The following is a 112,817-nucleotide window of genomic DNA, read 5'->3' on the forward strand; positions in this document are numbered from 1 at the left end:
CTCCAACAGACTGACCCTGTCCCCCATAAATTCCATCGTGGCATCACCTGCAACCCGGGTACACCTTGGTATACCGCAGCGGATGAGGTCACTTCAGCGTTTTGTCGACATGCCCACAGAGAGACAACCCAAACGCTTGTATCGCGATTCCTTGGGTGGACATCCCGGTGGACGCACGACAAGGCCCGGATCCTTGCGGATCCGGGCCTTGTCTGTCAGTAGCGGGGACAGGATTTGAACCTGCGACCTCTGGGTTATGAGCCCAGCGAGCTACCGAGCTGCTCCACCCCGCGCCGTTGTGTCTTTACGTTACCACGGCGCGGGACGGTGGCCGCCCGGGTGTGCTCCCGAGCGGCCGGGCATCACCTCAGGTGTCTTCTCTCCTGGCCTTGTCGTCGGCCTTGTCGTCAGCCTTGTTGTCGGCGGGTGGACTCTGCTTCTGGTCCTTCTGCTTGGCGGCCTTCTCCTCGGCCTTGGCAGCTCGGTCCAGCGCGTCCTTCAGGGCCTTCTGGGCCTTGCCGTAGGCCGTCCAGTCCTGCGGGTCCTTCTTGAGCGCGTCCTGGGCCTGCTGGTACGCCTTCGCGGCGTCCTTCAGGGCCTGCGCGACCGTGGCGTCACCGGTCGGTGGCTTGGCCGTGTCATCACCGCCACCGCCTCCGCCACCGCCGTCCTGGCCGTCGTCCGTGTTGTCCGATGGCGCGCTCTGGCCGAAGACCACGTCCAGTGCCTTGCTGAGCGAGCTCTCGAAGGCGGTCTTGTTCCCGTAACTGACCAGCACCTGCCGCAGCAGCGGAAGGTCGGTACCGGCGCCGCGCAGATAGACCGGCTCGACGTACAGCAGGCCGCCCCCGAGTGGAACGGTGAGCAGATTGCCGTACTCGATCTCCGAATCACCTCTCTTGAGGATGTTGAGCTTTCCGGCGATCAAGTCATCGGAGTTGAAGTTGGCCTGCACCAACTGTGGACCTGCCACACCGGTATCGGATGGCAGCTTGAGGATTCTGATCTTGCCGTAGCTGCCGCTCTCCGAGTCCGCGTCAACCGCCACGAACGCGCCGAGGTTGTCCCGGCCCTTGGGCGTGAGCGTCGTCGTCAGCGAGAAGGTCTGTTCCTTCTGATCCGGCATCTTCATGCTCAGGTAGTACGGCGGTACGGAGTTGCCCTTGTTGGTGGGGTCGTCCGGGACCTGCCACACCTCACTGCCGCTGTAGAACGTCACGGGGTTGGTGACGTGATAGCGGGTGAGCAGCTCGCGCTGCACCTTGAACATGTCCTGCGGGTAGCGCAGATGCTCCATCAGGCTGTCGCTGATCGCGCTCTTCGGCTTGACCGTGCCCGGAAACGCCTTCTTCCAGGTCTTCAGCACCGGGTCCTTGGTGTCCCACTCGTACAGCGTGACCTTGCCGTCGTACGCGTCGACGGTCGCCTTGACCGAGTTCCGGATGTAGTTGACCTTGTTCTGCTGCGCGACGACCGAACGCTCGCCGTCGGTGTCGTTGAGCGAGTCGGCGGTCGTGTCGCCCAACGTCGTACGGGACGCGTACGGATAGCCGTCCGTCGTCGTGTAGGCGTCGATTATCCACTTGATCCGGCCGTCGACCACCGCCGGATAGGCGTCGCCGTCGATGGTCAGCCACGGGGCGACCGCCTCGACGCGCTCCTTGGGCGTGCGGTTGTACAGGATGCGCGAACCGTCCCCTATGGCCCCGGAGTACAGGATCTGGGGCTCGCTGAAGGTGAGCGCGTACGCGGCGCGGGTGATCGGGTTGGACAGCTTGACGCCACTGTCGCCCTGGTACCGGTAGGTCTTCTCACCCTTGTCGGTGGAGCGGTCGAGCTCCTTCTGCGGACCGCCGACGATCGAGTACTGGGTGGTCTTCTCGCCGTAGTAGATCCGCTGCTCGTAGTCCGGGAGCTGGCCCTTGGCGGGCAGGTCCTCCTCGGTGAAGTCCGGGGCGCCGCGGCGCGTCGTGGACGTCGTGGTGCCCTTGGCCGCGACCGCCCCGTACCCGTGGGTGTACTTGAAGTGGTCGTTGATCCAGTTGTGCTCGGGGATGCCGCTCACGTTCAGCTCGCGCAGACCGATGACGGTGTCCTGCTCCTTGCCGTCATCGCCCTTGTAGCGGTCCACGTCCAGGGTGGCGGGGAAGCTGTAGTAGTCCTTGACCTTCTGGAGCTGCTGGAAGGTCGGGGAGACCACATTCGGGTCGAGCAGCCGCAGGCTCGCCGTGCTGTCGGCGTCGGCGCGCAACTGCTTGCGGTCCGCGCCCTTGGGCGCCTCGCCCGTGTAGGGCGTCACATCGGAGTCGTCGAGGCCGTACGCCTTGCGGGTGGCCTCGATGTTCTTCTCGATGTACGGCGCTTCCTTGGCCTGCTCGTTGGGCTGGACCTGGAACTTCTGCACGATCGCCGGGTAGAGCCCGCCGATCAGGATCGCCGACAGCACCATCAGGCCGAAGCCGATGACGGGCAGCTGCCAGGTGCGGCGCCACAGCGTCGCGAAGAACAGCACGGCGCAGATCGCCGCGATGCAGAAGAGGATCGTCTTCGCGGGCAGATAGGCATGGGCGTCCACATAGCGCAGACCGGTCCAGTTGTCCGCGGCCTTGAAGTCGCTCGACTTCACCGCCAGCCCGTACCGGTCGAGCCAGTACGCCACGGCCTTGAGGGCGACGAAGACGCCCAGCAGTACCGACAGATGGCCGGTGGCCGCGCCGGTCGCGCGGGCGCCCGGGCTGGTGACGCGCAGCCCCCCGTAGAGGTAGTGCACCAGCGCGGCGGCGACCAGCGAGAGCACCGTCGCCGCGAAGCCGAAGCTCAGCAGGAAGCGGTACCAGGGCAGATCGAACGCGTAGAACGACACGTCCTTGTGGAACTGCGGATCCTTGACGTGGAACGGCACACCGTTGACCCACAACAGCCAGGTCCGCCACTGACCGGACGCGGACGCGCCCGCGATCAGCCCGACCACCACGGTGACCGCCAGCAGCACCCACTTCTTGTAGGGGGCGATGCCCATGCGGTACCGGTCCAGGCTCTGCTGCTCCAGCGACATCGCGCTCAGCGGCGGCCGCAGCCGGTGCGCGAGCCAGATGTTGATCCCGACGGCCAGGGCCATCAGCAGGCCGAAGACGAAGAACAGCCCGATCTTGGTCCACAGGGTGGTGGTGAAGACCGAGGAATAATGGACCGAGCGGTACCACAGCCAGTCGGTCCAGTACCCCGCGAACATGACGAAGAGCATGGCCAGCACGGCCAGCACACCCAGGGTCATGAGCAGGGTCCGGACTCGCCGGGACGGTCGGCCGACTCTGATCCGCGGCCCTGTCGGGCCTCCGCCGCGGTCCGGCATCTGGAAAGCCAAGGTGCGCACCTCGAAGTTCGCTGTCGACTGAGCGGGTCCGGGCAGTAGGACCCACTGGAGCAACTTACTCAGGCTTTACTCAGTTCCCGTTTCCGGGTCCGATCAGGGCACGATATGACCCATGTCGAACGTTCCCCCCGCCTCCGGGCCGCTGGCCGCCAATCCGCTGACCCGTGCCGTCCTCGAAATCGACGAGTACGCCGCCGGGCTCGGCTGGGACCGCCCGGCCCGCCTCTTCGCCCTCGTGGACACCGCGCGGCTGCGCGCCCAGGAGCCTGGCCTCGCCGCCCAGCTCGGGCTCGACGAGGACCCCGAAGGCACCCCCGCCGCCTCACTCACCCCCATCGAGCAGGACGAGCTGCCCGCCAATGCCCTCCTGGACGAGTTCCTGGCCACCATCGCCTGGCCCGACGCGGTGGCCGGCTGCGCGCTGACCGTCGAGCGGCTGATGCTGCCACCGTCCGCCGAGGACTCCGTGCCCAAGGACCTGGAGGAGGAGCAGCTCGCCGCGTGGGTGGCGAAACACCCGGAGCGCCAGGAGGTCCGGATGACGGTCGCGGTCCTGCGGGACGGGGCGCGCGAGGCGGCGCTGCGGCTGCGCGAGAAGGACTCGCCCACCGAGGTGCTCACCGGCGCCGACCTGGTGCCGGGGCTGGCCGAGGCGCTGTCGGCCACCTTCGCCGAGTGACGGCTGCGTCCGCCGAGTGACGGCCGCGGGGCGACCCCCGCGGCCGCCGCTCGGCGGACGTACGCGGGAGCCGCCGCTCAGCTCTTGGTGCACTTGGGCAGTGCGGCGGTGTTCCCCGCGCGGATCTGCTTCAGGGCCTTCATCGCCCCGTCGATGGTGTGCACCTTCACCAGCGTGAGGCCGTCGGGCTTGTCCGCGGCGGCCGCCGCGCAGTTCTCCTGGGGCGTGAGGAAGTACTCCGCGCCCGCCTTCCGCGCCCCGATGGTCTTCATCTGGATCCCGCCGATCGGGCCGACGGTCCCCTTGTCGTCGATGGTGCCCGTGCCGGCGATGAACTTCCCGCCGGTCAGGTCACCCGCCGACAGCTTGTCAACGATCCCCAGCGCGAACATCAGCCCGGCGCTCGGCCCGCCCACGTCGGCCAGCTTGATGTCGATCTTCAGCGGGAAGGTGTAGTCGACCCCGGCCTGGATGCCGACGATCGCCCGGCCGTCCTCCGCCTTCTCGGTGGTGACGGTGACCGACTTCCGGGCCTTGGCCTCCTGGTTCTTCTTCTCCGCCGCGGCCGCGTCCTTGGCCGGGACGATCGAGAAGGTGACCTTCTCGCCGGGCTTGTGCTTGGTGATCAGCTTGGCGACGTCCTCCGGGCCCCGCACCGCCGAACCGTCCACCTCCTTGATCACATCGCCCGCGTGCAGCCGGCCCTGGGCCGGCTTGTCCCGCTGCACGACGCCCACGATGACGTGGGACGTGACCTTCTTGCCCAGCTGCCTGAGCGCCGCCACCTTGGCGCTCTCCTGGGACTGGGTGAACTCCTCGGCGTTCTCCTGGCTCACCTCGTCCGGGGTCTTGTCGTCCGGATAGAGGGTGCTGTGCGGCACCACCACGTCGTCGTGGGCCAGCCAGCCGTAGACGGCCTCGATGAGGTTCATCTTGTACTCGGAGCCGGTGACCCGCACCGTCGTCATGTTCAGGTGCCCGCCGGTGGTCGCACAGCCCTTCTGACCGGAGATCTGCAGCACGCACTCGCCCTTGTGGGAGCCCAGGGTGTTGTAGGTCGGGCCCGGCGACATCTCCGCGTACGGCACCGAGATCAGCGCCCCGGCGCACAGCAGCGCGATCAGCATCAGAAGGGAAGCGAGCATCGTCGCAGTGCGGCGTGGCATGGAACGACAGTACGGGACACGCCTGTCAGTCCACCGCCCGGGCCGTCCGTACGGGCCGACGACGACTAGGCGGCATCCGAATCGGAATGTGCGCGCTCCATCGCCTCACGGAACCGCGCGTACCCGGCGAGCTCGGCGACATCCCCGGTCTTGCGAGTGCGCGAGGCCCAGGCGGTATAGAGCACGGCGGCCAACGCGGCGAGAACCGGAATGAGCAACCAAAGAAGCACACCCACGGCGGCCTCCCATCCCCTGAGCACAACCGCGACTGACAGATGAGCAGATTAATCCTCCGCCAGCTCAACGCTCAGGGCAGGGTGCGGGTTACGCAATCGGAGTAACCCGTCAGCGGTACATCTCCCCTCCCCTGCCCCACTCGCCGTGCGCTACGCACACCCAAGGTGCTACGCACATACGAGGCCCTACGCGCCCACCCATTCGTCTGTACCGTCCGTGAAGGTCTGGTGCTTCCAGATGGGGACCTCGCTCTTGAGGTCGTCGATCAGGCGGCGGCAGGCCGCGAAGGCCTCGGCGCGGTGCGGGCAGGCCACGGCCACGACCACGGCCAGATCCCCGACCACGAGGTCCCCGACCCGGTGCACCGCGGCGAGCGCCCGCACCGGGAAGTCCGCCGCGACCTTCTCGGCCACCCGGCGCAGCTCCGCCTCGGCGGTGGGGTGGCCGGAGTAGCCGAGGGCGCCCACGTCGGCGCCTCCGTCGTGGTCGCGCACCGTGCCGACGAACAGCGCGGTGCCCCCCGCGGCGGCGTCGCCGACCGCCCCGAACACCTCGTCGACGGACAGAGGAGTGTCACGGATCGCGAGCAGGCGGATCGGATCGGCGGCGGCGAGCTCGCCCGGATGGCCGTACGTACGTCCCATGCGCCCCATCGTGCCCCACGGCGCTCACTCCGTGGAATGCCGGATCGCGGAACACCGTTTCCGCTCAGGCCCTACGGCGCGCCTTACGGGCGCGGCGGACGATCGCCGCGGTGCCCACCAGGGCCACCGTCGCGCCCGCGGCACCCAGCGTCGTGGCGTCCTTGCGGCCGAGCCGCCGCCCGGCGACCGTGTGGCGACCGGAGACCTCCTCCAGCAGCTCGGCGAGGACCTCCTCGTTCGTCCAGCGCGGCCGCCAGCCCGCCTCGTGCAGCCTGCTGCCGCTGACCGCCCAGGGGTGCATGGTGTACGCCAGGTCGCCCGCCGGGGACGGGGTCAGGCCCAACCGGTGCAGCCGGGAGGCCGCGCCCAGGGCGACCGCCGAGGGCAGCTCCATGCGCCGGATGCCGGACAGCTCCTCGACCTCCTCCTGCTCCAGCCACCCGTCGCAGCCGACCGCCAGCTCGCCCTCGACCTTCTCCAGGGCGGCGTACTCAAGCGCGCCGACCAGGTCCTCGACATGGCAGAACTGCCAGGTGGGCCGGGAGCCGGCCACCACCAGGAGGCGCGGCGACTCGAAGTAGCGGGTGAGCGCGGTGTCCGTGCCGCCGACCAGGATGGCGGGGCGTACGACGGTGACGTTCAGGCCGGGGTGGGCCCTCGGCGCCCGCTGGGCGAGCCGCTCGATCTCCAGCAGGTCCCCGACGCCGGTGGCCTCCGCCGTGGCGCGCAGCTCCGCGTCCTCGGCGAGCGGCACGTCGTTGTCGGGCAGCGCCCCGTAGACCATCGCGGAGGTGCACAGCACCACGCGGCGCACCCCGGCGGCCGCGGCGGCGGTCAGGACGGTCTGGGTGCCGCGCACGTTGTAGGCCGTACGGGCGGCCGGGTCGGTGCCCAGGTCGAGGTCGACGGCGAGGTGGACGACCACGTCGGCGCCCCGCAGTTTGTCGGCGATGGCCGGGTCGCGCACGTCCAGGACGTGCCACTGCGCCTCGGTCACGTCGCCGCGGCGCTCGTCGATGGCCAGGACGTGCTTGGTCTCGTCGGATTCGGCGAGCCGCTGCGTGAGCAGGGCTCCGGCGCCCGACGCGGCGCCGGTGACCGCGACGACAGGGCGTCGTGCGGTGCGCGGCGGATCGTTTCGCGCTGCGCGAACTTCTCGGTCTGGGGAACTCACCGGGCGTCTCCAGCGGTTGTCTTCAGTACGCAGCGCACTGACGCATACGTACCAGGTGACGTCCATCCTGCCGCAGGCCCGCTATCAGCGAAGCACTGAGCCCGCAAACCGGCGAGGTGTCTAGGCTGGGTGGTGATGCAAGGGCATTCGCCGCCGGCCCGGCCGGCGGCCCTACGAGCCGAGGGAACCCGTGAGTGACACCCCATTCGGATTCGGCGTCCCGCCGGAGGAGCCGGAGGACGGCGACGACGGCAAGCAGAAGGGCGGCCACGGCGGCAGTCAGGGCCCCGCGAATCCGTTCGGCTTCGGCGCGGGCGGTGGCGGCGGGGAGAACCCGTTCGCCGCGATGTTCGGGTCGCTGAACCCGGGCGACCTGGGCGCGGCCTTCCAACAGCTGGGCCAGATGCTCTCGTACGAGGGCGGCCCGGTGAACTGGGACATGGCCAAGGACATCGCGCGGCAGACGGTCGCGCAGGGCACCGCGGACGGCACCAAGGACGCGAGCGTCGGCCCGACCGAGCGCGCGGCGGTCCAGGAGGCCCTGCGCCTCGCCGACCTGTGGTTGGACGGCGTCACCTCGCTGCCCTCGGGCGCGGGCACCGCGGTGGCCTGGAGCCGCGCCGAGTGGGTCGAGGCCACCCTGCCGGTGTGGAAGGACCTGGTGGACCCGGTCGCCGAGCGGGTCGGCGCGGCCATGGGCGATGTGCTCCCCGAGGAGATGCAGGCCATGGCCGGTCCGCTGCTCGGGATGATGCGCTCCATGGGCGGTGCGATGTTCGGCACCCAGATCGGGCAGGCGGTGGGCGTGCTGGCCGGCGAGGTCGTCGGCTCCACGGACATCGGGCTGCCGCTGGGGCCCGCGGGCAAGGCCGCGCTGCTCCCGGTCAACATCGCGGCGTTCGGCTCCGGGCTCGGCGTCCCCGAGGAGGAGGTCCGGCTGTACCTGGCGCTGCGCGAGGCCGCCCACCAGCGGCTGTTCTCGCATGTGCCGTGGCTGCGCTCGCATCTGTTCGGCGCGGTCGAGGGGTATGCCCGGGGGATCAAGGTCGACACCGCGAAGCTGGAGGACGCGGTCGGCCAGCTCGACCCGACCCACCCCGAGCAGTTGCAGGAGGCCCTGCAGCAGGGCATGTTCCAGCCGGAGGACACCCCGGCCCAGAAGGCCGCCCTGGCGCGCCTGGAGACCGCTCTGGCGCTCGTCGAGGGCTGGGTGGACGCGGTGGTGCACGCCGCCGCGGCGCCCCATCTGCCGTCGGCCGACGCCCTGCGTGAGACGCTGCGCCGCCGCCGGGCGAGCGGCGGCCCCGCCGAGCAGACCTTCGCCACGCTGATCGGCCTGGAGCTGCGGCCGCGGCGCCTGCGCGACGCCTCGCGGCTGTGGGCCTCGCTGACCGACGCCCGCGGCCTGGACGGGCGCGACGGGCTGTGGGCCCACCCCGACATGCTGCCGACGGCCGAGGACCTGGACGACCCGGACGGCTTCGTCCACCGCGAGCAGCTGGACTTCTCCGAGCTGGACAAGATGCTCGGCGAGGCCGCGGGGGGCGAGAAGGACAGCAAGGACGCCAAGGACGGCGCAGACGGAAACAACGGCAAGGACGGCGGGGAAGACGGCGGCACCGGCGGGAAGGGCGACAGCGGCCGGTGAGCCTGTACGAAGACGCGGCACGGGTGCTGCGCGACTGGCCCGCGCCGGACGACGCGCAGGAGCGCCTGCGGCTGGACTACGGCGACCACCTGGCCGCGTATCCGGACGGGATGTGGAAGGCGTGCCAGGACGGGCACATCACCGCCAGCGCGCTGGTGATCGACCCGTCCCGGGGGCGCGTCCTGCTGACGCTCCACCGCAAGCTGAAGATGTGGCTCCAGATGGGCGGCCACTGCGAGCCCGAGGACGCCAGCTTGGCGGACGCGGCGCTGCGCGAGGCCACCGAGGAGTCGGGCATCGAGGGGCTGACGCTGCTGCCGGCCGGCCCGGTGAATCTCGACCGCCATCTGACGCCGTGCGCCTGGCACCTGGATGTGCAGTACGCGGCGCTGGCCCCGCGGGCCGCGGTGGCGGCGATCAGCGAGGAGTCGCTGGACCTGCGCTGGTTCGGCTATGACGAGGTGGCGGGCGTGGCCGACGAGTCGGTGCGCCGCCTGCTGACCCGTACCCGCGCGCTGATGTGAGGGAGGCGCGCGGGTACGGCGGCCCGGGTACAGCGGCCCGCCGTACCCGGGGCGTCAGCTGCCGTCAGTTGCTGAAGATGTTGCCCTGGTTCTGCCCGCGGGCGCCCTGCTGGCCCATGCCGAACTGAGCGGCCGCCCCACCGCCGATCACCGCGTTCTGCGGCGGCAGCAGCTCGCTGGGCTGCACCAGCGCATAGCCCTGGCCGAGGAAGCTGAGCTCCCAGCCCTCCCCCGTGTTGCCGCGGCGCCGCCACACTCCGCTGGAGTGCGTCTGCGCCTGCATCTGGACCCGCAGCGAGGTGGACCAGGCGACGATGGCGTCCGCGTCCACGTTGACGTACTTGTCGGGGGTGATCTGAAGCATGAGTGGCTGGCCCGAGGTCATCAGGGCCACCTTGCCCTGGCCGGAGATGTTGAGGTTGTACTTCCCCGAGCCGGAGATGCCGTACTGGCTGTCCACCGCGATGGACTCCCAGTGCAGGGTGGAGTCGAGCGCGAGCACATAGGCGCTGTCGACGGTCAGCCCCTCGTGGTCCACGTCCACGACGTGCACGTGCTGGGCGAGGTTGGCCAGGTAGACCGTGCCCTGGCCGGAGCAGCGCATCAGGTCCAGCGCCTCCCCGGTACGGGCCCGGGCGCGCTGCTGCCCCTGCGTCTGGTACTCGCCGTCGAACTCGATCAGCCCCTGGTAGGCGACCATGGTGCCCTTGCGGGCCAGCACGTCCTGGTGGCCCTCGAGGGCGACCCGCAGCAGCTGCGGGTTCTGGAGCGCGTAGCGGTCCTGGGTCTGGGTCTCGGTGAAGCCGAAAAGCGGGCTCTGCATGATGTCTTCGCTTCCCCTCAGCCCCGCGCCCGGAGCCGGTCAGTGCTGTCCTCGCTGGGCTGGACGACGACGAAGCCCTGCCCGGAGAAGCCGAGCTGGTATGCCTCGCCGCTGCCTCGGCCGATCAGGGACGACGCCTTGAAACTGCGCTTCCCCTTCACCTTGAGGTTGGTGGACCAGGCGACGAGCGCGTCCGGGTCCACATAGGTCTCGTCCTCGCCGCGGCCGCAGTCGACGACGATGGGGGTGCCCCGGGAGGTCAGGGCGACCCAGCCGGTGCCGGAGACGCCCACGTTGAAGAGGCCCTGCCCGGCGAACTTGGCGATGCCCTTGACCCGCTCGACGCCCCACTGGAGGTGGGCGTCGAAGGCGAGCAGATTGGTCCCGTTGACCGACAGCGAGTCGCCGTTGAGGTTGACGCATACGACGTCCGCGCCGTAGTCGGCGAGGTAGAGCAGGCCGTCGCCGCTGCACCTCATGAGCGGGGCGCCCTCGCCGGTGAGCCACTGGGAGGCCATCTGGCGCACCGCGGGCGGGTTGGGCTCGTACTGGACGAAGCCCTCGTACGCGACCATCGAGCCGGTGCGGGCGAAGAGGTCCTGGCCGCTCTGCATGGCGACCTTGAGCATGCTGCTGCCGTGGTTCTCCATACGGGCGGAGACCGGGGCCGGGGCGTAACCGGAGATCAGTTGCTGGTCCATGGCGGTCCCTTTAGACCTCGTAGGGCTGGACGACGATGAAGTTGCCGGGCGCACCGCGGAACTGGAGGTTCACGGTCTCCCCGCTGTGACCGGGGTAGGCGTTGCGGCGCAGCCGCACCTGGCTGGAGATGATCACCTGTGAGGCGGCGGACCAGGCGACGATGGAGTTGGCGTCAGCGAAGGTCGTGGGGGTGACCGGCAGCACGACGGGCGTGCCCAGGGTCTTCACGATGACGGTCCCGGTGCCCTGGAACTGCATGGTGAACAGCGCGCCGCCGGGGATCCCGTGGCCCTCGATCCGGCGCACCTCGTGGTGCAGCCCCTCGTCGAAGGCGAGCACGCTCTCGGCGGACACACAGATCGCGTCGCCCTGTAGCTCGATCGGGTGAAGTTCGGCGGCGTTCTCGGCGAGGAAGACCTGGCCCTGGCCGGAGCAGCGCATCAGCTGCATCTCCTGGCCGGTCGCGTTGCCCACGATCCGGCCGCGGAAACCGGCGCCCTTGTAGCTGAAGTCGACCTTGCCCTGGTAGAGCACCATCGAGCCCTGGCGGGCGAGGATCGGCTGGCCGCCGACGCCCAGGTCGGCCCGGATGAGCCGGGGGTTCTGCGGCGTCCAGCGCTGGCCGGTGGGCGCCTCGCGGTACTTGGCGAGCGCGGCCTGGACACCGGGGGCGGCGGCGCCCTGCGGCTGGCCGTACGGACCGGGCTGGCCCGGCTGGGCGCCAGGGTACGGGGCGGGCTGACCGGGCTGACCGTACGGGCTCGCCGGCGCCTGGCCCGGCTGGCCGCCGGGGTACGGGGCGGGCTGGCCCGGCTGACCGTACGGGGCCGGGGCGGGGGGCGCCTGGCCCGGGGTCTGGCCGAACTGCGGCTGCTGGCCGGGGAACTGGCCGGGCTGCCCCGGGGGCGGCACCTGGCCGGGCGGCGGCACCTGGCCGGGAGGTGCGATCGGCGCGGCGATGGTCGGCGCCGCGTGCACCTGCGGCGCGACAGGGGCCGGCGGAGGGGGCGTGCCGCCGGGCGGCGGCGCGAAGCCCTGCGCGGGCGCGGGCTGCGGGGCCTGCGGCGCGGGCTGCGGCGGGCCGAAGTCCGGGGCGGGCTGCGGCGGCGGCGCGGCGGGAGTCGCGCCCGCCGGGGGCGCGAAGCCCGGGGCGGGGGCGGCCTGGCCGGGCGGCGCGAAGCCGGGCGTCGCGCCCTGGGCCGGGGCGGGGGCGGGCTCCTCCTCCGCGACCTCGCCGCCGAAGTTCTGGAGCAGCGCGTCGAGGCCGCCGTCGAAGCCCTGGCCGACCGCGGCGAACCGCCACACGTCCTTGAGGTAGAAGTCGCCCAGCATCACGGCGCGCTCGGTGCTGAACTCCGCCCCGGTGAAGGAGTACCGGACGACTTCCTCGCCGCCCGCGACGACCCGGATGTAGCCGGGGCCGACCTGGGACATCTGGCCCGCGCCGTCGATGGTGGCGGTGAAGGCGAGCTTGTGGATATGGGACGGGATGCCGTCGAGGGTGACGCGGAACGACTCGGCGTCTCCGGCCTGCGGCCCGAGCTGCTGGATCGATTCCTCGGGAGACTTGGGCTGGTTGAAGAAGATGAAGTAGCGGTCGTCGGAGAGCCGCTCGTCCGCGTCGAGGCCGAAGCAGCTGATGTCGAAGGTCAGACCGGGCCCGGCGATCTGCACGCCGACGTACAGGTCCCTCCCCGCCGTCAGATCACTGAGCTTGGCCTTGTGGCCGCGTTGGAATTCCCTGGCCATACGTAACGACCGTCCCCCATCCCGATAGCGGAGAATGCATTGCGCGCCAGGCTAACCGCTGCCGCTGAGAAGGAGCGACGCCGGGGAGGGAGGTGTGGTTCCGGTGACTACTCCGGCGGGGTCGCGGGGAGGTGCGGCAGCCTTCCGGCGGCCACCACGCCCTCCAGGTACCCGCGCGCCCGCTCGGTCCGCGGATACGACTCCAGCAGCCGCCAGAAGCGCTGGCCGTGGCCGGGCACCAGCAGATGGGCGAGTTCGTGGACGAGGACATAGTCCACCACGTACTCCGGCATGCCCTGTAGGCGGTGCGAGAGGCGGATGCTGCCCTCGGACGGGGTGCACGACCCCCAGCGGGTGTTCTGGTTGGTGACCCAGCGGACGCTGGCGGGGCGGGCCCGCCCGCCCAGGTACTGCTCGGACAGCCACTCGGCGCGGGCCGCGAGCTCCGCGTCGCCGAGCATCCGCTTGCTCTCCTGCGCGGCGAGCTTGTCGAGCATGACCCTCACCCAGCGCTGCTCCTCCGCCTCGGACATGCGGGCGGGGATCAGGACGACGGTGCGGTCCCCCTCGCGGTAGGCCGAGACCGTTCTGCGCCGCCGTGTGCTCCGGCGGACCTCGACCGCGCCCGGGCCCCGGCTCTGCGGGCCCTGGGCGCTGCGTGAGGTTCTGGCGGCGCTGTGCGATGGGGTCTCCCCGGCGAAGCGGGGGGAACGGTCGGCAGACACCCCTTGACGTTACCCGCTGGCAGCCGGGGAAGTCCCGCCGCGCACCGGGTTGCGGGGCGAACCACTCCACGGTGGTCACCGCTTGTACGACTATCGCCTGCGGCTGTGGATAACTTTCGGCGGCGGCGCGGCAGGTCCGCGCATGCTGGGGTCAGTTCGGCGGCGACGAGGGGGATCCATGACGGGGGCGGCAATGACGAGGACGGCGATGACAAGGACGGGGGCGGCGACGACGGGGGCGGCGATGCATCCGATGCTCAAGCCCGCGCTGCGGCGCGGCTGGCGGAGCCGGGACACCGTGCAGTTCGGGGTGGCCCGGGCCCATGCGGTGGTGCTGGGGCCGGTGGACACGGCGACGGGCAGCTTTCTGGAGCTGCTGGACGGGACGCGCGGGCTGCCGCTGCTCCGGCAGGAGGCCAGGGCGTTGGGATTGCCGGAGGGGCAGGCCGACGCGCTGGTGGAGCGGCTGACGGCGGCGGGGCTGCTCGACGATCCGGTGGAGGGCGGTGAGCGGGCGGCCGCGGCCTGGCGCCATGGCGCGGCGCTCGACCGGCTGCGGCCCGATCTGGCGGCGCTGTCGGTGCTGTGTCCCGAGCCGGGGGCCGCGGCGCGGCTGCTGGCGGCGCGGGCCGCGATGCGCGTGCAAGTGAGGGGCGCGGGCCGGGTCGGAGCGGCCGTGGCGGCGCTGCTGTCGGCCTCAGGGGTCGGGCAGGTCGATGTGGTGGACGGCGGCTGTGTCGAGCCGTGGGATGTGACGCCCGGCGGGCTGCCGGCCGAGCGGATCGGGGAGCGGCGGGACGCGGCCGCGCGCGGCCTGGTCCGGCAGACGGCGCCGGGACCGCGGCCGCGCCGGCCGGCGGGACCGGCGCCGGGACCGGCGGGCTCCGGCGAGCCGGGGCTGACCCTTGTGGTGATCGCCCCGCGCGACGGGCTCGCGGCCTACGCACCGGATCCGGCGGAGGCCGAGCCGCTGCTGGCGTCGGGGACGCCTCATCTGTATGCGGGAGTCCTGGAGGCGACGGGGGTGGTGGGGCCGCTGGTGCTGCCGGGGATCACGCCCTGCGCCGGGTGCGCTGCCGTGGGGCGCACCGAGCGGGAGCCGACCTGGCCGAGGATGCTCGCGCAGTGGCGGTCCGGCCGCCGCAGGCCCTCGTGGGCCTGCGACACCGCCTTGGCCACGGTGGTCGCAGGGGTCACTGCCGTGCATGCGCTGGGGTTTTTGGACGGGCGGCTGCCGGCCAGCGCCGGAGCCCGGCTGGAGGCGGCGCTGCCGACTCTCACCTGGGACACGCGGCGGATCGAGCCGCATGCGGAGTGCCGCTGTGGTGCGGTCGGACGGACTGATGCGGTATATGCCTCGGTTGTCGAAGCACCGCACGCGACAATGTCCGGGTGACCGACGTCCGCCAAGTGGGCGACGGGGGTCCGGGGGCCACCCCGGGAATGGCTCAGCTGTAGTTGGAGGGGCGCATGTCCGATCTGCCGCGCAAGGCGATCACCCGTACCGCCAAACTGGCGACGCTGCCCTTGGGATTCGCCGGGCGCGCCACCTGGGGGCTCGGAAAGCGGATAGGGGGACGACCGGCGGAGATCGTCGCGCGCGAAGTGCAACAGCGCACGGCCGAGCAGATGTTCAAGGTGCTCGGGGAGCTCAAGGGCGGCGCGATGAAGCTCGGCCAGGCGATGTCGGTCTTTGAGTCGGCGCTGCCGGAGGAGATCGCCAGGCCTTACCGGGCGGCGCTGACCAAGCTCCAGGAAGCGGCGCCGCCCATGCCCACCCGCACGGTGCACACGGCGCTGGAGCAGCGGCTGGGGTCGGAGTGGCGCGAGCTGTTCGCCGAGTTCGACGACAAGCCCGCGGCGGCCGCCTCGATCGGGCAGGTGCACCGGGCGGTGTGGCACGACGGGCGCACGGTCGCGGTCAAGGTGCAGTACCCGGGCGCGGGCGCGGCACTACTCTCCGACCTGAACCAATTGAGCCGGTTTGCCCGAGTATTGGGGCCGCTGGTGCCGGGCCTGGACATCAAACCGCTCATCGCCGAGCTGCGCGACCGGGTGTCGGAGGAGCTGGACTACGAACTGGAGGCCGAGGCCCAGCGCATCCATGCGGAGGAGTACGCCGACGATCCAGATGTGGTGGTCCCGCAGGTGGTGCACCAGAGCGATCAGGTGCTGATCACCGAATGGATGGAGGGGACACCGCTCTCCGAGGTGATAGCCGACGGCGCGCCCGAGGAGCGGGACCGGGCCGGACAGCTGCTCGCGCGCTTCCTGTTCTCGGGCGCCTCCCGCACCGGGCTGCTCCACGCCGACCCGCACCCGGGCAACTTCCGGCTGCTGACCGGTGACGCCCCGGAGGGACCGCCGGAGAAGTGGAAGCTGGGGGTCTTGGACTTCGGCTCGATGGACCGGCTCCCGGAGGGGCTTCCCGAGCCGATCGGCATCGCGCTGCGGATGGCGCTGGACGGCGACGCCCAGGGGGTCTACGAGCTGATGCGCGGCGAGGGGTTCGTCAAGCCGACCATCGAGCTCGACCCGGACGCGCTGCTGGACTTCCTGCTGCCGATGCTGGAGCCGGCCCAGGTGGACCAGTTCACCTTCGACCGGCAGTGGCTGCGCCGCCAGGCGGCGCGGGTGGCGGATCGCCGCTCGCCGGTCTACGAACTGGGCAACCAGCTCAATCTGCCCCCCGCCTATCTGCTGATACACCGGGTCTGCCTGAGCACGATAGGGGTGCTGTGCCAGCTGGGCGCGGACGTGCGGCTGCGGAGCGAGCTCGAGGACTGGGTGCCCGGCTTCGCCGAGCTGGATGAGTGAGCGGGCAGCCGAAGGGGCCGGTCCGATCGGACCGGCCCCCGGCGTCCCCCTGTTGTTGCGGCTGTCCCCCACTGTTGCTGCTTGTGTTGCTGCTTGCGTTGCCGCTTACTGCCCTGTTGCCGCCTACTGCATGACGGCCATGGCCAGAGCGCGGCGGGCGCGGAGCGAGGCCCGCTCCGCGCGGCGCTGCATCCGCCGGGCGGCGGCCAGCCGGATGGCGCTGCGTTGAGACTCGGCCTCTTGCAGTCGTTCCTGCATATGCGCACGGGCCAGGGCTTCTGGGATGAGTTGCATTTCACGGGTCCTGTTCTGGCGCGACTCGGTCGCACCTGAGGTGTCACGGGCTGGGGTGTCGGAGACGGACGGGGTCATCGTCGGGACCTGTTTCATCGGGTCGTGCGTCGCTGGGCGATCGATCGTTCCGGTGGTGTTCATGCCACGACCGGGTTCTTGCGCGGGCGACCACGCGGCCGCTTCCGGGCGACGACGACGCCCTGGACGAAGAGCTCGCCACCCCACACGCCCCAGGGCTCACGGCGGTCCTTGGCCCCGGCGAGGCAGGCCTCCCGCAGCGGACAGGTCTGGCAGAGCGACTTGGCGTACTCGACGTCGGCCGGCGACTCGGCGAAGAAGACCTCCGGGTCGTAGGAGCGGCACGCGACGGCGACACCGAGGTTCTCGATGGCCTCATCCAACTCGGTGAGGGCGGTGAGCGGCGTCAAGGGGTCCTCCGAGGGGTCAGGCGGGGGGATCAGGTCGGTTGCTACGGACGGCGTGTGTGCCTTGAGTTGCACGGTCGTCAGTTCCTCGTCTTTTCGGTCCGGCTGGTGGCCGGGCGCTGACAAATCAAAAGGGCCGCGGATCCCGGTGTGGGTTCCGCGGCCCTGGAAGGTGCCGACCTGATCGTGGATCAGGCTGGATAACTCCAGGGTCCGAGCCCGCGGAGGGCCCACTTCTCGTGGTGCTGCTGCGTCGTCCGGGATCCGGCACCATTGGCCGCAAACGCATAGGCGATTGCCCGCGCGGTTGCTGCTACCGCAGGTGCCTGCATCGGTCGCTCGCTGAGACGCGCCTCATTGGCGCCGGCGGACACACCGGTGCCAGGCAGCTCGAAGCCGAGCAGGCAGGTGGCGAGGACCGAACGATCGGTCATTTTGATGGTGTTCATGAAGCTGATCATTGGGCTCGCCTCCTCTCGGCGTCTCAGGGACCGCTCGAAACCGGTCCGGCTTGTTCAGTAGAACACGGATTCCTCGGATCCCGGAAGGGCCGCTGACTCCGTGTTCGGAAGGCTATGGGTATGCGCTCCGCGCGCGCAAACTATTTTTCCGTCGAGTTTTGCGCGGCATCTTCGGAACCGCTTCCACCGGTCCCGTCGACACCCTCCGCCCGGGTGAGTTCCCGCCCGGAGCAGAGCGCGAGGACGTCGGCGCCGAACTTGTCGAGCTTCCGCCTCCCCACTCCAGGGATGCCCGTCAGCTCCGCTTCGGTTCCCGGCACGGCCTCGGCGATCGCCAGCAGCGTCTTGTCGGTGAAGACGCAGTAGGCGGGCTGGCCCAGCTGCCCGGCCTGCTCGGCCCGCCACTCCCGCAGCCGCTCGTACAGCGCCTCGTCCAGCTCCGACGGGCAGTCCTCACAGCGCCTCAGCTTCATCTCGCCCGCGTCCGTCAGCGTCCTGCCGCACACCCGGCAGTGGACCGGCCCGCGCCGCTTGCGGACCGGGGCGATTGCTCCGCCGCCACGCTCGATGCCGCCGCCCCCGCCCGGCGTGCGGGGGGCGGCGGCCGCGGAGCCCGGACGCAGCCCGTTCAGAAAACGGCTGGGGCGGCGGTTCGCACGGCCTCCGGGAGAGCGCGAGAGAGCCCAGGAGAGGGTCAGATGGCGGCGGGCGCGGGTGACCCCCACATAGAGCAGTCGGCGCTCCTCCTCCACCTGTGGGTCGGTCTTGGCATAGGTGATGGGCACCATGCCCTCGGTGAGCCCGACCAGGAAGACCGCGTCCCACTCCAGGCCCTTGGCGGCGTGCAGTGAGGCGAGCGTCACACCTTCGACGGTCGGGGCGTGCTGGGCCGCCGCCCGCTCGTCGAGCTCCGCCACCAGGTCGGCCAGGGTGACCTGCCGGCCCGCCGCCAGGTGGCTCGCGCAGAACTGCTCGGCGAGCCGCACCAACGCCGCCAGGGACTCCCAGCGGTCCCGCACCGCGCCCGACCCTGCCGGGGGCTCCGGCGTCCAGCCGCGGGTGCCGAGCACGGCCCGCACCTGGGAGGGGACATCCGCATCCGTCAGCGCGGGGTCGGCGTTTCCCGCGCGGGCCGCGCCGCGCAGCAGCAGCCCGGCCTCGCGGACCTCGGGGCGCTCAAAGAACCGCTCGGCGCCGCGCAGCTGGTAGGGCACCTGGGCATCGGCCAGCGCCTGCTCGTAGACCTCCGACTGTGCGTTGACCCGGTAGAGGATCGCGACCTCGCTCGCCGGGACCCCGCCGCCGCCCTGCTCCACAGGGGTGATCAGCTCGCGGATCCGGCGGGCCACCCCCTCGGCCTCGGCCGGCTCGTCCGCGTATGCCGTATAGACCGGGTCGGGCCCCGGCTCGCGCTGCGAGACCAGCTCCAGACGATGCTCGGCCGCCCGGCCCCGGGCCTGGGCCAGCACCCCGTTGGCCAGGTGGACGACCTGGGGGGTGGAGCGGTAGTCGCGCACCAGCTTGACGACCGTCGCACCCGGGTGCCGGGTGCGGAAGTTCAACAGGTGGTCGGGGGTGGCACCGGTGAAGGAGTAAATGGTCTGGCTGGCGTCACCGACCACGCACAGGCTCTCCCGGTCGCCGAGCCACAGCTCGAGCAGCCGCTGCTGGAGCGGGCTGACGTCCTGGTACTCGTCGACCACGAAGTGCTGGTACTGCCGACGCACCTGGTCGGCGATGTCATGCCGCTCCTCGAGCACCCCGACCGTCAGCAGCAGCACATCCTCGAAGTCGATCACGCCGCGGTCGCGCTTGAGCTGCTCGTACATGGCGTAGATCCGGGCGATCTCGGCGGCGTCGCGCGGGGCCTCCCGGCCGGACTTGGCGGCCACGGCCGGATAGTCCTCGGGCACGGTCTGGGTGACCTTCGACCACTCGATCTCCCCCGTCACATCCCGCAGCTCATTGCGGTCCAGCCGAACCCGGCAGCGCGCCGCGGCCTCCGCGACCAGCTGCACCTTGCGCTCGGCCAGGCGCGGCACCTCGCCGCCCACCGCCTTGGGCCAGAAGTACTGAAGCTGGCGCAGCGCGGCCGAGTGGAAGGTGCGCGCCTGCACCCCGCCCGCGCCCAGCTGCCGCAGCCGCCCGCGCATCTCCCCCGCCGCGCGGTTGGTGAAGGTGACGGCGAGCACACTCGCGGGCTGGAAGACGCCCGCGCGCACCCCATAGGCGATCCGGTGGGTGATGGCACGGGTCTTGCCGGTCCCGGCGCCGGCCAGCACACACACCGGGCCGTGCAGGGCCGCGGCCACCTCGCGCTGCTCCGGGTCGAGCCCTTCGAGCACCGCGTCGGCGTCGCGCGGAACCGCCGCGTACTCGGCCGACGTGGAGACCCGCGGGAAGAGAGGGGAGGGCGTTGCTGCTGTCACCCCGCCATGCTGCCAGGTCCGCTGAGACCGCCGGGACGGTTGTCCACAGCCGTGCCCGTCCCGTCATCTCATCCGCTTGTCGGACGGGGTGTGCTCCGTCGCACGGCGGCGAGGGAATGTCGCGGGCCGGCCGGACGTTCCACCACTGCCATCTCGCCGAGCCTCAAGGAGAGTAAGACCGATGTCCGGCACTGTGACGATGTACAGCACCACCTGGTGCGGCTACTGCCGCCGGCTGAAGAGCCAGATGGACCGCGAGGGAATCGCGTACACCGAGGTCAACATCGAGCAGGACCCGGAGTCGGCAGCCTTCGTCGAGAAGGCGAACGGCGGTAACCAGACCGTGCCGACCGTGCTCTTCGCTGACGGTTCGACCCTCACCAACCCCTCCCTCGCCCAGGTCAAGGCGAAGGTCGGGGCCTGAGCCCCCACCAGGACGCAGCCCTCACCGGGGCCCAGCCCCCATACGGGCCCCGGGCCGCCCCTGGACTCAGGCCCGGGGCAACGGCTCCCCGTACCAGAGCTCAATCAGACGGGCCGCGATCGAGATCCCCGAGGGAGGAAGCACCTCCCCGGACTTGAACGCGGCCCGCAGGTCGTCCCGCGAGAACCAGCGCGCCTCGTGGATCTCCTCCCCGTCCACCTGGATCCGGGAGGAGGTCGCGCGCGCCATGAAGCCCAGCATCAGGCTGGAGGGGAACGGCCACGGCTGGCTGGCCACATACTCGACCTCGCCGACCGTGACGCCCGCCTCCTCCGCCACCTCGCGGACCACGGCCTGCTCGATCGACTCGCCCGGCTCGACAAAGCCCGCGAGCGTCGAGAAACGCCCCTCGGGCCAGTGCATCTGGCGGCCCAGCAGCGCCCGGTCCTGATCGTCGGTCACCAGCATGATCACGGCCGGGTCGGTCCGCGGGTAGTGCTCGGCCCCGCAGGCCGGGCAGCGGCGGATGTGCCCCGCCGCCGCGATCACCGTGCGCTCGCCGCAGCGTGAGCAGAAGCGGTGCAGCCGCTGCCAGTTCTCCAGCGCCACCGCGTGCACCAGCAGCCCGGCGTCCCGCGCCGACAGCAGCGCGCCCGCCTCCCGCAGCCCTGCGGGGCGCGCCGACTGGTCCATCCGGCCCGGCAGCGCGTCCTTCTGCAGCGCGAAGTAGCGCACCCCGTCCTCGTCGGTGCCCAGGAAGTAGCGGTGGTTCTCGGTGGGCGGGGCCTCGAAGGACGGGGTCATGACGAGTTCGGTGCGCCCGTCCGGCGCGTCGTCGACCAGCGCCTGGCCGCCGGAGACCACGAAGACCCGCGTCGTCGGGTGGCTCCACGCCGCGGCCAGCCACGCCTCGTCCAGGCGGTGGTGCGCGGCACGGTCGATGCCGCTCGCGCCGCTGAGCGTGATCGGTTGGGCGACGGTGCGATCGGTCCAGGTGCTCACGGCTGCTTCCAACTCCCCCTGAGAAACGGGTGCTTTACGTACATGCGCGCTATACGGGTCGGTTTTCCGCGAGTTCACCCCATAGGTAGGCGGCCGTCTCGGCGCCCTTCAGGAGCAGGTCGAGCTCGACCTTCTCGTTCGGCGCGTGCCAGCCGTCGGAGGGCACCGAGATGCCCAGGAAGAGCACCGGCGCGCCGAGCACGTCCTGCAGATCGGCGGCCGGGCCCGAGCCGCCCTCCCGGGTGAAGCGGATCTTCGTGCCGAAGGCCCGCCCCATGGCCCGCGCCAGCGACTGGAGCGCGGGGTGGTCGAGGGGGGTCAGACAGGGGCGGGTCGCGTTCCCGAAGCTGATGTCATGGCGGATACCGGCCGGGAGCCGGGCCGCGACCCACTCCCGCACCGCCGGCTCGAGCTTGTCCGCGTCCTGGCCCGCCACCAGCCGGAAGGACAGCTTCAGCTGGGCGTACGACGGCACGATCGTCTTGCCGCCCGGCCCCTGGTAGCCCCCGCCGATCCCGTTGACCTCCGCGGTCGGACGGGCCCAGATCCGCTCCAGGGTGGTGTGGCCCGCCTCGCCGAGGGTGGCGTGCGAATGCGCGGAGCGCAGCCAGGCGCCCTCGTCGAAGGGCAGCTCGGCGAACAGCTCGCGCTCGCGGTCAGTCAGCTCCACGACCCCGTCGTAGAAGCCGGGGATCGCCACGCGGCGGTCCGCGTCATGCAGGGCGGCGGCCAGCCGGGCGGCCTCGGCCGCCGGGTTCGGGACCGCGCCGCCGAAGGAGCCGGAGTGGATGTCCTGGTCAGGACCGTAGAGATCGATCTGGCAGTCCGCGAGCCCGCGCATGCCGGTGCAGACGGTCGGGGTGTCCTCGGACCACATCCCGGTGTCGGAGACGATCGCCGTGTCACAGGCGAGCCGGTCGGCGTGCGCCCGGATCAGCTCGGCGAAGTGCGGCGAGCCGGACTCCTCCTCGCCCTCGACGATCATCTTGAGGTTGACCGCGGGGGCGGTACGGCCGGTCGCCGCGAGGTGGGCCCGTACGCCCAGGGTGTGGAAGAAGACCTGTCCCTTGTCGTCGGCCGCACCGCGCGCGTAGAGCCTGCTGTCCTTGACCGTCGGCTCGAAGGGCTCGGTGTGCCAGCCGTCCTCGCGGGCGGCGGGCTGGACGTCATGGTGCCCGTAGACCAGCACGGTCGGGGCGTCCGGGTCCCCGGACGGCCACTCGGCGAAGACGGCCGGCGCCCCGGCCGTCGGCCATATCTCGACCACCGGAAAGCCCGTGGCGGTCAGGCTCGCCGCCAGCCACTCCGCGCTGTGCCGGACGTCACCGGCGCGGGCGGGGTCGGCCGACACGGACGGGATGCGCAGCCACTCGGCGAGGTCGTCGAGGAACGCGGCCCGATGACCGTCCACGTAGGCGCGGACGGCGATGTCCGTGTCCGGGGTATTACTCATGCACTTGAGCCTATCCGGCCCGGAGGGGTGCCACGGCCGGGGTCCGCGCGCGGCCGCAGCCGCTATGTGTTCTCCGTCACGTGTTCGTCGTGGGGCTCGTCGTGGGGCTCGTGGGGCCGGGTGGGCTCGTGCTCCTCCTGTGGCTCGCCGAGCAGGATGCGCTCCAGCTCCGGCCGGCCCGGCAGGGCGGCCGGGCGGACGATCTCGCCGCTGCGCACATAGAAGAACGCCGCGGAAACCGCCGACAGGGGCAGGCCCTGCTGTTCCGCCCAAGCCAGCCGGTACACCGCCAGCTGGAGCGGGTCGGCGTCCTGCGACCGGCCGGTCTTCCAGTCGACGATCTCGTACCGCACCCCCGGCCCGGCCCCCGCGGCCCGCGGCTCCCGGTACACCGCGTCGATCCGGCCCCGGATCGTCCGGCCCGCCAGCGCCAGCTGGAACGGCGCCTCGACGCGGTAGGGGGTGCGATGCGCGTACGGGGTGCGCGCGAACGCCTCCTTGAGCTCGGCGAGATCCCGCTCGTCCGCGATCTCCGGCTCGTCGTCCTCGCCGCCCGGCAGCTCGTCCGGGCCGAGCAACGGGAGCGGCAGCGCCTCGAAGCGCGACTCCACCCACGCGTGGAAGCGGGTGCCGCGGCGCGCGGCGGGGCGCGGCGGGTGCGGCATGGGGCGGGCCAGCTCCCGCGCGAAGCCGTCGGGGTCGGCGGCGAGGCGCAGCAGCTGCGAGGCGCTGAGCGTGTACGGCATCGGCACGTCCCGCACGGTGGCGCGGGCGCGCCGCAGCTCGCCCGCGAGCGCGTCCAGGTCCCGGTCCCAGGAGGCGACCAGCCGCGCCTCCTCGGGCGGCAGCCCGCCGCGGGGCGCCGCGGTGGCCTCCTCCTCTGAGGTGTCCTCCGGGGCCGGGTGTGGGCCGGTTTCGGCGGGCCAGTCTGCCCAGAGGTCGTCGTCGGGGCGGACTTCTCCCCCGCCCCGGCCCGGCCCGGCAGCGGCAGCATCGATGGGCGGCTCCGCCGCGCGGGGGTCCGGATCCGGACCCGGGGGGGCGGGTTCGGGGGCCTCGTACGGGTCCTCGGCGTACGGATCCTCGGGGCACGTCTCCTCGGCGTACGGGTCGGCGTATGCCTCGTCGGGCGGCTCGGGCCAGGCCGGGTCGTCTCCGGCGCCGACCCTGACTTCGGGCGTCCGGTCCGCCGACGGGGGGCCCTCGTCGTGCGCGGCGGGGCCGCCGCGCGGGCGCGCGGCGTCGGGTGCGGGAGGCGTGGCGGGCGCGAGTGCCTCGCTGCGCGCCGCCTCGAGGCGGTCCAGGTGGGCGAGGACCACGTCCGCGGCGTGGCGGCGGCGGGCCAGGGCCTCCGGGTCGAGGGGCAGCGGCCAGGCGCGGTCGGCGGCGGCGGCCTTGAGGGCCGGGTTGTCCTCGTCCTCGTCCGGGGGCGGCGCCCACGCCTCGACCTCTCCGTGGCCCGCCTCACAGTGCTCGCGCAGGGCCTCCAGAAAGGCCGAAGGACCGCGTGGCTTCTTCTGCGTGGGTCCCCACCAGTGCCCGGAGCCGAGCAGCAGGGAGCGGGGGCGGGTGAAGGTCACATAGCCGAGCCGCAGTTCCTCGGTCCTCTGGTGCGCCTTCATGGACTCCTTGAAGGCGGTCAGCCCCTTGGCGTTCCAGACGGCGACCTCCGGGAGCGTCTCCGCGTCGCCGCGCAGCGCGTGCGGCAGGACCCGTGCGTTCGCCGTCCAGGACTCGCGGGCCTGGCCGCTGGGGAACTGCTTGTCGACCAGCCCGGGCACCGCCACCACGTCCCACTCCAGCCCCTTGGACTTGTGCGCGGTGAGCACCTTGACCGTGTTCTCCCCGCCGGGGAGGGAGTTGTCGAGCCCCTTCTCGTACTGCGCGGCCGTGCGCAGGAAGCCGAGGAACGCCAGCAGCGTGGCCTCGCCGTCCAGGGCCGCGAAGCCCGCGGCGACGTCGAGGAAGTTGCCCAGCGTCTCCCGGCGGCGGGCGGCCAGGGCCTGGGGCGAGGCGGACAGCTCGACCTCCAGGCCGGTGGCGGCCAGCACCCGGTGGAGCACGTCCATGAGCGGGTCGGCCAGCGAACGGCGCAGCTCGCGCAGTTCGGCGGCGAGGCGGGCGAAGCGGACCCGGGCCTCGGCCGAGAACGGCAGCCCGTCGTCCGGGCCGTCCGGGGTGAGGAAGGTGTCCAGGGCGTCGGCGAGCGAGACGACCTCGGCGGGGTCGACGCCCTCGACGGCCTCGGCGAGGCGGCGGTCGGCGTCCTCGTCTCCGTCCGCACCCGCCGCCGGCCCCGCCGTCCCGTACCGCACGAGGGCGCGGGCACGGCGGCCGAGCAGCGCCAGGTCGCGGGGGCCGATCCGCCAGCGCGGGCCGGTCAGCAGGCGCACCAGGGCGGCGTTGGCGCCCGGGTCCTGCAGCACCTCGCAGACGGCCACCAGGTCGGCGACCTCCGGGAGGTGCAGCAGCCCGGAGAGGCCGACGACCTCCACCGGGACCTCCCGCTCCACCAGGACGCCCTGGATCCGGGCGAAGTCACCGGCCGTACGGCACAGCACCGCGATCTCGCCGGGCGGGGTGCCCGTGCGCACCAGGTGGGCGATGGAGTCGGCGAGCCAGGCCAGCTCCTCGGCGTGGGTGGGCAGCAGCGCGCAGCGCACCACACCGTCCCGCTCCGCCCCCGGGGCGGGGCGCAGCGCCTCGACGCCCTCGTGCATGGCGCGCAGGGGCGCGGCGAGCCCGTTGGCGAGGTCCAGGAGGCGGCCGCCGCTGCGCCGGTTCTCGCTGAGCGCGAAGCGGCGCGCCGGGCTGCCGTCGGCGTGCGGGAAGTGCTCGGGGAAGTCGTCGAGGTTGGCCACGGACGCGCCGCGCCAGCCGTAGATGGCCTGGCAGGGGTCGCCGACGGCGGTGACGGCATGGCCCGTGCCGCCACCGAAGAGGCCGGAGAGCAGCAGGCGCTGGGCGACCGAGGTGTCCTGGTACTCGTCCAGGAGGACCACCGCGAACTGCTCGCGCAGAATCCGGCCCGCCTCCGGCCGGGTGCGGGCCAGGGTGGCGGAGAGCGCGATCTGGTCGCCGAAGTCGAGCAGATCGCGGCCTCGCTTGTCCGCGCGGTACGCCTCGACGAGGCGCAGGAGTTCGAGGCGGGCGCGGGCGGCCTCGGGCACCTTGCGCAGCTCGGCGTTGGTCAGCTTCACCCCGTCGAGGGTGTGCAGCAGCTCGCTGTCGTGCGCGCGCAGCCGCTCGGCGGGGACCAGGTGCTCGGCCAGCTCGGCGTCGAGCGCGAGCAGATCCGTGACCAGGTCGGCGAAGGGGCGGGTGAGCGCCGGGAACGGCCCGGGGGCGGTGCGCAGGACGCGCGCGGCGAGCTGGAAGCGGGTGGCGTCGGCGAGCAGCCGGGCGCCCGGCTCAAGGCCGATGCGCAGGCCGTGCTCCTTGAGCAGCTGCCCGGCGAAGGCGTGGTACGTGGAGATGTGCGGCTCGCCCGCGGCGGTCTCGGCGGTCTGCGCGGCCCCCTGCGGCGCAGGGGCCGGGTCAGGGTCCGTCACCCCCGCCTTGACCAGCGCCTTCCGCACCCGCTCGGACAGCTCCCCGGCCGCCTTGTTGGTGAAGGTGAGGCCGAGCACCTGCTCGGGGGCGACCTGGCCGGTGCCCACCAGCCACACCACCCGCGCCGCCATCACCGTGGTCTTGCCCGAGCCCGCTCCGGCCACGATCACCTGCGGGGTGGGCGGCGCGGTGATGCACGCGATCTGCTCCGGGGTGAACGGGATGCCGAGGAGCTCCTTGAGCTGCTCGGGGTCGGTGATGCGGGCGGACATTCCAGTGAGGCTATCGGGGCCCGCTGACACCGGCGTCAACACCGAGGTCAGAGCCGAGGTCAACACCGAGGTCAGAGCCGAGGTCAACACCGAGGTCAGAGCCGAGGTCAGAGCCGGTCCATACCGGACGCCACAGGCCAGGACCGATCAGCGCCGGTGTCGCGCACGCCACATCTGCCGCAAACGCCACATCTACCGCGAACACCACATCGCTCACTCCACGACCTGCCGCCCCTCCGCCCGCGCGCTGCACGCCCCGCGGAACGAGCACCGGTTGCAGTGCTCGCCCGCGCTCGGGGAGAAGCGCTCGTCGAGGACGCGCCCGGCCGCCGTGGCCAACAGCTCACCCACCCACTCTCCCTGGAGCGGCCGTAGCGGCTCCTGCGCCTGCACCTTGGGGACGGCGTCCCCGCCGTCCTTGCCGGCGGCGCCCTGGCGCAGCTGTACGAGCTCGGCGCCGCCCGGCTCGGCGTGGCCGTCCGCGAAGAGGCCGTCCACCGCGCCCTCGCGCACCGCGAGCTGGTACACGGCCAGCTGGGGGTGGTGGGCTACGGCGTCCCGGGTCACCGCCTGCTTGCCGGTCTTGAAGTCGACCACATAGGCGCGGCCTTCCCCGTCCGCCTCGACCCGGTCCATGCTGCCGCGGATCCGCACCAGGTAGGCGTCCGCCTCCAAGGTGACGTCGAATTCGTGCTCGGTGGCCACCGGGGCGCGGCCGCCGCGCTCCATCACATGCCAGCGCAGAAAGCGTTCGAGCGCCGCCCGCGCGTGCTCCTTCTCCTGCCGCGACTTCCAGGGCGCGTCGAAGGCCAGGGCGTCCCATACGGAGTCCAGCCGCTCCATGAGGGCCGCGAGGTCGGCCGGGGTGCGGCCGGAGGCCACCTCGTCGGCCAGGACGTGGACGACGTTGCCGAAGCCCTGGGCGGCCGTCGACGGCGTGTCGGCCTTCACCTCCCGCCCCAGGAACCACTGCAGCGAGCAGGTGTTGACGAGCTGGTCGAGCGCGCTTCCGGAGAGCGCCACGGGGCGGTCGCGGTCGCGCAGCGGGACCGCGCTGTGCGTCGGCTCGTACAGGCCCCACCAGCGGTAGGGGTGCGCCGCCGGGACGAGCGGCTGGCCGTCGTCGTCGCGCAGCGCCGCGAGCCGCGCCAGGCGGCGCGCGGCCGCGTCCCGCAGGGTGTCGGAGGCCGCCGGGTCGACGGTGGTGGCGCGCAACTCGGCGACCAGCGCCGCGACCGACAGCGGACGGCGCGGGCGCTGGGTGACGTCCACCGGCTCGACGCCCAGCTCGGCCAGGAAGCGGGAGGGCTGGTCCCCGTCGTCCGCCGCGGCCTTGACGGCGGTGACCACCAGCCGCTCCTCGGCCCGCGTCGCCGCGACGTAGAACAGCCGCCGCTCCTCGCCCAGCAGCGCCCCCGGGGACAGCGGCTCGGCCAGCCCGTCCCGGCCGATCCGGTCCGCCTCCAGCAGCGAGCCACGGCGCCGCAGATCGGGCCACAGCCCCTCCTGCACCCCCGCCACCACGACGAGCCGCCACTCCAGCCCCTTGGAGCGGTGCGCGGTCATCAGCCGTACGGCGTCGGGGCGGACCACGCGGCGCGAGAGGATGTCGGCCGCGATGTCCTGCGCGTCGATCTCGTCGAGGAAGTTGAGCGCGCCGCGGCCGCCGACGCGCTCCTCCGCGCGCGCGGCGGTCTCGAACAGGGCGCACACCGCGTCCAGGTCGCGGTCCGCGTTGCGCCCGGCGGCCCCGCCGCGCTGGGCGGCCCGCTCCAGCCGCTGCGGCCAGGACGTGCCGTCCCACAGCTCCCACAGCGCCCGCTCCGCGGTGCCGCCGCCCGCGAGCAGTACGCGCGCCTTGCGCAGCAGCAGGCCGAGCCGCTGCGCGCCGCGCGCGTACGCCGGGTCGTGCGCGACCAGCCGCTCGGGCTCGGCGAGCGCTTCGGCGAGCAGGACGTCGGAGGGGCGCGGCACGGCCCGCCCCGCCGCCCGCTCCTCCTCCCGCAGCGCCCGGCCCAGCCGCCGCAGATCGGCGGCGTCCATGCCCCCGAGGGGCGAGGCGAGCAGGGTGAGCGCGGTCTCGACGTCGAGCGCGGCGGGCTCCCTCAGGGCCGCCGTCGCGGCGGCGCGCAGGGCGGTCAGGAGGGGGGCCACCGCGGGCTCATGGCGCAGCGGGATGTCGTCGCCGTCGACCTCCACGGGCACGCCCGCCGAGGTCAGCGCGCGGCGCACGCCGGGGAGCGAGCGGCCTCCCGCGCGCACCAGCACGGCCATCTCACGCCACGGAACCCCGTCCTCCAGGTGGGCGCGGCGCAGGATGTCGGCGATGTTGTCGAGCTCGGAGCCCGCGGTCGGGTAGGTGTACGCCTCGACGCGCCCGCCCGCGCGGGCGGCCGACAGCTCCCGGTGGGCGCGCACCGCGTCCGCCGGGAGGCGGGTGACCGGCATCCGGCGGGTGATCAGGCGGGTGGCCGCGAGGAGCGCGGCGCCGGAGCGGCGGGAGGTGGTGAGGACCTCGACGGGCGCCGGTCGGCCGTCGCGCCGCGGGAAGCTGTGCGGGAATTCGAGGATGCCGCCCACGTCGGCGCCGCGGAAGGCGTAGATCGACTGGTCCGGGTCGCCGAAGGCGACCAGCGTCCTGCCGCCGCCCGCCAGCGCGCGCAGCAGCCGCAGCTGGGCCACGTCCGTGTCCTGGTACTCGTCGACGAAGACGGCGTCGTAGCGCGCGGCCAGATCCGCCGCCGCGCCCGGCCGCTCGGCCAGCAGTACGGCCCGGTGCACCAGCTCCGCGTAGTCCAGCACCCCTTGCGCGTCCAGCACATCCAGGTACTCGGCGAGGAAGGCCGCCGCCGCGCGCCAGTCCGGCCGGCCCTGCCGCGCCGCGAAGGCCCCCAGCGCGCGGGGGTCGAGCCCCAGCTCCCGGCTGCGCGCGAGCACCGCGCGGACCTCGTCGGCGAAGCCGCGGGTGGTCAGGCAGGCGCGCAGCTCGTCCGGCCAGCGGACCGCGGCGCGCCCCTCGCGCTCCAGCTCCGCCTGTCCGGCGAGCAGGTCACGGACGACGACGTCCTGCTCGGGGCCCGACAGCAAGCGCAGCGGATCGGCGAAAATGTCCATGTCCTGGTGTGCGCGGACCAGGGCATAACAGAAGGAGTGGAAGGTCGTGGCCTGCGGGCCGCGGGCGCCCCCCAGGCGGGCCGCCATCCGATCGCGCAGCTCGACCGCCGCCTTGCGGCTGAAGGTCAGCACGAGGATCCGCTCGGGGTCCGCACCGCCCCGCACCCGCTCGGTCACCGCCTCCACGAGCGTCGTCGTCTTGCCCGTGCCCGGGCCCGCGAGCACCAGCAGCGGCCCGCCCGGGTGGTCAACCACGGCACGCTGCCGTGCGTCCAGGGCAGGAGGAGCCACCGGGTCCGGCCGGGTGCGGACCAGCCGGTACGGACCCGGGGACGGCTGCCGCGAGGACGGCTGTCGAGCCTGCCGCTGGCGCGGAAGGGACGAGGAGGAGGAGCTCACGTGGATCGCCGGTCCTGGTGGGTGTGCTGGGTGCGGCACAGCCTCTCATGTGACGCGGGGCGTCACCCGAATGGCTGTGGATACGGCCGCGGGCGCGCCGCGGCGCTTCGGCATGGGTCCGGCCGGCCGGGGAACCGGCGGGCGTGCCGCCCGTCGTCAGTCGGCACCGGCCCCGCCGGCCCCACCGGCCCCACCGGCCCCACCGGCCCCGTCGGCTCCACCGTCCCCGTCCCAGCGGGCCCGGGCCATGTCGAGCCGCGGCAGGTGGCCCTCGGCCGAGTGCGCCGCCTCGCGCAGCGGCGTGCCCTCCTCCCGGTAGTGGTCCAGCGCCCGCAGCTCATGGCCGGACAGCAGCACGCCGTCCGCGCGCACCACGCGCCACCAGGGCACGGCGCCCCCGTAGAGCGCCATGACGCGGCCCACCTGCCGCGGGCCGCCCTCGCCCAGCCATTCGGCAACATCGCCGTACGTCATCACCCGGCCGGGTGGAATCAGCTCGGCGACCTCCAGTACTCGCTCCGCGTACTCGGGCAGCTGGTGCGCGGCCCCCGCGAGATCCTGCGCGGCGTCGACCTCGGCGCGCCCACCGCTCTGATCGGGAATCCGGCTCATCCGGCACATCCTGCCGCACCCCACCGACAGCCCCGCCGACGCTCCACAGGGCCCTCCCCCTATCCGCTCACCGAGGGTGCACGGATCGCATACGCGACGTACGATCCGAGTTCCACGCCCCCGAAATGCACCCTGATGCCCATCTCCTCAGCCCGGGCATGCCACCATCTTCCGGGCGGTGACTGGTGATACGAGATCAAGAAGAGACGGCCGAGCAGCAGGGTGCGCAGCCTCCGGAAGGGGAGGCCCGCGCCCCCAAGGCGCTGCCCGGTGCCCAAAAGCGCGAGCCGTCGAAGAGGGAGCAGTCGCCCCGCTCCGAAAACCAGGACCCGTCCGCCCCTGAAGCTCCTGAAAGCCCTGAAGCTCGTGAGGTCCTTGAGGCTCACGACCAGACCCCCGGGATCCCCAAGGCCGCCGAAGCTCCCGAAGCTCCCGACTGCGACAACCCCCACCCGCACGTCGACCGAGTGTCCGGCGACGAGCCGCTGCTCCCCGCCCGCGTCCACCGCCCCTTCGACCTGCTGCGGCTGCTGCTCGGCATCCTGGGCATCGCCACCGTGCTGGCCATCGCGGCCTTCGCGCACGGCACCACCGCCGGCCTGGAGAAGGACATCGGCCACGGCGCCGACCAGGCGCCGACGCTGCTGATCGACTTCGCGGGCCTGGCGGCCAGCGTCGCCGTGCTCGTGCTCCCGATGGCGTTCGCCATCGAGCGGCTGATCAAACGCGACGGGCTGCGGATCGCCGACGGCGTGCTGGCCGCGGTCCTCGCCCACGGCGTGTCCCTGGCCACCGACCTGTGGGTGGCCCGCGGCGCCCCCGAATCGATCCGGGAGGCGCTCACCCAGCCGGCGCCCGGCGGCACCTTCAGCGACCCCGTACACGGCTATCTGGCACCCGTGATCGCCTATATGACGGCCGTCGGCATGGCCCGCCGCCCACGCTGGCGGGTGGCCATGTGGTTCGTGCTGCTGCTCGACGCCTTCGCGGTGCTGGTGGGCGGCTACACCACACCGTTCTCGATCATCATCACCGTGCTGATCGGCTGGACCGTGGCCTACGGCACGCTGTACGCCGTCGGCTCGCCGAACGTGCGGCCCACCGGCCAGCACCTGCTCGCCGGGCTGCGCCGCGTCGGCTTCGCGCCGGTCAGCGCGCTGCGATACGACGACTCCGACTCCGCGGACAGCGACCACGGGGACCAGACCGGCCAGACGGGCCAGACCAGCCAGACCGGCCACGCGGATCGGGGCCGCCGCTATCTGGTCACCCTCGAGGACGGCCCGCCCCTGGACGTCACCGTCGTGGACCGCGAACAGCAGGCCCAGGGCTTCTTCTACCGCGTCTGGCAGCGGCTGACGCTGCGCACCATCACCCCGCCGCGCAGCCTCCTGTCGCTGCGCCAGGCCCTCGAACAGGAGGCGCTGCTGGCGTACGCGGCCATCGCGGCCGGCGCCAACGCGCCAAAGCTGATCGCCACCTCCGAGCTCGGCCCGGACGCCGTGATGCTGGTCTATGAGCACCTCGGCGGCCGCCCGCTCAACACGCTGCCCGACGAGGCGATCACCGACGAGCTGCTGGCCGGGGCCTGGCGCCAGGTCCAGGCGCTCCAGTCCCGCCGCATCGCCCACCGCCGGCTGGACGGCGACGCGCTGCTGGTGGACCGCTCCGGCAAGGTCGTGCTGACCGATCTGCGCGGCGGCGAGATCGCGGCCGGCGACGTGGTGCTGCGGATGGACGTCGCGCAGCTGCTCACCACGCTCGGCCTGCGGGTCGGCGCGGAGCGGTCCGTCGCCGCCGCGGTCGAGGTCCTCGGCCCGGACGCGGTCGCCGACAGCCTTCCGCTGCTGCAACCCCTCGCCCTCAACCGCCCCACCCGCGCGACGCTGCGCCATCTGGCGCGCGAGCGCGCGCAGCGGCAGCGGGAAGCCGTCCTCGAGGCCTCGCGCGCCGCCAAGGAAGCCCGGGAGGCCACGGAGGCCAGAGAGGCCGAGGAAGCCCGGGAGGCGGCGGAACAGGCCGAGGCGGCCGGGGCCGCCGTCCCCGCCGAGGCGGCGGACGAGACCGCGGAGAAGGCCAGGCTCCGGCCGGCCACGGCCGCGGCGGCGGTCGACCGCAAGGTGCTCAAGGCCGAGAAGCAGGCGGAGAAGCGGGCGCTCGACGAGGCCCTGGAGGGGGCCCGGGAGGAGGACCTGCTCTCCCAGATCCGCCAGCAGGTGCTGCTGATCAGGCCGCAGGCGCCGATAGAGCCGGTGCGGCTGGAGCGCATCAAGCCGCGCACGCTGGTCAGCTTCTGCGCGGGCGCATTCGCCGCGTACTTCCTGCTGTCCCAGTTCACCCACATCAAGCTGGGCACGGTGGTCGGCGAGGCCAACTGGATCTGGGTGCTGGCCGCGCTCGTCTTCTCCGCGCTGACCTACGTCGCGGCGGCGCTGAGCCTGCTCGGCTTCGTGCCGGAGAAGGTGCCGTTCGGGCGCACCGTGCTGGCGCAGATCGCCGCGTCGTTCGTGAAGCTGGTGGCCCCCGCCGCGGTCGGCGGGGTCGCGCTCAACACCCGCTTCCTTCAGCGCCAGGGGGTGCGGCCCGGGCTGGCGGTGGCCAGCGTCGGCGCGTCCCAGCTGTTCGGCCTCGCGAGCCACATCCTGCTGCTGCTGACCTTCGGCTACATCACCGGGACCGAGCGCACCCCGACCCTCTCGCCGTCCCGCACGGTGATCGCCGGGCTGCTGACGGCCGCGGTGCTCGCGCTCGTGGTGGCCGCGATCCCCGTGCTGCGGAAGTTTGTGTCCACACGTCTGCGGTCCCTGTTCGCGGGCGTCGTCCCGCGCATGCTGGACGTGCTGCAACGGCCCAAGAAGCTGCTCGCCGGCATCGGCGGGATGCTGCTGCTGACGGCGGCCAACGTGCTGTGCCTCGACTCCTCGATCCGGGCGTTCGGCGGCGACATGAGCTACGCGAGCATCGCGGTGGTCTTCCTCGCGGGCAACGCCCTGGGGTCGGCGGCGCCCACTCCGGGCGGCGTGGGGGCCGTCGAGGCGGCCCTGATCGCAGGTCTGACGCTGTCCGGGCTGCCGTACGAGACGGCCGCGCCCGCGGTGCTCCTCTTCCGGCTGATGGTCTTCTGGCTGCCGGTGCTGCCGGGTTGGCTGGCCTTCACCCACCTCACCCGCAAAGGGGCCCTGTAGAAGCTGGAGAACGCCTCACCCCGCACGCACCTCACCCGTACGCCCGCACCGCGCGCGCCGGGGCCGCGCACGCCCCAGGATGGCACCACGCCCCCACTCCCGGAGAGCCGCCGTGTCCAGACCCGTACGCGCCGGTGCGTCGGCCGCCGTCGCCCTGCTGCTGGCCGCCGCCGTGGGCTGCGGCGGGAGCGGTGGCGGGCGGCCGGACACCTCGGCTCACCAGAAGCTGAAGTGGTCCACCTGCCCCGCCCCCGACGACAGCGAGGACGGGGCGACCAAGCCCCCCGGCAAGCAGTGGGAGTGCGCGACGCTCCACGTCCCGCTGGACTACCGCAAGCCGCGCGGGGAAACCATCGGCATCGCCATGATCCGCGCCAAGGCCACCGACCGACGCCACCGCATCGGCTCACTCGTCTTCAACTTCGGCGGCCCCGGCGGCTCCGGCGTCGCGACCCTGCCCGCCCTCGCGAGCGGCTACAAGGAGCTGCGCACCCGCTACGACCTGGTCAGCTTCGATCCGCGCGGGGTCGGCCGCAGCAGCGGGGTGAGATGCCTGGGCGACAAGCAGCTCGACGCCTACTACGCGGCCGACTCGACCCCGGACGACTCCTCGGAAGTGAAGTCCCTTGTAGGCCGCGTCAAGCGGTACGCCGCCGCCTGTGAGAAGAACTCCGGAAAAGTGCTTCCGTATGTCGGCACCACCAACGCCGCCCGTGACATGGATCTCATGCGCCGCGTCCTCGGCGACGACAAGCTGTACTACTTCGGCGTCTCCTACGGCACCGAACTGGGTGGCGTCTACGCCCACCTGTACCCCAAGAAGGTGGGGCGCGCGCTCTTCGACGGCGTCGTCGACCCGGCGCAGGACCCCGCGCAGGGCTCCCTCGGCCAGGCGAAGGGCTTTCAGCTGGCGCTGAACGACTACATGAAGGCGTGCCGCAGCGGCAACGGCTACAGCTGCCCCACACAGACGGAGATCCGCGCGCTGCTGAAGCGGCTCGACCGGCACCCGGTGCCCGGCATCGGCAACCGTGAGCTGACCGAGTCCCTGGCCGACGGGGGCATCGCGCAGTCCCTGTACTCGCGGGACTTCTGGCAGTACCTCACCCAGGGCATCGCGGACGCCCAAAAGGACGACGGCAAAATTCTCCTGGCCCTCGGCGACGCCATGAACGGCCGCGATCCGGACGGCCGCTACAGCACGCTCCAGTCCTCCCTCGCCGCCATCACCTGCGCCGACTTCAAGCAGCGCTACACGGTCCACGACGTCGAGGCGAAGCTGCCCGAGTTCCGCAAGGCGTCCCCGGTCTTCGGCGACTTCCTGGCCTGGAGCCTCACCCAGTGCACCGACTGGCCGGTGCACGGCGCCTGGCGCACCCCGGACGTCAGCGCCCCGGGCGCCGCGCCGATCCTGGTCGTCGGCAACACCGGCGACCCGGCCACCCCGTACGCGGGCGCCCGGAAGATGGCGGAGGAACTGGGCCCGGGCGTCGGCGTGGAGCTGACGTACCGGGGCGAGGGGCATGGCGCGTACGACAGCGGCAACGCCTGTGTGCGCCGTACGGTCAACGACTATCTGCTGCGGGGCAAGGTGCCGCCGAACGGCAAGGTCTGCGGCTGAGCACCCGATTCCGTTCCGGAACCTGTGACCGAATCGAGAAGAGAACCGAACCTTCCCGCTCGTACCACGTACGTAGGATCACCGGTTATGTCGAGTTCCATACGCACGATACGGACCAGGGCACTGGTCTCCGCGGCCGTCGTGGTCGCACTCACCGCCGTCGCCGGATGCAACGACGACGGCGGCTCGAAGGGCAAGGACGGCAAGGACAAGGCGTCCGAGGCGCCGTCGGCCTCCGGCCTGCCCACCTCCCTCACCGGGCAGAAGCTCAGCTGGAAGTCCTGCCCGGCGCCCACCACCATGCAGGGCAGCGGCAACGCCCCGGGCAGCGAATGGCAGTGCACGACCATGCGCGCCCCGCTCGACTACGCCAAGCCGGACGGCGAGACGATCGACCTCGCCCTCATCCGCGCCAAGGCCACCAACCCGGGCAAGCGGATCGGCTCGCTCATCTTCAACTTCGGCGGCCCCGGCGGCTCCGGGGTCTCCGCCCTCCCCAGCTTCGGCGCGGACTACCAGCGGCTGCGCGCCCGCTACGACCTGGTGAGCTTCGACCCGCGCGGGGTCGGGGAGAGCGCGGGCGTGAAGTGCCAGAGCGACAAGGAACTCGACGCATCCGACTCCGTGGACGGCTCGCCGGACGACGCCGCCGAGATCGCGGCGGCGACGGCGGAACAGAAGAAGTTCGTCACCGCGTGCGAGAAGAACTCCGCCAAGGTGCTCCCCCACGTGGACACCGTCAGCGCCGCCCGTGACATGGACCTGATGCGGGAGGTGCTCGGCGACAAGAAGCTGCACTACTTCGGCATCTCCTACGGCACCGAACTGGGCGGCGTCTATGCCCACCTGTACCCCAAGAACGTGGGGCGCGCCGTCCTCGACGCCGTGGTCGATCCGACCGAGGACCCCGAACGAGGCAACTTCGGCCAGGCGAAGGGTTTCCAGCTCGCCCTGGAGAACTATTTGAAGGACTGTGCCAAGAACGGGCTGGCCTGCCCGCTCGGCACCGACACCGCCAAGGCCGAGAAGACGATCATCTCGCTGCTGGACAGGCTCGACAAGCAGCCGCTGCCCACCGAGAGCGGCCGCAAGCTCACCCAGGACCAGGCCGTAGGCGGCATCGCCGCGGCACTGTACAGCAAGGACAGCTGGCACTACCTGACGGTGGGGCTGACGGAGGCACTCCAGGCCAAGCAGGGCAATATGCTGCTCCTGATGGCGGACTCCCTGGCCGGCCGTGACGAGAACGGCCACTACAACAACGAGGGGCCCGCCAACGTCGCGATCAACTGTGTGGACGACAAGCAGCGCTACACGGTCGCCGATGTGAAGGCGAAGCTGCCCGAGTACCGCAAGGCGTCCCCGGTCTTCGGCGAGTTCCTGGCCTGGGGCATGCTCTCGTGCTCGGACTGGCCGGTGACGGGCAAGACCGACCACCCCGAGGTCAGCGCCCCGGGCTCGGCGCCGATCCTGGTCGTGGGCAACACCGGTGACCCGGCCACGCCTTACGAGGGCGCGCGGAAGATGGCCAAGGGGCTGGGCGAGGGCGTCGGGGTGGAGCTCACCTACAAGGGTGAGGGCCACGGCGCGTACAACGGCGGCAGCAAGTGCACGACGAAGGTCGTGGACGACTACCTGCTGAACGGGAAGGCGCCGGCGGACGGCAAGGTCTGCTCATAGCGCCAGGCGTGCGCAGGGGCCCCGCACCGTCGAGGAACGGTGCGGGGCCCCTGTGCGTGCCGCGCTGGTCAGTAGCCGGTCAGCAGCCGACCAGCAGCCCGACCAGCAGCCGGTCAGTAGACGGGCTTCTCGGGCTCGATCTGGTTGACCCAGCCGATGACGCCGCCGCCCACATGGACCGCGTCGGAGAAGCCCGCGGACTTCAGGACGGCCAGGACTTCCGCCGATCGGACACCCGTCTTGCAATGCAAGACGATCTTCTTGTCCTGCGGAAGGTCCTGCAGGGCGTTGCCCATCAGGAACTCGTTCTTCGGGATCAGCCGGGCGCCGGGGATCGAGACGATCTCGTACTCGTTCGGCTCGCGGACGTCGATGATGTCGATGTTCTCACCGTCGTCGATCCACTCCTTGAGCTGCTTGGGAGTGATCGTCGCACCGGCCGCGGCCTGCTGGGCCTCCTCCGACACGACGCCGCAGAAGGCCTCGTAGTCGATCAGCTCGGTGACGGTGGGGTTCTCGCCGCAGACCGCGCAGTCGGGGTCCTTGCGGACCTTGACCTGACGGTAGGTCATCTCCAGGGCGTCGTAGATCATCAGGCGGCCGACCAGCGGCTCGCCGGTGCCGGTGAGCACCTTGATGGCCTCGGTGACCTGGATCGAGCCGATGGAGGCGCACAGCACGCCGAGCACGCCGCCCTCGGCGCAGGAGGGGACCATGCCGGGCGGCGGGGGCTCCGGGTACAGGCAGCGGTAGCAGGGACCGTGCTCGGACCAGAAGACCGACGCCTGGCCGTCGAAGCGGTAGATCGACCCCCATACGTACGGCTTGTTCAGCAGCACGCACGCGTCGTTGACCAGATAGCGGGTGGCGAAGTTGTCGGTGCCGTCCACGATCAGGTCGTACTGGGAGAAGATCTCCATCACGTTGTCGGCCTCGAGGCGCTCCTCGTGCAGCACAACGTCGACATACGGGTTGATGCCGAGCACCGAGTCGCGCGCGGACTCCGCCTTGGAGCGGCCGATGTCCGCCTGGCTGTGGATGATCTGGCGCTGCAGGTTGGACTCGTCTACCTCGTCGAACTCCACGATGCCGAGGGTGCCGACACCGGCCGCGGCGAGGTACATCAGCGCGGGCGAGCCGAGACCGCCCGCGCCCACACACAGCACCTTGGCGTTCTTCAGCCGCTTCTGCCCGTCCATCCCCACATCAGGGATGATCAGATGGCGTGAGTACCTGCGGACCTCGTCGACGGTGAGCTCGGCGGCCGGCTCGACCAGGGGTGGCAGCGACACGGGGACTCCGTAGTGGGTGGGAGCAGGGTTCTTCTCCTGGTAACACTGCCATGGCCCATCTCATTCCGAGACGGGTGGTCCGGTCCGCGAGACGGATCCGTCCCATCACCCGGGCAGCGCCGCCGGCCGTCGGCCCGACCGCCCGGACGGCTGTCCGGCCGCCGGTCAGATACGGCACGCCGCCTCCATCCAGATGTCGGCCAGCGACTCCTCCAGCGCGATCCTGGAGCGCCAGCCGAGCCGGTCGCGCGCGGTGCGCACATCCGCCTGCTGCCAGCTGCCGCAGCCGTCCGGGTACGGATACCCCGCCCCGCCGCCCACATGCTCGACCTGGGGCCCGGCCGGGCCGCCCGCGGCGGCGTGGTGGAGCGGCCCGCGCCCCGGCGGGCCGTCGATCTCGTGCAGCGTGCCGCCGTAGCCCGCCACCCGGGCGAGCACGGCGGCCGCGTCGCGCAGCCGGACGGCCCGCCCGGTGCCGATGTTGACGACCCCCTGCGCGGCCGAGAGCGAGGCCGCGTGCACCGCCCGCGCCACGTCCCGTACGTCCACGAAGTCGCGCTGCACCCCGAGGCCGCTCAGCTTCAGCTCACCGTCCCCGGCCTGCATGGCCCGGCGCATCGCCTCGGCCAGCCGGCCCAGCGGCGACCCGGCCGGGGTGCCGGGCCCGACCGGCGAGAAGACCCGCAGCACCACCGCGTCCAGACCGGACCCCAGCACCAGCTCCGTCGCGGCCAGCTTGCTCACCCCGTACGGGCCGCCGGGGCGCGGCACCGCGTCCTCCGCCGTCGACGAGCCGGGCTGGGACGGCCCGTACTCCGCGGAACAGCCGAGCTGGACCAGTCGGGCGCCGCAGCCGCTGCGCCGCAGCGACTCGCAGATCGTCGCCACGGCCACGGTGTTGTGCCGGGTCAGCTCGCGCGCCCCGCCGCGGGTCGCGCCCGCGCAGTTGATCACCACGCCGGGGTGGACGGCGTTCAGGAAGCGGGTCAGCGCGCCGGGGCTGCCGGTGGACAGGTCGAACCGCACATCGGCGTCGTCGCCGCGGCCGAGCGCGGTGAGCTGGACGGCGGGGTCGGCGAGCAGGTGTTCGGCGACGTAGCGGCCGAGATATCCCCCGGAGCCGAGCAGCAGGACTCTCATCGGTCACGCTCCTGGGGGTGTGGGTCGGTCATGTCGTCGCTCATGTCATGCGCTCCTTGTGGTGGTGGGGCGGAGGGGGGCGGAGGGTTCGGAAGCGGTTGGGGAAGGGTGGGGGGCGTGCGGGGTGTGCGGGGCGTACGGCGTGTGGGCCGAGGCGCGGGAGAGCGCGGCGAACGCGTACGCCAGCAGCGCGAGGGCGGTGGCGCCGCAGACCGCGGCCGGGACGGTGGCGGGTCCGCGGACGGCCGAGGCCTCCGCCACCGCCTCGGCGAACGCCCCGCCGCCCGGCAGCCGGCCGGCCACGGCGCCGACCAGCACCGCCGCCTCGGCCGCGCAGGCCACGGCGGTGCCGGTGGCGGCCGCCCCGCGGAAGCCATGGACGGCGAGCAGCCGGGCGACGAACAGCAGGACGCACACGGTCACCACAGCGCCGTCGGAGGCGGCGGCCGCATGGGCCGTCGGGACGGCCCCGGCCGGGCGGCCGGGCAGCGGCAGCGCGAGCCGGACCGCGAGCACCAGGGGCGGCAGGGCGCAGAGGAACAGCGCCACCGTGCCCGCGAGCAGCGGCCGCACCCCCACCGCGAACTCCGCGAGCCCCCGGCTGCCCGCCAGCCTGCGGCACGCCCGCCGGGCGAACCAGCGCGCACACCACGCGGCGGGCGCGACGGCGAGGGCCAGCACGACAACCGCCTCTGCGACGAGAGGCCAGTCAGCGGGCGCGGCGCCGTAAGATCGCCATACACCGGTCCGGAGCCCGGCGAGCAGCCAGTCGCCGCAGAGGGCGTACGCGATGAGCCAGCCGACGCAAAGCAGCCCGGCCAGCCGCCCGGCCAACCCGCCGCCCCGCACCCGCAGCGGCCCACGCACCAGGCACAGCCACAGCACGGCCACCACCAACACGCCCCCACCCACCCCGGCAGCCACCCACACCCCCGCCGCGCCGCCCTGCGCCCTGGCCGACCCGACGGCGGTCGCCACAGCCAGCGCCCCGGGCACCAGGTGCAGCGCGCCCAGCGCCAGCCGCCCGCCGACCCGCCCGCGCGGCGCCGCGGCCGCCGGGCCGCCCGGGACGTCGTCCTCGCGGTCTTCGCGGGGGACGCGCGCGTACAGCTCCTCGGCGAGCGAGAAGACATCCCGATGGCGGAACCGGGCGGCGGTGCGGTCCGTCACGCCATGAGCCTCAAGACCGGCGGCGATCTCCAGCGGATCGACGGCGTGCGCGCACAGCTCGTGATGACGGTGCATCAACATCCGTACGGGGTCGGCCGACCCCCGCCCCACGGCGGGTCCCGCGGCGGCGGAACGCGGGGCCGCGCCGGGGGCGGCGGCCGACTTCTGCGCACCCGAGGACGGAGGGCGACCGCCCCCGGCGCCCCGTCCGGCGGACTCCTCCCCGCCCAGCGCGCCGTCGCCGCGGCCCCCGGCGGGCCGGGCGGCATCGACGCGCCGCGGCCCCGCGCCGGGGCGCGGGTCGGAGGCGGGGCGCGGGTCGGAGGCGGGGCGCGGGTCGGAGGCGGAGGCCGCCTCCGACCCGGCCGACGGCGCGAGGCCGCCGCCCCCGAGTCCTTCGCCCGGCGCCCCGCCCGCCTCCAGCCGGGGTGCGCCACTTACGAGCGCCCGTGACGGCGCGTCCCATCCCCCAGGGCTCCGCGGAGTCCGCGGGGCGTCCGCCTGACGCCCCCGGGACGCGCCGGGCCGCCCGCCGGGCGATCCGCCGACCGCCCGCCCCCCGACAGGAGACGACGCCCCGCCGGCAGCGGAGAGCCGGGAGTCATCCCACGGACGGACAGCCCCCGCAGCCCGCCCCCCGGACAGCTCGGCAGCCGCTTCGGCGTCGTCGGCATCCCCCGGGCCCGTGGCACCCGGACGGCGGGTCATGGGCGCGCCTCTTCCGGCAGCGGGGCGTACGGGCCCAAGCCCAAGGGTTCGGGTTCCGGGCCGGGTTGCGGGGTGGCCCAGGTGGGGGTGTGGGCCACGGGTGAGTGGGCCGGTCCGCCGCCGCCCGCCCAGCGGCCGGGGATGTGGGCCTCCGCCGGGCGGGCGAAGGGCACGGGCTCGCCGTCCGGGCCGAACTCCTCGCGGCGCACCGGGCAGTGCGACATGAGCTCCAGATAGATGCCTCGGAACGCCGCCACGTTCTGTTCGGCGGTGAAGAGCTCCAGCGCGCGGGCGCGCGCCGCGGCGCCCAGGCGCTCGCGGCGCTCGGGGTCGGCGAGGAGCTCGAGGCACGCGTCTCCGAGCGCCCGTGGGTTGCGCGGCGGGACCACCAGGCCCGTGCCGCCGATGACCTCGTACACCGCGCCGACGTCCGTCGACACCGTGGCGCGCCCGCAGAACATCGCCTCCACCAGCCCGACCGGGAAGCCCTCGACCACACTGGACAGCACCACGACGCTCCCCGCCGCGTACGCGTCCGCCGCGGACGGCAGCCCCGGATCGCCGAGGTGCTCGAAGGAGACCGGGTTGTCGCCGACCGTGTGGGCGTCGGCCGCCTCGTCGGGGAAGAGGTGGGCGGCGAGGGCGCGGCAGTGGGCCGGGTAGCCCCCGGCGGCGGGGGCGGGGCGCCCGGTCTCGACGAGGCGCAGCCGCGCCCGGGGCACCGCCCGCCGCACATGGGCGAAGGCGTGCAGCAGGGCCCCGACGTCCTTGGCGGGCTCGAGACGGCCCAGCCACACCAGCGTCCAGCCGTTGTCGCCCCGCGCCCCGCCGCCGCGGCCCGCGCCGCGCTCGCCGACCTCCGCGAAGCAGCTCGCGTCCATGCCGGGGTAGACGGTGCGCAGCCGCTCCAGGTCGGCGCCGCAGCGCTCCTGCCAGCGGCGCGCATGGGTGTTGCCGGGGGTGATCAGCGCCGCCCTGGCGTACGCCTCGGCGGTCAGCCGGCCCTGGAACGAGGCGAGCAGCGTCCGCACCGGGCCGGAGAGCACCGCGCCGCCCGGACCCGCCGCGCTCGCCAGGTAGTACTCGCGCAGCCGTACGCCGTACTCGGTGACCAGGAGGGGCGTGCCGAAGAAGCGCCGGGCCAGCAGCCCCGGGAGCGCGGCCGGGCCCGCGGAGGCGGCATGGCACAGGTCCACGCCGGACAGGCCCGGCTCGTCGGCGGAGCCCTTGCCGTCCCCGTCCCGGTCGCCGTCGCCGTCGCCGTACCAGTCGAGCGACAGCGGGCGCAGCGCGCGCTCCAGCGCGCCGGTCACGGTCAGCAGGTCGGCCACCCGCACCTGGTGCGCGCCCTGAAGCGCGCCGGGCCTATGGCAGGCCCGCTCCAGCGCGCGCACGGCCGTCTCCGAGCGCAGCGCGGCGGGCAGCCGGCCGTGCTCCCGAGCCAGCTCGGCGAGCCCGTACAGGCCGCTGGCGAAACGGTCCGCCTGATACCCCGCTGCCCCGGCGACCCCCGCGGCCCCGGCGGCAGCGGGGGCTCCGGGGCTCCCGGGTCCGCCCGGCGCGCTGATCGCCGCCGCCAGCTCCCCGAAGCACTCGGCGAACCGCCGCCGCTCGCGCCGCCCGTACCTCCCCCGGGCCCGGCGCGGCGCCCGCGCCCTCTCCCCCCACAGCGGCCCCCACAGCGGCGCGGTACGGACCCGCCGCACCGCGCCGGGCAGTTCCATGAAGCCCCCCGCCGCCTGGCGGGCGCTCCGGCTGAGGGCGTAGACCTCGAACTCGTGCTGGGCGAGCCCCCGCACCAGCCGGTCGCACCACAGTCGGGCCTCACCACCCGCGTACGGATATCCACCCTCCGTGAGCAGTCCCACGCGCATGAGCGCACCCCCGATCTCCCATGTCGGCAAGCCGTCGCGCCGCCGTCCGGCAGCGGCAGCACGTTATGCGGGCAGGGTGGTGGTGCGACGGACGGTTGTCCGTCGCACCACCGGAAGGGGTGAACGCCCGTGACCTTCCCGGGCGTCAGGCGTTGTCGGGCTCCGTACGGCCACCGGCACGGCGGCAGTGGTCCGGCGGTCGTCGGCTACCCGAGGCCACCCGTTACTTGGGATACGGCCAGGCGTTCGGCCGGCAGGTCACCCCGTCGGTCGTCAGGAACTTGGTCTGCTGCATCATCACCGGCGCCAACGCGCCCTGTCGGGTGCAGCTCTCGTGGTTGTGCCCGAGCCGGTGGCCCACCTCGTGGTTGATGAGCATCTGCCGGTAGGCGTGCATCTTGTCGTCGCCGAACGTATTCGCGCCCTGCGCCCACCGATAGGCGTTGATCATGACGCGCTCGGTGGAGGCCGAGTCGCAGGAGACGTTGTCCTGGGTGGTGTCCAGGCCGGACTTCGCACACCACTTCGCGGTGGTGCCGGGGCTCGCCAGCGTGATCACGAAGTCGACCCGGCCGGAGGAGACCCGGTCGAAGGAGCGGGTTCCGCCGTGGCCCCAGCTGCGGTCGTCGTTCAGCGTCTTGTGCACGGCCTTCGCGAACAGCTCGCCGTCCAGCGGCAGCCCCTTCTCCACGTCCACGCGATAGCGCAGCACCCGGCCCCGGCCGGTCCCCTTGTCCTTCCCAGAGACCGTCGTGAACGCCCCGGATCCGCTCAGCTTCGGGTCCAGCGGGAACTTCAGCGTCATCTGCGCGTCGTACGAGGTGGCTCTCGGGGCCGGGGTGGTGGGGGCGGACCCCGCCGCCTGCTTGCCGCGCCCGTCGTCACCGTCGCCCGCCGCGTCGGTGCGCTCCGCGCCGCCCTGGGCCCGCGCGGTGTTGCCGCTGTCCTGCGGCCCGTTGGCCACCTGCCCGGCGACCACGACCGCCAGCACGGTGGTCACGGCCGCGGCGGCGACGCCGGTGAACGTCCGCGCCTTGCCGCCCTTGGCGGCGCCGCCCACCTCTTGGGACCCGTCCTCGCCGTCCTCGCCGTCCTCGCCGTTGTCGGCGTTGTGGGCGTTATCGGGGTTGTCGGCATCCGTGCCGCCCGCGCGGCGCGGTGCCCGCGCCGCTCCCGGGGCGCCCGCGGCGAAGACGTCCTCGCCGTCGCAGTCGAGGGCATCGGAGGTGTCGAACGCGTCGACGTACGCCTTGCGCGGGCCGGGCATCAGGCCGCCCGGCGCCGCGCCCGGCTGAGGGCTCGCGGTCCGCGTCCCGAAAGCCGCGCGGGCCCCGCCGGGCACACCGCCCGGACCGCCGCGCCGCACCGGACCGCCAGGACCGGCCTGAACACCGGGACGTCCCGGACCGCCAGGACCCACCGGACCGCCAGGGCCCCCGAAACCGCCAGGACCCGCCGGGCCACCAGGACCACCGAGACCGCGAGGGCCCGCCGGACCACCGGGGCCCCCAGGACCGCCCGCGACCACACGACCGCTCGGCCCACCCACAGCGCCCCAGCCGCCGCCCGGCTCGCGGTGCTCCGGGTGCCCGCCCCTGGCCCGCGGCACCGCGGGCCCCTGCGGACGCATCCGCGGAACGCCCTGCGGCGGCGTCACACCAGGATCCGCACCGGGCCCTACGCCTGGCCCCGCACCGGGCCCAGGACCGGGCCCCGGTACCACCCGCCGCCTGCGGCCGGTGCCCGCACCCCCGGCCGGGCCAGGGGCCGGGTACTCCACAGAGCCGGGACCGGCCCCGGGGCCACGGCCGCCGCCGGGGGCGGAGCCTGGGCCCGCCTGCCCGGACCGGCGGTCGCGGCCCTCCTGGCTGCCACGTGCGCTGTGTTTACCCACGCGCCGCACCGCTCCCGTCCGCGCCGGGCACCGGGGCGGTCCGTTCGCCCGGGTCGCCCCGGCGGCCGCCGTCCTCCCGGCCCTGCCGGCCTGCTCTGCCTTCTCTGCCTGTCACGTCGTCGAGCAGCTCGCGCATCCCCTGCGCCACTGCCTCGGGATACTCCATCATCGCCACGTGCCCCGCGTCCACCAGCGTCAACAGCCGCGAGTCGCGAAAGGCCGCGCCGGCCCGCCGCGCCATGCGGAAGGACACCAGCTGGTCCCGCATGCCGTACACCAGCAGCGTCGGCGCCAGCACCCGCTCGGCCTGCCGCCACATCGAGTGCTGGCCGCCGAGCGTGTACGAATCGACGAGACCGCGCGCCGAACGCGTCAGCGCGTCCCAGAAGTACGGGAGGGCGAGCTTCCGCTCGAACTCCTCCACCGCCAGCGCGAAGTGCTCGGGGCTGACCCGCCCCGGGTCGCCGTAGGTGAGCGCCATCACCTCGCGGGTGCGCCGCTCCGCGTCCCAGTCCTTGGTGAGCCGGGTGAACAGCCGGGTGACGCCGGGGATCGCGAGCAGGCCGGTGGGGACCGCGGTGCGCTGGGGGCGCCGCTCGGGCAGCGCGGGCGAGACGAGGGTGAGGGTGCGCACCAGGTCCGGCCGCAGCGCGGCGACGCGGGTGGAGACCGCGCCGCCCAGCGAATTGCCGACCAGGTGCACGGGCCCGCGCCCGCTCGCGTCGAGATAGCGGATCACGGCACGGGCGTGGCCGGCTATCGAGTAGTCGCCGTCGTCCGGCGGCGGGGAGTCGCCGAAGCCGGGCAGGTCGAGGGCCTCGCCGTCCACCCGGTCGGCGAGCGGCTCCATCAGGAGGGACCAGTTCTGCGAGGAGCCGCCGAGCCCGTGCACATACAGCGCGGGCGGCAGGCCGTCCCGAACCGGCGGGCGGGACCGTACGGTGAGAGTGAGACCGGGGAGGCGCGCGGTGCGCAGCTTCTCCCCCGCTGCGACGCGAACGGGCCGGGCGGGCGGGACCGCGGGGACGATGCGGGCATCCGGCGGCTCGGTCGAAGACATGCGGCAATGTTACGAGACGATCACACTCGGAGCCCTGTGTTCGCACTCACAGGCCGCGTAGCGTCCGAAAGTGAGCTCTCCTAGGCTCGTAAATACACAGGACGATCCCCGGGCCGGGGCGGACGGGAAAAACGCCCGGCCCCGGGCACCTGAGGAAAGGGGAGAAATGTCCGTCGACCCCAGCGACCCCGAGACCTTCGAGGAAAACGACGTCACCGAATTCGCCGTGGAGGACGCCGAGGCACCGGAAGCGGACGCCGCGGAGCAGCACCTCGACCTCCTTCCGAACCGGGACGAGCCCATGAACGGCGACGCATTGATGGAGGCGAACGAGGCGGACCGGCTGGAGCAGGCCCGGGTCGTCGAGGTGAACGAGGACGACTATCAGTGAACCGCACCATTTGTCAGCTTTTCATGGAGTCCGGTCCGTGAAATTCTCCGCACGAACCGCGCGCTGCCCTGTTACCCAAAAGTACGATGGCGGGCGCGGTGGACACCGTGTACGGAACACTCATTGGGAGGCGGCGTGACAGCCATCGAGCAGACCGAGGCGCGCCCGCGGGGCACGCGCCTGCCGCGCCGAGCCCGACGGAATCAGCTCCTGGGGGCGGCCCAGGAGGTCTTCGTGGCACAGGGTTATCACGCGGCGGCCATGGACGACATCGCCGAGCGCGCCGGAGTCAGCAAGCCCGTGCTCTACCAGCACTTCCCGGGCAAGCTCGACCTCTATCTGGCCCTGCTGGACCAGCACTGCGAGGCGCTGCTCCAGGCGGTGCGCACCGCGCTGGCGTCGACGACCGAGAACAAGCAGCGCGTCGCCGCCACCATGGACGCCTACTTCGCGTACGTCGAGAACGAGGGCGGCGCCTTCCGCCTGGTGTTCGAGTCCGACCTGACCAACGAGCCGGCCGTACGCGAGCGCGTGGACCGGGTCGCGCTGCAGTGCGCCGAGGCGATCAGCGAGGTGATCGCCGAGGACACCGGCCTGTCGAAGGACGAGTCGATGCTGCTGGCGGTCGGCCTCGGCGGGGTCTCGCAGGTCGTCGCGCGCTACTGGCTCTCCAGCGAGAGCACCGTGCCGCGCGATACGGCGGTGCAGCTGCTCACCTCGCTCACCTGGCGGGGCATCGCGGGCTTCCCGCTGCACGGGTCCGACGGCGGCCACTGAGCCGCGGGCCCCGGCCGGGGCGCTGTCCCCGGCGGGCGGTCGGTGCGCATCCGCCACGACCGGCGGCGCGTGTTCGCTGCGGGCGTGCGCCCGTGCGGCCCGTCCGGCCTCCGCACCCGGCTAATGTGTGCTGCGTACGGCGCGGCTGGCCGCGCACCCCAACTGACCGTCGGAGGGACAAAGCCGTGGAGGTCAAGATCGGCGTGCAGCACGCGCCCCGCGAGATCGTCTTGGAGAGCGGGCAGTCTGCCGAGGAAGTCGAGCGCGCGGTGGCCGACGCGCTCGCCGGCAAGGCGCAGCTGCTGACCCTGGTGGACGACCACGGCCGCAAGGTCCTGGTCCCGTCCGACCGGCTCGCGTACGTCGAGATCGGCGAGCCGGCCGCCCGGAAGGTCGGCTTCAGCGCGCTCTGAGCGTCCGCGCCAACGGAACGCGGCGGGGCCCGGTGAGGTTTCTCACCGGGCCCCGCCGCATTCCGTGCGCCCGCGCGGAAGTCCCCCTTCGGGTGCCGTTGGGCCAGGCAGGATTGCCCTCCCCCGGCCAGGGGTAGGACGGCTGCGACCGGGGCTCGGCACCGACGTGTCACGAGGCCTCGGTCCCGATCCGCTCACGGAAGGACGCACCATGATCTTGGAAGCGCTCGGCTCCGTACTGATCGGTCTCGCCATCGCGTATGGGGCGGGCCGCTGGCAGCCCCGAAGGTTCCATTCCCGGCGGCTGCTGCTGTCCACCGGCCCGGCCGCCGCGCTTCTCGGCTCCCTGCTCACCCACGCGGTGCTGGGCTCGGGCCACACGCCGACGGTGCTGATCGTCGCCCTCGGCTTCTCGGTGGCGCTGCTGTCGCTGCTGGTCCGCCCGGCGAGCAGGCTCCGCCGCTCCGCCCCGGCCTGAGATCCGCCGCCTACCCGACGCACCACCCACCCGACACGCACCGCGGCCCGCACCCCACCTGGGGCGCGGGCCGCGCGCTGCCGCTCCGCCCGGCGTCGGGGACGCCGGGTTCAAAACGCCGGGCTCAGGACGCCAGGCCCAGCGCGGCCATCCGCTTGGTGTGCGCCTCGGTGATCCGGGAGAACATCCGGCCGACCTCCGCCAGGTCGAAGCCGTCCGCCACCCCGCCCACCAGCATCGTGGACAGCGCGTCCCGCTCCGCGACCACGCGCTGGGCCTGCGACAGCGCCTCGCCCATCAGCCGCCGCGCCCACAGCGCCAGCCGACCGCCGACCCGCGGTTCCGCCTCGATGGCCGCCCGCACCTTCTCCACCGCGAACGAGGCATGGCCGGTGTCGTCGAGCACACTCAGCACCAGCCCGCGGGTGTCCGAGTCCAGCCGGGCCGCCACCTCGCGGTAGAAGTCGCTGGCGATCGAGTCGCCGACGTACGCCTTGACCAGGCCCTCCAGCCAGTCCGACGGCGCGGTCTGGCGGTGGAACCCGTCCAGCGCCGCCGCGAAGGGCTCCATGGCCGCCGTCGGCTGCTCGCCCACCTCCGCCAGCCGGTCTCTGAGCTGCTGGAAGTGGTGGAACTCGGCGGACGCCATCTTCGCCAGCTCCGCCTTGTCCTCCAGCGTGGGCGCCAGTTTGGCGTCCTCGGCCAGGCGCTCGAAGGCGGCCAGCTCGCCGTAGGCGAGGGCGCCGAGCAGGTCCACGACGGCGGCGCGGTACTGCGGGTCGGCGGCCGCCCGCGCCCAGTCCTGCGCGGCGATCCCGGTGCGCTCCCCGTCGGCGTGTCCCTCGGTGCGCTCCCCGGCGGCGGGGTCGTTCTCCGGTGTGTCAGACGTCTCCATGATGCGCACAATAGCCCGCTGAGTGGGCCGCGGAAGGCCCTGGTCAGCCGGGACCGGCAACAGGGCGGAACCGGCATCCCGGTCACAGATGCGCGCTCTCGGGGTACAGTGCTATTGGTGCCCGTCGAGTATCGGCGGGTTGTTCCACGCATACGGATGCCCGGTCGGTGGCCCGATCGGCTCCAAACCGACCGCCCTCCGCGCGGCGCGCATGCAATCGTGCGCACGGCAGGAGGGATCCGCTCGCGGTATGAGCGCTCGAGCGAGGGCAGTGGTCCCGCGCCGGACCGGCCACCCCAAGGCCGGTTGTACTCGGGGCGCCGTGCGACCCCCTTCGCCGCCTCACGCCGCGTCTCACAGAAGAGGCAAGCATCCTGACCACTTTCCGAGACCTCGGGATCCTCCCCGAGACGGCCGAAGCCCTCGAGGCCGTCGGCATCACGTCCCCGTTCCCCATCCAAGAGATGACGCTCCCCGTGGCCCTCTCGGGCTCCGACGTCATCGGCCAGGCCAAGACCGGCACCGGCAAGACGCTGGGCTTCGGCCTCCCGCTGCTGGAGCGCGTCACCGTCCCCGCGGACGTCGAGGCGGGCCGGGCCAAGCCCGAGCTGCTGACCGACGCCCCGCAGGCGCTCGTGGTCGTCCCCACCCGCGAGCTGTGCCAGCAGGTCACCAACGACCTGCTCACCGCCGGCAAGGTCCGCGCCGTGCGCGTCCTGGCGATCTACGGCGGCCGCGCGTACGAACCGCAGGTCGAGGCCCTGAAGAAGGGCGTCGACGTGGTTGTCGGCACCCCCGGCCGGCTGCTCGACCTGGCAGGCCAGAAGAAGCTGCGGCTCTCCGCCGTCAAGTCCCTCGTCCTCGACGAGGCCGATGAGATGCTCGATCTGGGCTTCCTGCCCGACGTCGAGAAGATCATCCAGATGCTGCCCGCCAAACGCCAGACGATGCTCTTCTCGGCGACCATGCCGGGCCAGGTCATCTCGCTGGCCCGGCGCTACATGTCGCAGCCCACCCACATCCGCGCCACCGCGCCGGACGACGAGGGCGCGACCGTCGCGAACATCACACAGCATGTCTTCCGGGCCCACTCCATGGACAAGCCGGAGGTCGTGGCGCGTGTGCTGCAGGCCGAGGGCCGCGGCCTCGTCATGGTCTTCTGCCGTACGAAGCGGACCGCCGCCGACATCGCCGACCAGCTCTCCCGCCGTGGCTTCGCCTCCGGCGCGGTGCACGGCGACCTCGGCCAGGGGGCGCGCGAGCAGGCGCTGCGCGCCTTCCGCAACGGCAAGGTCGATGTGCTGGTGTGCACCGACGTCGCCGCGCGCGGCATCGACGTCGAGGGCGTCACGCATGTGATCAACTACCAGTCGCCCGAGGACGAGAAGACGTATCTGCACCGCATCGGCCGCACCGGCCGCGCGGGCGCCTCGGGCACCGCGATCACCCTCGTCGACTGGGACGACATCCCGCGCTGGCAGCTGATCAACAAGGCGCTCGACCTGCCCTTCAACGAGCCGGAGGAGACCTACTCCACCTCCGAGCACCTGTTCGAGCTGCTGAACATCCCGGAGGGCATCACCGGTGTCCTGCCGCGCGCCGAGCGCACCCGGGCGGGCCTGGACGCCGAGGAGATCGAAGACCTCGGCGAGACCGGCGCCCGCGGCGCCCGGCCCGGGCGCGGCCGCCGCTCGGCGGCTCCCGCCGAGGAGCGCCCCGCCCGCACCCGTACGCCGCGCCAGCGGCGTCGGCTGCGCAGTGGCGTGGTGGTCGACGGGGCGGCCGACGGCTCGGCAGAGACGGCCGAGGCGGCCGTGGACGCCGCGGAGGGCACGGCCCAGGCCCCGGCCCCGGAGGCCACCGCCGAGCCGAGGCAGCCCCGTCGCCGTCGGCGCACCCGCGCCGGGGCCGCGGCCAAGACTGCCGACACCGGCACCGACGCCGAGGCGGCGGTCGCCACGGCCGAGGGCCAGGCCACGGCCGTGACCGACACCGCACAGCCCCAGCCGGAGGCGGCCCCCGAGTCCGCCGAGTCCGCCGAGACCCCGGCCAAGCCGCGCCGCCGCCGTACTCGCGGCGCGGCGGCCGCCAAGGCCACGGAAGCGGCAGCGCCGGCAGAGGCCGAGGCGGCCCCGTCCGACGCCGGGGAAGGCGAGGCCAAGCCGGTCCGCCGCCGTCGCCGCACCCGCTCGGCGGCGTCGAAGGCCGAGGCCACGGAGACCAGCTGACGCCATCTGCCCCAACCGCCGAAGGGCCCGCTCCGCTCCCCGCGGACCGGGCCCTTCGGCGTCCCCCGCCCCGGCCGGCCGAGGGCCGGTCACAAGACGAGGTCAGGGACGGTGCGCGGCACCAGCCACCAGTCACGGCCGGTCGTCACGGACAACGACCGCGCCCCACCGAGCTGGGGCTGTGCGGTGTCGGTCACGGCCGTGGCCTGGCCCTCGGCCGTGGCGACCGCCGCCTCGGCGTCGGTGCCGGTGTCGGTTCCCTTGCTCGGCGGTGGCCTCCGGAGCCTGGACCATGCCCACCGCGGTGTCCACGGCCGCCTCGGCCGCCGGTGCCGAGCCGTCGGCCGCCCCGTCGACCATCACGCTGGCGCGCAGCCGGCGCGGCGTACGGGTGCGGGCGGGACGCTCCTCCCGCGCGGTGGCCTGACCGCGGGCGGCCGCGGACCCTCCGCAGAGCAGGCCCCATACGCCAGCCCGGCCCCGGAAACCACCGGCCGGATCAAGCTCCCCACCGACGCCGCGCGCCCGCGGCGGGCCCGCCCCGCCCGGGGCGTCCGCGCGCCCGCGGCGGGCCCGCCCCGCCCGGGGCGTCCCTCACGGTGGCGGCCCGCGCAGCGCCCCGCGGCACGCGGTGGCACACGTCACGGCCGGTTAGCCGGGATTTTCCGCGTACGCGCTAGCCTCAGCGCATGAGCAGGCCGCCGTTCCTCACGCTGCCCGGGTGCGCCCGTGCCCACCGTCTGCGCACCACGCGCGGAGAGTTCGCCGTGCACGACGCACGCCCCGAGGGGACGGCGCGGGGCACGGTGCTGCTGGTGCCCGGGTTCACCGGGAGCAAGGAGGACTTCATCGCGCTGCTGGAGCCGCTGGCCAGCGCCGGGTTCCGGGTGGTCGCGGTCGATGGGCGGGGGCAGTACGAGACCGACGGGCCGCGGGACGAGGCGGCGTACGCGCAGCGGGAGCTGGCCCGGGACGTCCTGGCGCAGGCGGCCGCGCTGGACGCCGCCGCCGACGCCGCCGCCGAGAGCTCCGCGCCGCTGCATGTGCTCGGGCACTCGCTCGGCGGGCTGATCGCACGGGCCGCCGTGATGACGGCCCCGGACGTCTTCGCCTCGCTGACGCTGATGAGCTCCGGCCCGGCCGCCATCTCCGAGTCGCAGCAGGCCCGCACCAAGCTGCTGATCGACGCGCTGACCGTGACCGGCATGGAGAACGTCTGGCAGGCGATGCGCGAGCTCGACCCGCCGGAGGCGCCCGAGGAGACCACGCCGCCCGGCGTCGAGGACTTCCTCCACAAGCGCTGGCTCGGCACCGTCCCCGAACAGCTGATGGCCACCGGACGACAGCTGAACCGCGAGCCGGACCGGGTCGCGGAGCTGGCCGGGGTGGCGCTGCCCAAGCATGTGCTGTCCGGGATCGTGGACTACGCCTGGCCGGTGCCGCTGATGGACGAGATGGCCGAGCGGCTCGCCGCCCACCGCAGCGTGATCCAGGGCGCCGGACACTCCCCCAACGCCGAGCGGCCGCTCCCCACCGCCGAGGCTCTGATCGACTTCTGGCGCGGCGTCTCCCCCAACAGCGGCGTCTCCCCCAACAGCTGACAGCCGACGGTCAGTACTGGGCCTGGAGGTGCTCCCAGAAGCCGTCCCGCAGCGCCCGGCGCAGATCGGCGTGTGTCCGCAGCGACAGCCGCAGCAGGGCCTCCGCGTCGATCAGCAGCTCCTGGTCGACCGAGCCCGGCAGATAGGGGTGGCCGGGCAGCAGCTCGGCGAGTGACTCCCGGCCGCGCGAGGACAGCCATCGCGCGGCGATCTGCGCCCCGACGAAGCGGACGTCGTCGCGGCTGGGGGCGGGCGCGCTCTGGCTCGGTTCGGCTCCGTACGGCTCGAAGCCCGCCGGGCGGCGGGTGACGTACGGCTTGCAGAAGTCGAGGTCGAAGGTGCGCTGGCTGTCGACCTCCCACAGCAGCGGCTCGGCCTGATTGCGCCCCTCGACGGCCTCGATGCCCCACAGGTGCACCCGCGCGCCGTACCCCTGCGCCGCCTCGACCGCGGAGACCAGGTCCTCGTCCCCGCCGATCAGCACCGCGTCGCCGATGGCGCGGTGCCGGGCGAGGGACTCCAGGTCGGTGCGGATGAGCGAGTCGACGCCCTTCTGCTGATTGTTGGCGTTGAGGTTGCCGAGCCGGACCTTGACGTCGGGCAGCTCGGCGATGCTCTGCTGCTCGGAGGTGTGGATACGGCGCCGGGCGCCGTCGTACCAGTAGACGCGCAGCAGCCTGCTGTCCGGGAAGATCGTGCGGGCCTTGTCGATGAACGCCTCGATGAGCCCCTCGGCGTCGAGCTCGAAGGCTCTGCGGTCCTCGGTCCCGGCGACCAGTCGGCCGGCGGCCGCGTAGACGTAGCCCGCGTCCACGAACATCGCGTGGGTGGAGGGTGTGGTCGCGACCTCGGCGAGCACACGCTGCAGCAGCTCATTGGTCCGCTCGATGCCCGCGACGATCGAGGCGAGGTCTGATTGGCCCGGAGGCGTGACGTCACTCATACGCGGTTCATTCTCCGGGCCAGCGCGCTCGGGACACAACCGGACCTGGTACGAGGCGGTAATTAGGCTCCCGAAAATTTTCTTTAGCGTAGGGAATGTTTTCCGGGGTACCCCTGTTGAACCGTACAGATGCCCGCGGCAGAGACGCCGCAGGCATCCGTCTCACACCACAGTTCTCCTCAGGAGGATCAGACGAAGGGAGAAGCCATGCGCTTCGAGATCATGCGCCTCGACGATGTCGACGGCAACGCCGTGGACAGCACCGTTGTAGACGCCGCCTCCGTCAACCGGATCGTGCAGCAGGCCGCCGCAATCGGTCAGCGCATCTACATCCGCCCCGCCGAAAGTTCCGCCCGGTAACGCCTCATTTGTCGTACGCAGCTTGTAGTACGCAGCTTCCGGCGCCCCCGTGCCTCGTCGCACGGGGGCGCTTGTGTGTCCGGGCGCGCCCAGCCGCCGTGGATCGGATCACCGAGGTGACGGCCCCGTGCCCGGCACCGGGGACGCCCCGGTCGCCCGGCGGGTGATCTCTCCGTAGATCTCGGGATCCGTCGTGTACTCACCGAGACGACAGGTCTTACGGCTGCCGTGGTAGTCGCTGGAGCCCGTGGTGAGCAGGCCGAGCTCGGCGGCGAGGCCGCGCAGCCGCGCGCGCGTGGGCTCGTCGTGGTCCATATGGTCCACCTCGATGCCGTCAAGACCCGCGGCGGCGAGCTCCGCGATCGCGCTCTCGGGCACGCACTGCCCGCGCTTGAGGGCCAGCGGATGCGCGAAGACGGTCACCCCGCCGGCCGCCTTGACCAGGCGGATCGCGTCGAACGGGTCGAGCTCGTGCTTCTCGGCGTAGGCCCGGCCGCCGTTGGCGAGCCACTGCGGGGTGAAGGCGTCCGAGACGCTCTCGACGACGCCCAGCTCGACCAGCGCGGTGGCCACGTGCGGCCGCCCCACGGCCCCGTCACCGGCGATCCGCGCCACCTGCTCCCAGGTGATCGGCACACCCAGCTCGCGCAGCTTGCCGACCATCGCCCGGGCGCGCGGCACCCGGTCGTCGCGTACGAGCTCGCGCTCGCGCGCCAGCTCCGGCTCGGCCGGGTCGAAGAGATACGCCAGCATGTGCAGGCTCACGCCCGCCGCGCCGTCTTCCGAGGTGCCCGGGGCGGCTGGGCCGCCTGGGGACAGCGGGACCGCCAGCCGGCACGACAGCTCGGCGCCGGTCACCAGGGTCAGCCCCGACGAGATGCCGCGCAGCGCCCGCTTCGCCTCCTCGTACCCGCCGACGGTGTCGTGGTCGGTGAGCGCGACGACGTCCAGCCCGGCCGCGGCGGCGTTGCGCACCAGCTCGGCGGGGGTGTCGGTGCCGTCGGACGCAGTGGAGTGGGTGTGCAGATCGATGCGCAACGCGCGGGCTCCCAGCTGCGGCGAGGGAACGGAGGGGACGCTTCAGAATAACCGGCCGCCGCGTCCGCCCCCTGGCCGGTCCGGCGCCCGCCGGCAGGGGATGCCCCCAGCTACCGCTGGGAGGTGCCCCCGCCCAGCGGTAGCTGGGGGACAGGCCGCGGAGTCAGCCCAGGATCCGCGGCGACAGCGCCCCGCACGGCACCAGGTCCACTTCGGCCCCGGCGTCCCGCAGATCGGTGAGCACCATCTCGTCGTACATCATCAGACCGGTCTGCTCGGGCCATACGATCGCCCACAGCCACAGCCCGCACGCCTCCCCCGCGAACACCGCGCGGTCGTCCGGCGTGCCCTCGACCAGCCACAGCGGGGTGGGCCGCCCGGCGGCCAACACCTTGACCTGCGGTGCCCGGTCGACCCGCATGCCCGGCCCGGGGTCGGGGCCGCGGATCCCGGCGTATCGCGCGCCGAGCCCGACCCCCAGCTCCTCCGCGACCAGCAGCAGCTCCCCGGGCCCGCCCAGCGGGCCGGGGCCGGAGCAGGCCACAGCGGTGGCCCGGCCGCCGTTGCGGTCGTCGCCCGCGCAGGCGACGCCGGTGAACAGCCAGCCGACCGGAAGCGGCCACGGCATCCACACGGGCACGCGGGCACGGTTGGTCACGACCACGAGTGCTTCGACGCTCGGCGGGACGACCGGCTGGAGGGGGTGCACCGTGCCGTGCATCCCGCACTGCCAGGAGTCGGCGAAGAGACCGGGCGCCCGCACCCGGCCACCGCACTTCGGGCAACTGGGTTCACCCCTCATAGGGCCCCACGGTCCTCCCCGGGCGTCGCCACGTCAAGGACGATCACCCGTCCGGATGCGGCCCGGGTCGGCACCCGAGCCGACAGCCCTCCCTGGGCCCCCTCAGCTCGCCAGCGGCACCCCGGAGCGGGCCGGGTCCCGCAGATCCGTGCCGTGCCTGAGCCAGCGGTCCTGAAGCGCGCCCGCGCCGTGCACCCGCTTCCACGCCGCCTCGTTCCCGGTCATGGGCAGCAGGGGCAGAAACCGGACCGGGTCCCTCGGCTGGTCGAGCTCCAAGTCCTCGATTAGCCCGCCCGGTTCGGCCACCAGTACGGAGGTGAAGCGCGCCCCCGGCCACAGCGGCCCGCCCAGGTCCAGCGACGCGCCCGGCGCCACCACCACGCCCTCCACCTGAGGGGACGCGGCGAGGACCGCGAGCGGGCGGAGCACCTCGTCGAGCACGGACAGCTCGGGGCCGGCGGCCGCGCCGCCGATCCGCACCGTCAGCACCAGCTCGGCGCGCGGGCCGCGCAGCGGGTCGGCGACGACGGCTGTCGGGTCGGTCATCGGCCGGTCGGACATGCCGAGCGTGGCGTAGCGGACGACGTCCCCGTCGCGGAAGCGCAGCACCTCGACACGGTCCGTGCCGACGAAGGTGACGGCGGCCCGGGCGTCCGGCTCGCCCAGCGCCGTACACAACCGGGCCTCGACCAGCTGAAGAACGTCTGACATGCGGCGAGCATAGATCGTGTATCGAACAGGCAAAGCGACGACTTAACGCTTCAGGCGGCTGATAGCCTTGGCGCCTGCCCAGGGAGTTACACGTCATCCCTCAAGGGGGACCGACCGGAGGAGGTGGGGCTGCGGTGGATCCGAGTCGACCGCGCAGTACCGACAGTTCTCCCGTCCTCTTCCCCTCGGTATGCGACTGTTCTTGATCTAAAACCTTCCGTACCCCACCGCCCCGCGGTGAAACACGTGAAGTCGCATCGCATCCAGGGCACTTGACGGTAGAGCGCCTTCGTAACGCTTTTTCTCTTTTTCTACCGCGAACTTCCGTCAGCGCCATCGCACGGAGCGCCGCCCGCTTTGCGGACGTACGGCCACCGGAGCCCGTACGTCCACCTTCCGGGCCGCGCTGCGCCGCGCGCCCGCCGCTGACGGCCGGCCCGTGAAGGAGCCCGTCATGTCGATGATCCGTGACCTGCGCGCAGCCGTCCGCCCCGCCCTGCGCCGCACCCGCACCACCAGCAACTACGACGCCACCCGCGACCCCTCCGTCTCCAGCGCGGTGATCGACTGCGCCGTCTACCGCAACGGGCGGCGGGTCAGCGACCACTGCAGCCCGGCCGAGGCCATGAAGCGGGTGCGCGCCGAGGGCGGCTTCGCCTGGATCGGGCTGCACGAGCCGACCGAGCGCGAGTTCGCGGGCATCGCACAGGAGTTCGGACTGCACCCGCTGGCCGTGGAGGACGCGGTCCAGGCGCACCAGCGGCCGAAGCTGGAGCGGTACGACGACTCCCTGTTCACCGTCTTCAAGACGATCCACTACGTCGAGCACGCCGAACTCACCGCCACCAGCGAGGTCGTGGAGACCGGCGAGGTCATGTGCTTCACCGGCCGGAACTTCATCGTGACCGTCCGGCACGGCGGCCAGGGCTCGCTGCGCGCGCTGCGCCACCGCCTCCAGGAGGACCCCGAGCTGCTCGCCAAGGGTCCCTCGGCGGTGCTGCACGCGATCGCCGACCAGGTGGTGGACGGCTATCTCGCGGTCGCCGACGCCGTCCAGGACGACATCGACGAGGTCGAGATCGACGTCTTCTCGGCGGCCAGCTCCCGGCGGGGCGGCGACGCGGGGCGGATCTACCAGCTCAAGCGCGAGGTGCTGGAGTTCAAGCGGGCCGTCTCGCCGCTGCTGCGGCCGATGCAGCTGCTGAGCGAGCGGCCGATGCGGGTGGTGGACCCGGACATCCAGAAGTACTTCCGGGACGTGGCGGACCACCTGGCGCGGGTCAATGAGCAGGTGCTGGCCTTCGACGACCTGCTCAACTCGATCCTCCAGGCGAATCTGGCGCAGGCCACCGTGGCCCAGAACGAGGACATGCGCAAGATCACTTCCTGGGCGGCGATCTTCGCCGTGCCCACGATGATCGCCGGGATCTACGGCATGAACTTCGACTACATGCCGGAGCTGCGCTGGAGGTACGGCTACCCGGCGGTGCTCGTCGTCACGGTCACGATCTGCTTTGTGATCCACCGCGGCTTCAAGCGCAACGGCTGGCTCTGAGCCCCGCGGCCCTCTCAGCGGCCCTCGGCCCGGCTCGGCTTCCTGCGGTCCGCCAGCACCACCAGCGCGAGGCCGACGAGGATCACCGCGAGCGCCGGGTAGGCGACCGCGTGAGGCGTCTGGCCCAGCCAGAGGGCGGCGATCAGGGCCGCGCCCGGCGTCTCGAGCAGCAGCGCGGTCGAGGTGATGGACGGCCCCAGGCCCTTGACCACGCGGTTGATGAGCGAGTGGCCCAGCAGCTGCGCGGTGACCGTCAGCGCGGCCAGCTTCAGCCATGTCTCGCCGCTGTAGCCGCCCAGGGCCGTGCCGGAAGCCAGGCAGGTGAGCAGCAGAAGCACGCTGGTGGTGCCGTAACAGACGTAGGTGTACGCCGTCGTGCTCACCGTCCGCCGCACCTCGGCGCCGAGCACCACGTACCCCGCGCCCGCGATGCCGCCCACCAGCGCGAGCGCGTCGCCCGCGAGCGCGCGCGTGGACAGCGCCAGGTCGACGCCGGTCAGCAGCAGCACGCCGAGGACGGCGACCGACATGCCCGCCCAGACCAGGGCGGGCGGGCGCTGCCCGCGCAGCCGCAGCAGCAGCGCGGTCCAGATCGGGGTCGTGGTGACGAGCGCGGTCGACGAGGCGACGGAGGTCATGTGCAGGCTGGGCAGCCACGTGCCGAAGTGCAGCGCGAGCAGCGCCCCCGACGCGGCGGACAGCAGCACCCCGCCGCGCCCCATCCCGCGCAGCTCCCGCCGATGGCGCAGCAGCGCGAAGGGGGTGAGCGCGCCGACGGCCATGGCGTTGCGCCAGAACGCGACAGCCAGGGCCGGGGCCGCCGTCGCGGCGACCAGGGGCGCGGAGAACGAGACCGAGGCGACGGCGAGCGCCATCAGCGCGACGTCGAGGGTGGCGGCGGGGTGTGGGACAGGGGCTATGGGCTCGGCCGGACCTGCCGGACCGACACCGGTGGGGGTTCCGGAGCGGCTGGAACTGGCACTGGACACGGCCTCAGCGTAAGGGGCATGAGGCGGCTTCGTAACTGTCCGCCCACCTGGCGGGACAACCGTCCGTCCGGCGGTCATCCCACGTGGCCATAGGCTGTCCGCATGACGCAGACGCCGATGGACCGCGCCCTCATCGAGGAAGCGGCCAAGAAGTCCGCCCTCGTCTGGGTCCGGGGCGCGGACGGCGCCCGGGCCGCCGACCGCGCGCTGTGGCACGTGTGGCACGAGGGCGCGGTCTGTCTGGTCGGGGACGGCCCCGGGGAGCAGCCCCTGAGCGGCCTCGACCTGGTGGACGGCGGCGCCGCCACCGTCACCGTGCGCAGCAAGGACAAGGGCGGACGGCTCGTCACCTGGCCCGCCCGGGTGGCCGAACTCGCGCCCGGCAGCGAGGCCTGGACGGCCGCCGTCGACGAGCTGAAGGGCAAGCGGCTGAACGCCCCGGACGCCGAGCGGATCGCCGAGCGCTGGGCCCGTGAATGCCGGGTGCTGCGCCTGGAGCCGGCGCCCGGCCGGCTCGTCGAGCTGCCGTCCGGCTCCCTGGCCGCGCCCCCGCCGCCGAGCCCGGCCACCACCCGCCACCCGATGCCCGCCGGGCTCCCCAAGCTGCTGGGCCGCCGCGGCCGCGCACGCAAGGCCCGCTGAGCCGGACGCCGCGCACCGCCCGGACGCCTCGCGCCACCGGGGTGCTGCCTACTGCCGGGGCGCCGCGCACCGCCGGACGCGTTACGTACCGCTCGGGATCTGCTGTCCGTAGTCCACGACGTCGCCCTTGTCGGGCGCGGCCAGCGCGAAGCGCTTGTCCCAGTCGGCGAGCCGGATGACGCCCGCGCCGCCCGCCCGCTGGAGCCGCAGCGGATACGGCCTGCCCTCCAAGGAGACGTCGAGCGCGCCGCCGCTGCCCTCGCCGCCGCGGATCCGGATGGTCCGGACACCGCCGACCGTGCCGCGGTCGCCCGCGGAGATCTCGCCGTGCAGGCCGAGCAGCCCGTCGAGCAGCAGGCTCTTGTCCGTCAGTCCGCTGAGCCGTTTGTACGAGGGGTCGCCGACGGGCACCTTCACATACTTGTCGTCGAGCTTGTCCGCGGCGGCCGCGTCGGCGCCGCTCTGCCCTCCGCCGCTCTGCCCGCCGCCGCTGCCCTTGCCGCTCTCGCTCTTGTGCGTCCAGAAGCCCGCGTTGGCCTTCAGGTAGAGGTCCTTGCCGACGCGCAGCAGCTGGAAGGTGCTGCCCTCGGTGGAGACCTGGCCGGTGCCGCCGTCCGCCTTGAGCCGCATGTCGACCTTGTAGGTACGCCCCTTGGTGACGAGCTCGCCGGACAGGCGTACCGCCTCGGCGTCCCCGGCGGCCTTCTGGGCTCTGGCCTCGATCTTGGCGGCGGGGAGCTTGCCCACGCCGTTGGTGCCCGCGTCGGGGTCCTCGCCGCCGCCGTCGCCGCCACATCCGGCGAGCGCCGCGGCCAACCCCGCGCAGATCGCCGCCACGACAGCCGTGTTCCGGGTGCGCACGTCCGCTCTGCCTCCTGAAGCCGGTGCAGGGGGCAGCGTACCGGTGCCGTCCAGAGGTGTCGGCACGGTGCCGTAAGAGGGGCACCTCCCAGCGGTAGCCGGGGGAATTCGTCCGGCGGCAGGGCACGGCCGGGCGCGCTAGCCTGAACGCGACATTCGATAGCAATAGCCATATACAGCCGCAAAACTCACGACGCAGGGAGGCGCATGACATGCCCGCAGGCGCCCCCAGGGTGTTCGTCTCGCACCTCGCGGGTGTTCCCGTCTTCGACCCGAACGGCGACCAGGTGGGCCGGGTCCGCGATCTGGTGGCCATGCTGCGCCTGGGCGGGCGGCCGCCGCGCGTCCTGGGTCTGGTGGTCGAGGTGGTCACCCGCCGCCGGATCTTCCTGCCCATGACCCGGGTGACCGGCGTCGAGTCCGGCCAGGTCATCACGACCGGCGTGGTCAACATGCGGCGCTTCGAACAGCGCCCGACCGAGACCCTGGTGCTCGGCGAGCTGCTGGACCGCACCGTACGAGTGGTGGAGACGGGCGAGGAGGTCACGGTCCTCGACGTGGCCATGGCAAAGCTGCCCGCGCGCCGGGACTGGGAGATCAACAAGGTCTTTGTGCGGCGCGGCAGGTCGGGCGCGTTGCGGCGGCGCGGGGAGACCCTGACCGTCGACTGGTCCGCGGTCACCGGCTTCTCCCTCGAGGAGCAGGGGCAGGGCGCGGAGAGCCTGCTGGCCACCTTCGAGCAGCTGCGCCCCGCGGACCTCGCCAATGTGCTGCACCACCTCTCGGCGAAGCGGCGCGGCGAAGTGGCCGCGGCGCTGGACGACGACCGGCTCGCCGATGTCCTGGAGGAGCTGCCGGACGACGACCAGGTCGAGATCCTCGGCAAGCTACAGGAGGAGCGCGCGGCCGACGTCCTGGAGGCGATGGACCCGGACGACGCGGCCGACCTGCTCTCCGAGCTCCCCGAGGAGGACAAGGAGCGGCTGCTGGCCCTGATGCGGCCGCGGGACGCGGCGGACATGCGGCGGCTGATGTCGTACGAGGAGGGCTCGGCCGGCGGGCTGATGACGCCCGACCCGATCGTGCTGCGCCCCGACGCGACGGTCGCGGACGCCCTCGCGCGCGTACGCAACCGGGACCTGACCCCCGCGCTGGCCGCGCAGGTGTATGTGTGCCGGCCGCCGGACGAGACGCCGACCGGCCGCTACCTGGGCCTGGTGCACTTCCAGCGGCTGCTGCGCGAGCCGCCGTACACCCTCGTCGGCTCGGTCGTCGACACCGATCTGCGGCCGCTGCCGCCCGAGGCCCCGCTGCCCGGTGTGACCAGCTATCTGGCCACGTACAACCTGGTCACGGCCCCGGTCGTGGACGAGAGCGGCTCGCTGCTCGGCGCGGTGACCGTCGACGATGTGCTCGATCACCTGCTGCCGCCCGACTGGCGGGAGCGGGAGCTGTACGGCATGGCCGCGCCCGTGGTCTCCGGCCCGCCGGCGGTCTCCCGCAGCCGGCCCGAGGTTCCCGGCGGCTGGCCGGAGGTCCCCGATGGCCGGTGACGGAACCCGGCTCGACCGGCCGAGGGAGCGCCGCCGCTTCCGGCTGCCGCGGTGGGACCCGGAGACGTTCGGCAGGGTGTCGGAGCGGATCGCCCGCTTCCTGGGCACCGGCCGCTTCATCGTCTGCATGACGGTCTTCGTCGCCGTGTGGCTCGGCTGGAACATCCTGGCCCCGGAGCGGCTGCGGTTCGACTCCTTCCCGTTCATCTTCCTGACGCTGATGCTCTCGCTACAGGCCTCCTACTCGGCCCCGCTGATCCTGCTCTCCCAGTACCGGCAGGCCGACCGCGACCGCGTCACCCTGGAGCAGGACCGCGCCCGGGACGAGCGCTCCATCGCCGACACCGAGTTCCTGGCCCGGGAGATCGCGGCGCTGCGGATGGGGATGGGCGAGGTGGCCACCCGCGACTGGATCCGCTCCGAGTTCCAGGATCTGATCAAGGAGGTGGAGCGGGAGCGGGAAGAGGTGAAGGGGCGGGCCGCCCCGTCCCCCGCCCCACGTGACGAACACGACCGCTGACCGCCCTTACCGCTGAGTACCGGAGGCGCCGTACCATCTCCGTATGGCTACCGACACTGCCCCCACACCGAACGAGGACGCGGTGCGCGCCGCGCTCGCGACGGTCAACGACCCGGAGATCCACAAGCCGATCACGGATCTCGGCATGGTCAAATCCGTCGACATCGCGGCGGACGGGACGGTCGCGGTGGCGGTCTATCTCACGGTCTCCGGCTGTCCCATGCGCGAGACGATCACCGCCCGGGTGCAGGAGGCGGTGGCCGAGGTCGCCGGGGTGAGCGGCGTCACCGTCGAGCTGGATGTGATGAGCGACGAGCAGCGGCGCGAGCTGGCCACCTCACTGCGCGGCGGCCAGGCCGAGCGCGAGGTGCCCTTCGCCAAGCCGGGCTCGCTGACCCGGGTGTACGCGGTGGCGTCCGGCAAGGGCGGCGTCGGCAAGTCGTCGGTGACGGTCAACCTGGCCGCGGCGATGGCCGCCGACGGTCTGAAGGTCGGCGTCGTGGACGCCGATATCTACGGCCACTCGGTCCCGCGCATGCTGGGCGCCGACGGCAGCCCCACCCAGGTCGAGAACATGATCATGCCGCCGTCGGCCCACGGCGTGAAGGTCATCTCGATCGGGATGTTCACGCCGGGCAACACGCCGGTGGTGTGGCGCGGGCCGATGCTGCACCGCGCGCTCCAGCAGTTCCTGGCCGATGTCTACTGGGGCGACCTGGACGTGCTGCTGCTCGACCTGCCGCCGGGCACCGGAGACATCGCGATCTCCGTGGCCCAGCTCGTGCCCAACGCCGAGATCCTGGTCGTCACCACGCCGCAGCAGGCCGCCGCCGAGGTCGCCGAGCGGGCGGGCTCGATCGCGGTCCAGACCCACCAGAAGATCGTCGGCGTGGTCGAGAACATGTCCGGGCTGCCCTGCCCGCACTGCGACGAGATGGTCGACGTCTTCGGCACGGGCGGCGGCCAGTCGGTCGCCGACGGCCTGACCCGGGCCACCGGCGCCACGGTGCCGGTGCTCGGCGCCATCCCGATCGATGTGCGGCTGCGCGAGGGCGGCGACGAGGGGAAGCCGGTCGTGCTGACCGACCCCGACTCCCCGGCGGGCAGCGCGCTGCGGTCCATCGCGGGCAAGCTCGGGGGGCGGCAGCGCGGGCTGGCGGGCATGTCGCTGGGCATCACGCCGCGCAACAAGTTCTGAGCAGGCGCGAAGGGCGGCGGGCGGCCTCCCCAGGGGGCCGCCCCGAGCTGCTCGTACTGCCTGCTTCGTACGACCCGTTTCGTGCTGCCTGCTCGCTGCCCGCCCGCTGCCCGCTGCCCGCTCTTGGCTACTCGTACGCGGTGATGTCCTTGACCACCGCGAAGCCCAGCCCGTACGCGCTCATCCCGCGCCCGTACGCGCCGATGTGCACGCCCTCGCGGGCGGATCCGGCCAGCACCCAGCCGTACTCCGACTCGCGGTAGTGGAAGTCGGTCGGCACCCCGTCCACCGGCAGCGACAGCTGCGACCAGCCCGGGCCGTCGAGGTCGTCCGCGAGCTCCCAGGCGATCGCGGTCTGCTGGTCCAGCCAGTCCTGGCGCAGCGCGCGCTCCATGCGCGTCGGCCAGGTGGACGACAGCAGGCCGGACCCGGCCAGCCAGGCCGCCGAGGAGACCGAGGTGGCCTCCAGCACGCCCGTGCCGTCCGCGCTGTCCCGCACCGGGCGGCTGGCCACGGTCACCACGACCGCGAAGCGCTGCTGGTCCGGCTCGGTCTCGGCGCGCAGCGACGGCTCGTCGCCGTGCCCCGTGGAGCCGTGCTCGACCGTGCCGTCCGCGGCCGCACCCACCTGCATCAGCCAGCGCCGCCCCGTGAAGGCCTCGTCAAGGCCGTACCACGGGAAGGCGGCCATCAGATAGCCGTCGACCCTCCGCCGAGCGTCGGCGGGGATCCCCTGAGCGGCCGACGCGGCGTCCTCAGCGGACGCGCCCGGTGTACCAGCCACCCCTTGTACCCCTAGCCGACTCGTCGTCTCCATCTGCGCGGAGCCTCCTCGTTGCCCTGCGTCGTGGGCGGCCCGCCCCCCTCAGGCGACCTCACCCCGGACAAAGGGAGGATAGCCATACGGGTCAACCAGGCCGGGCATAAGGGGGGATCAAGTGGCGTCGGAGTCGAACGGCGGACGCTCCTCGCGCCCTGGCTCTTCGCGCTTGCGCAGCAGGTCAGGGGTGGTGGAGCCGCCGCCGGACCCGGATTCGCCGCCGGACTGCGAGGTCGGGGAAGAACCGGAAGAGCCGTGTGCTGCGTCACTCTCCCGGCCGTTCACCGCGTCCGCGACCTCGGCCATCTCCTTGCGGAGGTCGAAGCCGTTACGGATCTCTTTGAGGCCCATCTCGTCCGAGTCCAGCACATGCTTGCGGACGAAGTTCTTCGGGTTCAGGTCCTCGAACTCGAAGTCCTTGAACTCCGGGCCCAGCTCGGAGCGGATGTCCTCCTTGGCGTTGTCGGAGAACTCCCTCACCTTGCGTATGAACCGCGCCACATCCTGGATGACCTTCGGAAGCTTCTCCGGGCCGAATACGAGCACCGCAAGGATGACGAGCGCGATCAGCTCGAGGGGTCCTATGTCGAAGAACACCTTGCAGCTCCTTGAGACGTCTGTGGCCACGGTCCAGGCCACTGAACACGGTACCTGTCGGCAGGGGCGGGGCGGGAGACGCCCGGACCAACATCGGGCGTCTCCGGCCGGACATCACCCGCGCTCCCTACCGCCGGACGGCCTCAGCCGCTGCCGCTGGCCGAACCGAGCGTCAGCTCCACCGTCCGCTCCCGGCCGTCCCGGCGCAGCGTCAGCCGGAGCCGGTCGCCGGGGCGGTGGCTGCGGATCTTGACGATCAACTCCTGGCCGCTGTGCACCCGTACGCCGTCCACCTCCGTGATGATGTCGCCGGCCTTGATTCCGGCCTTGTCCCCCGGGCCGTCCGGGTTGACCGGCGGGCCGTCGGCGCCCCGGGTGTGCACCCGCGCGCCGTCCCCCGCGTACTCCATGTCGAGCGTGACACCAATCACAGGGTGGGTGGCCTTGCCGGTGTTGATCAGCTCCTCGGCGACCCGCTTGCCCTGGTTGATCGGGATCGCGAAGCCCAGGCCGATGCTGCCGCCCTGGCTGCCGCCGAGCCCCGAGCCGTCGTCGGCCGCGCGGATCGCGCTGTTGATGCCGATGACCCGCGCCTGGGAATCCACCAGCGGGCCGCCGGAGTTGCCCGGGTTGATCGGGGCGTCGGTCTGGAGCGCGTCGACATAGCTGACGTCGCTGCCGTCCTCCTGCTCGCCGCCCGCGGTGATGGGGCGCTCCTTGGCGCTGATGATCCCGGAGGTCACGGTGCCCGCCAGGTCGTACGGGGCGCCGATCGCCACGACGGGGTCGCCGACGCGCACGGAGTCGGAGTTGCCGAGGGCCAGCGGGTGCAGCCCTGAGACACCGTCGACCTTGATGACCGCCAGGTCGTAGCCGCTGTCCCGGCCGATCACCTTGGCGTCCGCCACCTCGCCGCCGTTGAACGTCACCGATATGTCGCCGCCTGAACCGGCGGGCTCCACGACATGGTTGTTGGTGAGGATGTGGCCCTGCTCGTCGAGCACGAAACCGGTGCCGGTGGCCTGCTCCGTGCCGCCGCTGACATGGATGGTCACCACGCCCGGCAGCGCCCGCGCGGCGATGCCCGAGACGCTGTCCGGATCCACGGTCCCCTTGTCGGCCGACGCCTGCGGGAGGTGCACCACGCTGTCCTCGGCGGTCCGCTCGTGCTCCAGATACGCGCCGATGCCGCCGCCGAGGCAGCCCGCGATCAGCGCGATCAGCACGACCGCCACCAGGCCGCGGCGGCGGGACGCCTTGCGCGGCGCTTCTGTCGAGGGGGCCGAGGTCCACGGGTCGTAGTGCTGCCACTGCGCGGCCTGCCCCGGCTGGGGCTGCAGAGGCTGCCCGGCCTGCTGCGGCAGTTGGGCGGTGGCAGCGCCCGGCTCCGCCTGCGCGCCCGGCGGCAGCTGGGTGCCGTGGGCCGGGGTCATGCCGGGCGGGGGCAGCTGGGTGCCATGGGTCGGAGTCATGCCGGGCGGCGGCACGGTCTGGGCCGCGCCGGGCGGGGGCACGGCCTGGGCAGCCGTGGGCGGCAGCTGGGTGCCGTGCGCGGGTGTCGCGCCCGGGTGGACGCCGGGCGGAAGGTGGGTGCCGTGGGCCGGGGTCGGCATGGGCCGCTGCACGGGAGGGGCGGGCGCCCAGGGGCCGGGTCCGCCGTAGGGCGGTGTGCTGTACGGGTCGGGGGCGTGCAGCGGATGGGCGGCCCGCCCGCCCTCCGCGCCGGAGTCGGCTCCCACCGAGGCTCCGTCACCGCCGTCACCGCCGTCACCGGCGCGGCCACCGGCCGCCGCTGACGGCCACTGGTCCGACGCACCGTCACCGAGAGCGTTGTCGGCGGGGCCTTGGGCCACAGGCGCCGGCCCGGGCTCGGCCCCGGCGGCCGCCTTGGCACTGTCGCCCACCGCCGCGGCGGCCGACGCACCGTCAGCCGTGCCCGGCGCGCGCCCGCCGTCGACGTCAGCCGCGCCCGCCGTCGCCGAATCCCCGGCCGTGGTGTCTCCCGCGGGCTCCGGCTCGGCCTCGGATGACGACCGGCGGCCGGGTCGTGTGACCGGACGGCTCCACCACTTCGGCTTGGGCCCGGTGGCCTTACCCTCGTCCATGATCTCCCCAGATTTCCCGCGACACGGCGCGGACTGCGCCGCCTCGGGACAGCCGCCACCGCCACCGGGTAGCGCTGCCCGGTAGCGATTCAATCAGGTCCGCCGACGCCCGCGCAGTGCCTACACCAGGAGCCACCCCCGCCCCGGCTCCACCACCGCCCCGGCCACCGGGCCGGGGCGTGCCCGTCAGGCCCCTGTTACTCCGGGGGCGCGCTGAACCCGCGGTACGACGGCGTCCGCGTCGCCGGCTGGGAGGGGCCCGCCATCTGGGTCGGCGCGGGGGCCGCGGGCTTGGCCGCCGCGGCGCGCAGCAGCCGGGTGGCCGCCAGGATCGGCTGGATGAGCGGGTCCGGCACACCGCCGGAGGCCTCGCTGAGGGTCCGGGAGTGCGTCGACGTCGGGGCGGTCGTGTCCACCGGGGCCGCCACATCCAGCAGCCCCACCTCACGGCGGGTGCGCTCGCGCACCCCCATGAGGTCGGCTTCCTCGACCCCGGAGCCCGCGCCGACCGGGTTCACCGCGCTGTCCGAACCCTCCGCCTGGCTCCCGGGCGACTCGACCGCCGCGTCCAGCGGAAGCGCGCCGCCGAGCGCGAACGCGGCCAGGGACACCGCCCCCGCGGCCGCGAAGGCGAACCGCCGACGCGGGGCGGGGCGCCCGACCTCATGGATCCGGAAGCCGCCCTCACGCGGGGCGGCAACGGACGCGGTGGCCGGGCTTACCGCCCGGCCCGTGGGCAGAAACGCGAAAGCCTGCTCCCGCGCCTCATGCACACCCCGGACGCCCCGGGTGTCCTGGACGCCGAAGACGCTCGAGCCGCCGAACGGCGAGCCGTCGCTCCCGGCGCCGTCTCCGTCGTCCGCCGACAGGCCCGGAAGGCCCTGGAGCCGCGCCAGAAAGCCCTCCGAGGGAGCGGGGGGCGCCGTCTGCGCGAACACGTTTTTCAGCCGACGCTGAGCGTCGGCCTCCGCCTTGCACTTGCAGCACGTCGCGAGGTGTGCGAGCACACGTTCACGCGCGTCGTGCCCCAGCTCGCCATCGACCAGGGCTGCAAGGCGGTCGCCGAGATGCTGCTCGGCGGGGGACTGACCGCCTGACCGGGTCACGCGATTCCGACCTCCCCGCTCAACCGGGGCGCGGCGGCGGGGCGGGGCACCGCCGTCACCGTGCGCTGCTCGGCCCGGGCCTCGGGCGAACGGTGCTTCAGGGCCTTGCGCAGATGTGAGCGACCACGGTGGATCCGGCTGCGCACCGTGCCGAGCTTCACGCCGAGGGTCGCGGCGATCTCCTCGTACGACAGCCCTTCGATGTCGCAGAGCACGACGGCCGCGCGGAACTCCGGCGCGAGGGTGTCGAGGGCCTGCTGCACATCGGCGTCGAAGTGGGTGTCATTGAAATGCTGCTGGGGAGAGGGCTCGCGGCTGGGCAGCCGCTCGGCCGCGTCCTCACCGAGCGCGTCGAAGCGGATGCGCTGACGGCGGCGGACCATGTCGAGGAAGAGGTTGGTGGTGATGCGGTGCAGCCACCCCTCGAAGGTGCCGGGGCTGTAGGTGGACAGCGAGCGGAAGACACGGACGAAGACCTCCTGGGTGAGATCCTCGGCGTCGTGCTGATTGCCGGTGAGGCGATACGCGAGGCGGTAGACCCGTGCACTGTGCGTGCTGACGATCTCCTCCCAGGTAGGAGGCGTCCACGCCGGGGCATCCGCGTCGGTGGCGAAGGTCGCGGTCGTAGCGGAATCGACGGTACGAGGACGGTCAGCAATGTCGGTCACGGATTTCGGCTCGCCCGCTGACCTGCGAAAGCGCCTCAGCACTCGCCGGTCACCGGCCGCAGCCGCACCTCCCCTGTCGGCTCTGGTGGTCTCCAGTAGAGCCCCTACCATATCCACCTCGCCCGTTAGCTCCGGATAAGCATTTTTGACCTGCATTTGTTCGTGATCCATATGCTCCCCCCCTCCCCTTCCAACGCCCGGTCCCATCTGCGGGTTCCCGGGCGCAGCGGCTACAGTCACGCTTGCGTCAACTACGGGGACAGGAGAGGGCCATTACCGCCAACCGGCAGACGAGCTGGGCGTTCGCCGATGCGTTCGTCGCCGAGGACGCAGCCCTGCACTGGGCCCGTGACCGGGCCCGGGAGGCGGGGATGCGCTCGGTGTCGTCCGGCACGGGCGCGGCGCTGCGCCTGCTCGCCGCCGCCGCGGACGCCAAGGCCGTCGCCGAGATCGGCACCGGGACCGGGGTCTCGGGCATCCACCTGCTGCACGGCATGCGGCCGGACGGCGTGCTGACCACCGTGGACTCCGAGCCGGAGATGCAGCAGTTCGCCCGGCAGGCGTTCCGCGCCGCCGGCTTCACCGGAAACCGGGCGCGCTTCATCCCCGGCCGGGCGCTGGACGTCCTGCCGCGGCTCGCCGACGGCGGCTACGACCTGGTGTTCTGCGACGGCGACCGCTCCGAGTGCCTCGACTACCTCGGTGAATCGTTGCGCCTGCTGCGACCCGGCGGGCTGGTCTGCTTCGAGGGTGTCTTCGCGAACGGGCGGACCGTGGACTCCGCGGTGCAGCCGGCCGAGGTGCTGCGCCTGCGTGAGCTGCTGCGCACCGTGCGGGAGTCCACCGTGCTGCAGTCGTCGCTGCTGCCCGTGGGCGACGGACTACTCTGCGCGGTCAAACGCGGATAAGCACGGATAAGCACAAATAAGCGCGGATAAGCACAGGCGAGCGCGAATCGAAGTAACCACGGATCAAAGCACCGCCCCGGCGGCCGGTATGTCCATACCGGCCGCCGGGGCGGCACACGGGTAGTGGTGGGACCGATGGCTTCAGCCGACAACCTTCTTCAGGGCATCGCCGAGCGCGTCGGCCTCGTCCGGTGTCAGCTCGACGACGAGACGACCGCCGCCTTCGAGCGGAACGCGCATGACGATGCCCCGCCCCTCCTTGGTCACCTCGAGCGGGCCGTCGCCCGTCCGCGGCTTCATGGCCGCCATGCTCGTTCCCCTTCCTGAAACCAGCTCATCGCAGCCGACAACCCAGGTGTCACCGGCATCGAACACGTTGCTTCCCTGTCATTATCCCGCATGGCACGACCCGATGACCAACATCAGTCGGCAACCCCTGTGCAACGCGCTCACCCAAAACCACCCAATTCGGGGAGGGATCGCGATACCGTACGGGCGCCGATGCCCGGGGCGCGTTCCAGTGGTGGCCCAAGAAGGGCCGGATTCTTTGACGCAGGTCACATGTCGGTCGCGCCGATCTTTCGGCATGCTGAGCGCTGACCGCCGCGCCGGGGCCAGGACCGGGCCGCCGATGCGGCCCCGCCCGAGCCGCGGCCCAGCCGCACCGGAGGACCCGCCATGGCCGACACCGTGCTCTACGAGCTGACCGACGGACTCGCGACGATCACCCTCAATCGTCCCGATGCCATGAACGCGCTCAACATCGACACCAAGGTCGCCCTGCGCGACACCCTGCTCCAGGCCGCCGGCGACCCGGCCGTACGGGCCGTGCTGCTCACCGGCACCGGCCGGGCCTTCTGCGTGGGCCAGGACCTCAAGGAGCACATCGAACTACTGGCGGCCGACCGGGCGGGGGAGGGCGAGGGCTCGACCATGAGCACCGTCGCGCTGCACTACAACCCGATCGTGACCACGATCGCCGGGATGCCGAAGCCGGTGGTCGCCGCGGTCAACGGGGTCGCGGCGGGCGCGGGCGCGGGCTTCGCCTTCGCCGCCGACTACCGTGTCATCGCCGACACCGCCTCGTTCAACACCTCTTTCGCCGGGGTCGCCCTCACCGCCGACTCCGGCGCCTCCTGGACCCTGCAGCGGCTGATCGGCCATGGCCGCGCCGCCGATCTCCTCCTCTTCCCGCGCTCCATCAGCGCTCAGGAGGCCTACGACCTGGGTATCGCGAACAAGGTCGTCCCGGCCGCGGAGCTGGCCGCCGAGGCGGCGGCGGTGGCCCGGCGGCTGGCGGAGGGCCCGACCGCGGCCTATGCGGCGATCAAGGAATCCCTCGCCTACGCGGCCGGGCACAGCCTGACCGAGTCGCTGACCAAGGAGGACGAGCTACAGCGGCGCGCGGGGGCCTCGGCGGACCACCTGGCCGCGGTGGACGCGTTCGTCAAGAAGCAGAAGCCCCACTTCACCGGGCGCTGAGGCCCTCCTCTTTTGAGGCTCGGTTCTCCCCCAGCTACCGCTGGGAGGTGCCCCCGCCGGGGCGCTACAGCCCCTGTCGCCGGGCGCTCAACCGCCCCGCGCGTGGCAGTCGGCCAGGTGGTCGTTGACCAGGCCGCACGCCTGCATCAGGGCGTACGCCGTGGTCGGGCCGACGAAGCGGAAGCCGCGCTTCTTCAGGTCGCGGGCCAGCGCCGTCGACTCCGGGGTGATCGGAGCGACATCGGCGAAGGTCCGCGGCACCGGGCGGCCGGCCGGGTCCGGGGCGTGCGACCAGATCAGCTTGTCCAGCTCGCCCGACGCCAGCTCGGCCGCCGCCCGCGCGTTCGCCACCACGGCCGAGATCTTGGCCCGGTTGCGGATGATGCGGGAGTCGGTGAGCAGCCGCTGCTCGTCCGCCTCCGTGAATTCCGCGACCGCCGCGATCTTGAAGTCGGCGAACGCGTCACGGAAGCCCTCGCGACGGCGCAGGATCGTCAGCCAGGACAGGCCGGACTGGAACGCCTCCAGAGAGATCCGCTCGAACAGGGCGTCGTCGCCATGGACCGGGCGGCCCCATTCGGTGTCGTGGTAGACGCGGTAGTCGGCCATGCCCTCGGCCTCCAGCCCCCACGGGCAGCGCAGCAGCCCGTCCGGCCCCGGCACCACACCCCCGGTGCTCATGGCTGGCCCTCCCGCTCAGTCATGGCGCGCTCCAACGCACGGGCTTCCCTCGTCACTGCTCGCTCCTCCGTCGCTGCGCGGCTCCTCAGTCCAGCCCGCACAGCGCGCCAAGACACGCGCCCCTCCTCCCGCTCAGTCTTGGCGCGCTCCAACGCACGGGCTTCCCTCGTCACTGCTCGCTCCTCCGTCGCTGCGCGGCTCCTCAGTCCAGCCCGCACAGCGCGCCAAGACACGCTCATGGCTGGCCCTCCCCTTCCGGTCCGCGCGGCGGGACGTCGGGCGCGGGCGGATGATGCGGGGGTGGGTCATACGGGGACAGGCCGTGTGCGGGCAGGTCGTGCGTGGGCAGCCCGGGCGGCGGCAGGTCGTGTGGCGGCAGGTCGTGTGGAAAGCCCGGCGGGGCGATGTCGTGCGGCGGGAGACCGCCGGGCTGCTGGAGCAGCCCGGGCCCGCCGCGCGCCGACGCCTGCACCCCGGCCAGGGCCGTCTCCAGCTCGGCGATCCGGGCGTCGCGCTCGGCGAGCTCGGCACCGAGCCGGCCCAGCACATCATCGACGTCGGCCATGCGGTAGCCCCGCACGGTCATCGGGAGCCGCAGGGCCTCCACATCGGCCCGGCCCAGCGGCCGGTCGGCGGGCAGCGCGTCATCGAGCCGGTCGGGGGGCGCCTCGGCCAGCGCGCCGCCGTCACCGCCCCCGACGACCGCGACCGTGACCGCGCCGACCACCACGACCAGCGCGATCAGCAAGAACCAAAACACGACGATCGTCTCCCCGGGGTGCGCGCGTATGTCCTACCAGTCTGCCTCGATCGTGCCATGCCCCACCGACAGTTATCGTCGCTGGCAGCCCCTCTGGGGAGGAAGTGAGAGGAAGTGCGGATGCTACGGCTCGGACGGCGTGAGTTCGGCGAGAACGAACAAGTGATCATGGCGATCGTGAACCGGACGCCGGACTCCTTCTACGACCAGGGGGCGACCTTCCGCGACGAGCCCGCCCTGGCCCGTGTCGAGCAGGCGGTGGCGGAGGGCGCCGCCATCGTCGACATCGGCGGGGTGAAGGCCGGTCCCGGCGAGGAGGTGAGCACCGCCGAGGAGGTGCGCCGCACGGTCGGCTTCGTGGCCGAGGTGCGCCGGCGCCACCCCGACGTGGTGATCAGCGTGGACACCTGGCGCCACGAGGTCGGGGAGGCGGTCTGCGAGGCGGGCGCGGATCTGCTCAACGACGCGTGGGGCGGGGTCGACCCCAAGCTGGCCGAGGTCGCGGCCCGGCACGGCGCCGGGCTGGTGTGCACCCACGCGGGCGGCGCCCAGCCGCGCACCAGGCCGCACCGGGTCGCGTACGACGATGTGGTGGCCGACATCCTGCGGGTCACGCTGGAGCTCGCGCGGCGCGCCGTCGAGCTGGGCGTGGAGCGCGAGTCGATCCTGATCGACCCGGGCCACGACTTCGGCAAGAACACCCGGCACTCGCTGGAGGCGACCCGGCGGCTCGGCGAGCTGGCGGAGACCGGCTGGCCGGTGCTGGTCTCGCTGTCCAACAAGGACTTCGTGGGCGAGACGCTGGACCGGCCGGTCAAGGAGCGGCTGCTCGGCACCCTCGCGACGACCGCGATCTCGGCCTGGCTCGGCGCGCGGGTCTACCGGGTGCACGAGGTGGCCGAGACCCGCCAGGTGCTGGACATGGTGTCGTCCATCGCCGGTCACCGGCCCCCGGCGGTCGCCCGGCGCGGCCTGGCCTGACGGCGCCGGGCGACGGGTGAGCCGCGGGGTCGGCCGGTAGACCGGCCGACGGGTCAGCCGCCGGACTCCTTCGTCATCAGGTCGACCACCTCGTCCACGTCGTCGGTGAGGCGGAACAGCTCCAGGTCCACCGGGCTCGCCTTGCCCTGCGCGACGAGCGTGTCCTTCAGCCAGGCCATCAGGCCCTCCCAGTAGGCGGTGCCGTAGAGCACGATCGGGAAGCGGGTCACCTTCTTGGTCTGGACGAGGGTGAGCGCCTCGAAGAACTCGTCCAGGGTCCCGACCCCGCCGGGGAGCACCACGAAGCCCTGCGCGTACTTCACGAACATCGTCTTTCGGACGAAGAAGTAGCGGAAGTTCACACCGATGTCGACGTACGGGTTGAGGCCCTGCTCGTACGGCAGCTCGATGCCGAGCCCGACGGAGACGCCGCCCGCCTCGCACGCGCCCCTGTTCGCCGCCTCCATCGCCCCCGGGCCGCCGCCCGTGATCACCGCGAACCCCGCCTCCGCGAGGGCCCGCCCGATCCGCACCCCCGCCTCGTACTCCGGCGACCCCTCCGGCGTGCGGGCGGACCCGAAGACGCTGACCGCCCGGCCGAGCTCGGCGAGCGCGCCGAAGCCCTCGACGAACTCCGACTGGATGCGCAGCACCCGGAACGGGTCCTCGTGCACCCAGTGGGTCGCCCCCTGGGTGTCCAGCAGCCGCTGGTCGGTCGTGCCGGGCCGCATCTGGTGGCGTCGGCGCACGACCGGACCCTCACGCTGCTCGTGCAGCGTTCGCTTGTCCTCGGCGTTGCCCATGTGTGCTCCCTTCGCCAAGATCTGCCTCCGATCAGCCGCAGATCTGTCGTTCAGCGTAGGCCCCTCGAATCGGCACGTCAGCCAAGTGCGGCGCGGCGGCCGGGCAGCCGGGGGGTCAGGCGGTGAGCCAGGTACGCAGCCGCTCCTCGGCCTCGAGCACCGCCGCGGTGGACACGTGCTCCTCGCGGGTGTGTGCGAGGAGCGGATCGCCGGGGCCGTAGTTGATCGCGGGCACGCCGAGCGCCGAGAAGAAGGCGACGTCCGTCCAGGCGTCCTTGGGGGCCGGCTCGGTGCCGATCGCCTCGACGAAGGCGGCCGCGGCCGGGTGGGACAGGCCGGGCAGCGCGCCGGGTGCGCTGTCCGTGGCCTCCACCTCGAACCCGTCGAAGACCTCGCGCACATGCGCGAGCGCCTCCGCCTCGGAGCGGTCCGGGGCGAACCGGTAGTTGACGGTCACGGCACAGAAGTCCGGGATGACGTTGCCCGCGTGGCCGCCCTCGATACGCACCGCGTTGAGGCCCTCACGGTAGGTGAGACCGTCGATCTCCACGCGGCGCGGCCGGCAGCCGACCAGCCGGTCGAGGATGGGCGCGGCCTTGTGGATGGCGTTCTCGCCGAGCCAGCTGCGCGCGGAGTGGGCGCGCCTGCCGCTGGTGGAGACCCGCACCCGCAGGGTGCCCTGGCAGCCGCCCTCGACCTTGCCGTCGGTGGGCTCCAGCAGCACGGCGAAGTCGGCGGCCAGCCACTCGGGGTGCCGCTCGGCCAGCCGCCGCAGCCCGTTGAGCTCGACGGCGACCTCTTCGTGGTCGTAGAAGACGAAGGTCAGGTCGCGGTTGGGGGCGGGCACGGTCTGGGCGACGCGCAGCTGTACGGCCACTCCGGACTTCATGTCGGAGGTGCCGCAGCCCCACAGCACCCCGTTCCCGTCAAGGCGCGAGGGCACGTTGTCGGCGATCGGCACGGTGTCGATGTGCCCCGCGAGCACCACCCGCTCCGCCCGCCCCAGGTTCGTCCGGGCCACGACGGCGTCCCCGTCACGGTCGACGGTCAGGTGCGGCAGGGCGCGCAGGGCCTCCTCGACGGCGTCGGCGAGCGCCTTCTCGTCGCCGCTGACCGAGGGGAAGTCGACGAGCCGGGCGGTGAGCCGGGCGGCGTCCAGGGACAGATCAAGTGCGGGATGTGCCATAAGGCCGACCCTAGTCCGTCGTCATCGGCCGCGGCGGCCGGGCGGTGGCGGTGGCGGCGAGGCCTCCCGGGCGGGTGACGTGCCTCTTGACACATGCCGGTCCGGGGGCGGGCGGCCCTGAAGTAACGTGGGCGCCGTGCCCCTGCCCGTCCTTGCCAGCCGAGCCCGTCGGACACGTGCCGCGATCGCCTGCGCCGTACTGCTGGCCCTGGTCGGATATGTGGCGGTGCACATCGCGACCGGCGGCTGGGGCCCGCCCCGCTGCACCGTACGGGCGGAGGGCGAGTATCTGGCGCTCAGTCCCGAACAGGCGGTGAACGCGGCCACGATCGAGGCGGTGGCCGCCTCCCGGGGGCTGCCGGAGCGGGCCGTCACCATCGCGCTCGCCACCGCGCTACAGGAGTCGGGGCTGCGCAACATCCGCCATGGCGACCGGGATTCGCTGGGGCTCTTCCAGCAACGGCCCTCGCAGGGCTGGGGCACCGCGCGGCAGATCCGGGATCCGGTCTACGCCACAGGGAGGTTCTACGACCGCCTGGTGCGGGTCCCCGGCTACTCGCGGCTGCCGCTCACGGTGGCCGCCCAGCGGGTGCAGTACAGCGGTTTCCCGCAGGCGTACGCGAAGCACGAGACCGAGGCCGTGCTGCTGACCGGCGCGCTGACGGGGCGTTCGGCGGCCGCCTTCTCCTGCCCCGGCCCGCCGGACGACGGGGTTCCGGGCGATCCGGCGCGGGTCCGGGCGGAGTTGAAGCGGGAGTTCGGCGCCGAGGTGGCGGCGGCGGTGCGCCCGGCCGGGCAGAGCGGCGGGCGCGCCGCGGCCACGCATGTCGTGCGCGTGCCGACCGGGGCGGCCCGGGCCCGCGGCGGGGCGGAGCGGAACGGCTGGGAATTGGCCTACTGGGCGGTGGCCCACTCGGACGAGTTGCGCATCGAACGCGTTTCTTATGGCAACCATGTATGGACCGCCGGGAATTTGAGGGCCGGCTGGCATACCACCGACGAGGACTCCGGGCCGGAAGTGCGCATCGTCACCGCCCGATAGCGCGGCAGATCACCGCTGGTGACGGTGGGTCAGAGTGGGTTTGATGGCATTCCCGGACGCCCACTCACATCCGAAACGGATTATGCGACGCATTGCCAATTCTTTACCTTGGCGCACCGCAACCTTCCCGCTTCTCACGCGGTATTCACTGCGTCCGCCTGCCGGACATCCACGCCAATTGTCCCTCCCTCAAAGGAGCATCATGTCCCTCCCCCTCACGCGTCGGATCGCCCGGACCGCGCTGCTGGTCGCAGCGGGCGCAGCTCCCGTGGTCGGTGCCGCCGGCGCCGCGAGTGCAGCGGACCTCGGCCTGTCGCAGGCCCCCAAGCTGGGTGGGCTGAGCGCGCTCGACACCGCCGCGGTCGGCAGCCTCGCGGACTCCGCCTCGCAGAACGTCGGGAGCGCGGCGGGTGAGGTCAGCGGCAAGGCCGGCGGGACCGTCACGCGCGCCCTCCGGGGCCAGGAGCAGACCGCTCCGGTCGCCCGGACCGCGGACAAGGCCGCGGCAGGCAAGGCGGTCTCCTCCGGGACCAAGGCGGCATCCGGCGCGAAGGCGGTCGCCGGCAAGGCCGGAAAGGCGGGGGCGGCGAAGGCCGGCAAGGGCGACCACGGCAAGGCGACGGCCGGCAAGGGCCAGGCCAAGGGCAAGGGCAAGGGCCGCCACGCCGCGCCGAGCCGCGGCAAGGCCGCCGTGAGCAAGGTCGGCAAGGCTGTCACGGGCAAGGCCGGCAAGGTCAACAAGGCCGGCAAAGCCGCGGCAGGCAAGGCCGGCGAGGCCGGCCACGCCACCCCGGCCACCCCGGCCGCGCCGGCCGCCCCGAGCACGCTGCCCGGCAACGCCCTGACCGACGGCCTGTCGGTCAAGGGCCTGCCGGTCCTCGGCGGCTGAAGGCCACCGCGACACACCCGGGCCCGGGGAGCATCGGCTCCCCGGGCCCGTCGCATATCCGCGTGGCCGCGCCGTCAGCGGCTGGGCAGACCGCCGCCCAGCCGCTGGACCGCCGCCGCCACCCGCTCGTCGGTGGCGGTGAACGCGACCCGTACGTTCCGCTCCCCCGCCGCGCCGTAGAAGTCGCCCGGCGCCACCAGGATGCCCAGCTCGGCGAGCGCGCCGACGGTGTCCCAGCACGGCTCGTTCCGCGTCGCCCACAGGTACAGCGACGCCTCGCTGTGCTCGATGCGGAAGCCGCACCCCTCGAGCGCCTCGCGCAGCGCGGCCCGGCGGCGGGCGTAGCGCTCGCGCTGCTCGGCCACGTGCGCGTCGTCGCCCAGCGCGGCGATGGTGGCGGCCTGTACGGGCGCGGGCACCATCATCCCGCCGTGCTTGCGGATCTGAAGCAGCTCGCCGAGCACCGCCGCGTCACCGGCGAGGAACGCCGCGCGGTAGCCCGCCAGGTTGGAGCGCTTGGAGAGCGAGTGCACCGCCACCAGGCCCTCGAAGCTGCCGCCGGACACCTCGGGGTGCAGCACGGACACCGGGTCGGCGTCCCAGCCGAGCTCCAGGTAGCACTCGTCGCTGACCAGCAGCACACCATGCTCGCGCGCCCAGGCCACCGCGGCCCGCAGCTCGTCCTTGTCCAGCACCCGGCCGGTCGGGTTGGACGGGGAGTTGAGCCACAGCAGCTTCAGCCCCGCCGGGTCGAGCTCGGTCCCCGCGGCGCCAGTCGCAAATGTCTCCGTGTCGTACGGCACGGGCTCGGCGCCCGCCAGCCGCGCGCCGACCTCGTACGTCGGGTAGGCCAGCCGCGGGAAGGCGACCCGGTCGCCGGGGCCGAGGCCGAGCTGGGTCGGCAGCGACGCCACCAGCTCCTTGGAGCCGACCACCGGCAGCACCTGGGTGTGGTCCACGCCCGTCGCGCCCAGCCGCCGCTCCACCCAGCCGGTCAGCGCGTCCCGCAGTGCGGCGGTGCCCCATACGGTCGGATAGCCGGGGCTGTCGGCCGCGCCGGCCAGCGCGGTGCGGATCAGCTCGGGGACCGGGTCGACGGGGGTACCCACCGACAGGTCGACGATGCCGTCCGGGTGCGCCGCGGCGGTCGCCTTGTACGGTTCGAGCCGGTCCCAGGGGAAGACCGGGAGACGGGCGGAGACGGGTGGCACAACTGGCTCGCTTTCTCGGGTAAAACAGCCCGGCCCCGCAGGCCGTGGTGGCGTGCGGGACCGAGGGCTGCGCGGTGCCGGGGCGTCTTCAGAACGCGCCCGCGCGCCGCGAGGTCACTCGTCGTGCTCCTGCGGGGGCAGGGCGGCGATAAAGGGGTGGTCACGCTCGATCAGGCCCAGCTTGCTCGCGCCACCGGGCGAGCCCAGCTCGTCGAAGAACTCCACGTTCGCCTTGTAGTAGTCCTTCCACTCCTCGGGAGTGTCGTCCTCGTAGAAGATCGCCTCGACCGGGCAGACCGGCTCACAGGCCCCACAGTCGACGCACTCGTCCGGGTGGATGTACAAGGACCGCTGGCCCTCGTAGATGCAGTCGACGGGGCACTCCTCGATGCACGCCTTGTCTTTCAGGTCGACACAAGGCTGCGCGATGACGTAGGTCACGCTGTCGTTCCTCCTCTTAGGGCTGTATCGCGCGGGAGCGCGGCGTCGTCGATGCCCGCACCTAGTATCTCCGTTCCTGGGCACCAGACGCACGTGAGGGGCGAGCAGAGCTGTGGATTTCACCACTGGCGGACGACTTGAGGTCCGGATTACCCCGTCTGACGTGGGTAAACGCGTGTCCGTCAGGCTGACGATCGAGGGTGACGACAGTGGCGCGCGATTCACCGACGTGGTCGGCGTGCTCACATCGTGGACACAAGGTGTGCTGTGCGTCACTCGGCGCACGGGAGAGGAGGTCCGCATCGTGGAATCCTCGCTCGTGGCGGGCAAGGTGGTGCCCGCCGCGCCGGCCCGCCGCCGCGGCCCGGCGGCGACCGCGGCCGAGCTGGACCGGGCCGCCGCCCGCGCCTGGCCGCCGGTGGAGAGCGAGCGGCTCGGGGAGTGGGAGCTGCGCGCGGCGGGCGGCTTCACCCGGCGCGCCAACTCCGTGCTGCCGCTCGGCGACCCGGGCATACCGGTCGAGGACGCGCTGCGGCGGGTGGCCGCCTGGTACGCCGAGCGCGGGCTGCCCGCCTACCTCCAGGTCAGCACCGGCGCCGAGGGGACACAGGAGCTGCTGGCCGCGGAACTCGCGGCGCACGGCTGGGTCCGGGAGGTCTCCGTGGACATACGGATCGCCGCCCTCGCGCCCCTCGCGGACCGGGACGCCGACGTCTCCCGGGTCACCCTCTCCCGCGACATCGACGACGCCTGGCTGGCCCGCTATCAGCGCTCCGCCTCCGGCGGGCCCGCCCCCGAGACGCTGCGGGTGCTCAGCGGCGGCCCGTCGGTGTGGTTCGCGACCATACAGACCACAGCGAGCACAGAGACCGCAGCGACCACAGCGCCGGAGCACGGGACCTCAGGCGTCCCGGCCGCGATCGGGCGGTGCGTGGTGGACGGCCGCTGGGCCGGGTTCACGGCCGTGGAGACCGATCCGCGGCTGCGCCGGCAGGGCCTGGCCACCGCCGTGATGACGGCGCTCGCCCGCAAGGCCCTGGAGGAGGGCGCCTCGGCTGCGTATCTACAGGTCGAGACGGACAATGACGGTGCCCGGGCGCTCTACGAGAGCATGGGCTTCACCACGCACCACAGCTACCACCACTGGCGCGCACCCCACGAGAACCACCGCTGATCGGGTACGAGGCCCCTATGCCACGCAGAGACGACACCCCGGCCCGGCGCCGGCGCTTCGCCGAGGCGGCCCGCGAGGAGCGCCCCGACCTGGCGTTGCTGTGCCTGCTGGTGGGCCAGGAGGCCGACCCGGAGCTGGACGAGGACGGAATCGACGCCGCGCAGATCGAACTCGACCGGCTGGCCGGTCTTGTGCCCTACTCCCCCGGCGGGCCCGGCGCCTGGGCCGCGGCGCTGGCCGCGCTGCTCGGGGACCGGCTCGACTTCCGCGGCTCCGCGGCCGACTACCGGCGGCTGGAGTCCTCGCTGCTGCACGAGGTGCTCCGGCGGCGCCGCGGGCTGCCGATCCTGCTGTCCGTGGTGTGGATGGAGGTGGCGCGGCGGGCGGGCGCTCCGGTGTACGGGGTGGCGCTGCCGGGCCACTTCGTGGTCGGCTTCGGCGACCCGTACGGGCGCCATGTGCTGGCCGACCCCTTCGACGGCGGGCGGGTGCTGTCCGACGAGGACGCGGCGCTGATGGTGGCGGGAGCGCTGGGGGTCCCGTCGGCCCCGGCGGTGCCGGCCCCGGCCACCCCGCTGGAGATCGTGCTGCGGATCCTGAACAACATCCGCGCCTGGGCCGGCGCCCGCCCGGAGGGCGTACCTCCCAGTGGTAGCTGGGGGAACACGGACGTCCAGCTCTGGGCCGTGGAGCTGTCCCTGCTGCTGCCCAGCCACCCGGCCCGGCTCCGCTACGAGCGGGCCAAACTGCTCGTGGAGCGCGGGGACTTCGTGGCGGGGGCCAAGGAGATGGAGGAGTACGCGGAGGTCGTGGCCGCGATGGAGCCGAACGCGGCGGAGGACGTACGTCGCCGGGCGCGGGCCGCCCGGGCGATGCTGAACTGAGCGCACCGCACGTCGGTCCGACAGATGTCATGGCCCGGTGCCGGGCACACCACGGCCCCCGCCCGGTGCCGGACGGGGGCCGTACGCGCTTCGCTCAGTCGCCGTTGGTCTCGATGATGCCGATCCGCTCGGCCGGGGTCTTGCCCTTCAGCGCCTGGCCCAGCGCCACCGCGACGTCGGTCGGCGCGACGGGCTGCTTGCTGCCGTTGCCGCGCTGGATCAGCACGCCGTCGAAGAGGCCGCCGTACAGCTGCTTCAGGGCGTCGCGGTCGTAGTGCTCGACCAGCTTGCCGTCCACCACCCGCACGGACAGGACCTTCCACAGGGAGTTCTGCGGGCTCAGCAGAAGCACGTGCACCGGGTCCGTCTGGACCTTGACCAGGTCCGACATCGCGGGCCGGGCGAAGGTCCGCATCTTGCGGTCGACCTCGGCGTTGCTGATCTGCGGCTGCTTGGTGACGACGGGCAGGGTGATGACCTTGTTCTCACCCGTGGCGGCCCGCTGCCGGAACGCCTCGTCCACCGCCGCGACCGCCTTGTCGACGTCCAGGCCCTTGCCCGCCTTGCCGTACACCGCGACGGCCCTGCCGGGCTCGAACTTGATCGTGCCCTCGCGCGCCGTGCCCGAGGTGCCCGCGAGCCGCTGGAGCGCGTCCTTGAGCTTCTCCTCGTCGACCGTGACCACGGGATCGGCCTGGTGCGTGCCGCCGAACAGCGAGCCGATCACGGTGACCGGGTTGTAGTCGCGGCCCGCGACGCCGCGGACCGTGGCCTCGGTGTCCAGCACCAGACCCGCGACGGACGGCTTGATCTCCTTCTGCTCGCCGTCCACGGACACCTTCAGCGGGGCGCCGGTACGGCCCTCCAGCGCGGTGTCGAGCTTCTGGACCGCCGTCTCCTTGGACGTGCCGCCGATGTCCACGCCCAGCACCGTGGTGCCGTTGGGGACGTCGGCGTGGTTCATCACCAGACCCGCGCCGTACGCGACGCCGCCGATGAAGACGAGCGCGCCGACCGCCAGCATCAGCTTGGAGCGCCCCTTCTTCTTGGGGCGGGCGGCCGCCGGGGCGGCGGGGGCCGCCGGGCTGCTCGGCGGGGTGCCGTCCTCGGCGGACGGGGCGGGCGAGGCGGAGCCGCTCCCGGCGGGCGGGAAGGGCGAGCCCGGCCGGTTCTCGGTCGGCGGTACCACGGGGATGCCGCTGACCAGCGTCTCCCCGGAGACATGCTCGGCCGGCACGCCGCCGCCGGGGGTCGGGTCGGGGTCGCGGAACAGCGGCGGGGGCGCGTCGGCGTCGGCGCCCGGCCTGCCGCCGGGGCCGCCGAACGGCCCGGCCGACGCGGGGCTCGCGCCGGTGGTGGCGCCGAGGCTGCCGGACAGCGGCGAGCCGTTCGGCGGGGTGGGCGGCTGCCCGGCGAGCCCGGCACCGCCTCCGAGTGGCGCCCGGCCGGCGCCCGGGCCGCGCGTCGGCAGCCGCATATCGCCGGTGACCGGGCCGGTCGTCGGACCGCTGGGCTCCGCCGCCCCGGGGAAGCCTCCCCGGGGGGTGTCGGTGAAGTACGGCAGGTCGGCGCCCGGCCCGCCGCCCAGCGACGGGGCGGGGAACTGCTGCGTGGTCTCCGGAGCGGAGAAGTCGGGAGCCGGGAACTGCTGTGTGGTCTCGGGAGCCGAGGGCGCGGCGGCGGAGGCCCCGGGCGCGAACGGGCCGGTACCGAAGGGCTCACCCCCGAACGGTTCAGCGCCGAACGGCTCGGCCGCGGCGGGCCCGGGGGCGGGCGGCACCGGGGGCTGCGGCGTGTTCCCCGTCGTCGAGGCGTTGCCCTTGCCCTTGCGGGGCGCGAACCAGTCGCTGGTCCGCTCGGTCTTCTCGGGCTTGTTCCCAGGCTTGTTTTCCGAGTCTTCTCCCCGCGCCGCTCCGGCCGCCGGGGCGGCGTCGGACCGGTCCGGGTCGCCGGCGCCCTCGGGGTCGTCGGCGGAGCGCTGATTCGGCACACCCTCCTCGCCGACCGGGGTACGCATGACCACCGGGGGGATGGGCCGCGAGCCGGGGATATTGATCCGGATCCGGGTCGTCAGCGTGGTCTCGGTCTTCGGTTCCTCCGGCCTGGCCGCGGCACGCGCCTCGCCGTCGCCGGAGCCGCCCTGGGACTCCTGCGCCGGGTCCGGCGAGGGGTACTGGCGGGATCCGTACGGCGGGGTGCCGGGCGGGTAGGCGGCGGCGCCACTGCCCTTCCGGGACCCGGAGGACGAACTGTCAGATTCACGGCTCAAAGCAGGTTCTCCCAGTTAGCTCCGCCGCCCGTCAGACTCGCGCGGGCGGCTCGGCGGCGGCACCACCTTACTGGGCCCCGCGGGCAGACACTTGACGACCGCTGTAACACCGCATCCCGCGCACCGGCGCGCACGGCCGTCGTCCCGGCGGAGGCCCAGGGCGAAACGTGACGTCACTTACCAAGTCGGGCCGGGCCGCCGCCCGGTTGCGACACCTTCGGCATCGTGGCGCACATCACACCGGCGAACATTCCACCCAGCAGAAAAGCATACGAACCCGCCCCGGCCCCGAAGAGGAAGTCCCCCTCGGGACGCGTCACGGTGAGAAACAACACGGCGATCACCCACGCCCCGGCGGGCACCACCCCGCCCGCCCGGGTACCGGTCGCCTTGACCCCGCCGTAGCACAGCGCGCCGATCCCGAGCAGCGCGAGCAGCAACCCGCCGGGGAACCAGGCCGCTTGGACCAGCGCGCCCGCGACGGCGACGAGCACCCCCACCAGGCCGAGCAGCGCGTACGCCCCCACGCGCGCGGCCGTCACGCCGACACCCCCGCGAACAGATCGTCCTCACAGCCCCGTTCCGAGCCGGAAGCCATGACCGACTCCCCTCTGACCAGCAGGTAGTGCTCCTGGGCTGACAGCGGCTGACCCAGATCGTTGGAGAGCGCGAAGAAGGGCCCGTCCACCACGATCTGGGTGGCGTGGGCGCGCATGGCCTCCGCCTTCGCCTCGGCGTATCCGGCCCCGTCCACCGTCGTGGTCACCCGTGCGTCGTCGACCACGCCCGGCACATCGCCGGCCGAGGCGATCCCCGGGAAGGGGGCCTGCGCGCCCGCGGCGCGCAGCCGGGCGAAGCCCTCCTCGAGCTCCGAGCTCGGGACGCAGTTCCAGTAGATCTTGGCGATCTCGTGCGGGGCGCCCAGGTCCCGGCGGAAGACCTGCTCCGCGGCGAGCTCCGCCGCGCGCATGGCGACGCGGTGCGCCTGGATGTGGTCGGGGTGGCCGTAGCCCCCGTTCGGGTCGTAGGTGACCAGGACCTGCGGGCGCACCTCACGGATCACCTCGACCAGGTGGGCGGCGGCCTCGTCCACCTCCGCCCGCCAGAAGCACTCCGGGCGGGCGTTCTGCGGGGCTCCCATCATCCCGGAGTCGCGGTACCGCCCGGGAGCGCCCAGGAAGCGGTGATCGCTGACCCCCAACGCCTTCATCGCCACGGCGAGTTCGCCGATCCGGTGCGGGCCGAGCGCGTCGTCGCGGTCGGCGGCCAAGTGCGCCAGGGCGGGCGGGATGATCTCGCCCTCCTCGCCGAGCGTGCAGGTCACCAGCGTGACGTGGGCACCTTCGGCGGCGTACTTGGCCATGGTCGCGCCGTTGTTGATCGACTCGTCGTCCGGATGTGCATGTACCAGGAGCAGGCGACGGGCGGGAAGGACCGGGGTCATGAACACAGCCTACGAGCCCCGCGGCGGGAGCCGCGGGTCAGCCATGGATCAGAGTTCTATATCCCCGATCATGTTCGCCACGTTCGTCGTGAGGTCGTCGATCGTCGGGGCGACCGAGGAACTGGCGAGGTAGAAGCCGAGCAGCACACAGACGATCGCGTGCCCCGACTTCAGCCCAGCCTTCTGGACGAGCATGAAGACGATGATCAGCAGCAGCACAGCCAACGAAATCGAGAGCGCCACAGCGGCTCACCTCCAGGTACACGCGCTCTAACGGACAACATATTCATGCCACAGGGGGCCTACCCACTATGCGCAATCGATCATAACTATGGGCCCGTGCGCACGACTCGGTGCACGGGAGCATGACAGGGGCGCATGCCTGTTCGCACCGTCTGCCTCATCATCAGGCCTGATTCTCGCCACATTCGGCGAGTTGATCTCCACGGCCGCCGCGGGCGGAACATGCCCGCGGCAACCGGGCCGGAGCCGTACGCTCGCCCTATGACCGGACAGCTCTCGTTCCCCCGGCAGCACGCCCGCACCCAGCGCTTCACCCTGGGGGCGCCGCGCGCCTTCGTCGTGGCGCCCGACGACTCGCGCGTGGTGTTCCTGCGCTCGCGCACCGGCACCGACCGCGCCAACCTCCTGTGGGTGCACGACCTCGCCGAGCGGCGGGAGTACCCGGCCGCGGACCCGGCCGCCCTGCTCGGCGGCGCCGACGAGGAGTTGTCCGCCGAGGAGCGGGCCCGCCGTGAGCGCAGCCGGGAGGGCTCGGGGGGCGTCGTCGGCTACGCCACGGACCGGGCCGTCGAATTGGCCGCTTTCGCACTCTCGGGCCGGCTGTTCGCCTCCGAGTTGCGCGCCGGCGTGACCCGCGAACTCCCCGTGCCGGGCCCGGTGATCGACCCGCGCCCGTCTCCGGACGGACGCCGGGTCGCCTATGTGGCGCAGGGCGCGCTGCGCGTGACAGACGTCAACGGGGGCGCCGGGGATACCGGGGATACCGGGGATACCGGGGATACCGGAGGCGGCGACCGGGCGCTGGCCGAGCCGGAGGGCGAAACCGTCACCTACGGGCTCGCCGAGTTCATCGCGGCCGAGGAGATGCAGCGCTCGCGCGGCTTCTGGTGGTCGCCGGACAGCGACGCGCTGCTGGTCGCCCGGGTCGACGACGCGCCCGTGCGGCGCTGGTGGATCGCCGACCCCGCGCACCCCGACCGGGAGCCCGCCGAGGTCGCGTACCCGGCCGCGGGCACCGACAACGCCGAGGTGCGGCTGGTGCTGCTGGGCCTGGACGGGGCCCGCACCGAGATCGAATGGGACCGGCGGCGCTACCCGTACCTCGCCCGGGTGCACTGGTCCGGGTACGGCCCGCCGCTGCTGCTGGTCCAGGCCCGCGACCAGCGCAGCCAGCTGTATCTGGCCGTCGACACCGGGACCGGGCGCACCCGCACCGTACATGTGGACGAGGACCCGGTCTGGCTGGATCTTTTCCCTGGTGTGCCGGGGTGGACGCCGGACGGGCGGCTCGTCCGCGTCGCGGACGAGGGCGGCGCCCGGGTGCTGATGGTCGGCGACCGCAAGCTCACCTCGGGCGCGCTGCACGTCCGGTCGGTCCTCGACATCGGTGAGGAGGACGTGCTCTTCTCCGCCTCGCCGGGCGCGGACACAGAACTGCCCGCACAGCCCGGCGAGATCGGGGTCTTCCGGGCGTGGTTCCGCGGCAGCGGGGACCAGGGCGGCTGGGAGGCGGTCGACAAGAGGCCCGTCCCGGCCGTGCAGTCCGCCGTGCGCGGCGGCGAGGTGATCGTCCTGTCGTACGCCGAGCCGGACCGGCCCGGCGCGGCGGTGGAGGTGCTCCGGCCCACCGCCGACGGCTCGGCCGACCGCCTCGCCGAGATCGCCTCGTACGCCGAGCGGCCGGTCCTCACCGCCCGCCCGCAGCTGCTCCACGCGGGCGAGCGCCACATCCCCAGCGCCGTGCTGCTACCGGCCGGCCACACCGCGGACGACGGGCCGCTGCCCGTCCTCATGGACCCCTACGGCGGCCCGCACGGCCAGCGCGTGCTGGCCTCCCACAACGCCCACCTGACCTCGCAGTGGTTCGCCGACCAGGGCTTCGCGGTGATCGTCGCCGACGGCCGCGGCACGCCCGGCCGCTCCCCCGCCTGGGAGAAGGCCGTCCGCGACGACCTGGCGGGCGTGACGGTGCAGGACCAGGTCGACGCGCTGGCGGCGCTGGCCGAGCGCTATCCGCTCGACCTCTCCCGCGTCGCCATCCGCGGCTGGTCCTACGGCGGCTACCTGGCGGCGCTCGCGGTGCTGCGCCGCCCGGACGTCTTCCACGCGGGCATCGTGGGCGCCCCCGTCACCGATCAGCGGCTGTACGACACCCACTACACCGAGCGGTATCTCGGCCACCCCGACGAGCAGCCGGAGGTCTACGCCGCCAACTCGCCGGTGACCGACGAGGGACTGCGCGGCGCGGTGGACCCGCACCGCCCGATGATGATCATCCACGGCCTGGCGGACGACAATGTGGTCGTCGCGCACACCCTGCGGCTCTCCTCCGCACTCCTCGCGGCCGGGCGCCCGCACGAGGTGCTGCCGCTGTCCGGAGTGACCCATATGACCCCGCAGGAACAGGTCGCCGAGAACCTGCTCCTGCTCCAGGTGGACTTCCTGCGGCGGTCGCTGGGCGGGAGCTGAGCGGAGTCCGCCCCGCGGCGCCCGCCGCGCTCTGCTACCCCTACCAGCCCGGCGGCGGCGGAGGCGGGGGCGAGGAGGGCGGCGGCGGGACCGCGGGCGGGGATGCGGGCGGCGGGCCGGGCGGGGACGCCGGCGGAGTGGTGGGCGGGGCCGTGGGCGGCGGGGTGTAGCCGTAGCCGCCGCCCCCTCCGCCGTAGCCTCCGTACCCGCCATAGCCGCCGTAGCCCCCGTACGGCGGAGCCGCGGGCCCGCCCCATCCGGCGAGCGGCTCGGCGTCCGCGGGGATGCCGGGCTGCGCCAGCGCGATCAGCACGACCAGGCCGGCGAGCGCCTCGAAGAACGCGGTCAGCACGGAGAGCACACCCACGGTCGGCAGGTCGTCGAAGTGGTCGAGGACGTCGTACTTGATGTACGTGGAGATCGCGATGATCGAATAGCCCAGCACCAGGACCGCCACCGTCATCCCCAGCGGCCGGGCCAGCGGCGCCCGGCCGAGCGCCGCGAAGGCGGCCACCAGCGCCAGCAAGGCCATCGTCCAGGCCGTCCACCCGCTGGGCGGCGAGAGCAGCGTGATGAGCATGTACTTTCCGGTGAGCGTGTGCTCGTAGATGTCCCAGCCCTGCTTCTGGGCCCAGTAGATCTGCCAGGCGCCCGCGACGACCGCGACGGCTCCCAGGAACAGCGCGGCCGCCACGGCGGCCCCGGGCGTCGGCCGGGCGGGCGGCCGGTCGGCGGGCGAGACGGCGTAGTCGGGGACGGCCCCGTCGGCCGGGCGCCGGCCAGCGGCCACGACGACCAGCAGAGCGACCCCGAGCAGGACCGCCGTCCACGCGCTCAGCTGCGCGCGGGTCTTCAGCCCGTCGGGGACACCCTGCATCCAGTCGGCGTGCAGATTCCACAGGCTGGGCAGGCGCAGCGCGACCGTCGCGACGGCGGCCGAGGCCAGCGCCCCGGCGGCGGCCGGCGAGCGCAGCGCCACGCCCAGCACGCGCAGGTAGACGACCAGCAGGATCAGATCGACCAGGGACGACCCGGAGACGCCGCCGGGGGGCCCGTACCGTAGCCCGGCCCAGGTCCACCACACATGACTGGCCTCGTCGGCCTTGTCGAAATCCCGGATGATCCACGCCAGTGCGATCAGCCCGAGCACAGCGCAGACCAGCGCCCCGAAGGTGCGCGCGCCGCGGTTGAGTATCCGTCCCTGCCCCATGGCTGTAGGTTTGCCCCGCCCCGACCCCTGATCAACCGTCCCGGGTGTCACCAATGTGCCGACATAAGTGACCGGCCGGGGCGACATGGCGCGCCCCGGCCGGTCTACGGCACCCGCACGGCCGTACGCAGTTCAGCCTGACGCGTCCGTATATCGGTATCGCGTCAGCCAAGTTGCTTGCTTGTTAACGCGTTTGATGCGTGTTGCTCACTCTTTGTCGCCGTCGAGTGATCTTTGTCAAGCACGCGGGGACCTCGATCTGCAAAATGTTCGCTCAAGACTGCGGTGAGCGCCCCTTCCGCTTCCGCTGTCCCCTTGACTGAGCTGGTAGTCGGTTGCGAAAGTCCGCTCATCCCGAGACGCGCACGACCACCGGCGGACGGGAGCGACATGACGCGAGTAGACAAACGCGAATAGACAAGCGATCAGTGCGGGGGGCGCTACGCGATGACGAGTCCTTCCCAGGCCGCCGCGCCCGGGGCGAACACCCCCGGTCCGGATGGAGCGCCGACGGCCGAAGTCGGCAAGGACAGCGCGCCGTTGGTGGGGCGGTCGCCCGGCCAGTTGATGTGGCGGCGTTTCAAACGCGACAAGACAGGCGTGATTTCGGCCTACGTCGTGATCTTCTTCTTTGCAATCGCCTTACTCGCGCCCGTGATCGCAGGGCTGTACGGCAAGGATCCGTACACCACTTACGGACTCGACAGGCCCGGGCTGCTCAACGAGTTCTACTACCCCATCAAGCCCAACGGGGGCATCGACGGCGAGTTCTGGTTCGGCCTCCAGCCCCAGCTCGGCCGGGATGTGTTCACCCAACTCCTGTACGGCATACGGACCTCACTCCTGATCGCTGTCGCCGTCACCCTCCTGTGCACCCTCACCGGCATCCTCGTCGGCGTCACGGCCGGCTACATGGGCGGCAAGACCGACTACTTCCTCGGCCGCTTCATCGATCTGCTCCTCGCCTTCCCCGCACAGCTGTCCTTCGTGGCCTTCACGCCCGTCGTCTACGCGCTCTTCGTCAACCCGGAGAAGGAGACGCCCACCTATCTGCGGGTCATCACCTTGATCCTGGTCCAGTGGGCGCTGGGCTGGATGGGCCTGGCCCGGCTGCTGCGAGGGCAGGTGCTCAGCCTGCGCGAGCGGGAGTTCGTGGAGGCCGCGAAGGTGACCGGCGCCTCCCCCTGGCGGATCATCCGCAAGGAGCTGCTGCCCAATCTGTGGACGCCGATCCTGGTGCAGTCGACGCTGATGCTGCCGACCTTCGTGACCGCCGAGGCCGGGCTCTCCTTCCTCGGCGTCGGACTCGTCGAGCCGACGCCCGACTGGGGCCGGATGTTCGCCACCGGCGCCAGGCACTACCAGAACGACATCACGTACATGTTCTTCCCGGGCGTGGCCATGGTGATCTTCGTGGTGGCCTTCAACCTGCTCGGGGACTCGGTCCGGGACGCATTCGATCCGAAGACTAAGCGCTAGGCAGGTGCAACGACACATGACCTCATCCACACGGGGCAGAGGACGGCATGCGGCCGTCTCTCTGGCGATCGGGGCCCTCGTGCTCTCAGCCTGCAGCAGCGGGGGTGGGAACAGCGAGGAGACCGAAAAGAACAAGCCGGACAAGTCACGGGCCGAGAACTACTCCATAGGCACCGCGGCCGACTCCACCGGCCCGGCCGCCGGGGTGCCCGGCGCCAAGAAGGGCGGGACGGTCAACGTCCTGCAGCGCGACGCCTTCACCTATCTCGACCCGGCACAGATCTACTACGCCGACATGCTGACCGTCCAGATGCTCTACAACCGGTCGCTGACCACCTACAAGGTCGACGACAAGGGCCGGGTCAAGCTCGTCGGCGACCTCGCCACCGACACCGGCAAGTCCTCGGACGGCGGCAAGACCTGGACGTACACGCTCAAGGACAACCTCAAGTTCGAGGACGGGTCCCCGATCACCTCCGCCGACGTCCGGCAGTCCATCGAGCGGCTCTACGCCAAGTGGGCCACCGACGGCCCGCTGTACATCCCGCAGTGGCTCTCGGGTGAGGGTCAGAGCTTCCGCAAGGCGCTGCCCGACGGCCCGTACAAGGGCAAGCACCTGCCCAAGGACGTGCTCGACACGCCGAACGACAAAACGATCGTCTTCCACTTCAAGGAGCCGCACGCGGACACTCCGTACGCGGCCGCCATGCCGAACGTCGGCGCGGTGCCCTCCGACGGCAAGAAGGACACCGCCGACAAGTACACCAACCACCCGGTCTCCTCCGGCCCGTACAAGATCGACAAGCTCAACCCGGGCAAGTCGCTGACCCTGGTGCGCAACGACCAGTGGGACCCGAACACGGACGCGGTCCGCCACCAGTACCCGGACAAGTTCGACATCCGCTTCGGCATCCAGGAGCCCGACTCCGCCCGCCGGCTGCTGGCCGAGCGGGGCAGCGACAAACAGGCGATGAGCTTCACCAACGCGGTCACGACCGAGTCCGGCCAGGAGGTCGACAACGACCCGGGCACCAAGTCGCGCACCTTCCTGGAGGTGCAGCCCTACGTCGACTACATGGCCATCAACATGGACCGGATCAAGGACAAGAAGGTCCGGGAAGCCCTCGCCTACGCCATGCCCAACGACCAGATCCTCGGCCAGTTCGGCGGCCCGCGGGCCGGGCAGGTGGCGGGGAACCTGCTGGCTCCCTCGCTCGCCGGCTGGAAGGACTTCGACCCCTTCGGCAAGACGAAGAAGGAGAACAAGGGCGGCGACATCAAGAAGGCCAAGGAGCTGCTGAAGGAGGCGGGCAAGGAGGGGCAGGAGATCGTCTACGCCTACCCCAACACCACCGAGTACCAGAACGTCTCCGTGGTCGTCGTCAAGGCCCTGGAAGCGGCCGGGTTCAAGGTGGAGAAGAAGGAGATCGACTCCAACAACTTCACCACCGAGATCGCCAAGGTCGACAACGGCTTCGACATCTACCGCGCCTCCTGGGGCGCCGACTGGCCGGTCGGCTCGACCGTGGTCCCGCCGCTGTTCGACAGCAAGGCCGTCGCCGACGGCTCGCAGAACTACTGGCACCTCAAGGACGGCAAGGTCGACGCCGAGATCGCCCGCATCCTGAAGATCGCGGACGTGGAGAAGGCCTCCGGCGAGTGGGTCACCCTCGCCAACAAGATCCTCACCGACCATGTGCCGGCCGTCCCGCTCTTCTACAACCGCCAGTGGAACATCTGGGGTTCGGGGCTCGGTGGGATCAAGTACCACTCCGTGTACGGAACCGCGGACCCGACCGCGGTGTATGTGAAGTAGCAGTCGGTTACCTCACCAGCCCCCAGGGCACGCTGTCCGCCACCCTCCGCGGGTGGCGGACAGCGCCGCCCGTCCGATCCGCCCTGGTCGCCCAAGGCGCCCGTACCGGAAGACCCGCGACGCCATGCTTCGTTTCCTCGTACGCCGCTCTCTCGGCGCGATCGTCATCATCCTCCTGATCAGCGCGATCACGTTCTTCCTCTTCTTCGCGCTGCCCTCGGAGCCGGCGCAGCTGGCCTGCGGCAAGAACTGCGGCCCGGACGCCATCGCTCTCATCAACAAGAACCTGGGCCTCGACGAGCCCGTCCCGGTCCAGTACTGGCACTATCTGGCCGGCATCTTCGCCGGCCGGGACTTCGAGGTCGGCCACTGCCCGGCCCCCTGCTTCGGCTACTCCTTCACCAACTCCCAGCCGGTGTGGGACACCATCGTGGACCGCTACCCGACCACGCTCTCGCTCGCCGTCGGCGGCGCCGCCGTCTTCCTGGTCATCGGGGTGGCCATCGGCATGATCGCGGCCGCCAAGCGCGGCACCTTCACCGACAAGTTCTTCAGCTCCCTGTCGCTGATCGGCAACTCGCTGCAGATCTACTTCGTCGGCGTCATCGCGCTGTGGCTGCTGGTCGACACCTGGGGCCTGATCGACCGGCCCGAGTACATCCCGATCACCGAGAATCCGGCCAAGTGGTTCAGCGGGCTGCTGCTGCCCTGGCTGGTGCTCTCCATCATCTTCATCGCCAACTACAGCCGTATGACGCGCTCCCAGATGGTCGAGCAGCTGAACGAGGAGCATGTGCGCACCGCGCGGGCCAAGGGGATGTCGGGCCGTACGGTCTTCTTCCGCTACGCCTGGCGGGGCGCGATAGCACCGATCATCACCATCGTCGGCATCGACCTGGGCTCGCTGTTCGGCGGCGCGATGATCACGGAGTTCACCTTCACCCTGCACGGCCTGGGCCGGCTCGCCGTGGAGTCGGTGACCGAGAAGGACCTCCCGATGCTGATGGGCGTGATGCTCTTCAGCTGCACGGCGATCGTCATCGCCAACATCATCGTGGACGCTCTGTACGCCGTCATCGACCCGCGCGTGCGCCTCGCCTAGGAGATGTCCCGTAATGCCAGATGAGATGTCCTGTCCCGATGTGGGTGGCGTGGTGTTCTTGCTACGCGGTGATCTCCAGTTCGAGGTTGTGCAGGACGGCGACGCCGGTGATGGCGTGGTCGGTGCTGTCGCCTTTGCGTCGGCACTGTCGGAGGACCTGGTGGCCCTTGAGCCGGGCCAGGGCGTGTTCGGCGACCGCGACCACGCGCCGGTCCCGGGCCCGGCACATCACCTGGGCGTTGACGCTGCGCCGGTAGTTCATGGACTTCGCGGTGCGCTTCTTGTCGTGAACGGGGATCAGCGTGCCGTCCACCAGCCACAACTCGCGTCTGTCGGTGGGCGGCGGGTCGAGCAAGGCCGCCAGGTGGGGTGCGAGGTCAGCGATGGTGCGGTGGACGGCGGAGTCCCCGAACAGGAAGCCCATTTGCAGCATGGTCAAGTTGGTGCGGCAGGCCAGTGTGACCGGCAGCACCCGGTCGGCATAGGCCAGAGCCCATGGGCCGTCCCCGGCCGCAGTCGGGCGGCGGTGCCACAGCCAGGTGATCAGCATCTTCAACTGCGGGCCGGACAGGCCGGTCCATGCCCGCAGTTCGGAACTGGAGCAGGAGGCCACACAAAGATGCACACATCAGACCGTAACTCGAACTGACGAACCGGCGTTATACCTGACGCTGACGCTGGCCTGGGGAGAGGAGGGAAGATGAAGATGCCGCCGCGACAGCAGCCTGCTTCTGCTTCGGGGGAGAGTCGGCGGTTTCGGGGGTCGAACAAGGCCGAGCCGTGGCGGCGGGAGAAGGATGCCGCGGTGTCAGTGATCCGGCTGCCGCTGGTGGTGGACGACCCGGGGCCCCGGCGCCGGGTGGAGTTGCTGTTCGGGGCGATGTGGCAGGTCAAGCGGGCTCTTCAGCGCGACGCACGGGCGGTGGTGGACGCCTACTGGGCCGGTGACGCGCGCCGCGAGAGCGATGCGAAGGCGTGGCGGGCGGAACTGGGCCTGTCCCGTACCGGGCTGGAGCACCGCGCCTACGCCCATGCGGAGCGCTCAGGCTGGCTGGGCGACCATGTCTCCAAGGCGCTGGCGATGCACCAGGCCGATGAGGTGTGGGCCGGGGTGGCCCGGCACCTGCACCCCGACGCTTCCGGGCAGCGGGCCGGACGCCCGAAAACCGGGACCTGGTGGGAATACACCCGTATCCCCGGCCGGGCCCGCTCCCACACAGTGGAGCGGAAATGGGAGACCTTCCGTCTGCACGGCACCCTGGCCGGGCACCTGAACGCCTTCCGGCACCCCGCACTGCCCAGCCACATCACCACCCCCGCGCAGACCGCGGCCCTGCCCCCGGGAACCTCCGTCCTCGCCCAGCCCCGCAACCTCCCCACGCCTCCCCGCCCCACAGGCCGCATCCCCACCAGCACCGTCGACGACCGAGGGCGTGCCCGTACCCGGGCGGCGACCTGGTTCGACCACACCGGACCACTGACCGTGGTCTTCGCCGGCGGCCCGAACAGCAGGGACGGGGACCTGGTGCTACCGGTCCGGCTCCCGCAGGGCGCCGACCGCTGGGCGTACCTGGCGCACTACCTGTCCGACCCCACCGGGTGGCACAAGGCCGATCTGGTCCGCCGCCGCGACGCCACAGCCCCCGGTGGCTGGACCTACGAGGCCCACCTGATGGTCCTCACCCCCGGCTACGCCTCCCCCGCCACCCGCGCCCGCCGTACCCAGGCCGCCGCCCTGGGCAGGATCGGCGGAGTGGACGGCAACGTCTCCAGCCTCGCCGTGGTCTCCTTCCCCGCCACCGGCCATCCCGACCACGGCCCCGTCCGCGCCGACACGATCACCCTCACCGAAGCCGAGCAGCACACCCTGACGGTACGGCGGCGCAAAGCCAAAGGCCGCCAGCGCGCCCTGGACCGCTCCCGCCGTTCGACCAACCCCGCCCAGTACCGGCCCTCCCGCCGCCAACAGGCCCGCGACGAGCGCCGCCACACCGCCGGGCTCCCGCCCAGGACCACCGCCACCCCCGCCGGGCCACGCCGCACCACCACCGGAAAGCCCGCCCAGCCCTACCGCCACGACACCCTCAGCACCAGCTACCGCACCCTGCGAGCCCGGCACGCGATGGCCGCCGCCCGCGAAGCCGAAGCCAAACACCACCGCGCCAGACGCATCGCCGCCGTACTGGTCGCCGCCCACGGTCCGAACCTGACCATCGAGGACTGCGACATCCGCACCTGGTTCCGCCTGTGGGGCCGTGCCTGCTCCGCCACCACCCCCGGACGGCTGATCACCCAACTCGCCGCCGAGTGCACGGCCACCGGCGGACGGCTCCTGCGCGCCTCGACCTTCACCACCGCCCTGTCCCAGCACTGCCTGTGCGGCCGACGCGCACCCAAGTCCCTGCGCCAACGCACTCATTACTGTGACCCGGCGGAAGGCGGCTGCGGGCTGTGTGGCGACCGTGACCTGGTCTCCGCCGCCCTGGCCGCCTTCACCACCCTCACCGACCCCGACGACCCCGCCACCGCGCGCCTGGACCACACCCGCGCCCGTACCGCCCAGATCCTCTTCGCCCAGGGGCTGCAAGAAGCCCTGACCGAGTCAACCGCACCGAAGTCCCCGCCCTCGGGCCGGACCCGCGCGGCAGCTGATCCCCGCGGGAACACCCTTCCCCGGCAACGGACGGCCTCTGCTCGGCGAAACGCCGGACACTGCACCGTGGCAACCCCGGATGAGACCCGACCCGCACCCACGCGGCCCAAGGCCCACGCCGGAACGACACGACCGCACACCGGCCACCCCCGTACACACATACGGGACAAGTCTTAGGAGTACGACCGACGTGACCACCCTGACCAAGTCCGAGGCCACCCCGGCCCCCACCGCGGGCGACGCCTTCCTGTCCGTGCGCGACCTGTATGTGCGCTTCGCCACCGAGGACGGCGTCGTCAAGGCCGTGGACGGCCTCTCCTTCGACCTCGAGCGCGGTCGCACCCTCGGCATCGTCGGCGAGTCCGGCTCCGGCAAGTCCGTCACCAACCTCGCCGTCCTGGGCCTGCACGACCCGCGCAACACCGAGATCCGCGGCGAGATCGTGCTGGACGGCCAGGAGCTGACCGGGGCGCCCGAGCGCACCCTGGAGAAGCTGCGCGGGAACAAGATGGCGATGATCTTCCAGGACTCGCTCACCGCCCTCTCGCCCTACTACACCGTCGGCCGCCAGATCGCCGAGCCCTACCGCAAGCACACCGGGGCCTCCAAGCGCGAGGCGTGGGGGCGCGCCATCGAGATGCTCGAGAAGGTCGGCATCCCCAACGCCAAGCTGCGGGTGCGCGACTATCCGCACCAGTTCTCCGGCGGCATGCGGCAGCGCGCGATGATCGCCATGGCCCTGGTCTGCGACCCCGACCTGCTCATCGCCGACGAGCCGACCACCGCCCTTGACGTCACCGTCCAGGCCCAGATCCTCGACCTGCTCAAGGATCTGCAGCAGGAGTTCGGCTCCGCGATCATCCTCATCACCCACGACCTGGGCGTGGTCGCCAACACCGCCGACGACCTGCTGGTCATGTACGCCGGCCGGGCGGTGGAGCGCGGCACGGTCCGCGAGGTGCTCCGGTCCCCCCGGCATCCGTACACCTGGGGGCTGCTGGGCTCCATGCCGCGCCTGACCTCCGCCGTCGACGAGCCGCTGAGCCCCATCCCCGGCGCCCCGCCCAGCCTCCTGTCCCCACCGCCCGGCTGCCCGTTCCACCCGCGCTGCGCCTACACCGAGGAGGTCGACGGCGACCGGTGCGCCACCGAGCGCCCCTCGCTGCCCGAGGGGCGGGGCGCGGCCTGCCATCTGGCCGCCGACCGCAAGCAGACCATCTTCACCGAGCAGATCAAGCCCCGGCTGGCCTAGGAGACACGGACCATGAGCAGCAACGCGTCGCCCGCGTCCGGGGAACCCCTCCTGGTCGCGGAGAAGCTGACCAAGCACTTCCCGATCATGGGCGGCTTCCCCTTCCGGCGGAAGGTCGGGGCCGTCCAGGCGGTGGACGGGATCGACCTGACCGTGCGGGCGGGCGAGAGCTTCGGCCTGGTCGGCGAGTCCGGCTGCGGCAAGTCCACCACCGGCCGGCTGCTGACCCGGCTCCTGGAGCCCACCGCCGGGACCGTCACCTATCAGGGCCAGGACATCACCCACGCGGACCGCAAAGGGCTGGCGCCGATCCGCTCCCAGATCCAGATGATCTTCCAGGACCCGTACTCCTCGCTGAACCCCCGGCAGACCGTGGGCGCGATCATCGCCGGGCCGATGGAGATCAACGGCATCGAGCCGCCGGGCGGCCGCGAGGCCCGGGTGCGCGAGCTGCTGGAGACCGTGGGCCTGAACCCCGAGCACTACAACCGCTTCCCCCATGAGTTCTCCGGCGGCCAGCGTCAGCGCATCGGCGTCGCCCGCGCGCTGGCCCTCGAACCCAAGCTCATCGTCGCCGACGAACCGGTCTCCGCGCTCGACGTCTCCATCCAGGCCCAGGTCGTCAACCTCCTCCAGGAGCTCCGCCGCGAGCTGGGCATCGCCTTCCTCTTCATCGCCCATGACCTCGCCGTCGTGCGCCACTTCTCGCAGCGCGTCGCGGTCATGTACCTCGGCAAGATCGTCGAGGTCGGCGACCGCGACTCCATCTACCTCCGCCCCCGCCACCCCTACACCCACGCCCTGCTCTCCGCGGTCCCCGAGGCCACCCTGCTGAGCGAGGAGTCGGACGAGGGCGAGGCCGCGGACACCGGAGCGAGCGGCACCGCGCGCCGCGAGCGCATCCGCCTCGCCGGCGACGTCCCCTCCCCCATCAACCCGCCCTCCGGCTGCCGCTTCCGCACCCGCTGCTGGAAGGCCCAGGACAAGTGCGCCCGCGAAGAGCCCCCGCTGATCCGCCTCGAAGGCAACCACGAGGGCCATCTGTCCGCCTGCCACTTCCCCGAGGCCCCCAGCGTGGCGGCCCGCGAGCAGGACGTGATCCTCGATCCGGCGCTGATCGCGGCGGAGGAGATCCACCAGGAGGTTCACAAGGACTGAACGTGTGGACTGAACGTGTGGACTGAACCCTGCTAGCGTCCACATGCGTGAACGACACCGTATACGTGGGCAACGCAGGCAAGGACGCCGCTCTGGACCGAGGATGGATCCTCGGGCACTTCAAAGACGCCGACGATCCCCGCCACAGCGATGCCGTGGAGATCAAGTGGGGTGTGCACCCTCCGGGTGACGAGCGAGCCCAGTGGGTGCGGGGCGAGCGACGAACCGCTCTCCTGGTCCTCATCAGCGGTCGCTTCCGCGTCGAGCTGCCCGGCCGCAGCGTTCTCCTGGAACAGCAGGGCGACTACGTCGTATGGGGGCGCGGGGTCGACCACTCCTGGTTCGCGGAGGAGGAGTCGGTGGTACTGACGGTCCGATGGCCGTCCGTGGCCGGTTATGCGGTGGACGTCGCGGAACCGCAGGGCTGACGACCAGGAAACCAAAGATTCAGGCCGGTGATCCGGCCGGCCGGGCGTCCGTATGCCTGCGTCGCCTCGTCCTCCGTGAGCTCCGGGCGAATCCCGTACCGGCCGGTCAGCCCGTGCCCGCCGCGGGTCCCGCCAGGCCGTGCAGCAGCAGGGCGGTGAGGGTGTCGACGATCTCGTCGTCGGTGGCCTGCGGGCCGCCTTCCCCTGCGGTGATGACGGCGAACCCGAGCATCGAGACCATTGCCCCCATGGCCACGGCGACCAGCGCGGGGTCGCCCGGGAGCTGGTGACCGCGCCGGCGGAGCCAGTCCAGGTGCTCACGGAAGGTGCTCGTCTCCTCGGCCATACTCGCCCACGCGCGACCCTCGCTGGGCGGACCGGCCAGGTTCGTCTGCATCAGGGCCACGACCACGGGCAGGTGGTCACGGATCACCCGCCAGGTGACGGCCACATGCTCGCGCAGCTGGTCGGGGTCCGTCAGATCGTGGTCGACCGGATGGCCGTCCGCGCCGATCTCCGTGTCGGCCTGCGCGTTCAGATCCTGCAGCAGGGCCTGGAGCAGAGCGTTCTTGTCCGCGAAGTGGGCGTAGAAGGAGCCGGTCGCGCGTCCGGCCTCGCGGGCGATGTCAGTGATCTTCGTGTCGAGATAGCCGCGTTCGGCGAACAGTCGCCGTGCCGCGTCCTTCAGCGCCGCCTCGGTCTCGGCGGCCTTCTCCTTGCGTACGCCCATCGGGTGGGCTCCTTCTCGGGCTTGACGTGGGTCTGTCCCTCCATCATAGTGAACCCCAGTTCGGTGAATTTAGATTCAATGAATGTGGATTCAGGGAGTGTGTGTGAACGTCATCGTGATCGGCGGGGGAGTGGCCGGAGCGGCGAGTGCGATTGCGCTGCGGCGGCTCGGTGTGGAGGTCACGGTGTACGAGGCGTACGCCGAACCGGCAGGTCAGGTGGGCTCGTTCCTGAGCCTGGCGTCCAACGGTCTGCGGGTGCTGCGCTCCCTCGGCGTGCTGGAGCAGGTGCAGCGGGCCGGGATCGACGTGCCGGGCCAGCGCATGTGGTCGAGCTCGGGCAAGCTGCTGGGTGATGTCCCGCGGGGCCGGTTGAGCGGCGATGACCTGCACAGCGTCACCCTGATGCGGGGCGCGCTGGTCGAGGCGCTGCGCGCGGAGGCGCTTCAGGCCGGGGCGGTCATCCTCACCGGTGAGCGCCTGGTGGACGCGGCCACCACCGAGGAGGGCGTACGGGCGATCTTCGCGAGCGGCCGTACGGCGGAGGCGTCGCTGCTCATCGGCGCGGACGGCATCTGGTCGGCCACCCGGTCGCTGCTCGACCCGCACGCGCCCGCCCCCGAGTACGCCGGCATCTACAGCATCTCGGGCATCGCCGATGGCATCGAGACCGAACCCGGCATCTTCAACCTGACTTTCGCCCGCAACGGCGCCTTCATCCACCTCGCCGCCCCCGGCGGCAAGGTCTGGTGGTCGGCCCAGGTCGCCTGCCCCGCACAGCCGGAGCTCAGCCTCACCGACGAGGAATGGCTGCGCCGCCTGGCCGGGCTCTACCGGCACGAACAGGTGCCGTCCGCGATCCTGGAGGCCACCGTCGAACTGCACCGCCCCACCCTGATGCACAGGCTCGACGCGATCCCGGTCCGCCACAACGGCCGCATCGCGTTGCTCGGCGACGCCGGGCACCCCGTCGGCGCGGGTCAGGGCGCGTCGATGGCCTTGGAGGACGCACTGGTCCTGGCACGGTCACTGGCCGCAGAGCCCTCGGTGGCGGCAGCCCTCTCGGCGTACGACGCTGCCCGCTCGGACCGCATTGCCAAGATGGTCAAGGCGGCCTCGGACAACCGCGACGCCAAGGCGGCCGGCCCGCTCGCGCGGCGGATGCGCGACCTGGTGATGCCGGTGGCGGTCCGCTTCTTCTTCGAGAAGGCCACGGCCTGGCTCTACACCCACGACTGCGGCGAACTGCCGGAGACGAGAGCGCGTCTGACGGCCTGAAAGCTGCCCGCTGGTGGCGGCGGAGTGGTGGAGGTCGCTCGGTGGCATGGGGGGTCGTAGGCGCCCGTCGCAGTCAACCGCTCGGCGCGGGCAGCCGTTCTTCGGCGAAATGGCAGGCCGAGGGGTGTGCGGCCGGGCCGTCCGTGGCCCGGAAGCCGGTGGGTACCGCGAGCCGGGGCACTTCCACCGCGCACCGGTCCTCGGCCTTCCAGCAGCGGGTGCGGAAGCGGCAGCCGGAGGGTGGGTTGGCCGGGGAGGGGACGTCGCCGGTGAGGATGATGCGCTCGCGGCCCTCACGGCCCTCACGGGACTCCGGGTCGGGGACCGGGACGGCGGACAGCAGGGCCTGGGTGTACGGATGGGTCGGGTGGTCGTAGATCTCGGTGTCGGTGCCGGTCTCGGCGAAGCGGCCCAGGTACATCACCGCCACCCGGTCGGAGATGTGGCGGACGACCGACAGGTCGTGGGCGATGAAGAGGTAGGAGAGGGCGAACTCCGCCTGGAGCCGCGCCAGCAGATTGACGACCTGTGCCTGGACGGACACGTCCAGCGCGGAGACCGGCTCGTCGCAGATGATGATCTCCGGGTTGAGGGCCAGCCCCCGCGCGATGCCGATGCGCTGGCGCTGACCGCCGGAGAACTGGTGCGGATACCGGTTGATGTACTCGGGGTTCAACCCGACCACATCCAGCAGCTCCTGCACCTTGCGGCGGCGGTCGCCCTTGGGAGCCACCTCGGGGTGGATCTCGAAAGGCTCACCGATGATGTCGCCCACCGTCATCCGGGGGTTCAGCGAGGTGTACGGATCCTGGAACACCATCTGGATGTTGCGCCGCACGGCCTTCAAGGCCCGCCCCGACAGCCTGGTGATGTCCTCGCCCCGGTAGCGGATCTCCCCCGCGCTCGGCCGCTCCAGGTTGACCAGCAGCCGGGCGAGGGTGGACTTGCCGCAGCCGGACTCGCCGACCACACCGAGCGTTTCGCCGCGCCGCAGGTCGAAGGAGACGCCGTCGACGGCCTTGACCGCGCCCACCTGGCGTTTGAAGACGACGCCCTGGGTCAGCGGGTAGAGCTTGACCAGGTCGCGGACCTGCAGGACCGGGACCTGGACCTGGGCCGGGACCGGCTCGGCGGCGGGCTCAGGGGGCTGCGATGGGGTCGCGGGCATCGAGCTCGTCCTTCCAGAAGTGGCAGGCGCTGGCCCGCCCCGCGGCCGTGCCCCCGTACGTCACCTCGTACAGCGGCGGCCGTTCGGTGCGGCAGACGTCCTGGGCGCGGGGACAGCGCGGGGTGAAGGGGCAGCCGGGCGGGAGGTCCGCCGGGCCGGGCGGCAGGCCCTTGATCGCGTACAGCTCCCGGCCCCCGCGGGCACCCCCACAGTCGAGTCGCGGCACCGAGTCCAGCAGCCCGCGGGTGTACGGGTGGGCCGGGCGGCGGTAGAGGTCGCGTACGGGTGCGGTCTCGACGATCCGGCCCGCGTACATCACCGCGATGGTGTCGGCGACGTCGGCGACCACGCCCAGGTCGTGGGTGATCAGGATCAGGCCCATGTTGTACTCGCGCCGCAGCTCCGCGAGCAGGTCCATGACCTGGGCCTGGACGGTCACGTCCAGGGCGGTGGTCGGCTCGTCGGCGATGATCAGGTCCGGCTCCAGCGCCAGCGCCATGGCGATCATGATGCGCTGGCGCATACCGCCGGAGAACTGGTGCGGATAGTCGCCCACCCGCTCCTTCGCCGCCGGGATGCGCACCCGGTCCATCAGCTCGACGGCCCTGGCGCGCGCGGCGCGGCGCGGCAGGCCCTGGTGGACCTCGTACATCTCGGCGAGCTGGGCGCCCACCGGCACCACCGGGTTCAGCGCGGAGAGCGCGTCCTGGAAGATCATCGCCATGCGGGCGCCACGCACCCGGCGGCGTTCCTCCTCGACCGTCTCCAGCAGGTCCCGCCCCTGGAAGAGGATCCGCCCGTCGGTCACCTGGGCGGGCGGCGAGTCGAGAATGCCCATGATCGCCTGGGCGGTCACCGACTTGCCCGACCCCGACTCGCCCAGCACCGCCAGCGTCCGGCCGGCGTCCACGCCCAACGTCACCCCGCTCACGGCCTCGGTGACCCCGTCCCTGGTGCGGAATTCGACCCGCAGGTCCCGGACGTCCAGCAGACGGGGCACGGCGGGCGGCGCCCCACACGGTTCGCTCATCTCCCGCTCCCTCAGCGCAGCTTCGGGTCGAGCGCGTCGCGCACCGCGTCGCCGAGCATGATGAACGCCAGCACCGTGACGCTCAGCGCCCCGGCGGGCCACAGCAGCATGTGCGGGGCGTTGCGGATCTGGGTGGAGGCGGACGAGATGTCGATCCCCCAGGAGACGGTCGGCGGCTTGAGCCCCACGCCGAGGAACGACAGCGTCGCCTCCAGCGAGATGTACGTGCCGAGCGCGATGGTGGCGACGACGATCACGGGGGCCACGGCGTTGGGCGCGATGTGCCGCAGCAACGTCCGGGCGTCGCTCGCGCCGAGCGCCCGCGCCGCCTGGACGTAGTCGTGTCGTTTGGAGGTCAGGACGGCCCCGCGCGCGATGCGGGAGATCTGCGGCCAGCCCAGCAGCACGATGAAGCCGACCACCGGCCACACCGACCCGCTGGTGACCACGGACAGGAAGACCAGCCCGCCCAGCAGGATCGGGATGCCGAAGAAGACGTCGGCGATCCGCGACAGCAGGGCGTCCCACCAGCCCCCGTAGTACCCGGCCAGCCCGCCGAGCACGCTGCCGAGCAGGGCCGCGCCCGCGGTGGCGCAGATGCCGACGGCGATGGAGGCGCGGGCCCCGTAGACGGTGCGGGTGTAGACGTCGCGGCCCTGGAGGTCGTAGCCGAAGGGATGGCCGGGCGCCGGGCCGTCCTGCGCCTTGGAGAGGTCGGCGCGGTACGGATTGCCGTCCGTGATCAGCTCCGGCCAGATCGCGATCAGTACGAGGAAGACGATGACCAGGGCGGAGGCCAGGAAGACCGGGTTGCGGCGCAGGTCCCGCCAGGCGTCGGACCACAGCCCGCGGGGGGCCGCGGACCGGCCGGCCGGTCCGCGGCCCTGGTCCCGGCCGCCTCCGCGCCTGCGGGCGGGTACGGCCGCGGGGGCGCCCCGCAGGGCGTGGGTGTCGGCCGCGGCCAGGGCCTGTGCGCCGCCGCCGGCCGGGGCGATCGCTTGGGGGGTGTCAAACGGCTCAGGCATACCGGATCCTCGGGTCGAGCACGGCGTAGAGGAGGTCGACAAGCAGGTTCGCCAGCAGGAAGACGATCACGAGGATGGTCACGAAGCCGACGACCGTCGGGGAGTTCTGACGCAGGATGCCCTGGTAGAGCTGGTAGCCCACGCCGTGGATGTTGAAGATCCGCTCGGTGACGATGGCGCCGCCCATGAGCGCGCCGATGTCGGTGCCGAGGAAGGTCACCACGGGGATCAGGGAGTTGCGCAGCAGGTGGCGGACGATCACCCGGCGGCGTGGCAGCCCCTTGGCGACCGCGGTGCGCACATAGTCGGCGCGGGCGTTCTCGACGATGGAGGTGCGGGTGAGCCGGGTGGTGTACGCGAGCGACACCAGGCCCAGGACGACGCCCGGTAGCAGCAGCTGGCCCAGCGGCGCCTCCGGCGCGACGGAGGGCGTGGTCCAGCCCCACTTCACCCCGATCAGGTACTGGAGCACCGAGCCGCTGACGAAGGTCGGGACGGAGACCACGACCAGGGTCAGCAGCAGTACGGAGGTGTCCAGGCCGCGCCCGCGCCGCAACCCGGTCGCGACGCCGAGGGTGAGCCCGAGGGCCATCTCGAAGAGCACGGCGACGAGGGTGAGCCGGAGGGTGACGGGGAAGGCGTCGGCCATCAGCTCGGTGACGGGCCGGCCGTCGAAGGCGGTGCCGAAGTGGCCGCTGAAGACCTGCCCCATGTAGTGCGCGTACTGCCGCCACAGCGGCTCGTCGAGGTAGAGCTCCTGGCGGATGCGGGCGGCGGTGGCCGGGTCGGGGGCCTTGTCGCCGAAGAGCGCGGCGACGGGGTCGCCCAGCGCGTACACCATGAAGAAGATCAGGAAGGTGGTGCCCAGGAACACGGGGATCATCTGGAGCAGCCGCCGGAGCGCATGACGGCCCATGGGTCAGCCGACCTTGATCCGGTCGTAGACCGGGACGCTGAACTGGTTGAGGGCCACGCCGTCGAGCCGGGACGAGTAGCCCGCGCTGCCGTTCTGGTACCACAGCGGGATGGCGGGCATCTGCGTGGCGAGGATCTTCTCGGCGTCCTGGAAGGCGGAGATGGCCGCTCCGTCGCCGGACTCGGCGTTGGCCCGGTCGACGAGCCGGTCGAAGGCGGTGTCGCTCCAGTGGCCGTCGTTGGAGGAGGCGTCGGTGTAGTAGAGCGGCTGGAGGAAGTTCTGGATCAGCGGGTAGTCCATCTGCCAGCCGGCCCGGAACGGCCCGGTCATCCGCTGGCCGGCCATCTTGTTGCGGTAGTCGGCGAAGGTGCCGACCGGTCTGCCGACGCAGGCCCGGTCGCTGCGCAGCACGTTGTTGACGCTGTTGCAGACCGCGTCGACCCAGTCCTTGTGGGACCCGGTGTCGGCGTTGTACGTGATGGTCATCCGGCCGCCGGGCAGCCCGCCGCCCGCCTTGATCAGCGCCCTGGCCCGTACCGGGTCGAAGTCGCAGGCGTCGCCGCACAGGCCGGGCCGGTAGCCGCCCTGGCGGCGCAGCACCGGGGAGGTCCAGTCGGTGGCCGGGGTCCGGGTGCCGTGGAAGATCCGGTCGGTGATCTGCGCGCGGTTGATCGCCATGGAGATGCCGCGCCGCAGCTTGGCCGAGCCCGGGCCCCGCCAGCGGCGGTCGTACATCGGGAAGGTGAGGGTCTGGATGATGCCGGCGGGCTGGTTGATGTAGCGGTCGCCGAGGTCGGAGCGGACGAACTTCAGCTGGGCGGCGGGCACATCGTCCACCAGGTCGAGGTTGCCCGCCTGCAGATCGGTGTAGGCGGTGTTGCTGTCGGTGTAGACGCGCAGTTCGACGCCCTTGTTGCGGGGCTTGTCCGGGCCGGGGTAGTCGTCCCGGGCGCGCAGCTTCATGACCGAGCCCTTGGCGTACGAGACCACTTCGTACGGGCCGTTGCCGACGGGTTTGCGCAGCCAGGCGGCGTGGTCTTCGAAGAAGGCGCGGGGCAGCGGCGCGTAGGCGTTGTAGCCGAGCGTCTTGGGCCAGCTGGAGAACTTCTGGCTGAGCTTGACCGTGAAGGTCCGCTCGTCCTTGACGCGCAGGCCGGAGAGGGTCTTCGCGGTGGGGCTGCCGGTGACCGGGTGGACCTTGTCGTAGCCCTGGATGTACTCGAAGAAGTAGGCGTTGCGCTGCGCGTTGTCGAGCAGGGCGCCGTAGTTCCAGGCGTCCACGAAGGACTTGGCGGTGACCTTCTCGCCGTTGCCGAACCGCCGGCCGCCCTTGATGGTGACGGTGAAGGTCCGCTGGTCGGTCGTCCGGATCCGGTCGGCGAGCGCGTTCTTGGCCTCGCCGGTCGCGGGGTCGTACCGCTTGAGCCCGCGGAAGATCATGTCCAGGACCTTGCCGCCCTGGACGTCATTGATGTTGGCGGGCTCCAGCGGGTTGGGCGGGTCGCCCCAGGAGGACCGTACGACGCCCTGGGGCGCGTCGCCGCCGCCGCAGCCCGTCGCGGCGAGGGCGAGCACCAGCGGGACGAGGAGGCCGCCCGGCGCGCCCACGGCCCGCGTGGCACGCCGAACGCGCCGAACGCGCGCGGCTGAGCGCATGGGTGCCTCCCGAGGGCGGATCCGAGTTCCGGCTTAGGCCCATATGACATCCCATGAGATGACTTTCCGCATCCGCGCGGGCGCCGTCCGTGTCCACCCCGCCCGGCCTCTGACGTTCCAGAAAGCGCTTTCAAGCCCAGCCCGGCGCCCCAAGACGGCCTGCCCCACCCTCCGGCAAGCGTGGTCTCAAGCCGGTGCGCACTCCCTGCCGACACAGTCGGCATCCGCGCCGCAGGTCCTGCGGTATTCGCTGGGGCTGACCCCGTGGACTCTCTTGAAGGCCGCGCTGAAGCCGAACGCGTCCGCGTAACCGACCCGGTGCGCCACCGCGGCGACCGTCGCGGTGGATTCGGTCAGCAGATCGGCGGCCAGGGTCATCCGCCAGTCGGTCAGATAGGTCAACGGCGGCTTGCCCATCAGCTTGGCGAACCGGCCGGCCAGCGTCGTGCGCGAGACCCCCGCTTCGCCGGCCAGGGTGGCGAGCGTCCACGGCCTGCCCGGTGCGGCGTGCATGGCCCGCAGCACCGGGCCGATCACCTCGTCGCCCAACGCGCGGAACCAGCCTGGAGGCGCGGCCTCCGGTTGGTCGGACCAGCGCCGCAGCGTGCACACCAGCAGCCAGTCGAGCAGTCGGTCCAGCACCACCTGCTGCCCCGGCGCGCCCAGGGCGACCTGCGACTCCAGAAAGTCGAGAAGCGATGCGCAGCCGTCGTTTCCCGGTATCACCAGCACCGGTGGCACCACGCCGAGCAGCCGTTGTGACGCCATGGTCCGCACCTCGTACGTGCCGACCAGCAGCACCGTACGATCGGCCGGCTCCGCCCCTGTCAGTCCGGCCGATCCGGCGGACGGAGGCCGGTCGGAGAGAACGAAGGGCCCTGGCCCACGTACGATCACGGCGTCACCGACCCGCACCAGCCGCGGTTCCCCACCCTCTCCGGGGGGCCCGGGGGAGATCCAGCCCTCGCCCCGCAGCGGCACACACAGCGTCAGGGACGCCTCATCGGTGAACCGCAGTGCCCACGGCGGCGACAGCTCCGTCCGGCTGAAACCGGCCTTGTCCGCGCGGACACCCTGCAACAGATCGTCGAACGGATCCATGCGCTGCACGATAACCGTCCGACCGATCGACCAAGACGACACCACCGGGTGCCGGGGACCTGGCGGACACGACCTGTCCTCAACCCTTTCTACCGTGCGCGGTATGAACGACACCGCGCCCGGCACCCTCCCCGCCATCCGCCCCTTCCGCATCGTCATCCCGCAGTCCGACCTCGACGACCTCCGCGAGCGGCTCACCCGCACCCGCCGGCCCGATGAGCTCCCCGGCGCCGGCTGGCCCTACGGCGTGCCGCTCGACTACGTACGCGAGGTGGCGGACTACTGGGCCGGGGAGTTCGACTGGCGGGCCCGGGAAGCTCCGGCCCGATTTGAGCAACTGCGCCAGGCGCGCCTGGCGGGCTCCGTCCCGCCACACCTGCGCGACCACGGGCGCGGGCACCTGGGGCACACCGCCCGCGGTGCGCACAGCATCGAGATCCACCCAACCAGGGATCTACACAACGAATGGTTGTGCCTTCCTGTCCGATCAGTTGTTTGATCTGGGTGTCCGCTTCTCGCTTTGATGCCGGTGGTCAGAGTGTGGTCGTTCAGGCCGGCGAGAGGTGCGTTGGATATGGCGGGTAGACGGGCGCTGGGGCGGCAGTTCGGGTGGTTGTGGGCGGCGTATGCCGTCAGCTCGTACGGCACGGCGTTCGGGTTCGGTGCGCTTCCCTTGATCGCGGTCCTTGTGCTGCACTGCGGGCCGGCCCAGGTGGCGGCGCTGGCCGCCGCGGGGCGGGCAGTGGGGGCCGTGCTCGCGGTGCCGCTCGGTCCGTGGGTGGAGTTCCACCGCAAGCGGCCGGTCATGGTGGCGATGGACCTGACCCGGTTCGCCGCGTTGATGAGCGTCCCCACCGCGTTCGCCCTCGGCCGGCTCAGCTTCGCCCAGCTCCTCGTCGTCTCCGTCGTCGCCGCCGCGGCCGACATCGCCTTCAAGGCGGCGAGCGGTGCGTATCTGAAGGCGCTCGTGCCGCCGGAGGACCTGCTCGTGGCGAACGGCCGGTTCGAGTCCACGACATGGACCTCGACCACGGTCGGACCACCGCTCGGCGGGGCCGCGATCGCGGTGCTCGGCCCGATGACGACCGTGGTCGCCGACGCGGTCAGCTACCTGCTCTCGGCCCTGGGCATCCGCGCCATCGGCGGGACGGAACCACGCCCCGCGCGAACCCGGGAGCCACGACTGCGCGCCGGCGAGCTGCTCGAAGGCTGGCGCTACATCCTGGCCCACCCCGCGCTGCGCCCACTGTTCTTCAACACCATCCTGGTCAACGGCCTGATCATGGTCTCCCAGCCACTGCTCGCCGTGCTCCTGCTGCGCGGTCTCGGCTTCGCGCCCTGGCAGTACGGTCTCGTGTTCGCGGCCCCTTGCGTCGGTGGCCTCGTCGGCTCACGCCTCGCGCCCCGGCTCGTGGCGCGGTTCGGGCAGCGCGAGGTGATGCTCACCGTCGGGGCGCTGCGCGCGTGCTGGCCCCTCGGCCTGGCGTTCGTCCAGCCCGGTGTCCCCGGGATCGTACTCGTCATCGGCGTCCAACTCGGCCTGGTGACCTGCTACGGCGTGTTCAACCCGGTGCTGGCCACCTATCGGCTCGACCACACCGACCCCGGCCGGGTCGCCCGCACCCTGACCGCGTGGTCGGTCAGCAGCAGCGCCGCCATCGCGGCCCTGACCGCCGTGTGGGGTGTGCTCGCCACCATCACCAGCCCCCGCGCCGCGATCGCGATCGCCGGACTGCTCATGCTGGCAACCCCGCTCCTGCTCCCCTGGCGCGACCACACGCCACGACACGAAGGCGTCGGCCAGACACCCCCGGAAAGGAAAACACTCGCGTGAGCACTGCCCCCGCGCTCGACCCCGCACACACCGCCCTGCTCGTCATGGACTACCAGCCCGCCATCCTCGCCGTTCTGCCCGAAGACGCGGACCGCGAAGCCCTCCTGGGCCGCGTGGAAGGGGCCATCGCCGACGTTCGCGCGGGCGGCGGCACCATCGCCTACGTCCGCGTCGGCTTCACCGAAGCCGACTGGGACGCGATCCCGGCCACCAACAAGTCCTTCGCCCCGGTGGCCCAGCACCGCCTCATGCGCCACGAGGACCCTGCCGTCGCCATCCATGAACGCCTGGCTCCCCAGGAGGGCGACATCATGGTCCGTAAGATCCGCTACGGCGGCCTGTCCACCACCGACCTCGACCAGCGGCTGCGCGAGCGCGTCATCGACACTCTGGTCGTCTCCGGCATCACCACCAGCGGCGTCGTCCTGTCCACCGTCATCGATGCGGCCGACCGCGACTATCAGCTCTACGTCCTGTCCGACGGCGTCGCCGACCCGGACACCGAAGTCCACGACCTCCTGCTCCGCCAAGTGTTTCCCACCCGGGCCCACATCATCGACACCGCCGAGTTGCGCACCCTGCTGCGGGCCGGCTGATAGGCGAGTCTGGACGGCATTCGGCTCGGGACTGGGCAGGAGCGGGGGACGGTAGTCCGGTTCGGGGTCTCCCCCACCCCCTTGCAAAAAAACGCTTGCTCTACATCAAGCGTTTTTTTACAAGGGGGTGGGGGGGGGAGACCTTCTGCGGGTTGGCCTCATGGAGCAGCGCGGCGACCGACGCGCGCGCATGACGCCCACATCGGCCCAGGGGCCGTCCGGAGGTCCGGGCATCGGACCTCCGGACGGCGACGATGAGCGACCCCGCCCTCCCGTCCCCGCTACTGGCCGCTTTGCGCCGAAGGCGCGAGACGAAAGCCGCACCCGCCGGAGCCGAATGCCGCGAGACGGCGCGCAGGCGCGCACCGCTCGCCCATCTCCGCCTCCGCGTCCCACGCCGTTCGCCACATGCGGCCGACTTCAAGGTCCGATCACCGCCAGACCAGGTCGTCCCGGGGAACCAGGATCAAACGCATGACGACAGCATCCGCATCCGACTCAGTCACGGTCCTCACCGGCATGTACGCGGCCGAGGCCGCCTACCTGGCCGCCGGTGGCCCTGGCGAGGCCTCGTTTGATCCACTCGCCCCCTTCTTCTCCCCAGATGTCGTCCTGCACCAGGCCGAGGCGCTTCCGTTCGGCGGAACCTGGCGCGGCCACGAGGGCATAGAGCGCTTCTTCACCGTCATGAGCCTGACCTGGGAGGCGTTCGAGATGGTGGAGCAGGAGTTCCTGGCCACTGGCGAGACGGCGGTCGTACTCACCCAGGTCCACGCCCGTGCTCGCGCCACCGGTCACGAACTCACGTTCCCCATCCTGCAGACGGTCCTGGTGAAGGACGGGCTGATCACCGAGGTCCGCCCCTTCTACTGGGACACCGCGGCGATCGCCGAAGCCTGCGGCGTTCAGCCGGCGTGGAGCCTCACCACTCCACCTGGTACGTCCACTCGCCCACCGGTGGTGGACTGAAGACGAATGGTCGCAGCCAGGACCATCTGACCAGAACATGAACCGGCGGCTCGTCGAGGCCGTCGCCCTCACGGAGGCCGAGGGTTTCGTATTCGAACCCCCGGAAAAAGCGTGAAGCCGCCTCGTTGCCCTGAGGAACACGAACACCGGCAGCCTGCTCGCCGTTGCGCCCCATTTTGACCAAGCCCATGTTGAGTACGCCGCCAATTCCCTGGCTACGCCGGGCCGGACGCACCACCAGTTCCTCGGTGACGAACAGTCTCCAGCTCAGCCTGTCTCTACGCCGAACACGGTCGGCAAGGGCGTCACCCAGCCAGGGGCCCAGTCGGTGGACGGTTCCATGGCCGAACCCGGCCAGTTCCCCGTCGGCCCAGGCCCCGGCCCAGGTGAAGTCGTACGCACCGGAGGCGGAGATGAGGCATTCGGCGAACGCGTCGGGGTGAGCGGAAGGGGCGCCCATGGCCGCGCGGTCCGCGTAGGCCTCGGCATAGACCTCGACCAAGGCGTCGAAGAGTGACTCGACTTGGGCCGCCCCGCCCACGTGCAGGGTGAAGTGGTCGGCAGTGGCCACGGGGCCGGGCCTACCGCGCGAGCCAGTCGAACTCCCCCGCCTTCGCGCCCCGCAGAAACGCGCGGAGCGCGGCCGGGGTGGTGGCTATGACGACCTCCGGGTCGTCGCTCTCGCGGAGGTGAGGGGTGCCGGTGGGGTCGGCGGCGAGCTCTACGCAATTGGCGGCCTCGCCAGTGCTGAAACTGGACTTCCGCCATGTGAGCCGGGACATGTGCGCCTTCCTAGAGCAACTAGAGCAAGGGGTAGAGGACGTACTGGATGAGGCCCAGTGAGTCCTTCGCCCTCCGGGCCTCCGGAGCGGACGCGGCGTCGACATGAGGCAGGGCCAGCTCGGCCAGTTTGCCGAACGTCTCCCGGTATCCGCCGACCACCTCTTGGTCGCCCACGTACTCGGACATGCCCAGCTG

The 112,817-nt window shown here is 72.4% G+C and carries 103 protein-coding genes, 1 tRNA gene and 1 pseudogene (2 of these 105 running past the window's edge); 43 read left to right on the forward strand and 62 right to left on the reverse strand.

Annotated elements, in window-relative coordinates; all coding sequences use genetic code 11:
- The 3 genes from ACWY4P_RS19110 to ACWY4P_RS19120 form a co-directional block, all read right to left on the reverse strand.
- Positions 1 to 36, reverse strand: the 5' portion of a protein-coding gene (locus tag ACWY4P_RS19110) for a tetratricopeptide repeat protein (RefSeq protein WP_456211751.1). The gene continues 1,761 nt to the left of window position 1, outside the view; the window shows 36 of its 1,797 coding nt (coding positions 1-36); the start codon lies at positions 34 to 36; its stop codon lies off the left edge, out of view.
- 183 nt (positions 37 to 219) lie between these two features.
- Positions 220 to 293, reverse strand: a tRNA-Met gene (locus ACWY4P_RS19115).
- A 74-nt stretch (positions 294 to 367) separates the two neighbouring features.
- Positions 368 to 3,352 carry a UPF0182 family membrane protein gene (locus ACWY4P_RS19120; RefSeq protein WP_456212978.1) on the reverse strand — a complete coding sequence of 995 codons (2,985 nt, stop codon included), beginning with the start codon at positions 3,350 to 3,352 and terminating at the stop codon, positions 368 to 370.
- A 133-nt stretch (positions 3,353 to 3,485) separates the two neighbouring features.
- On the opposite strand from ACWY4P_RS19120, the gene ACWY4P_RS19125 reads away from it, so the two are divergent.
- Positions 3,486 to 4,052: a PPA1309 family protein gene (locus ACWY4P_RS19125; RefSeq protein ID WP_456211752.1), complete on the forward strand. Its 567-nt coding sequence runs from the start codon at positions 3,486 to 3,488 to the stop codon at positions 4,050 to 4,052.
- Between the two features lie 77 nt (positions 4,053 to 4,129).
- On the opposite strand, the gene ACWY4P_RS19130 is transcribed toward ACWY4P_RS19125, so the two are convergent.
- From ACWY4P_RS19130 to ACWY4P_RS19145, 4 genes are all read right to left on the reverse strand, one after another.
- A complete protein-coding gene (locus ACWY4P_RS19130) occupies positions 4,130 to 5,218 on the reverse strand; it encodes a YlbL family protein (protein WP_456211753.1) in 1,089 nt (362 codons plus the stop codon).
- A 65-nt stretch (positions 5,219 to 5,283) separates the two neighbouring features.
- Positions 5,284 to 5,454 (reverse strand): hypothetical protein, encoded by a 171-nt coding sequence (locus ACWY4P_RS19135; RefSeq protein ID WP_179284916.1) that lies wholly within the window; start codon positions 5,452 to 5,454, stop codon positions 5,284 to 5,286.
- A gap of 186 nt (positions 5,455 to 5,640) precedes the next feature.
- On the reverse strand, positions 5,641 to 6,099 hold the full coding sequence (locus ACWY4P_RS19140) for a molybdenum cofactor biosynthesis protein MoaE (RefSeq protein ID WP_456211754.1): 459 nt from the start codon (positions 6,097 to 6,099) through the stop codon (positions 5,641 to 5,643).
- A 64-nt stretch (positions 6,100 to 6,163) separates the two neighbouring features.
- The gene (locus ACWY4P_RS19145; protein WP_353592453.1) at positions 6,164 to 7,273 is read right to left on the reverse strand and encodes an SDR family oxidoreductase; all 1,110 of its coding nucleotides are present in this window, start codon (positions 7,271 to 7,273) and stop codon (positions 6,164 to 6,166) included.
- A 190-nt stretch (positions 7,274 to 7,463) separates the two neighbouring features.
- On the opposite strand from ACWY4P_RS19145, the gene ACWY4P_RS19150 reads away from it, so the two are divergent.
- Both ACWY4P_RS19150 and ACWY4P_RS19155 read left to right on the forward strand, forming a co-directional pair.
- A complete protein-coding gene (locus tag ACWY4P_RS19150) occupies positions 7,464 to 8,921 on the forward strand; it encodes a zinc-dependent metalloprotease (RefSeq protein ID WP_456211755.1) in 1,458 nt (485 codons plus the stop codon).
- The gene (locus tag ACWY4P_RS19155; protein ID WP_456211756.1) at positions 8,918 to 9,445 is read left to right on the forward strand and encodes an NUDIX hydrolase; all 528 of its coding nucleotides are present in this window, start codon (positions 8,918 to 8,920) and stop codon (positions 9,443 to 9,445) included. The genes ACWY4P_RS19150 and ACWY4P_RS19155 overlap by 4 nt, the downstream gene beginning before the upstream one ends.
- Positions 9,446 to 9,509: 64 nt before the next feature.
- Here the strand turns inward: ACWY4P_RS19155 and ACWY4P_RS19160 are convergent, their stop codons facing one another.
- The 4 genes from ACWY4P_RS19160 to ACWY4P_RS19175 all read right to left on the reverse strand — a co-directional run bounded on the left by ACWY4P_RS19160 (position 9,510) and on the right by ACWY4P_RS19175 (position 13,444).
- Entirely contained in the window at positions 9,510 to 10,268 is a 759-nt protein-coding gene (locus ACWY4P_RS19160; protein WP_456211757.1) for an AIM24 family protein, read from the reverse strand.
- A gap of 17 nt (positions 10,269 to 10,285) precedes the next feature.
- Entirely contained in the window at positions 10,286 to 10,969 is a 684-nt protein-coding gene (locus tag ACWY4P_RS19165; protein ID WP_456211758.1) for an AIM24 family protein, read from the reverse strand.
- A gap of 10 nt (positions 10,970 to 10,979) precedes the next feature.
- The gene (locus ACWY4P_RS19170) at positions 10,980 to 12,719 is read right to left on the reverse strand and encodes a TerD family protein (protein ID WP_456211759.1); all 1,740 of its coding nucleotides are present in this window, start codon (positions 12,717 to 12,719) and stop codon (positions 10,980 to 10,982) included.
- 107 nt (positions 12,720 to 12,826) lie between these two features.
- Positions 12,827 to 13,444: a M48 metallopeptidase family protein gene (locus ACWY4P_RS19175; RefSeq protein ID WP_456211760.1), complete on the reverse strand. Its 618-nt coding sequence runs from the start codon at positions 13,442 to 13,444 to the stop codon at positions 12,827 to 12,829.
- A 244-nt stretch (positions 13,445 to 13,688) separates the two neighbouring features.
- On the opposite strand from ACWY4P_RS19175, the gene ACWY4P_RS19180 reads away from it, so the two are divergent.
- Positions 13,689 to 14,840 (forward strand): ThiF family adenylyltransferase, encoded by a 1,152-nt coding sequence (locus ACWY4P_RS19180; protein WP_456212979.1) that lies wholly within the window; start codon positions 13,689 to 13,691, stop codon positions 14,838 to 14,840.
- A 74-nt stretch (positions 14,841 to 14,914) separates the two neighbouring features.
- Complete coding sequence (locus ACWY4P_RS19185; RefSeq protein ID WP_456211761.1) at positions 14,915 to 16,261, forward strand: ABC1 kinase family protein; 1,347 nt, start codon at positions 14,915 to 14,917, stop codon at positions 16,259 to 16,261.
- 123 nt (positions 16,262 to 16,384) lie between these two features.
- Here ACWY4P_RS19185 and ACWY4P_RS19190 read toward each other — a convergent pair whose 3' ends face one another.
- The 4 genes from ACWY4P_RS19190 to ACWY4P_RS19205 all read right to left on the reverse strand — a co-directional run bounded on the left by ACWY4P_RS19190 (position 16,385) and on the right by ACWY4P_RS19205 (position 19,870).
- On the reverse strand, positions 16,385 to 16,696 hold the full coding sequence (locus ACWY4P_RS19190) for a hypothetical protein (RefSeq protein ID WP_456211762.1): 312 nt from the start codon (positions 16,694 to 16,696) through the stop codon (positions 16,385 to 16,387).
- A complete protein-coding gene (locus tag ACWY4P_RS19195; RefSeq protein WP_456211763.1) occupies positions 16,693 to 17,055 on the reverse strand; it encodes a WhiB family transcriptional regulator in 363 nt (120 codons plus the stop codon). The genes ACWY4P_RS19190 and ACWY4P_RS19195 overlap by 4 nt, the downstream gene beginning before the upstream one ends.
- Positions 17,056 to 17,171: 116 nt before the next feature.
- Positions 17,172 to 17,441 (reverse strand): hypothetical protein, encoded by a 270-nt coding sequence (locus ACWY4P_RS19200; RefSeq protein ID WP_456211764.1) that lies wholly within the window; start codon positions 17,439 to 17,441, stop codon positions 17,172 to 17,174.
- 140 nt (positions 17,442 to 17,581) lie between these two features.
- Positions 17,582 to 19,870: an ATP-dependent DNA helicase UvrD2 gene (locus tag ACWY4P_RS19205; protein ID WP_456211765.1), complete on the reverse strand. Its 2,289-nt coding sequence runs from the start codon at positions 19,868 to 19,870 to the stop codon at positions 17,582 to 17,584.
- 181 nt (positions 19,871 to 20,051) lie between these two features.
- On the opposite strand from ACWY4P_RS19205, the gene ACWY4P_RS19210 reads away from it, so the two are divergent.
- Positions 20,052 to 20,294 carry a mycoredoxin gene (locus tag ACWY4P_RS19210; RefSeq protein ID WP_352129752.1) on the forward strand — a complete coding sequence of 81 codons (243 nt, stop codon included), beginning with the start codon at positions 20,052 to 20,054 and terminating at the stop codon, positions 20,292 to 20,294.
- Between the two features lie 66 nt (positions 20,295 to 20,360).
- Here ACWY4P_RS19210 and nudC read toward each other — a convergent pair whose 3' ends face one another.
- The 5 genes from nudC to ACWY4P_RS19235 form a co-directional block, all read right to left on the reverse strand.
- Positions 20,361 to 21,296 (reverse strand): NAD(+) diphosphatase, encoded by a 936-nt coding sequence (gene nudC / locus ACWY4P_RS19215; RefSeq protein ID WP_456211766.1) that lies wholly within the window; start codon positions 21,294 to 21,296, stop codon positions 20,361 to 20,363.
- A gap of 49 nt (positions 21,297 to 21,345) precedes the next feature.
- Positions 21,346 to 22,749, reverse strand: coding sequence for a dipeptidase (locus ACWY4P_RS19220; protein WP_456211767.1), 1,404 nt, complete (start codon positions 22,747 to 22,749; stop codon positions 21,346 to 21,348).
- A gap of 62 nt (positions 22,750 to 22,811) precedes the next feature.
- Complete coding sequence (locus ACWY4P_RS19225; RefSeq protein WP_456211768.1) at positions 22,812 to 26,573, reverse strand: UvrD-helicase domain-containing protein; 3,762 nt, start codon at positions 26,571 to 26,573, stop codon at positions 22,812 to 22,814.
- A 213-nt stretch (positions 26,574 to 26,786) separates the two neighbouring features.
- Positions 26,787 to 30,086 (reverse strand): ATP-dependent helicase, encoded by a 3,300-nt coding sequence (locus tag ACWY4P_RS19230; protein ID WP_456211769.1) that lies wholly within the window; start codon positions 30,084 to 30,086, stop codon positions 26,787 to 26,789.
- Between the two features lie 156 nt (positions 30,087 to 30,242).
- Positions 30,243 to 30,698, reverse strand: a complete 456-nt coding sequence (locus ACWY4P_RS19235; RefSeq protein ID WP_456211770.1) for an MGMT family protein — start codon at positions 30,696 to 30,698, stop codon at positions 30,243 to 30,245.
- 185 nt (positions 30,699 to 30,883) lie between these two features.
- On the opposite strand from ACWY4P_RS19235, the gene ACWY4P_RS19240 reads away from it, so the two are divergent.
- From ACWY4P_RS19240 to ACWY4P_RS19250, 3 genes are all read left to right on the forward strand, one after another.
- Positions 30,884 to 33,883 (forward strand): lysylphosphatidylglycerol synthase transmembrane domain-containing protein, encoded by a 3,000-nt coding sequence (locus ACWY4P_RS19240; protein WP_456211771.1) that lies wholly within the window; start codon positions 30,884 to 30,886, stop codon positions 33,881 to 33,883.
- 79 nt (positions 33,884 to 33,962) lie between these two features.
- Complete coding sequence (locus ACWY4P_RS19245; RefSeq protein WP_456211772.1) at positions 33,963 to 35,504, forward strand: alpha/beta hydrolase; 1,542 nt, start codon at positions 33,963 to 33,965, stop codon at positions 35,502 to 35,504.
- An 87-nt stretch (positions 35,505 to 35,591) separates the two neighbouring features.
- Entirely contained in the window at positions 35,592 to 37,184 is a 1,593-nt protein-coding gene (locus ACWY4P_RS19250; protein ID WP_456211773.1) for an alpha/beta hydrolase, read from the forward strand.
- Positions 37,185 to 37,297: 113 nt separating this feature from the next.
- Here ACWY4P_RS19250 and moeZ read toward each other — a convergent pair whose 3' ends face one another.
- The 3 genes from moeZ to ACWY4P_RS19265 all read right to left on the reverse strand — a co-directional run bounded on the left by moeZ (position 37,298) and on the right by ACWY4P_RS19265 (position 40,297).
- Positions 37,298 to 38,476, reverse strand: coding sequence for an adenylyltransferase/sulfurtransferase MoeZ (moeZ, locus tag ACWY4P_RS19255; RefSeq protein WP_456211774.1), 1,179 nt, complete (start codon positions 38,474 to 38,476; stop codon positions 37,298 to 37,300).
- Between the two features lie 165 nt (positions 38,477 to 38,641).
- A complete protein-coding gene (locus ACWY4P_RS19260) occupies positions 38,642 to 39,616 on the reverse strand; it encodes an NAD-dependent epimerase/dehydratase (protein WP_456211775.1) in 975 nt (324 codons plus the stop codon).
- A gap of 45 nt (positions 39,617 to 39,661) precedes the next feature.
- The gene (locus ACWY4P_RS19265) at positions 39,662 to 40,297 is read right to left on the reverse strand and encodes a hypothetical protein (protein ID WP_456211776.1); all 636 of its coding nucleotides are present in this window, start codon (positions 40,295 to 40,297) and stop codon (positions 39,662 to 39,664) included.
- Positions 40,298 to 40,615: 318 nt separating this feature from the next.
- Between ACWY4P_RS19265 and ACWY4P_RS19270 the strand changes: the two genes are divergently transcribed.
- Positions 40,616 to 41,239 (forward strand): hypothetical protein, encoded by a 624-nt coding sequence (locus tag ACWY4P_RS19270; protein ID WP_456211777.1) that lies wholly within the window; start codon positions 40,616 to 40,618, stop codon positions 41,237 to 41,239.
- A 251-nt stretch (positions 41,240 to 41,490) separates the two neighbouring features.
- Here the strand turns inward: ACWY4P_RS19270 and ACWY4P_RS19275 are convergent, their stop codons facing one another.
- The 4 genes from ACWY4P_RS19275 to ACWY4P_RS19290 form a co-directional block, all read right to left on the reverse strand.
- Entirely contained in the window at positions 41,491 to 43,368 is a 1,878-nt protein-coding gene (locus ACWY4P_RS19275; protein WP_456211778.1) for a DUF3492 domain-containing protein, read from the reverse strand.
- A 223-nt stretch (positions 43,369 to 43,591) separates the two neighbouring features.
- Entirely contained in the window at positions 43,592 to 44,635 is a 1,044-nt protein-coding gene (locus ACWY4P_RS19280) for a DUF3152 domain-containing protein (protein ID WP_456211779.1), read from the reverse strand.
- A complete protein-coding gene (locus ACWY4P_RS19285) occupies positions 44,635 to 44,913 on the reverse strand; it encodes a hypothetical protein (protein ID WP_456211780.1) in 279 nt (92 codons plus the stop codon). The genes ACWY4P_RS19280 and ACWY4P_RS19285 overlap by 1 nt, the downstream gene beginning before the upstream one ends.
- Before the next feature lie 341 nt (positions 44,914 to 45,254).
- A complete protein-coding gene (locus ACWY4P_RS19290; RefSeq protein ID WP_456211781.1) occupies positions 45,255 to 46,322 on the reverse strand; it encodes an alpha/beta fold hydrolase in 1,068 nt (355 codons plus the stop codon).
- A 166-nt stretch (positions 46,323 to 46,488) separates the two neighbouring features.
- Here ACWY4P_RS19290 and ACWY4P_RS19295 point away from each other — a divergent pair, with 166 nt between their 5' ends.
- From ACWY4P_RS19295 to ACWY4P_RS19310, 4 genes are all read left to right on the forward strand, one after another.
- Entirely contained in the window at positions 46,489 to 46,713 is a 225-nt protein-coding gene (locus ACWY4P_RS19295; protein ID WP_456211782.1) for a hypothetical protein, read from the forward strand.
- 135 nt (positions 46,714 to 46,848) lie between these two features.
- The gene (locus ACWY4P_RS19300) at positions 46,849 to 47,490 is read left to right on the forward strand and encodes a TetR/AcrR family transcriptional regulator (protein ID WP_456211783.1); all 642 of its coding nucleotides are present in this window, start codon (positions 46,849 to 46,851) and stop codon (positions 47,488 to 47,490) included.
- Positions 47,491 to 47,675: 185 nt separating this feature from the next.
- Positions 47,676 to 47,903: a DUF3107 domain-containing protein gene (locus ACWY4P_RS19305; RefSeq protein WP_014176655.1), complete on the forward strand. Its 228-nt coding sequence runs from the start codon at positions 47,676 to 47,678 to the stop codon at positions 47,901 to 47,903.
- A gap of 211 nt (positions 47,904 to 48,114) precedes the next feature.
- Positions 48,115 to 48,381, forward strand: a complete 267-nt coding sequence (locus ACWY4P_RS19310; RefSeq protein ID WP_456211784.1) for a hypothetical protein — start codon at positions 48,115 to 48,117, stop codon at positions 48,379 to 48,381.
- A gap of 124 nt (positions 48,382 to 48,505) precedes the next feature.
- On the opposite strand, the gene ACWY4P_RS19315 is transcribed toward ACWY4P_RS19310, so the two are convergent.
- Positions 48,506 to 49,285: a ferritin-like fold-containing protein gene (locus ACWY4P_RS19315; protein WP_456211785.1), complete on the reverse strand. Its 780-nt coding sequence runs from the start codon at positions 49,283 to 49,285 to the stop codon at positions 48,506 to 48,508.
- Between the two features lie 455 nt (positions 49,286 to 49,740).
- Here ACWY4P_RS19315 and ACWY4P_RS19320 point away from each other — a divergent pair.
- From ACWY4P_RS19320 to ACWY4P_RS19330, 3 genes and pseudogenes are all read left to right on the forward strand, one after another.
- Positions 49,741 to 51,043, forward strand: a pseudogene (locus tag ACWY4P_RS19320) (DEAD/DEAH box helicase); the annotation flags it as partial.
- 753 nt (positions 51,044 to 51,796) lie between these two features.
- Complete coding sequence (locus ACWY4P_RS19325) at positions 51,797 to 51,931, forward strand: hypothetical protein (RefSeq protein WP_456211786.1); 135 nt, start codon at positions 51,797 to 51,799, stop codon at positions 51,929 to 51,931.
- A 262-nt stretch (positions 51,932 to 52,193) separates the two neighbouring features.
- A complete protein-coding gene (locus tag ACWY4P_RS19330) occupies positions 52,194 to 53,105 on the forward strand; it encodes an alpha/beta fold hydrolase (protein WP_456211787.1) in 912 nt (303 codons plus the stop codon).
- Positions 53,106 to 53,115: 10 nt separating this feature from the next.
- On the opposite strand, the gene ACWY4P_RS19335 is transcribed toward ACWY4P_RS19330, so the two are convergent.
- Positions 53,116 to 54,048, reverse strand: a complete 933-nt coding sequence (locus tag ACWY4P_RS19335) for an NYN domain-containing protein (RefSeq protein ID WP_456211788.1) — start codon at positions 54,046 to 54,048, stop codon at positions 53,116 to 53,118.
- Positions 54,049 to 54,255: 207 nt separating this feature from the next.
- Here ACWY4P_RS19335 and ACWY4P_RS19340 point away from each other — a divergent pair, with 207 nt between their 5' ends.
- On the forward strand, positions 54,256 to 54,408 hold the full coding sequence (locus tag ACWY4P_RS19340; protein WP_319687167.1) for a hypothetical protein: 153 nt from the start codon (positions 54,256 to 54,258) through the stop codon (positions 54,406 to 54,408).
- Between the two features lie 108 nt (positions 54,409 to 54,516).
- On the opposite strand, the gene ACWY4P_RS19345 is transcribed toward ACWY4P_RS19340, so the two are convergent.
- From ACWY4P_RS19345 to ACWY4P_RS19355, 3 genes are all read right to left on the reverse strand, one after another.
- Positions 54,517 to 55,446 carry a PHP domain-containing protein gene (locus tag ACWY4P_RS19345; RefSeq protein WP_456211789.1) on the reverse strand — a complete coding sequence of 310 codons (930 nt, stop codon included), beginning with the start codon at positions 55,444 to 55,446 and terminating at the stop codon, positions 54,517 to 54,519.
- 163 nt (positions 55,447 to 55,609) lie between these two features.
- Positions 55,610 to 56,248, reverse strand: coding sequence for a DUF6758 family protein (locus tag ACWY4P_RS19350; RefSeq protein WP_456211790.1), 639 nt, complete (start codon positions 56,246 to 56,248; stop codon positions 55,610 to 55,612).
- Positions 56,249 to 56,350: 102 nt separating this feature from the next.
- Positions 56,351 to 56,959: a suppressor of fused domain protein gene (locus tag ACWY4P_RS19355; protein WP_456211791.1), complete on the reverse strand. Its 609-nt coding sequence runs from the start codon at positions 56,957 to 56,959 to the stop codon at positions 56,351 to 56,353.
- A 454-nt stretch (positions 56,960 to 57,413) separates the two neighbouring features.
- Here ACWY4P_RS19355 and corA point away from each other — a divergent pair, with 454 nt between their 5' ends.
- Positions 57,414 to 58,514 (forward strand): magnesium/cobalt transporter CorA, encoded by a 1,101-nt coding sequence (gene corA / locus ACWY4P_RS19360; protein ID WP_456211792.1) that lies wholly within the window; start codon positions 57,414 to 57,416, stop codon positions 58,512 to 58,514.
- A 14-nt stretch (positions 58,515 to 58,528) separates the two neighbouring features.
- On the opposite strand, the gene ACWY4P_RS19365 is transcribed toward corA, so the two are convergent.
- A complete protein-coding gene (locus ACWY4P_RS19365; RefSeq protein WP_456211793.1) occupies positions 58,529 to 59,503 on the reverse strand; it encodes a DMT family transporter in 975 nt (324 codons plus the stop codon).
- 102 nt (positions 59,504 to 59,605) lie between these two features.
- Between ACWY4P_RS19365 and ACWY4P_RS19370 the strand changes: the two genes are divergently transcribed.
- A complete protein-coding gene (locus ACWY4P_RS19370) occupies positions 59,606 to 60,145 on the forward strand; it encodes a hypothetical protein (protein WP_456211794.1) in 540 nt (179 codons plus the stop codon).
- 81 nt (positions 60,146 to 60,226) lie between these two features.
- On the opposite strand, the gene ACWY4P_RS19375 is transcribed toward ACWY4P_RS19370, so the two are convergent.
- Positions 60,227 to 61,006, reverse strand: a complete 780-nt coding sequence (locus ACWY4P_RS19375) for a hypothetical protein (RefSeq protein ID WP_456211795.1) — start codon at positions 61,004 to 61,006, stop codon at positions 60,227 to 60,229.
- 212 nt (positions 61,007 to 61,218) lie between these two features.
- On the opposite strand from ACWY4P_RS19375, the gene ACWY4P_RS19380 reads away from it, so the two are divergent.
- Genes ACWY4P_RS19380 through ACWY4P_RS19390 form a run of 3 tightly spaced genes read left to right on the forward strand, consistent with a single transcriptional unit; the run spans position 61,219 to position 64,277 of the window.
- On the forward strand, positions 61,219 to 62,559 hold the full coding sequence (locus ACWY4P_RS19380) for a magnesium transporter MgtE N-terminal domain-containing protein (protein WP_456211796.1): 1,341 nt from the start codon (positions 61,219 to 61,221) through the stop codon (positions 62,557 to 62,559).
- A complete protein-coding gene (locus ACWY4P_RS19385; protein WP_456211797.1) occupies positions 62,549 to 63,079 on the forward strand; it encodes a DUF1003 domain-containing protein in 531 nt (176 codons plus the stop codon). The genes ACWY4P_RS19380 and ACWY4P_RS19385 overlap by 11 nt, the downstream gene beginning before the upstream one ends.
- Before the next feature lie 43 nt (positions 63,080 to 63,122).
- Positions 63,123 to 64,277, forward strand: coding sequence for an Mrp/NBP35 family ATP-binding protein (locus ACWY4P_RS19390; protein WP_456211798.1), 1,155 nt, complete (start codon positions 63,123 to 63,125; stop codon positions 64,275 to 64,277).
- A gap of 127 nt (positions 64,278 to 64,404) precedes the next feature.
- Here ACWY4P_RS19390 and ACWY4P_RS19395 read toward each other — a convergent pair whose 3' ends face one another.
- From ACWY4P_RS19395 to sigE, 5 genes are all read right to left on the reverse strand, one after another.
- Complete coding sequence (locus ACWY4P_RS19395) at positions 64,405 to 65,094, reverse strand: hypothetical protein (RefSeq protein ID WP_456211799.1); 690 nt, start codon at positions 65,092 to 65,094, stop codon at positions 64,405 to 64,407.
- 117 nt (positions 65,095 to 65,211) lie between these two features.
- Entirely contained in the window at positions 65,212 to 65,694 is a 483-nt protein-coding gene (locus tag ACWY4P_RS19400) for a sec-independent translocase (protein ID WP_456211800.1), read from the reverse strand.
- A 143-nt stretch (positions 65,695 to 65,837) separates the two neighbouring features.
- Positions 65,838 to 67,799, reverse strand: coding sequence for a trypsin-like peptidase domain-containing protein (locus tag ACWY4P_RS19405; protein ID WP_456211801.1), 1,962 nt, complete (start codon positions 67,797 to 67,799; stop codon positions 65,838 to 65,840).
- A gap of 197 nt (positions 67,800 to 67,996) precedes the next feature.
- Positions 67,997 to 68,905 (reverse strand): anti-sigma factor family protein, encoded by a 909-nt coding sequence (locus ACWY4P_RS19410; protein ID WP_456211802.1) that lies wholly within the window; start codon positions 68,903 to 68,905, stop codon positions 67,997 to 67,999.
- Positions 68,902 to 69,684 carry an RNA polymerase sigma factor SigE gene (gene sigE, locus ACWY4P_RS19415; protein WP_456211803.1) on the reverse strand — a complete coding sequence of 261 codons (783 nt, stop codon included), beginning with the start codon at positions 69,682 to 69,684 and terminating at the stop codon, positions 68,902 to 68,904. Before sigE ends, ACWY4P_RS19410 begins: the two co-directional genes overlap by 4 nt.
- A 131-nt stretch (positions 69,685 to 69,815) precedes the next feature.
- Between sigE and ACWY4P_RS19420 the strand changes: the two genes are divergently transcribed.
- Positions 69,816 to 70,481 (forward strand): O-methyltransferase, encoded by a 666-nt coding sequence (locus ACWY4P_RS19420; RefSeq protein WP_456211804.1) that lies wholly within the window; start codon positions 69,816 to 69,818, stop codon positions 70,479 to 70,481.
- A 141-nt stretch (positions 70,482 to 70,622) separates the two neighbouring features.
- Here the strand turns inward: ACWY4P_RS19420 and ACWY4P_RS19425 are convergent, their stop codons facing one another.
- Complete coding sequence (locus tag ACWY4P_RS19425; RefSeq protein WP_003966491.1) at positions 70,623 to 70,790, reverse strand: DUF3117 domain-containing protein; 168 nt, start codon at positions 70,788 to 70,790, stop codon at positions 70,623 to 70,625.
- A gap of 369 nt (positions 70,791 to 71,159) precedes the next feature.
- Here ACWY4P_RS19425 and chcB point away from each other — a divergent pair, with 369 nt between their 5' ends.
- Positions 71,160 to 71,963: a 2-cyclohexenylcarbonyl CoA isomerase gene (chcB, locus tag ACWY4P_RS19430; RefSeq protein WP_456211805.1), complete on the forward strand. Its 804-nt coding sequence runs from the start codon at positions 71,160 to 71,162 to the stop codon at positions 71,961 to 71,963.
- Positions 71,964 to 72,050: 87 nt separating this feature from the next.
- Here chcB and ACWY4P_RS19435 read toward each other — a convergent pair whose 3' ends face one another.
- Together ACWY4P_RS19435 and ACWY4P_RS19440 are read right to left on the reverse strand one after the other, a co-directional pair.
- Positions 72,051 to 72,644 (reverse strand): DNA-3-methyladenine glycosylase I, encoded by a 594-nt coding sequence (locus ACWY4P_RS19435; RefSeq protein ID WP_456211806.1) that lies wholly within the window; start codon positions 72,642 to 72,644, stop codon positions 72,051 to 72,053.
- Between the two features lie 235 nt (positions 72,645 to 72,879).
- Entirely contained in the window at positions 72,880 to 73,404 is a 525-nt protein-coding gene (locus ACWY4P_RS19440) for a DivIVA domain-containing protein (protein ID WP_456211807.1), read from the reverse strand.
- Between the two features lie 120 nt (positions 73,405 to 73,524).
- Between ACWY4P_RS19440 and folP the strand changes: the two genes are divergently transcribed.
- Complete coding sequence (gene folP / locus ACWY4P_RS19445; RefSeq protein WP_456211808.1) at positions 73,525 to 74,385, forward strand: dihydropteroate synthase; 861 nt, start codon at positions 73,525 to 73,527, stop codon at positions 74,383 to 74,385.
- Positions 74,386 to 74,438: 53 nt separating this feature from the next.
- Here the strand turns inward: folP and ACWY4P_RS19450 are convergent, their stop codons facing one another.
- Positions 74,439 to 75,188, reverse strand: coding sequence for an LOG family protein (locus tag ACWY4P_RS19450; protein ID WP_456211809.1), 750 nt, complete (start codon positions 75,186 to 75,188; stop codon positions 74,439 to 74,441).
- Positions 75,189 to 75,303: 115 nt separating this feature from the next.
- Positions 75,304 to 76,374, reverse strand: coding sequence for a succinyl-diaminopimelate desuccinylase (gene dapE, locus ACWY4P_RS19455; RefSeq protein ID WP_456211810.1), 1,071 nt, complete (start codon positions 76,372 to 76,374; stop codon positions 75,304 to 75,306).
- 136 nt (positions 76,375 to 76,510) lie between these two features.
- Here dapE and ACWY4P_RS19460 point away from each other — a divergent pair, with 136 nt between their 5' ends.
- Positions 76,511 to 77,416, forward strand: coding sequence for a hypothetical protein (locus ACWY4P_RS19460; RefSeq protein ID WP_456211811.1), 906 nt, complete (start codon positions 76,511 to 76,513; stop codon positions 77,414 to 77,416).
- Between the two features lie 202 nt (positions 77,417 to 77,618).
- Complete coding sequence (locus ACWY4P_RS19465) at positions 77,619 to 78,305, forward strand: hypothetical protein (protein WP_456211812.1); 687 nt, start codon at positions 77,619 to 77,621, stop codon at positions 78,303 to 78,305.
- Positions 78,306 to 78,379: 74 nt separating this feature from the next.
- On the opposite strand, the gene dapC is transcribed toward ACWY4P_RS19465, so the two are convergent.
- Positions 78,380 to 79,516, reverse strand: coding sequence for a succinyldiaminopimelate transaminase (gene dapC / locus ACWY4P_RS19470; RefSeq protein WP_456211813.1), 1,137 nt, complete (start codon positions 79,514 to 79,516; stop codon positions 78,380 to 78,382).
- 114 nt (positions 79,517 to 79,630) lie between these two features.
- The gene (gene fdxA / locus ACWY4P_RS19475) at positions 79,631 to 79,957 is read right to left on the reverse strand and encodes a ferredoxin (protein WP_014054705.1); all 327 of its coding nucleotides are present in this window, start codon (positions 79,955 to 79,957) and stop codon (positions 79,631 to 79,633) included.
- Between the two features lie 112 nt (positions 79,958 to 80,069).
- Between fdxA and ACWY4P_RS19480 the strand changes: the two genes are divergently transcribed.
- Entirely contained in the window at positions 80,070 to 81,131 is a 1,062-nt protein-coding gene (locus ACWY4P_RS19480; RefSeq protein ID WP_456211814.1) for a GNAT family N-acetyltransferase, read from the forward strand.
- A gap of 17 nt (positions 81,132 to 81,148) precedes the next feature.
- Complete coding sequence (locus tag ACWY4P_RS19485; protein ID WP_456211815.1) at positions 81,149 to 82,015, forward strand: transglutaminase-like domain-containing protein; 867 nt, start codon at positions 81,149 to 81,151, stop codon at positions 82,013 to 82,015.
- Positions 82,016 to 82,109: 94 nt separating this feature from the next.
- On the opposite strand, the gene ACWY4P_RS19490 is transcribed toward ACWY4P_RS19485, so the two are convergent.
- From ACWY4P_RS19490 to ACWY4P_RS19505, 4 genes are all read right to left on the reverse strand, one after another.
- Positions 82,110 to 84,284 (reverse strand): hypothetical protein, encoded by a 2,175-nt coding sequence (locus ACWY4P_RS19490; protein ID WP_456211816.1) that lies wholly within the window; start codon positions 84,282 to 84,284, stop codon positions 82,110 to 82,112.
- Between the two features lie 173 nt (positions 84,285 to 84,457).
- Complete coding sequence (locus ACWY4P_RS19495) at positions 84,458 to 84,826, reverse strand: DUF6113 family protein (RefSeq protein ID WP_456211817.1); 369 nt, start codon at positions 84,824 to 84,826, stop codon at positions 84,458 to 84,460.
- Positions 84,823 to 85,728 (reverse strand): N-acetyl-1-D-myo-inositol-2-amino-2-deoxy-alpha-D-glucopyranoside deacetylase, encoded by a 906-nt coding sequence (gene mshB, locus ACWY4P_RS19500; protein ID WP_456211818.1) that lies wholly within the window; start codon positions 85,726 to 85,728, stop codon positions 84,823 to 84,825. Before mshB ends, ACWY4P_RS19495 begins: the two co-directional genes overlap by 4 nt.
- A 48-nt stretch (positions 85,729 to 85,776) precedes the next feature.
- Positions 85,777 to 85,971 (reverse strand): hypothetical protein, encoded by a 195-nt coding sequence (locus ACWY4P_RS19505; RefSeq protein WP_456211819.1) that lies wholly within the window; start codon positions 85,969 to 85,971, stop codon positions 85,777 to 85,779.
- 261 nt (positions 85,972 to 86,232) lie between these two features.
- Between ACWY4P_RS19505 and ACWY4P_RS19510 the strand changes: the two genes are divergently transcribed.
- On the forward strand, positions 86,233 to 88,440 hold the full coding sequence (locus tag ACWY4P_RS19510) for a prolyl oligopeptidase family serine peptidase (protein WP_456211820.1): 2,208 nt from the start codon (positions 86,233 to 86,235) through the stop codon (positions 88,438 to 88,440).
- Positions 88,441 to 88,480: 40 nt separating this feature from the next.
- On the opposite strand, the gene ACWY4P_RS19515 is transcribed toward ACWY4P_RS19510, so the two are convergent.
- A complete protein-coding gene (locus ACWY4P_RS19515; RefSeq protein WP_456211821.1) occupies positions 88,481 to 89,650 on the reverse strand; it encodes a hypothetical protein in 1,170 nt (389 codons plus the stop codon).
- Between the two features lie 447 nt (positions 89,651 to 90,097).
- On the opposite strand from ACWY4P_RS19515, the gene ACWY4P_RS19520 reads away from it, so the two are divergent.
- From ACWY4P_RS19520 to ACWY4P_RS19530, 3 genes are all read left to right on the forward strand, one after another.
- Positions 90,098 to 91,129, forward strand: a complete 1,032-nt coding sequence (locus tag ACWY4P_RS19520) for an ABC transporter permease (protein WP_456211822.1) — start codon at positions 90,098 to 90,100, stop codon at positions 91,127 to 91,129.
- A gap of 16 nt (positions 91,130 to 91,145) precedes the next feature.
- Positions 91,146 to 92,945 (forward strand): ABC transporter substrate-binding protein, encoded by a 1,800-nt coding sequence (locus ACWY4P_RS19525; protein ID WP_456211823.1) that lies wholly within the window; start codon positions 91,146 to 91,148, stop codon positions 92,943 to 92,945.
- A gap of 124 nt (positions 92,946 to 93,069) precedes the next feature.
- Complete coding sequence (locus ACWY4P_RS19530) at positions 93,070 to 94,047, forward strand: ABC transporter permease (RefSeq protein WP_456211824.1); 978 nt, start codon at positions 93,070 to 93,072, stop codon at positions 94,045 to 94,047.
- 61 nt (positions 94,048 to 94,108) lie between these two features.
- On the opposite strand, the gene ACWY4P_RS19535 is transcribed toward ACWY4P_RS19530, so the two are convergent.
- The gene (locus tag ACWY4P_RS19535) at positions 94,109 to 94,672 is read right to left on the reverse strand and encodes a hypothetical protein (protein WP_456211825.1); all 564 of its coding nucleotides are present in this window, start codon (positions 94,670 to 94,672) and stop codon (positions 94,109 to 94,111) included.
- A 180-nt stretch (positions 94,673 to 94,852) separates the two neighbouring features.
- Between ACWY4P_RS19535 and ACWY4P_RS19540 the strand changes: the two genes are divergently transcribed.
- From ACWY4P_RS19540 to ACWY4P_RS19555, 4 genes are read left to right on the forward strand one after another with little or no spacing between them, the layout of a single operon-like run.
- Positions 94,853 to 96,877: a transposase gene (locus ACWY4P_RS19540; RefSeq protein ID WP_456211826.1), complete on the forward strand. Its 2,025-nt coding sequence runs from the start codon at positions 94,853 to 94,855 to the stop codon at positions 96,875 to 96,877.
- A gap of 13 nt (positions 96,878 to 96,890) precedes the next feature.
- A complete protein-coding gene (locus ACWY4P_RS19545; RefSeq protein ID WP_456211827.1) occupies positions 96,891 to 97,952 on the forward strand; it encodes an ABC transporter ATP-binding protein in 1,062 nt (353 codons plus the stop codon).
- 12 nt (positions 97,953 to 97,964) lie between these two features.
- A complete protein-coding gene (locus tag ACWY4P_RS19550; protein ID WP_456211828.1) occupies positions 97,965 to 99,110 on the forward strand; it encodes an ABC transporter ATP-binding protein in 1,146 nt (381 codons plus the stop codon).
- A 47-nt stretch (positions 99,111 to 99,157) separates the two neighbouring features.
- On the forward strand, positions 99,158 to 99,538 hold the full coding sequence (locus ACWY4P_RS19555) for a signal peptidase I (protein WP_456211829.1): 381 nt from the start codon (positions 99,158 to 99,160) through the stop codon (positions 99,536 to 99,538).
- A 106-nt stretch (positions 99,539 to 99,644) separates the two neighbouring features.
- On the opposite strand, the gene ACWY4P_RS19560 is transcribed toward ACWY4P_RS19555, so the two are convergent.
- Positions 99,645 to 100,268: a TetR/AcrR family transcriptional regulator gene (locus ACWY4P_RS19560; protein ID WP_456211830.1), complete on the reverse strand. Its 624-nt coding sequence runs from the start codon at positions 100,266 to 100,268 to the stop codon at positions 99,645 to 99,647.
- A gap of 103 nt (positions 100,269 to 100,371) precedes the next feature.
- On the opposite strand from ACWY4P_RS19560, the gene ACWY4P_RS19565 reads away from it, so the two are divergent.
- The gene (locus tag ACWY4P_RS19565) at positions 100,372 to 101,544 is read left to right on the forward strand and encodes an FAD-dependent oxidoreductase (protein ID WP_456211831.1); all 1,173 of its coding nucleotides are present in this window, start codon (positions 100,372 to 100,374) and stop codon (positions 101,542 to 101,544) included.
- Between the two features lie 73 nt (positions 101,545 to 101,617).
- Here the strand turns inward: ACWY4P_RS19565 and ACWY4P_RS19570 are convergent, their stop codons facing one another.
- The 6 genes from ACWY4P_RS19570 to ACWY4P_RS19595 all read right to left on the reverse strand — a co-directional run bounded on the left by ACWY4P_RS19570 (position 101,618) and on the right by ACWY4P_RS19595 (position 108,440).
- The gene (locus tag ACWY4P_RS19570) at positions 101,618 to 102,712 is read right to left on the reverse strand and encodes an ABC transporter ATP-binding protein (protein WP_456211832.1); all 1,095 of its coding nucleotides are present in this window, start codon (positions 102,710 to 102,712) and stop codon (positions 101,618 to 101,620) included.
- Complete coding sequence (locus tag ACWY4P_RS19575; RefSeq protein WP_456211833.1) at positions 102,684 to 103,742, reverse strand: ABC transporter ATP-binding protein; 1,059 nt, start codon at positions 103,740 to 103,742, stop codon at positions 102,684 to 102,686. The genes ACWY4P_RS19570 and ACWY4P_RS19575 overlap by 29 nt, the downstream gene beginning before the upstream one ends.
- Positions 103,743 to 103,753: 11 nt before the next feature.
- Positions 103,754 to 104,767, reverse strand: coding sequence for an ABC transporter permease (locus ACWY4P_RS19580; RefSeq protein ID WP_456211834.1), 1,014 nt, complete (start codon positions 104,765 to 104,767; stop codon positions 103,754 to 103,756).
- Positions 104,760 to 105,683, reverse strand: a complete 924-nt coding sequence (locus ACWY4P_RS19585) for an ABC transporter permease (protein ID WP_456211835.1) — start codon at positions 105,681 to 105,683, stop codon at positions 104,760 to 104,762. The genes ACWY4P_RS19580 and ACWY4P_RS19585 overlap by 8 nt, the downstream gene beginning before the upstream one ends.
- 3 nt (positions 105,684 to 105,686) lie before the next feature.
- On the reverse strand, positions 105,687 to 107,339 hold the full coding sequence (locus ACWY4P_RS19590; RefSeq protein ID WP_456211836.1) for a peptide ABC transporter substrate-binding protein: 1,653 nt from the start codon (positions 107,337 to 107,339) through the stop codon (positions 105,687 to 105,689).
- 186 nt (positions 107,340 to 107,525) lie between these two features.
- Positions 107,526 to 108,440, reverse strand: coding sequence for an AraC family transcriptional regulator (locus ACWY4P_RS19595; protein ID WP_456211837.1), 915 nt, complete (start codon positions 108,438 to 108,440; stop codon positions 107,526 to 107,528).
- Positions 108,441 to 108,543: 103 nt separating this feature from the next.
- On the opposite strand from ACWY4P_RS19595, the gene ACWY4P_RS19600 reads away from it, so the two are divergent.
- From ACWY4P_RS19600 to ACWY4P_RS19615, 4 genes are all read left to right on the forward strand, one after another.
- Entirely contained in the window at positions 108,544 to 108,939 is a 396-nt protein-coding gene (locus tag ACWY4P_RS19600) for an epoxide hydrolase N-terminal domain-containing protein (RefSeq protein WP_456211838.1), read from the forward strand.
- Positions 108,940 to 109,014: 75 nt separating this feature from the next.
- On the forward strand, positions 109,015 to 110,274 hold the full coding sequence (locus ACWY4P_RS19605; RefSeq protein ID WP_456211839.1) for an MFS transporter: 1,260 nt from the start codon (positions 109,015 to 109,017) through the stop codon (positions 110,272 to 110,274).
- Entirely contained in the window at positions 110,271 to 110,870 is a 600-nt protein-coding gene (locus tag ACWY4P_RS19610; protein ID WP_456211840.1) for a cysteine hydrolase, read from the forward strand. The genes ACWY4P_RS19605 and ACWY4P_RS19610 overlap by 4 nt, the downstream gene beginning before the upstream one ends.
- Before the next feature lie 474 nt (positions 110,871 to 111,344).
- Positions 111,345 to 111,839, forward strand: a complete 495-nt coding sequence (locus ACWY4P_RS19615; RefSeq protein ID WP_456211841.1) for a nuclear transport factor 2 family protein — start codon at positions 111,345 to 111,347, stop codon at positions 111,837 to 111,839.
- Here ACWY4P_RS19615 and ACWY4P_RS19620 read toward each other — a convergent pair.
- The 3 genes in view from ACWY4P_RS19620 to ACWY4P_RS19630 are tightly spaced (at most 19 nt apart) and all read right to left on the reverse strand, a layout consistent with a single transcriptional unit that may run on beyond the window.
- Positions 111,793 to 112,410: a hypothetical protein gene (locus ACWY4P_RS19620; RefSeq protein WP_456211842.1), complete on the reverse strand. Its 618-nt coding sequence runs from the start codon at positions 112,408 to 112,410 to the stop codon at positions 111,793 to 111,795. The two genes, ACWY4P_RS19615 and ACWY4P_RS19620, sit on opposite strands and share 47 nt — an antisense overlap.
- 10 nt (positions 112,411 to 112,420) lie before the next feature.
- Positions 112,421 to 112,621 carry a DUF397 domain-containing protein gene (locus ACWY4P_RS19625; protein WP_456211843.1) on the reverse strand — a complete coding sequence of 67 codons (201 nt, stop codon included), beginning with the start codon at positions 112,619 to 112,621 and terminating at the stop codon, positions 112,421 to 112,423.
- Positions 112,622 to 112,640: 19 nt separating this feature from the next.
- A protein-coding gene (locus ACWY4P_RS19630; protein ID WP_456211844.1) for a helix-turn-helix domain-containing protein crosses the window boundary here: on the reverse strand, positions 112,641 to 112,817 show its 3' portion. It continues 714 nt past the right edge of the window; 177 of the gene's 891 nt are visible here — the last part of the coding sequence; the start codon falls outside the window, past its right edge; the stop codon is at positions 112,641 to 112,643.

The sequence above is a fragment of the Streptomyces sp. LZ34 genome (genome assembly GCF_053890475.1).

Coding starts and splice junctions, on each gene's coding strand:
- ACWY4P_RS19120 (WP_456212978.1), bottom strand. CDS start 3,352: ATGCCGGACCGCGGCGGAGGCCCGACAGGGCCGCGGATCAGAGTCGGC.
- ACWY4P_RS19125 (WP_456211752.1), top strand. CDS start 3,486: ATGTCGAACGTTCCCCCCGCCTCCGGGCCGCTGGCCGCCAATCCGCTG.
- ACWY4P_RS19130 (WP_456211753.1), bottom strand. CDS start 5,218: ATGCCACGCCGCACTGCGACGATGCTCGCTTCCCTTCTGATGCTGATC.
- ACWY4P_RS19140 (WP_456211754.1), bottom strand. CDS start 6,099: ATGGGACGTACGTACGGCCATCCGGGCGAGCTCGCCGCCGCCGATCCG.
- ACWY4P_RS19160 (WP_456211757.1), bottom strand. CDS start 10,268: ATGCAGAGCCCGCTTTTCGGCTTCACCGAGACCCAGACCCAGGACCGC.
- ACWY4P_RS19165 (WP_456211758.1), bottom strand. CDS start 10,969: ATGGACCAGCAACTGATCTCCGGTTACGCCCCGGCCCCGGTCTCCGCC.
- ACWY4P_RS19170 (WP_456211759.1), bottom strand. CDS start 12,719: ATGGCCAGGGAATTCCAACGCGGCCACAAGGCCAAGCTCAGTGATCTG.
- ACWY4P_RS19180 (WP_456212979.1), top strand. CDS start 13,689: ATGCATCCGATGCTCAAGCCCGCGCTGCGGCGCGGCTGGCGGAGCCGG.
- ACWY4P_RS19185 (WP_456211761.1), top strand. CDS start 14,915: ATGTCCGATCTGCCGCGCAAGGCGATCACCCGTACCGCCAAACTGGCG.
- ACWY4P_RS19190 (WP_456211762.1), bottom strand. CDS start 16,696: ATGAACACCACCGGAACGATCGATCGCCCAGCGACGCACGACCCGATG.
- ACWY4P_RS19200 (WP_456211764.1), bottom strand. CDS start 17,441: ATGATCAGCTTCATGAACACCATCAAAATGACCGATCGTTCGGTCCTC.
- ACWY4P_RS19210 (WP_352129752.1), top strand. CDS start 20,052: ATGTCCGGCACTGTGACGATGTACAGCACCACCTGGTGCGGCTACTGC.
- ACWY4P_RS19220 (WP_456211767.1), bottom strand. CDS start 22,749: ATGAGTAATACCCCGGACACGGACATCGCCGTCCGCGCCTACGTGGAC.
- ACWY4P_RS19225 (WP_456211768.1), bottom strand. CDS start 26,573: ATGTCCGCCCGCATCACCGACCCCGAGCAGCTCAAGGAGCTCCTCGGC.
- ACWY4P_RS19235 (WP_456211770.1), bottom strand. CDS start 30,698: ATGAGCCGGATTCCCGATCAGAGCGGTGGGCGCGCCGAGGTCGACGCC.
- ACWY4P_RS19245 (WP_456211772.1), top strand. CDS start 33,963: ATGGCACCACGCCCCCACTCCCGGAGAGCCGCCGTGTCCAGACCCGTA.
- ACWY4P_RS19250 (WP_456211773.1), top strand. CDS start 35,592: ATGTCGAGTTCCATACGCACGATACGGACCAGGGCACTGGTCTCCGCG.
- ACWY4P_RS19260 (WP_456211775.1), bottom strand. CDS start 39,616: ATGAGAGTCCTGCTGCTCGGCTCCGGGGGATATCTCGGCCGCTACGTC.
- ACWY4P_RS19275 (WP_456211778.1), bottom strand. CDS start 43,368: ATGCGCGTGGGACTGCTCACGGAGGGTGGATATCCGTACGCGGGTGGT.
- ACWY4P_RS19280 (WP_456211779.1), bottom strand. CDS start 44,635: ATGCCCGGCCCGCGCAAGGCGTACGTCGACGCGTTCGACACCTCCGAT.
- ACWY4P_RS19290 (WP_456211781.1), bottom strand. CDS start 46,322: ATGTCTTCGACCGAGCCGCCGGATGCCCGCATCGTCCCCGCGGTCCCG.
- ACWY4P_RS19295 (WP_456211782.1), top strand. CDS start 46,489: ATGTCCGTCGACCCCAGCGACCCCGAGACCTTCGAGGAAAACGACGTC.
- ACWY4P_RS19310 (WP_456211784.1), top strand. CDS start 48,115: ATGATCTTGGAAGCGCTCGGCTCCGTACTGATCGGTCTCGCCATCGCG.
- ACWY4P_RS19325 (WP_456211786.1), top strand. CDS start 51,797: ATGCCCACCGCGGTGTCCACGGCCGCCTCGGCCGCCGGTGCCGAGCCG.
- ACWY4P_RS19330 (WP_456211787.1), top strand. CDS start 52,194: ATGAGCAGGCCGCCGTTCCTCACGCTGCCCGGGTGCGCCCGTGCCCAC.
- ACWY4P_RS19335 (WP_456211788.1), bottom strand. CDS start 54,048: ATGAGTGACGTCACGCCTCCGGGCCAATCAGACCTCGCCTCGATCGTC.
- ACWY4P_RS19340 (WP_319687167.1), top strand. CDS start 54,256: ATGCGCTTCGAGATCATGCGCCTCGACGATGTCGACGGCAACGCCGTG.
- ACWY4P_RS19350 (WP_456211790.1), bottom strand. CDS start 56,248: ATGAGGGGTGAACCCAGTTGCCCGAAGTGCGGTGGCCGGGTGCGGGCG.
- ACWY4P_RS19355 (WP_456211791.1), bottom strand. CDS start 56,959: ATGTCAGACGTTCTTCAGCTGGTCGAGGCCCGGTTGTGTACGGCGCTG.
- corA (WP_456211792.1), top strand. CDS start 57,414: ATGTCGATGATCCGTGACCTGCGCGCAGCCGTCCGCCCCGCCCTGCGC.
- ACWY4P_RS19370 (WP_456211794.1), top strand. CDS start 59,606: ATGACGCAGACGCCGATGGACCGCGCCCTCATCGAGGAAGCGGCCAAG.
- ACWY4P_RS19380 (WP_456211796.1), top strand. CDS start 61,219: ATGCCCGCAGGCGCCCCCAGGGTGTTCGTCTCGCACCTCGCGGGTGTT.
- ACWY4P_RS19385 (WP_456211797.1), top strand. CDS start 62,549: ATGGCCGGTGACGGAACCCGGCTCGACCGGCCGAGGGAGCGCCGCCGC.
- ACWY4P_RS19390 (WP_456211798.1), top strand. CDS start 63,123: ATGGCTACCGACACTGCCCCCACACCGAACGAGGACGCGGTGCGCGCC.
- ACWY4P_RS19395 (WP_456211799.1), bottom strand. CDS start 65,094: ATGGAGACGACGAGTCGGCTAGGGGTACAAGGGGTGGCTGGTACACCG.
- ACWY4P_RS19405 (WP_456211801.1), bottom strand. CDS start 67,799: ATGGACGAGGGTAAGGCCACCGGGCCCAAGCCGAAGTGGTGGAGCCGT.
- sigE (WP_456211803.1), bottom strand. CDS start 69,684: ATGGTAGGGGCTCTACTGGAGACCACCAGAGCCGACAGGGGAGGTGCG.
- ACWY4P_RS19425 (WP_003966491.1), bottom strand. CDS start 70,790: ATGGCGGCCATGAAGCCGCGGACGGGCGACGGCCCGCTCGAGGTGACC.
- chcB (WP_456211805.1), top strand. CDS start 71,160: ATGGCCGACACCGTGCTCTACGAGCTGACCGACGGACTCGCGACGATC.
- ACWY4P_RS19435 (WP_456211806.1), bottom strand. CDS start 72,644: ATGAGCACCGGGGGTGTGGTGCCGGGGCCGGACGGGCTGCTGCGCTGC.
- folP (WP_456211808.1), top strand. CDS start 73,525: ATGCTACGGCTCGGACGGCGTGAGTTCGGCGAGAACGAACAAGTGATC.
- ACWY4P_RS19450 (WP_456211809.1), bottom strand. CDS start 75,188: ATGGGCAACGCCGAGGACAAGCGAACGCTGCACGAGCAGCGTGAGGGT.
- dapE (WP_456211810.1), bottom strand. CDS start 76,374: ATGGCACATCCCGCACTTGATCTGTCCCTGGACGCCGCCCGGCTCACC.
- ACWY4P_RS19465 (WP_456211812.1), top strand. CDS start 77,619: ATGTCCCTCCCCCTCACGCGTCGGATCGCCCGGACCGCGCTGCTGGTC.
- ACWY4P_RS19485 (WP_456211815.1), top strand. CDS start 81,149: ATGCCACGCAGAGACGACACCCCGGCCCGGCGCCGGCGCTTCGCCGAG.
- mshB (WP_456211818.1), bottom strand. CDS start 85,728: ATGACCCCGGTCCTTCCCGCCCGTCGCCTGCTCCTGGTACATGCACAT.
- ACWY4P_RS19510 (WP_456211820.1), top strand. CDS start 86,233: ATGACCGGACAGCTCTCGTTCCCCCGGCAGCACGCCCGCACCCAGCGC.
- ACWY4P_RS19515 (WP_456211821.1), bottom strand. CDS start 89,650: ATGGGGCAGGGACGGATACTCAACCGCGGCGCGCGCACCTTCGGGGCG.
- ACWY4P_RS19520 (WP_456211822.1), top strand. CDS start 90,098: ATGACGAGTCCTTCCCAGGCCGCCGCGCCCGGGGCGAACACCCCCGGT.
- ACWY4P_RS19525 (WP_456211823.1), top strand. CDS start 91,146: ATGACCTCATCCACACGGGGCAGAGGACGGCATGCGGCCGTCTCTCTG.
- ACWY4P_RS19530 (WP_456211824.1), top strand. CDS start 93,070: ATGCTTCGTTTCCTCGTACGCCGCTCTCTCGGCGCGATCGTCATCATC.
- ACWY4P_RS19550 (WP_456211828.1), top strand. CDS start 97,965: ATGAGCAGCAACGCGTCGCCCGCGTCCGGGGAACCCCTCCTGGTCGCG.
- ACWY4P_RS19560 (WP_456211830.1), bottom strand. CDS start 100,268: ATGGGCGTACGCAAGGAGAAGGCCGCCGAGACCGAGGCGGCGCTGAAG.
- ACWY4P_RS19570 (WP_456211832.1), bottom strand. CDS start 102,712: ATGCCCGCGACCCCATCGCAGCCCCCTGAGCCCGCCGCCGAGCCGGTC.
- ACWY4P_RS19575 (WP_456211833.1), bottom strand. CDS start 103,742: ATGAGCGAACCGTGTGGGGCGCCGCCCGCCGTGCCCCGTCTGCTGGAC.
- ACWY4P_RS19580 (WP_456211834.1), bottom strand. CDS start 104,767: ATGCCTGAGCCGTTTGACACCCCCCAAGCGATCGCCCCGGCCGGCGGC.
- ACWY4P_RS19585 (WP_456211835.1), bottom strand. CDS start 105,683: ATGGGCCGTCATGCGCTCCGGCGGCTGCTCCAGATGATCCCCGTGTTC.
- ACWY4P_RS19590 (WP_456211836.1), bottom strand. CDS start 107,339: ATGCGCTCAGCCGCGCGCGTTCGGCGCGTTCGGCGTGCCACGCGGGCC.
- ACWY4P_RS19595 (WP_456211837.1), bottom strand. CDS start 108,440: ATGGATCCGTTCGACGATCTGTTGCAGGGTGTCCGCGCGGACAAGGCC.
- ACWY4P_RS19600 (WP_456211838.1), top strand. CDS start 108,544: ATGAACGACACCGCGCCCGGCACCCTCCCCGCCATCCGCCCCTTCCGC.
- ACWY4P_RS19605 (WP_456211839.1), top strand. CDS start 109,015: ATGGCGGGTAGACGGGCGCTGGGGCGGCAGTTCGGGTGGTTGTGGGCG.
- ACWY4P_RS19615 (WP_456211841.1), top strand. CDS start 111,345: ATGACGACAGCATCCGCATCCGACTCAGTCACGGTCCTCACCGGCATG.
- ACWY4P_RS19625 (WP_456211843.1), bottom strand. CDS start 112,621: ATGTCCCGGCTCACATGGCGGAAGTCCAGTTTCAGCACTGGCGAGGCC.